The organism is Mycoplasmopsis bovirhinis (assembly GCF_900660515.1).
GTDB lineage: Bacteria > Bacillota_I > Bacilli_A > Mycoplasmatales > Metamycoplasmataceae > Mycoplasmopsis > Mycoplasmopsis bovirhinis.
This window is the reverse complement of the sequence record NZ_LR214972.1, coordinates 692,057-807,399: the sequence shown is the minus strand read 5'-3', so window position 1 is coordinate 807,399 and position 115,343 is coordinate 692,057. Positions and strand designations below refer to the sequence as shown.

Genomic DNA, 115,343 nt, shown 5'->3' with positions numbered 1-115,343 from the left:
TTTTCTTGTATTGAAGCAGGTTTTGAATCAAAACCAGCAGGTTTTTCAAAGCTTGCTTTTAAAGCTTCAAAACGTTCGCTTGGAATTTGTGAAACTAATGAAAATTCTGGGTTCATTGCTGAAACGTGCATAGCAACGTTTTTAGCTGCTTCAACATTTTTTCCAGCTACTTTAACAACAGAAGCAACTTGTGAATTAGCGTGAACGTAAACTCCTAAAACTTCATCTTCATTTGCTTCAAGAGCTAAAACACGTCGAAGCGAAATTTTTTCCCCGATAACTGAAGTAGCTTCAATTAGGGCATTTTCAATGCTAACACCACTTTCTAACTCTAACTTGTAAACTTCTTCTAAAGAAGCAGCGTTGCTAGTTAAAAATCTTTGTGCGACTTTAGATAATAATTCAACAAATTTTTGATTTTTAGCTGAAAAATCTGTCTCAGAGTTAATTTCAACTAAAACTGCACGTTTTTCATTACCAAGAGCAACAACTGCTCCCTCTGCAGCAACACGTCCGGCTTTTTTAGCTGCTTTAACAATCCCATTTTCTCTTAATCAGTTAATAGCATCTTCAATATCGTCATTAGATGCTTCTAAAGCTTTTTTACAATCAATTAATGAAGAGTTTGTTCTTGCTCTTAATTCTTTGATTAATTCCATTTTGTTTGCACTCATCTTAACTCCTCTTAATTAATCTTTTTTAGTTGATTTAACTTCAACTTTACCATTTTCTTCAGTTTTTGGTAATGCTGTTTCTGGAAAAACAACTTTTTCATCATTTTGGTATGCAAATTGACTACGTCCACCTCGTGAAGCAACGATTGCATCAGCAATAACTGTCATAAATACTTGGATAAATTTAGCTGAATCATCGTTTCCTGGTACACCTAAATCAACGTTATCAGGATTAGAGTTAGAGTCTAAAATAGCAATAACTTTTAATCCTTTTTTTCTTGCTTCCTTAATTGCAATTTCGTCTTCATTAGGATCAGCTACTATCATAACTTGTGGTAGACGTCTCATTTTACTCATAGCACGAATACCATTCAAATTTTTGTGTAATTTTTCTAATTGTTTGGTTTTTTCTAAAGCTTCTTTTTTAGTGTAACCCTTAAAATTGCTTGCAGCTTTAGCTTCTAATTGTTCCATAGTATTAACGCTGCGCATAATTGTTGCATTGTTAGTTAATGTTCCACCTAATCATCTTTCAGTAACAAATAATGAATTTGTTCTTTCAGCCGCAGCTTTGACAGCTTCACGAGCCTGTTTTTTAGTTCCAACAAAAATGAACTCAGTTCCTTTTGCTGCAAGGTTATTTACAAGTTTGTAAGCATATTCAAGGTGGTTTTGAGTTTTATAAACGTCAATAATGTGCACACCTTTAAATCTTTTGTTAGGAACTAAATATTCCTTCATTTTTGGATTTCAAGCATATGTTTTATGCCCAAAGTATGACCCAGATTCAAGAAGTTTTTCTCTTGAAATAATTGGATTTCTGTCTATTCTAGGTCTTGAGTCTTTTTCGACTCTAGCTTGTTGTGTTTCGTTTGTTTTCATATAAAAATGTTCCTTTTAGTTTGTTTTTGCTAAACAATATTTCGAGCACCTAGCACCTATTTGATCAAGGCACACCCAAGTGAATCCATATTGTTGTTTCTGTAATAAAAATTAAAATTGTGGTGTTATAAAAACACTTTTTATTTTACCACTTTATCCTTAAATTAAAAATTTTTTTTAAGAAATTTAAATAATAAAAATCACTTATTAAAGTGATTTTTATTATTTAAAGAAAAGGTGGCGGTGCGGGTAAATATAATCAAAAGCTGCATATAAACTTAATCCTAAAGCAATTAAAGTTGGGATATTGAATAATAAAACAGCTCAATAAACGTTATTAAAAATTCATGGAGCTGATAAATAAGCAACAGAAACAAATACAATTGCAAAGCTTAAAACCATAGTTTTTAATTTACCATAAAAACTAGCAGCAATATTGATATTATGTTTATTTAAGACAACTCTCGTACCATCAACAACTAAATCACGAATAATAAAAATTACTGTGATTCAAAATGGAATAATATTATAAAATGATAAAAAGATTAAAACAGAAGTGGTAATTACTTTATCAGCTAGTGGGTCTCATAATTTGCCAAATGAACTTATAGCATTTCATTTACGAGCTAAATAACCATCAACATAATCTGTAGCCATAGCAATTATAAATATTATTAAAGTAAAAGCAACAATTCCTACATCATAAGAATATTCTCCTTTATAAATCCACATAAATGGAAATAAAATTAATAAAGGAACTATTAAGATCATTCTTAAAATTGTTAAATAATTAGGTATATTTTCTTTTTTAATGTTTTTTAAATTAGAAAAAGTATTATTAAATTTAGTTTTAATTACATTTAAATTAAGCTTGGCTTTCATTTCCATCACTCCTATCAAAATCTTTATTTAAATTACTTAAATATCTTGTTTTAATTTCATTAATTAAAATTTCATTAGCTCTTAAATCTGTTAATTCACTACTAATTACTTCTTTAGCTCTTTGGTAAGCTTCAGGTAATAAATCATTAAAATACTTAATTGAAGATTGTGATAATTTTTTATCTCATAAATTTGAGTTTAAATCTCTAAGTACTTTTAAATTAGCGATGAAAGTTTCATACTTTTGTGAACTAACAATATAATTTTTAAACTCGTATTCTTCTAAAATATCACTAATAGTTTGAGCAGCAGCATAGTTTAAATGCGACATTTTATATTTTCCAACACTTACTACAAAATTACTATGCTCTAATGTATTTAATTTAATTAGCTCATTAATTTTTACAGTTACTTCGTGATAGTAAATTGCTGCATTTTTATCAAGTTGCATTGCTGCTTCTTTAGTTTTTTTAGCATTAATTTTTTCTTTTATATATGAATATAAAATATAGGCAAGTAGCAGTAGTATTAAGATACCTAAAATAACTCAAATAATAATTGAGGAATCAGTACCAAATACACTACTAGTTGAGTTTGTATTTGAATTCTTATTATTCATAATTCTCCTATTTTCTAGGTTATTAATTTATATATTAATAATTTTAATATATTTTTAAAAGGATAGTTTAATCTTTTTAAATTAATCTTTAACACTTTTAAATAAAATAAAATTTATTTTTAAATTTAAATTAGTTTGAATTAGCTAATTTTAGTAAAATAAGTTGATTAAAGTTATAAAGCTTAGTAAATAACTTTAAGCATAAATTTAAATTTATTTACTTTTCAAAGCCAATTTTCATTTATATTCCTTAACAACTTGGCATTGTTCTTTAATTTGCTCTTCTATTTCTTGTATTGATGGAATGATTTTTTGCGAATTTTCGTGGTTATAATCTATAAAAATACTAAATAAAAGTTCAGTTAATAACTTTTTGTCAACCACAGTTTTAGATTCAGGTTTAAAATATTGCACTAAACCACCTTCAGAAAGCCGCTCATAAATTTCAATTTCGGTATCTTTAACTAACTCTTGCATTAGTTTTTTAAGTTCTTTTGCTTCTTTAGTTAAGCGTAAATAATCTTCAGCTAGCAATTTTAATTGTTCAATATCAGCTATTTTTTTCATTTTGTTTCCTTAATTAAAATATGTTAAATTTAAATTTGTTAAAGTTTTAAAATTTTGCAGCTCGAGCACAATATTTTTATTAGATACAATAGGAGTTTTATCAAAAAGACCAGCTCGCCAAGCAATATATAAAACTAAAATATTTAGACCAAAGAAAATTAGTGTTGATAAAGCATCACTCAGTGTTGTTAAAATTGGAGCTGACATTACGGCTGGATCTTTTTTAAATCTAATGGCAACAAGCGGAATAATTGTTCCTAAAAACTTGGCAAAAATAACAACAAATCAAAGTGATAATGAACTTGCTAAAATAATAAATGAAAGTGAAATTCAATCACTCTTACCATCATGGAAAGCGTCGTTTCGAAAGGTTGGAATTGCATAATAAATATATAAGCGAATTAAATTAATTGCAAACATAATTCCACCAATAATTGTTCCTACTAATAGTTCTTTAGCAATTACTTTTTTATATTGCGAATTATGAAATTCTCCAAGCGCTGCAGCCCTTGTTACAGTGGTCGTGGATTGTGAACCAGCATTACCTGCTGAACCGCTAATAATTGGGATTAACGAAACAATTACAGCAGTTGAAACAGTAATACCAAATTGATTAATACTCTCTTCGCTAATATTTGTAAATTTTTGAATAATGTATTGTGAAAGTGTTGCAGAAAGCATTAAGATAATTAACCATAAAACTCTTGATTTAACAATTGTTTTAATGGTGGTTTTTAAGTAATTTTCTTCTGATACTTCAGAGCTAATCCCAACCATTTTATACATATCTTCAGTAGCTTCTTCATGAATAACATCAATAATAGCATCAGAAGAAATCATCCCAATTAAACGATTATCCAGTGATACAACTGGTAAAGAAGAGCGGTCATTATCACTAAAAACTTTAGCAGCTTGTTCTTTGTCATCCGTTGGATAAACAGCAGTAACAGGATTAAGTCAATTGTCTAATAAATCACCTTCTGCATTAAAAATAATTTCTTCTAAAGTAATGTCTCCTAAAAGTTTACCATCATGATCAACAATATAAAAATTATGTCCCATTGTCATATTATTATGGTAATCTTTTTTAATTTTAGTTAAAGCTTCTTTGCCAGTTCAAGAATTTTTTAGAATTGAAATATCAACTTGCATAATGCTGCCCACTTGATTATCTTTATAAAGCAAGATTTGGTTAATAATATCACGTTTTTCTTTTGGCGTTTGCGAAAGTACTTTACGCATAATATTAACTGGTAATTCTTCCAAAATATCAACTAGTTCAGCTGTTTCAAGTTCTTGCAGAACTTTTTTACCTAATTCATCACTAAATAAAGTAACAAGCCTAGTTTTAATCTCATCTTCTAAATAACTAAAAATTTCAGCTGCTTCAGTTGTTCTTAAAACTCTTAGTAAATAAAGTCTCTCTTCATCATTTAAAGCTTCATCACCCATTACTAAAGCAAAGTTAGGATAAGTAATTTCCTCTTGTAATTCCCTAATTTCTCTGACTTTTTTAGTTTCAATTAATTTTTTTATTTCTTCAACTAATAATTCATGGTTAATTTTGTTAATAATTTTGTCCATAATTAACCTTTAAGAATCTTGATTAGTTCTTCTTGGAATTGATCAAGGCGCACAGATAAAATAATGTTTTTTCTTAGTAATCTTATTAAACCTGTTTGTTCTGAAACTAAAATTGTTACTGCATCAGTTTGTTCACTAATTCCAATTGCAGCTCGGTGTCTAGAACCATAAGAAGCAGGAACAGATTTATCAGTTATTTTATAAAATGTTGAAGCATAGTAAATTTTGTTTTTACGAATAATTACAGCTCCATCATGTAATGGAGAATTTTTATTAAAAATTGAGATTAAAAGACCGCTAGAAATATTGGCATCTAAAATTATTCCATCAGTACGGTAGTTATCTAACACATCATTATTTTCTATAGTAATAATTGCACCAATTTTATATTTAGATAAATATTCCACTGATTCACGTAATTGGTTTATAAGCCTAATTTGAGAGCTTTGGCCAATTTTATCGTAAGAGCTTTTAAAAACTATATTTTTAAGAAAATAATTAAAAGCAGGTTTAAGTAAAATAACTAAAGAAATAAGTCCAATAACTAATAATAAACTTAAAATAACAATAATAGCTATTTGCATCTTACTTCCTAATTACTATTACCAATGAAATAAGCACCTACTAGCAAACTTATCACAATAATAATAATTACAATACTTCAAATAATATTGCGAAAAAGCTCTTGCTTTGCAATTGGTAATTTTTCTTGAGTTTTTTTAATTTGATTTGTTAAAAGTTCTTGCTCAGCTTTTTTGCGAGCATATTCAATTTCAGCAATACGTAATTTAATAAAGTCAAGTTTTGGTTTATTATCTTTCATTTTATACCTCATCATCCTCGTCTATTTCATAATCAGAATCAACCACGCTTAATGAAAGCTCTTCTAATTCTTTTAATTTTTGAGCTATTAATTTAGTTTTATGGGTTTTAGGTTTTTTGTCACTTTCGTATTTTTCTACTTTTTCACTTTTAGTATTACCAAATTTAATTGGCTTAGCTAATAAATCTGGATCCGCTGGATCATTAGTAAATAAAATAGTTGGCACAATAACTGGGTTACGACGTTTTTCCTTATGTAATAGTGCACTAATTCGTTCAATAATTAGTTTTTCTAAGTCTTCAACTGTTCAGTTTGGATTATTTTTAATATGATAAAGTATAGCTCCATGAGAAATTCTCTTACATTCTTCAATTAAAGCTTTAGAAGTTTTAACAAAGAATGTCCCTTTTGTTAAAACTTGTGGACGACCAATAATTTGGTTAGCTTCTTTATTAAGTAAAAAAACTAAACTCATAAAACCTGAGTCTTTGAGTTGGGCTCGCTCTTTAATAATTTTACCGGAAAAATTTAAAACCGTATTTCCATCAATATATATAGGTCCAAAATCAATAAGTTCTTGTGAAGCTTTGATATTTTGATTAAGCATCTCATAAACTACACCTTTTTGGATTATAATTACATTTTTAGGATTAACTCCATTTTCAATTGCGCTTTGGCCATGAGCTAGGCTCATCCTAAATTCACCGTGATATGGTAAAAAATATTTAGGTTTAGTTAACTGAAAAATTTTATCATGTTCAGATTTATATGCATGTCCCGAAGTATGTAAATATCCATCAACACCATTTTCTTTAATAATAGCGCCTAATTTATAGAGTCTATTAATTAACAATTCAATAACCATACGGTTTCCGGGAATTGGACTTGATGAAAAGATGATCATATCACCTTTAGTTATTTTAATTGTAGCATGTTTTCCATAACTCATTCTTGATAAAGCGGCAAGTTGTTCTCCTTGTGAGCCAGTAGTTAAAATTACTAAATCTGAATCTTTATAATTTTGTGCTGCTTTTTTATCGATTAAAACATTATCAGCAACATTAATATAACCTAGTTTTTTACCAATCTTAATTCCTTGAATCATTGAATGACCAAATGTAATAACTTTTTTACCGAGTTTTTGCGCTAATTCAATAATTACTTTAATTCTGGTTAAATTTGATGCAAAAGCAGTAATAATAATTTTCTTCTTAGCATCTTTCATGTGCCTTTCAATATCAGTTAAAATATCACTTTCAGAAGGTGAGTGATCTGGGCGCATTGCATTAGTTGAATCAGATAACAAGGCTGTCAAGCCTTGTTTTCCAATTTCATCTAAACGAGCAAAATCAGTATAGTTACCAATTGGAGTATAATCAAACCTAAAATCACCAGTACACATAATACTTCCATTTGGAGTAGTAATCCTTACACCAAATGAATCTGGAATTGAATGTTGCGAAGTTCAAAAATCAACTTTGCAATCACCGTTAAAATGATAAACATCATCTTTTTGAATTTCAATAAATTCAATTTTAGATTTAATATTATGTTCATCAAATTTTAATTTTAAATATTGAATAGCTATTCTCGGTGCAAAGATTTTGTTTAACTTTGTTTGTTTAACTAAGTAAACAACACCGCCAATATGATCCTCATGACCGTGGGTAATAAATAAACCTTCAATAATTTTATTGGGTAAATTTAAATAGTCATAGTTAGGAATTATTCCTTTAATTCCTGTATTATAAGTATCAGCAAATTTAATTCCTGAATCAATAATAAAAATATGATTATCATGTTCAACTAATAAAGTTGATTTACCAATTTCTTGTACCCCGCCAAGCGGGATAATTCGAGTGGGAAGGCTAGCTTTTTTCTTCATATTTTTCCTCCTTATAGTTAATTTTAAAATTATTAAATGAAACAAACAAAACACAAAGTATTAAATATGATTACTTTGTTTATAATATTTTATATTATAACACTATATATGTAAAAATACCAATCTTTATAAAAAAACCTTCAAATAATTTTGAAGGTAGTTTAACATGAGGTATCTCGATGTCGGCTCTTTACTATTATATCATAAAATTTTAAAATAAACTAATCAAATATATTTAGGCTTTTGCCTAAATATATTTGAATAAATTAATTATTAAATTTGAGATATTTAAAACTATAATCAGCTAAGTTTTGTAATTTTTCAGTGATTATAAAATGAACTGTTGCAATTCCGCTAATTACTGGGGATACTGGTTCGCTTTCTTCATATGTTTTTATTTCTTTAAATTTATATTCAATGTTTATTTTTTTATCATTAACATTAAATTTATTAATTCAATATCCTGATCCTTTAACTACTTTATTAGGGGTTCCTGTTCTATAACTTAAACCATTAATAATTAAAATAGACTGACTGGTAAAATTAACATTTTTAAAGTTGTTTTCTAAGTATTTATATTCTTGTGGTAAGTCAGATGATGAATTAACAATCTTAAAGATATTTTGTTTGTTAATTTTAATATTTTTATCTTGTCATTTACTTCCGATACATGATTGTAATTCTAAACGTTTATCGTTTAAATCTTTTTTTGTTTCATCAAAGGTATTTTTTAGTTGCTGATTTACACTATCTAATTCATCAAAAAGAGCTTTATTTTCATTTTTAAATGCATCATCAAATGAATTATCATCAGAGAGCACATACCACATAATGATCATATGCTAAATAAACTGGTAGTAGCACTAGGTAAATTATTTGGATTATGAATTCTTAGAGTACGATACCCGTTTTCAGTTCTTGACTCAGAATAATATGAATTGCGTGTTTTAGGTGATCAACAAGATAAAGCAATTATAGGTAATGCAAAAGTTGTAGATAATGCTAATAAATAAAAAGGTTTTTTAAATTTGTTAGTAATTTTCATCTATGCTCTAGTAAATCTTAAAATATTTAAAATTAAATATTGTATTTTAACAATACCATTATAATTTTACCACAATAATGTTCGTAAATTTGCTTTTTCTTGACAAGCAAGGTTTTTATATAAAATACGTATTTTTAAGAAAAATCTATAGTATAATTTATTACCATTAGTTAAAGATAACTTTTTTAAATTTCATTTAAAAACTAGAATAACACTTAAGGTTATTCTAGTTTTTTCTATATAAAATAAGTTATGATAAAAAAGATTGAGAACAAAAAAAAGAAAATTAAGATGTGAAAATAATAAATAAGATTATCAATTTCTGGTTTAGCTTGTTTCGCTAAGTTTCTCTCTGTTATTTTTTGACGGTATATTTTTTTTTCTTCAAAAGACATATAGCGCATTTTTCGTTCTTCTTTAAAACTTCCTACACTTGTTTTTGAATCTTTAAAAGGTTTAGTAAGTGATTTTCAAAAATTCTTTTTGATAATCAAAATTACTAGTAGAATTGAGCTAGTAACAATAGCAGCAAGAGCTAATAAATTTAAAAATTGTTTTGTATTATAACTTTTTTTTAAAATAAGGTCAATTATGATTATACTTAAAAAGATAATTAATGCAAAAGCTAAAATTAAATAAAAATCTTTTTTAACTATTTCTTGTTTAAATCTAAATCAAAGCTTTTTAATCATGTTGTGATTTAGGTTTTGTTCATTTAACAAATTGGTCTTTTGTTGCATAAACAAAGTGATCATTATTATCACTTAATGACATATTAGTTGGAATATTTGGATATTGTTGTTCTTTAAGATATTCAAGTTCAAATTTAACATCTTTAAATTTCTCATTCGCATTAGAAACTTTTGGAATTGCATTAAATAATTTAATAGTATATGGATGAATTGGGTTTTGGTAAATTTCATTGGTATCCCCTGATTCAACAATTTTACCAAAATGCATAATTTGAACTCGATCCGCAATATATTCAATCATTGATAAATCATGGGCAATGAAAACCATTCCAATATTTTTTTCAAAACATAAATCTTTTAACAAGTTAACAATTTGTGCTTGAATTGAAATATCAAGTGATGCAATTGGTTCGTCAGCTACAATTACTTTAGGATCAGAAATCAAAGCCCTTGCAATAACAATTCTTTGACGTTGTCCCCCAGAAAATTCATGAGGATAACGATAGGCAAATTGTTTTAATAAACCAACATCTTCTAAACTTTTATAAATAGTTATCTTAGTAAATAAACTTTTAAGTTTAGCTAAACTAAATGGTTTATTTACAAATCTAATAACTTTTTGCAAGTGTTTATGTTGTTTATTTAACCATAAATCAAATTTAGATACTCCAAGCAAAACATAAGTATTATTTAAATCTTTATTTAAATATTTTAATTCTATATCAAATGAATCAATACCTGAGCGCTTATCTTGCACATTAGTATCATAAACTTTTAAATCAATTTTAGCTTGTTTGAGTTTTTGAGTTAATTTAGCTAAAGCTTCTTTATTAGAATTTTTAGCTTCTCTAATTTTTGTTTCTAAAACTTTAATACGACTGCTTTTATAAAACTCTTTGAATTTTTTATGTGTTAAATTAAATAATTCATTATTAGCTTTTGAAGCTGTTTTGAGTTTTTGTCAAATTGTAGTTTCTTTTTCGATTTCATTCTTTAAATTATTAATTCTAGTTTGAAATTCTAAAACATATTTGCTAACTTCTTGGTGATGAATTTCCTTTGCAGCTTCAAAATTCTCTTTGGCTTTATTTAATTCAATAGTATTTTGAGCTGGTTTTACAAAAAATTCTTTAAATTGTAATTTTAGATACTTAATAAAGTTTTTAAATTGATTATTTAACTGAGTTTTATAAGTTTTTTTTCTTCCGTTCGAAATATTTGTATACTTACTAAAATCAAATTGATATTCTTGTTTAATAATTTTAACTAGTTCTTGTTTATATGATTTCAGTGAATTAAAATCATATAAATTAAGATTTAATTTTTGTTCAAAAATTGGTAATGATAAATCTTCTAATGATTTAATTAACTCTTGTAATTCATTAAAAGTTAAATAAGTAAGATTCTTTTGGTTTTTACTTAATATATTTTGAACTTTTTTATTAAGTAAGTGCAATTTTAATTTATAAGCATGTAAATCTAAATCATAACTATTATATGCTTCATTTCAATTTAACCGTGCTTCATTTTTTAATTCAGCTAAAATGTTTTTAACTGAGTTTTTAGAACCTGAATATTCTTCTCATCAATTTGAAAGAGCTAATTTAAAGTTTTTAAAAGTGCTTTGTCTATTAGTTTTATATTCATAATAAGCTTTAGTTTTTTTGCTTAATTTTAATTGCTCAGTGTATTTAGCTAAAGCTTCATAGTAAGCTGATTCGTCAAAATCAATTTGATTGGCATCTAATTTAGCTTTAGATTCATGGTATAAAGAAATCAGCAAATCAGTATTAGAATATAAGTTATTAATAATTTTAGAATTATTTTTATTTTTTTCTTCTAAGAAAGAGAAATAGGAATTAAATTTATCATCATAAGAAGTTTCATCATTACTAAAATTATTCACCTCAGTTAGAATTTTATTTCATTTTTCACTAAAAGGTTTTGTTAAAGAATTAGTGATTTGGAGATTTTCAAGTTTTAATTTTAAAACTGCTTCTAAAAATGAATAATGGAAATTTTCTTTAACTCTAAATCAATTTTGATCTAAGTCCTTAATTTTATTTTTAATTATTTTGTTAACAACTAAAGGTTCTTTTAAAATTGAGAAAATTGTATGTTGTCCGTTAAGAGCAGCCATTGGGTCTTGGAAAATCATTTGAATATTTTTACGCATAAACTTACGTGTTTTACGTGAAATTCTTTTTCCAGAAATGAGTTGACCATCAAGGCGCACAAAGCCGTTAAAATCATCATATAATCTTAAAAGTGAGCGACCAATTGTTGTTTTACCTGAACCAGATTCACCTATTAAACCAACTATTTCACCTTCTTTAACGTCAAATGACACATCATCTACAGCTTTGTTAACATTACCCTTGTTAACAAAGAATTTTTTTAAATTAAAAATTTCTAAAATAGCTTTTTGTTTATTCATTATCTTTAAAAACCTTTCTAAAACTCTCAAGACGTGCTTTTAATTCAGGCGATAATTGCACTTTTGGTGCCTCTGGGTGTAATAATCAAGTAGCTGCAGCATGGGTATTAGAAATTTCAAACAACGGAGGTTCTTTAACAAAATCAACTTCCAAAGCATAATCATTTCTTGGGGCAAATGCATCACCAAGAGGTAAATTATTCATATCTGGTGGAGTCCCCTTGATTGAATAAAGTCTATCTTCTTTATTTTCTGGAATTGCTGAAATCAAAGCTCAAGTATAAGGGTGTTTAGGATTAGTAAAAATATCTTTTTTTAAACCTCTTTCAACAATTTTACCTGCATACATAACATAAATATAGTCACAAAACTTAGCAACAACCGAAATATTGTGACTAATTAAAATAATTGAAATATTCATATTTTCCCTTATTTCATCAAATAAGGCTAAAATTGAAGCTTGGACTGTAGGATCAAGTGCCGTTGTTGGCTCGTCGGCAATAATTAAGCTAGGTTTTAAAGCAACAACCATAGTAATAACTACACGCTGTTTCATTCCTCCACTAAGAGTATGAGGGTACATCTCAAAAACTTCTTCAGCACCCCTAATTCCAAATTTATCTAAAAGCCCAACTAAATACTTACGTTTTTCATTGTAAGTTTTATTTTTTCATTCTTGGTTTTTATTTAGAGCATCTAAAAGTTGTTTTCCAATTTTTCTTGTTGGATTTAAGGAAGTAAGAGGATCTTGGGGAATATACCCAATTTTATGACCTCTAATTTTTTGCCAAAAAGTGTCTTTTTTAGATTTTAATAAATCAACACCATCAATATTCATTACATCAGCAGTTATTAATGAATTTTCATTAATATTTAAAAATGATTTTGAAGTAACAGATTTACCAGAACCAGATTCACCAACTATACCAACAATTTGACCCTTAGAAATCTCTAAATCAACACCACGAACAATATTTATATACTTATTACGCTTAAGTTTAAAACTTACTTTAAGGTTTTTAACTGTTAATAAAACATCTCTCATTTAAATATCCTCCTATTTTGATTTAATAACTTTAGGGTCTAAGGCATCATGCACTCCTAAAGCAATAAAGTGTAATGAAACTGAAATTGAAAGTAAGATTAATGAAGGTAATAATAAGGTTCAAATATTCGTTGCAGCTTCAGCTGGAGCTGAAGAAATAATTTTTCCTAAGTTAGCATTATCTGATTGGAAAAATCCTAAGAAAGCAAGTGATGAAATTGAAAGAATAATTGAAGGAATTGAAGCAACATAGTTGGTTGCTATTTTTCCAATAATTGCAGGAAGTGCATGTTTATAAATTAATCTTGCTTTTGAAGCACCAACTGATTGCGAAGCTGTAATAAATTCTGAATCTTTGACTGTTATAATAAATAATCTTGTTCTTCCAACAGAACCAACTCAACCAACAAAGATCAGTGCAATTCCTAAAGTTAAATCTGTTGTGCCAAATAAAGTGGCAAATAATAATAATCAAATTAATGTTGGAGGAGCTGAAAAGATATCAATTAAACGCATGATAATTGTATCAGCAGGTTTTCCTACATGGAATCCTAAATATGAACCAATTGCAACTCCAATAATTGTTTGAAGCGTTGCAACTATTAAAGCCAGTCTAATTGCTCTTCAAGTACCTATTCAGCTTTGGGTTCAAATATCAATTCCTGCACTGTTGGTTCCTAAATACGTATTAAGTTTTATATGTGGATTAGCAGCTAAAATTTCTTGATAGTATTTAGCTGCTTCTGAATAAGTAATATTAGGGTTAATGCCTGAATTTCTTAAAACAATATGCACACTATCTACTTCATATCACTTATAAAAATCAATGTAATGCACAATTGAATTACCACTAAGATCATTAGTAAAATACTCTGGCTTATTAAATTCAAACCATAAATATCCACCATAATAATCTTGTTTTTGCCAAACTAAAGCGTTTTCTGTGAAATAAGCATCACTGAAAACAAGGTTAGAATTGATTTTACCTTGTCAAATTGCTGGTAGTGACTTAACAAATGATGAGCCAGTGTTAGTTTTTTCTCCTGCTTTGGCACCAATTAAATTTAATTGAGTGGTTTGATCAACTGAAATATCAGCACTATAATTTGAATAAGCTGTTACGACAATTGAAGTAATAAAAACAGCTAAAAAGATAAAAAGAAATAAAACTGAAGGTCAGCTTTTAAAAAATCTTTTTATTATTTCAATTGTTAATTTTTTTGGTTTTCCAGCAACATTAATAAAGTTGTTATTTTTAGGAGCAAAAGCAAAAGGACTTGAAATATTATCTATTTTTAACTTATATTTTTGGTTAAATTCTTTACTTGTCATATAATGCTCCTTGTAATTGTTTTTGTTTCTGAAAATCCTTATTACGTTGCAAGGTTCTAGCTAAAATTTGCAAGTAACTAAAGCCTGCTTTTGAAGAATATTTAATCCGAGGATCTAAAATTGTATATGAAATATCTACAACAATTGTTGTCATAACTCCTAAAAAAGTGAAAAAGACAGTATTAAACATAATAATGTTGATTTCACCTTGCGGGAATGATTGAGCAATAATTTCACTGGTTCCAGGAATATTTCAATATCTTTCAATTACTATTCCGCCAGTTAAAAGTCCAATATATGAAGGAATCAAGATTGCTGCTAGTGGAATAGAGATATTTCTTAATACATATTTAAAGAAGATTTCAGATTGTTTTAAGCCTTTTGAGCGAGCAATTAAAACATAATTAGAAGTTAGAACCGTAATTACTTGATTTCGTGTATAAGTAATATATCCAGAAAGCGAACCAAGGACCACAATTAAAATTGGTGGAATCCAAGAAACAATAATTTGTGTTGTACTAAATACTTGTGAACTTTGCTCTGAATAAGGGTTAATAAAAGTAGGTGTCACATTCACTCTTAATAAAATTGAAATTAAAATTGGGGCAATAATAAATGAAGGAAGTGCAATAAAGAATAATGAAAAAACGTTTATTCCTGCATCAAACATTGTTCCCCGTTTATACCCTGCAACTGTCCCAAGGATAATTCCTAAAATTGCACTAATAAAAAAGGCTGGCACAGTAACAATCACAGAAAATCTTAGATATTTAAAGAATAATTCTGAAATAGATGAAGTTTGAGTTTGTTGAAATAACGATTCGTTAAATGGTGTTCCAAATGGGTTTTGTTTGTTAGTGAAAATATCACTAAGTCAATACCCAAAACGAATTAAAGGATTTAAACGGTATGTAAGTCATACATTTTTAAATTCTTGATATCTATTTGCTCAACTTGCTGGCAGAAAATGATATTTAACAGAATCATTAAAATATTTTTCATATAATTGGTCTGTTGCATCACTGCTTACGCCTGCACCAGTAGTTCCTCCAAGTGCTCTTTGGGCAAATGGATTAGTTGAAAATTGTGCAGTTAAAACATAAACAACAAATACGATAATTAGCAAAGTTAAAATTGCAAATCCAATCCGTTGCAAAATATATTTTAGCATCGGTATTTCCTTTCTATCATAAAACAATAAGCAATTAACATTCCTGTTAATTGCTAATTAATGTTTTATTAATTTAGTTTGTTTTGTGTTTATTTAGTTGTAGTAGTTTTAGCTAGAAATGAAGAATAATCATCTGCATATGGTGTACTTGGGAAAATATAGTTAGGGTTAACTAACCTATCAGAAAAAGATTCTGAAAGACTTGTATAAAAAGGATTAGGTAATAATCCTGAAATATTAGTTAATTCATTAGTAAATTTAACAAGCTCATCTTTCTTTAATCCATGGGTTGAATCAGTATTTAATCAAAGTAAGTATTGAGCTGATAAAAGTCCAGCACTAATATATTCAGTTTTATCAGTTTTAGTATCAATATCTTTTAAGACAATATTTGTATCAGTTGTTTTTTCGCTATCAATTACTTTGTGAGCTAAATAATCATTCAAGTTGCGTAAGTCCTTTGAAGTTAATTTTGATCATTTTTCAATAGGAATTGAAAGTTTGATAGTTTCTTTATTTGCTTCTAGGAACACTTTTAATTTATCAGCAGCTTTGACTAAAGTTGGGTAAGCAACTTGCACTTTAGCACGGTAAGCTTCATCATAAGCAATGGCAGCTAAAATAGGCATTGCAGAAATTCATGATCTATAGTCATTTGATCCATTAATTAATTCATAATCTGAAGTTCATCCAAATCTTTGTACTGGTGAAGGGGTATTTAAGTAATAACTGTAAAGTGATTCTAGTGCTTTATCACCATCTTTTAATTTAACAGCTGAAACTTCTAATTTTTCTGGATATAAACTATTTAAAATTTTAATTTGACTTAAAAATGCTGTTTCATTTTTAATATTATAGTTAACAAATCTATAAGAAATAACAAATCTAATTTTGTCATTTTTAGCAATTTCTTGAGGTGAAGAATCTTTAGGCGCAGTATATGATGCAAAGAATTCATCAAGTAATGTTTTAAGACGAGATTTTAAAGTTTCAAAAGCAGCTGATTCGTATTTTTGAATTGCTGTTTGACCAACAACATTGTTTTCTGATGGTCTAAGTTCAGTTCCTAATGAACCACCTAAATCAACTCTTTGGTTAGTGTTGCGATCAACAACAAAAAGTTCATTAATTTCGTCAGCTAATTTTCTTGGTGTTACATCATCACCTTGAACAATTGGAGTATCTTGCGCAACCCCTGTAAGTCATGCAATACCTGGTAAAGGTAAATGAGTTTCCCTTGCTGAGTGTGATCAGTTAATTGCTGTTGAAAGAATATTTCTAAATTCAGCAGCACGTCCTGAAGTTGTGTAAGTTAAAGTATCTTTAGCTTTTCCTTCACTAATATCTTGGTATGAATTACCTCAAAGTAATTGAGCATAAGCATCATTAAAGTAAACTTCATTATATTTTTGTTTGTTTTGGTGGTAGTTAGGGACAATTGCTGGGTAGTAGTGACCTGAAGTTGATTTTTTATTTAAAGTTTCATATTTTGATAACCCAAAAACATCTTTATTATTTTTAATTAAATTTTGAGTATTAGCATCTAATTGAGAATATGAAATAGTTGATGTTAATCCTGAAATAAATCACTCGTAGTTAGTGTTTTTAAATTGATCAGGAGTAAGTTGTTTATTTACGTGAACTTCTTGAATTTCTTTTAATCTACCTTCAGCATTTAGATAGCTTTGATCTTTATAGTGAGTATTTAAAATTCATCTTTTAGTTAAATCATCAGCATTATATCCTGCATAGTAGTATCTACCAGCATATAATGCTGTGTCTTTGGTTAAACCATATCAGTAAAGACCTGATTCTTTAGTTTTTCCAGTAGCAGTTGCAAAACTTGCAGCTGCTTCAGCTTCTTGATTTTTAGCGCTAGAAGCATAATTTCTAAGTGAAACTAAATCTTGATTTTTCTCTTCGATGTATTGACTTGGAGCTGGTAAATAGTCATAATTCCCAAAAAGAATGCCTTTGAAAAATTCCACAAATTGTGCAGCTTTAGTTTCATCTTTTTTTTGGAATACTAAATACTTTTTATCTCCATCACTTTTAATGAATTGTGATTCATCAATAATTTTATCAAAATTAATGTTGTATAGTCCGTATAAATATTTGTTTCCAAAAGTTGAATCTTTTTTAAACATATTATCTGATTTTGCTGTAATAGCTTTGGCTTTAGAATCTAAATCAGCTGTTCCACCATTTGCTAAACGGTATTTTTCATCTGAATATAAATATGTTCTTAAAATACCATAGTAAAAGTCTTTGGCTACAACTTTATACTTAGTTTTTTCACCTTTAGTATTTACTCAATATGAACTTTCATCAATTTCAACTTCAAATTTAGAAGCTTTAGCTAAATTTTCAAAGAATTTAGGGTTGTTGATTGATTTTGGGTCATTACTGGTTAGTTCAACAAATGATGATTTATAATATTTCCCTTGTTCAGTTGGTGCTCCAAGTGGATCAACATTATCATTATCATAAACAACTTCTTGTCCATCTACATATAATTTTATTGATTTAGCATATTCTAAATTTCATTTTAAGATTGATGGTTTAAGTACTTGGATTTTGTTGATTTTTGTAATTCCATCTGAAGATACTTCATTTGTTTCTTCAAATTCAGCTTTACCTGTAGCTTCGTGTCTAAATAATAAAGCTCCTGAAGCTGTGTCAGTTGCATTTGAAAAAGATCCTGAGTAAATTGACCCATCAAATTCTCCACGATTTTGTGCATATTCACTATTAATTTGAATACGGTAAATTTTTTGTGCTGCGTAGTTTCCAAAAGTTTTGGTTGGCATCTTTGCAGATTCTTGTCCACAAGATACTGCAGCAATTGGTAAAGCTAGTGAAGCAACAGCACTACCAATAAATCATAATTTTCTTTTTTTCATAATATATAAAATTCCTTTCTAATTTTTTAATGATTTATTTAAATAATTTTTGACCAATTTTTGTTCACCGTGTTACTAACTCTTCTAAATATGAATAACCTTCATCATAAAATTGGTCATTTGTAAGGTCTACACCTACTTTTTTTAATATTTCAAGCGGATAATCGTTTCCACCAGCACTTAAAAAGTTGCTAATGTAATTATCAAGTGCTTGCTTGCCATATTTTTTATATTGTTTAAAGAAGTAAATTGCTACTAATTGCCCTATGGCATACTTATAAACATAAAAGCCATAATAATAGTGAGGGACATAAATTGATTGAATAGTTTGTTTTTGTGAATATTTATAAGTATCAACTAACATATATTTCAATGAGTTTTGGTAATAAATTTTACTAATTGAATCATAACTTGAATTAGCTTGTCCTTTTTGAATTGCATTATATAAATCATATTCATAATTAGCTCATAAAACTTGTTTATGCACTGTTCCATTAAAGCCATTAATTAAGTTATTTAAAATATAAAATTTTAGTCTTTCATTATCTGAATGCTCAGTTAAATAGTCAAATAACATTAATTCATTAAATATTGAAGCAATTTCAGCTAAGAAAATTGGGTAACTAGCATTATTAATATCATTATGTTTATCTGAGTAATATGAATGCATTGAATGCCCTAATTCATGAGCTAATGTTTCGACGCTTCCTAGCGTACCATCAAAATTCATTAGAATGTATTTTTTCTCAATGCCGTATGTACCACCAATACTATAAGCTCCTGATCTTTTAGTAGTAGTGCTCATATAATCAACTCAATTTTCATTTAAGGCTTTATAAACTTGGTCATAATATTCTTGTCCAAATGGTTTTAAAGCTTTAAGAACTAAATCATTAGCTTCGGACACTGAATATTCAGTTTTTACTTTAACTAAATCACGCGAACTATCTCAATCATGAAATTCTTCTTTAAAACGTTTTTTATAAAAACTCTTGAGATTTTTAAGATATTTTTTGAGAATATATCTTTTTTCTGAGACTTTTGAAAAGAGCTTTTGCAAAATCTCATCGCTAACTTGATCATCATAAGTAAGCATCGAAACAGCTGAATCATACTTACGGATCTTAGCTTCAGAAACTAATTTGTTAAAATGTTGGTATAAAAGTTCAGCAAACGAATCTTTATGTTTAAAATATGCATTTCAATAATTTTGGTAAGCTTGTTTGCGCACTTCTTTAATATTAGATTTCAATAATTTAGTGCGTTTAATTGGATCAAGCTTTGTTTTTGAACCATTAGGTAATGTTACATAACCATAATCCAGTTCACTATCACTTAAAATTCCAAATACTGTATGTGGATTAGGTTCACCCAAAGCACTTTGCACTAAATATTCTTCGACTTTATCATCTAATTTATATTTTTGTGAATCAATTAAATCTTCAATACCCCTTTTGTAAGATTTTAACCTCGGGTCATCTTTTCAAAGCTTAATTTTTTCTAAATTAGCAAAGAATCTTGGTAATTCTGAACCAAATTCTTGGCTTAATTCATGAGATTTAAATTCAAATTCATTATCTAATTTAATATATGCTGGATTTGTTAAATCAGTATTTAAATTATTTGAAATATAATTATAAATCTTATTCGAAACTAAGGTTTGCTCATCATTGAGTTTTAAATCTTCTAAATAAGCTTCAATTGAATCATATTTAGAATCTTTAACTTTTATTCTTGCTTTAGTAAGTTTTTCATATTCATTAATTCAATCATGAATACTTTTACCTTGCAAAATATCTTCTAAATCTCATTTATATTTATCTTCAACATGCTTATGATTTTTATATTGTTTGATTTCCATATTTGCTCCTTTCTAAATAAAAAAGTCTTGCAGAGTATAAATCTACAAGACTAATTTATATAAATTATGTAAGAAAACTTACAAAGTTTTAATTATAAATAAGAAATGTAAATCTATAGCTCCAATGGTGCTATGCACCAAAGAGTAGAAATCTTTTATGATTTTCTACCAACACTTAAAATTGCCACTTTAAGTGCTTCGGCTTTTATGTCCTTTCAATATCCTACGTATGCCTACTTAAATATTTACTAATACTAAAAGCTCCTCTATAGAAAGTTAACTCATAACAGATTTCTAACTACTTAATCTGTTATGAATAACAACCCAACAGATTAATATTAAAAGATACAAATGTTATTAATTAACATTGTATGTAAAATATTAACATTAATCATCGTGAGTCTATTGTTTTTCATGGATTTATTATAACATAAATTTTTAAAAAACAAGCAAAAATTCCTTAATTTTCATACTTAAATTTTTAAATATTTACTAATTATTAAAAAGTTAGAAATATCATTTTTAATATATAATTTAAAGCATGAAAAAAATAAGCAATATTTTTGACCTTAAATCAACTGAGATGCGAATTGCAGAAAAATCCTTAAAGAAAATTAATTCTCTTGAAGCAATTGTATCAAAATTCACTGATGCAGAGTTAAAATCAAAAACTGCCTTTTTTAAAGATTTACTTAAAAAAGGTTATAGTTTAGAAGATATTCGTGAAGATGTTTTTGCTGTAGCTAGAGAAGCAACTAAAAGAGTTTTAGGTAAAAGACCTTTTGATGTTCAAATCTTAGGGGGTTTACTTTTAGACCTGGGTTCAGTAGCTGAAATGAAAACAGGAGAAGGAAAAACCATTACTTCAATTGCTCCTGTTTACTTAAATGCTCTTTTAGGTAAAGGGACAATTGTTTCAACAGTTAACGAATATTTAACCGAACGTGATGCAACGGAAATGGGTGAAGTATTTAATTTCTTAGGATTGAGTGTTGGAATTAACAAAGCTCAGCTTGATCCAAGTTCAAAACGAGCTGCATATGCTTGTGATATAACTTACTCAGTTCACTCTGAATTAGGATTTGATTATTTAAGAGATAACATGGTTACTAATAAACATGAAAAAGTACAACGTGGTTTATACTTTTGTTTAATTGATGAAGTTGACTTAATTTTAATTGATGAAGCTAAAACACCATTAATTATTTCAGGCGGTGATAAAGAAGATATTAGCACTTATTTTGCTGCTGATCAATTTGTGCGTACTTTATCTCACCAAGATTATATCATTGATGAAGAATCTAAAGTTGTTGCTCTAACACACTCAGGAATTCAAAGAGCTAATGAATTTTTCAATACTCCTAATATTTACAATATGGAAAATAGTGAAAAAATTCATTTAATTCAAAATGCTTTAAGAGCACATAAGATTATGCGCATTGACGTAGAATATATTGTTCGTGACGGTAAAATTGAATTAGTCGATGCTTTTACTGGTAGAATCATGGATGGTCGAAGCTATTCAGAAGGGTTGCAACAAGCTATCCAAGCTAAAGAGCAAATCGAAATTGAACCTGAAACTAAAACCCAAGCAACTATAACTTACCAAAACTTCTTTAGAATGTTCAAAAAACTTTGTGGTATGACTGGAACAGGTAAAACTGAAGAACAAGAATTCATTGATATTTATAATATTAGAGTTAATGTTGTGCCAACTAATAAACCAATTGCAAGAATCGATGAGCCTGATTCAATTTTTTATGATTCAGAAGATAAATGAAATGCAGTAGTTGAAAAAGTTTCAGAGCTATACCAAAAAGGACAACCTGTCCTTGTTGGTACTTCACAAATTGAAGACTCAGAAGTTTTACATAAATTGTTACTAAAAAAAGGAGTGCCTCATACTGTTTTAAATGCCAAACAAAATGCTTCTGAAGCTGAAATTATAGCTAAAGCTGGAGAAGTTAAAGCTGTAACAATTGCAACTAATATGGCAGGTAGGGGAACTGATATTAAACCAACACCTGAAGCAATTAAGTTAGGCGGCTTATATGTATTAGGAACTGATAAAGCAGAAGCAAGGAGAATTGACAACCAATTAAGAGGCCGTTCAGGACGTCAAGGAGATGTTGGAACTAGTAAATTCTTTGTTTCTTTAGAAGATCAATTAATTCGACGCTTTGCTTCTTATGAGCAATTTCAGGAAGCATATGCTAATAAAAAAGGAACAGAAATCTCAAGTAAAACATTACGTTTACAATTTAATTATGCTCAAAAGAAAATTGAAGGATTTAACTATGATTCACGTAAATCAGTGCTTAATTATGATGATGTAATTCGCCAACAACGTGATTTAATTTATGCACAACGTGATTTAATTTTAGCAACTAGTAATGTTGATTTCATTATTAAAAGAATGTTTATTTCAGCTGCTAAATCAGTTGTTGAAAATGATGAATTTCACACTCACAGCAACTATGATTACGATGCATTAGTTAAATTTTTAAATGAAAATATTGGTCAGCTAGTTTCATTTAACTTTGATGTTTCAGATATAGTTAAAGTCCATGAAACTGACTTACCTGAATATATTGCTAATATTATTCTTTCATTATATGAAGAATGAATTAAGAATGCTAAAAATAATGCTGAAGAATCAGAAATTGCTTCATTACAAAAACAAACCATTCTATCCGTTTTAGACGAGCGTTGACAACGTCAAATTAACCGCATGGATAAATTACGCTCCAACGTTAATTTAGTGCAATATTCGCAAAAAAATCCTTATCAAGTGTATACAGAAGAAGGAACTAAGTTATTTGAAGCAATGCTTAATGATATTGCTTATAAAGTTATGATTCAAATTCTTAAACATCGCATGGGTAAAAAATCATTAATTACCAAAGCAATGAGAATGGATCCTTTATTCCAAACGATGATGCAAGTCTTCACCTTTGATACTTCTAAAACAATTGGAGAATTTGAAAAAGAAGTTGTGGCAAAATACCAAGAATTGCAAAAACGTACTGCTGATTTATCAAATAACCAGCAAAATAATTAAGCTAAAAAATACTAAATAAATAATGTAAGTTTGTGGTATAATAAATCTGCAAAATACACAATCTTAATTAAGGAGTTAATATGAGACAAAATAAAAGTGATTTAAGAAAATTAAGACGTCAAGATGCTAATATTAATCCTCAAGAACACGGAATAAGATTCAAAAGATTTTTAGGAGATGATTCTAATATGGAAAATGTATACCGTCCTGTTGGCGGACAAGCTTGCGGTAAGAATTGCCAAGCTAACAAAAATGCCAATGTACTTTTAGCCTTAAAATCAAAACACTTACTTAGTTTTGAACCTTTGGCAAAAGAATTTTTAGTTTTCTTTGAAGAAATTCTAAAATAATAATTAACCTTAATAAGAACCATTAATTTATTATGGTTCTTTATTTTTGAAACGGAGGAAAAATGTTAGAAATACAAAATTTAAGTAAAATCTTTAGCGACAAAAAACTCTTCGAAGGAGTTAACTTAAAATTTACTGAGTCAAATACATATGGAATTATTGGAGCCAATGGAGCAGGTAAAAGTACCTTTTTAAAAATTATTTCTGGCCAAGTTGAACCTACTAGTGGACAAATTATTAAAGAAAAAAATAAACGTATTTCGGTTTTAAGCCAAGACCATAATGCTTATGACTCATATAATGTCACTGATGTAGTTATTATGGGTAATACTGATTTATATGCTATTATGCAAGAAAAAGATGCAATTTATGCTAACCCTGATGCTACGATGGAGGATTACACCCGTGCTGGTGAATTAGAAGAAAAATTTGGTGATTTAGGTGGTTGAACAGCAGAAAATGATGCCCAAGAATTATTAAGTAATTTAGCAATTCCTAAAGAAAAATGAACTGCATTAATGAGTGAATTAACAGCAAACCAAAAAATTAAAGTGCTTTTAGCTAAAGCTTTGTTTGGTAATCCAGATATTTTAATTATGGACGAACCAACTAACCACTTAGACTTACGTTCAATTAAATGGCTTGAGAACTTTTTAATTGATTATCCAAATGTTGTAATTGTTGTAAGCCACGACAGTGACTTTTTAGATTCAATTTGCACCCATATTGTTGATATTGATTATAACGAAGCTAAGATTTATACTGGGAATTATTCATTTTGAAAACAATCCTCAGAATTAGCTCGTGAAATGATGAAACAAAGTAATGTTAAAAAAGAAGCTCAAATTGAAAAACTAAAAGAATTTATTGCTCGTTTTAGTGCTAATGCATCTAAATCACGGCAAGCCACTAGCCGTAAAAAAGCTTTAGAAAAAATTACTCTTGATGAAATTAAACCATCAAACCGTAAATATCCATATGTTCATTGGGAAATGAATCGTGATCATGGTAAACAAATTTTAAATGTTGATAATTTAACATACCATAATGAAAATGGAGAATTATTATTTGAAAATGTTTCATTTTCATTAAAACCTGGAGAAAAAATGGTTATTGTTGGTGATGATGATATCGCTAAAACACGTTTGTTAGAGTGTTTAATGGGTATTAAAAAACCAACAGGTGGAACTATTGAATGAGGTCAAACAATTACCCCAAGTTATTACCCAAATGATAATAATTCATATTTTGAAACTGATGAAAATATCTTAGAATGAATCTCAAAATGACCTTTAGAAAATAAAGAAAAAATAAACCAAGAAAATGATGATGCGCGTATGCGAGGATTCCTAGGTCGTATGCTTTTTAGCAATGACACAGTTTTTAAAAAAGTGAAAGTAACTAGTGGTGGGGAAAAAGCTCGTTTAATGTTTTCAAGAATGATGCTCTTAGAATCTAATTTCTTAATTTTAGATCAACCTCTTGATCACCTAGATACTGAAAGTATTGATTCAGTTATTGAAGGTATTAATAATTATAAAGGCGGGGCAATTTTTACAACATATAACCGTGCTTTTGTTAACCAATGTGCCAATGTAATCTTAGAATTACAAAGCCCTCAAAATAGTTTTTTATTTAGAGGAACCTTAGAAGAATACGAAGAATTGCAACAGGATTAAAATGCAGCGCTTTTTTGTATTTGAAAAAGAAGATGATTATTTTATTTTATCCAAAGAAACACTAAAACATTTAAATGTTATTCGCATTAATCAAAATCCATTTATTTGCGTTTATCAATCTAAATTTTATAAGTGTGTCTTAGAGTCTAATAAAGCAAAAATAATAAATAAATTAGATCAAAATCATGAATTTGATTTTGATGTAACAGTTGCTTTATCCTTAATTAAATACGAACGATTTGAATGAGCATTGCAAAAACTCGTTGAATTAGGAGCAACTAAAATTATTCCCTTAATTACTTCATATACTAATGGAGAATTATATAAATATGACAAATTTATAAAACGTAAAAAACGTTTTGAATCAATTATTCAAGGAGCAGCAGAACAAAGTTTTCGTAATATTTTACCTGTACTTAGCGATCCAATTCATTTTAACAAGTTAATTTTACATACAGCAAGTTTAAAGATAATTGCACACGAAAAACAGGATTGTTCAATATCAATGATAAACGATATAAACCAAGATACCTTATTTGTAATTGGACCAGAGGGCGGCTTTAGCGAACAAGAAATTGAATTAGCCTTGGAACATGGCTTTAAATGTTTTAGTCTTGGAAAACGTATTTTAAGAGCAGAAACTGCTGCAATTTATTTAATGAGTAAAATAAAAATCTAAAATTAGAAAAATATTCTTTTTCTAATTTTTTTATTATAACTTAGACACCAAAAAATAACGTAAAAGTAAAATACCTAAAAGTTCAAATTAAGTATGTATATACCCTAAAACTAGCGAAATAGAAGTAGGCAGAATACTCAAATGGAATTTTGTCTATCCATATAATTATGGATTTATTAAACATACATTAGATTGAGATGCTTATGAAATTGATATTTTAGCATATTCAAGCAAAACCTTTCATCCTAAGCTAAAACTAAGTGCCACATTATTGGTGCTATGAAAATGATCGACGATGGTGAAACTGATACAAAAATTAATAGCAGGCATAGCGATGTTTGTCGCGTAAATCATATTCAAAATTTAAAATATCTTCTTTATCACATATAAAATGAAAACGTGAAGATATTACATTTATTTTGTTTTTAAAGGTTTTAATATGAAATATAAGAATATAATAACTTACCTAAGCAAGAATTCATTGAAAAATATTACAACTTCGCCCAGAATAATATTCTAGTTAAAACAAATAAAGTTCCCACTTATGATAAATCATAAGTGGGAATTTATATATTTAAATATAACTAAGTATGTTTTAACTTTAGATTTATGAATTAGTTTTTAAAAATACACATTAATCCCTTATTAATTTTGTTATAATTATAATAAATATTTTTAATTAAAAATAATATGAAAAGCAAAACTAATGAAAAAAACATTGAAAAAAATTATTAAGTATTCAAGTATATTTTTAACAAGTACTTTAGTAATAGTTCCTGTAAGTTTATATACATGATATAGAGTTGAATATAATCAATTCATATCACATTCTAATATTAATTCAAACACTTATTGAAATAAAGATCGTACCTTTTTACTCTAGAAGGATTATCGCCACAATTATTTTCAAAAGATAATGATAGATTTACAAGCAATGACCAAAATATATTGTATTCTCATTGGGAATATGGCAATATATCTGAACGTCTTAACGAAAATGTTGATCAAAGTGTTGACAATTGAGTTTATGCGAAGAAAAACATCCAAAATACCACATATTTATTTAAAAATAAAAATGAATTTATAAATTTATTTTTAAAGATAAATCCTAATTATTATAGAGATGCAAATTTTATAAATAAAGAATTTAAAGAGTTACTTGATACTGTAGATTTTAGTCAAAAAGATATTATTTTATTAAATAATTATATTACAACAAGCATGCCAGGTAGGGGAGATCGCCGTAAACTGGGTTGAGATATAAAAAATTATAATTATAATGATTCAACTAAAACATTAAAACTAAATTGAGATAAAAATTATCAGCAAAATCATAAATATACATGAATAGGATATAATAATATTTGAGTTTCTGATAAAGCTTTGGGGTCTAATTATTGATACCGTAGTTTCTTTATCATTGTAGATAAAACTAATTTAAGTGATTATAAAGATTTAAAAGTTGAAATGGAATATGAGTGGTTAAAATAATTTTCAATATAAGCCAGAATTTTAACTGAAATTCTGGCTTATATTTATATTAAACAAGTTTGTTTTCAATAAGATTTATATCAACCAAACTAAGTGTCATTGGTAAAATAAGTAAAATCAAAATCTAAAAATTAGATAATTTTAATTTTTAGATTATAATTAAAGCATGCAAAAAATAGATGTTAAAATTGAAATTCCAAAAAATTCAAGAATTAAATATGAACACAACCGCAAAACTGGCGAAATTGAAGTTGACCGTATTTTAAGAGGTGATTTCCTATATCCATGTAATTATGGTTTTATTCCTAATGCACTTGATTGAGATGGTGATGAATTAGATGTATTATTATACTCAAATGAAACGTTCCATCCAGGAGTAAAACTTTCAGCTCGTATTATTGGAGCTATGAAAATGATTGATGATGGTGAAACTGATACTAAGTTAATCGCTGTACACAGTGATGATTATCGACTTGATCATATTCAAAAACTAGAAGATTTACCATTGCCTTTTTTAGATACTATTAGAACTTTCTTTAGCACTTATAAAAATTGAAAACAAGAAGGAATTACCACAGTTTCAGGATTTGAAGGAATTGATTATGCAATTCAAGAATACAATGAATGTCTTAGTTTGATGCAAGAATATGGTCAACTACCTAAAAAAGAATTCATTGAAAAAATGAAAAAACTTCACCCAGAAAAATATCCAAGTTAAATATTATAGCCATTTATAAAAATTAAAAGTGGCTTTTTTATTTTTTATAATATAAGATCATTAAGGAAGTATTAAAATGAAAAAATAACTAAGAAAATAATTAAATATACTAGTTTATTTTTAAAATGTGCATTAGTAGCTGTTTCAACTATTTTATATATATAATGTAAAGGAAATAAAGCGAGTTAAAATAAACATACTTAAAGTTCTTCAAATACTTACTGTAGTTAAAGTAATACTATTTATAACTTAAAAAGATGAATTTATTAACATATTTTTAAAAGTTAAATCTAATTAGTAAACTAGCAAAGAATTTATTACAAAACACTTTAAAGAAATACTTTATAATGTATATTTTTACCACAAAAATCTTATTTTATTAAATAATAATGTTAGCTCTGTACACCAATTTAGCGATAAATCTAAATTAGTCCTTAAAATCAAATAATATACTTATATTGATGAAGCAGCTTCTTTATTATAGTTGGTAAAAATATTATATGTGACTATAAATGTTTAAAAATGGTTTTGGAATCTCAAAGTTAATTAAGTAAAAACAGAATTCTTTTGGAACTCTGTTTTTATACTATTTTTCTAAAAGAAGTTTAATTTCTTCTTTATAAATTGGTTTTTTATCTACATATGGTGTTTCTAAAATAATTGGAATATTATCAAAATCTACATCATGCACAAATTGTTTTAAAGTATCAGTACCAATATAGCCATGTCCAATATTAGCATGGCGATCTTTATGAGATCCTAAGGTGTTTTTTGAATCATTTAAATGAATTACTTTAACATGCTTTAAAAGATTATATTTATTTAATTCGGTTTTAAATTCCTGATAATTAGATAAATCATAACCAGCATCTCATAAGTGGCAAGTGTCAAGGCATACTTGCACCCTATCATGATCCACTTCATCTAATAAATATCTAATTTGTTCGAAGTTAATTCCAATTTCTGTTCCCTTACCACTCATTGTTTCAATGCAAATTACCACATCTTTAGTTTGGTTAATAATATATTTTAAACTTTCAACTAATTGTTCTAATGCTTCCTGAATTTCGTATGTTGTATAAGCTCCAGGGTGTAAGACTAAATATTTTAACCCTAAATAATTCATCCTGCTAATTTCTTTAATTAAAAAATCATTTGAAAAATTAGCTTTAGCAGGATTAGCAGGATTAATAATATATGGAGCATGCACAATAATATCTTCTTGTTTGATTTTATCTTTATAATCTTGTAAGTAAACTTCTAAATTATAATTTTCAACAGGTACTCTAATAGTGGTTTGCGGCGCTCCTAAATAAATCATCATTGTATTAGCACCATTTTCTAATGATTCTTTTACAGCACCTGGTAAATAACCAGGTTTTTTAAACGAAATATGTGAACCTAATTTAATCATCTTTTCTCCTATTTTTCACTTTCTTGAATAATTGTTGTATCAATTAATTTACCCTGGGGCTCTTGAGTATCAATATAATCATGAATCATCCTTTGTATAATCATCCCTATTTTAGGATAATCAATAAAAATCTTTGCCTTATATGTTTTAACAATATCATAAACAGATGAATAACCAATATCAGTCATTTTAAATTCCTTAGGACCTAAAGTATTCATAATTGACACGTACACTTCATGACTGGAACAAATGATATTTTTGACTCCTGCTACTTTTAATTTAAGATTTAAATTTTGAATACTCATTCAATCTTTTTTAGTTTCTAAATTATAAACGGCACAGTCAATTGAAAATTCATCACAAGCTTCTAAAAAACCACTCTTAATTTCAAGTCTTTGGCTCTCAGAAAGTTTTTCATCAATAATTAAAGCAAGATTAGAAGTGCGAAAGTTTTTAGCTACTTTGGTAACTTGATAAAAACTTGCTTTCATATCTGGCTTAATTCAATTTAAATCATCTACTTTATGTCCATATAAAATTACTGACGTACCTTCAATTGTTTTTAAAAAGTCAAATAATTTTTTACTATAATCTGGAGCTAAAACAACAATTGCTAAAGGTTTTCAAGATAAAGCGTATTTAATAGTGTGAATATAGTCGCTAGCAGAATTATCAGCATAAGCAGTAAAAACAGGATTATCGTTTTTTTGGCAAGCTATTACTAAACCACTAACTATTAAATTATATTTATTTTGTAAACTATTAGGCATAATAACAAAAATTGATTTATTTTTACCTCTTATAATTCTTGCAGCATAATTAGGGGTATAATCATGTTTATTAACAAACCTAACAATTTTTTCCGTAGTTGCAGTTGATACATAACCATTATTAAAATATCTACTAATTGTTGAAATTGAGACTCCAGTTTTTTCTGAAATTTCCTTATAAGTAATATTTTTAAAACTGTTATTTTTCATATTAAAAATATTATAAACAAAAATTAAAAATTAAAACAAATTTATACATAAAAAAATCACTATAACTTATTGTTATAGTGAAATAGTATTATTATGTGAAAGGAGCATTTTATTATGGCTCAAGAAGTATATTACTGAAATATACAGCCTTACTTGGATTAAGTAAGCATTGAAGATATTATACAACATATTCATTAATTTACAAACAAAAATATTGTTTTTGTAGTTTTTCTCGAATTTAATTAAAAAAGATGTTTTTTCTAAAAATAAACTAAAATATAAACATTTTTTTATTATAGTTAAAAAATTATTAGTGTATAATTGGAGCACTTATTAAATAAAAGAAGGAGATTTAATGACTAAATCAAAGAAAAATTCACTTTCAGAAGTCAATTTTATTTTATATGGTCTTAACTATGTTGTTGGTTTTGGTTTTATCGCAACAATTTCAAGTTTAATTAATCAAGGAGTTTGAGGAATTTTAATTTTTATCTTAACTTCCATTATCATTGTTGCAGTTATCTTCGCTTTTTCACGGGCTGGCCAAAAATACCAAAACGAAATTGGCGGATCATATTTATATGCCAAAAAAACTTTTGGTAAACAAATGACCTTTTTTCAAGGTTGAAACCAAGCAAGCCAAATTATTTTATTTGCAGGAACAACCCCATTATTTTTTGCAAGATTAATCTCCCAATTTGATCAAAATAATGAAATATTATATACAGTTATTTCAGTAATTATTTACATTTCTTTTGTGTTACTTGGTACATTTGGTTATAAACTATCAAAAAACTTTATTTTTGTTACAGCAGTTTTTAAATGAATTACTTTAGCTTTAGGTTTTGGTTTAATTATTTATTTAATTTCTCAAAGTAATTCATATGCAGCAAGCATCAAAGACTTAGGTCCTTTTAGCTTAAGCGCTTTTGCTGGTGGAATTTTAAGCTTTATTTATGTTTATGGTGGTTTTGAATCTTTGGCTACAATTTCAAAAGATATTGAAACCAAAAGATTCAAAAAAATTATGATTTATATGTTTTTAATTGTCTTTGCTGCTTATTTTATTTTTTATTTTATCTTTTTAGGATTAGAAAAAAGTAATGTTTCAGGATTTGGTCTTGATATTGCATATAAAACCGTTTGGGGAACAACTGGAGTAACTATTTTTGCAATTGGATTATTTTTCAACCGTGTTTCATCTACTATGGGTGGTGTGCAACCAAAAGCTCGGATGATTGCAGCTTTAGCTAAAGATGGTTTTTTTCCAATACCTTGAGCTCAAACTAATAAACATAATGAATACCGTAATGCGATTATCGTTTATGCAATTGTTGGAACTTTATCATCAGTTTTTTTCAGTATTATACCTACCTTAGCAGGAGTTAATAATACCTTTGAAAAAATCTTAGCAGCTGGTAATATTTCATATTTAATTCAATATTTATTAACAATCTTCACAGTTTGACTATGATCGATTAGAAAAGAAGAAAAAATTCCAGTTTGAGAAAAAATTATTTATGTAATTGGGATGGTTGCAATTATCTTTACTTTAATTGGTTCACAAATTTCATTTTTAATCGAAAATAAAATTACTTTTGAAAACTTTTTACCATTAATTTCATATGTTGCCACTATAATTTTTGGTTACCTTGTTTGATTTATTTCGGCTAAATATAATAAAAAAAAGAGCTAAGAAACTTAAATTATCACAATAATTCATTGTTATCGAAACAAGTGGTTAAAAAAGAAAACACACTAACTCACTATAATAAGTTAGTGTGTTTTAGATTTATTTTTAGTGTTTCATTTGTCTTTTTAATGTTACTTTTAAATTAAATAATAATTTTCAAAGAAAAGCAAAGATAACAGGAATAAAAGCTCCAATCACAAAGATTAAAAGATCTAAAGCAATGATTAATCCTAAATTAGATGTAGTGGTAAAAAATGGCCTTCTAAAATGCATAAATGAATAAATAATTGCTCCATCTTTAAATTTATGTGGTGCTCCTGTTACTAAATATAAAACTAAAGCAAAGAAAAAGTAGGTTAAAACAATTGCTGAAGAAATAAAAATAACTTGTCTTGTTAATTTAATTTCTTTGCGCATTAAGTATAAAACTACAAATCCAATTAATGGATGTATTCCATGGGTTGTAATGCTTGTTGTAATTATAATTGGATCTTTTCAAGGTTGACCTCACGATATAAGCAGCCAGTAAACAACAAAAGTAATACTAATTAAAATAACAGAAACAAAAAACAAATTTTGCCGTAATTTACAAGAAGGTTTTAATACCAAAGCAACGATCATAATACCTAAAAAGACATTAGAAATATTTGTAAAATAAAGCAAGTGGTAAAAAGGTCCAAAAACAGTTTTAAATTCTCAATATTTAGGATGCTCTACAATTCCAGTCATATTAGTATAAAGCATATTAACAGTGATTAAAATAGTTGAGAAAAACAAAACAAATAAACCAAGTATTCTAATTGTTTTAGTTTTTCTTGGACTTAAGACATCATATATTTTTTTCATATTAGTTATATTATAGTTAATATATAATAAAATTAAAATAAAATTTGTTATCTCTTTAATTAAGTAAATTTATATTTTTATAATATAATATAAATTGCCTATGGATAAATCTAAAATAAAAAATTTCTCAATTATAGCCCATATCGATCATGGCAAAAGTACTTTAGCTGACCGAATTTTAGAACTAACTAAAACTGTTAGTGACCGTAATTTAACTGATCAATTTCTTGATTCAATGGATCTTGAAAAAGAACGTGGCATTACCATTAAATTAAATGCCGTGCAAATTAAGTATAAAGATTATATCTTTCACTTAATTGATACTCCAGGTCATGTTGATTTTACTTATGAAGTTTCTAGATCTTTAGCAGCTAGCGAAGGAGCTTTGTTAATTGTTGATGCAACTCAAGGAATTGAAGCTCAAACTTTAGCTAATGTTTATCTAGCTTTAGAAAATAACTTAGCAATCGTTCCGGTTATTAACAAAATTGACTTACCAAGTGCTAATGTCGATGAAGTTAAAAAAGAAATTGAAGACGTTATTGGAATTTCAACTGACAATGCTGTTTTAGTTTCAGCTAAAACTGGTCTTGGAGTTGATAAATTACTTGAAGCAATTGTAAAATATATTCCTAGCCCAGTTTTAGCAAATGATCATAAACCTTTAAAAGCTTTAATTTTCGATAGTTATTTTGATCCTTATCGAGGGGTTGTTATGTTAGTTAGAATTTTTGAAGGAAAACTTAATACTGGTGATAAATTTAAATTTATGTCAAGAAATGATTCAAATAATTCATACCATGTTATAGAACTAGGGGTGAGAAGTCCTTATGAAACTAAAAAAGACTTTTTAAGTGCTGGCGAAGTAGGATGAGTTTCTGCTGCTATTAGGGATGCCAAAGAAGTAAATGTTGGAGATACAATTACTTTAATTGAAAATCCCACTTTACAAGCTCTTCCAGGTTATAAAAAAATGAAACCAGTAGTTTTTACTGGGTTTTACCCAGTAGATACTAGGGACTATTCACAACTTAAAGAAAGTTTAGAAAAAATTTCTTTAAGTGATTCTTCAATTACTTGAGAACAAGAAACTTCTAAAGCTTTAGGTTTTGGTTTTAGAGTTGGTTTTTTAGGTTTATTACATATGGAGATTTTACAAGAGCGCTTAGATCGTGAGTATAAAGTTGGAATTATTGCAACAAGCCCTAGTGTTGAATATAAAGTTACGATGACTAATGGTAATGTTGAAATGATTGCTAATCCAACGCTCTTGCCGGATCGAACCTTTATTGACAAAATTGAAGAACCTTACGTTGAAGCTCATATTTTTATTCCCAACGAATATATTGGAAATGTTATGGAACTATGTCAAAATAAGCGAGGTATTTATAAATCACTAGATATGATTGATAAGCGCCGTAGTTCAGTTATTTATGAACTGCCTTTAGCTGAAACGATCTTTGATTTTTTTGATCGTCTTAAATCAACAACTAAAGGTTACGCAAGTTTTGAATATGAGTGGTTAGGTTACAGAGAAAGTGATTTAGTTAAAGTTGATATTTTACTTAATGGTGATAAAGTTGATGCTTTTTCAATGATTACTCACCGTGACAATGCATATGAAAATGCGAGAGAGCTATGTCAAAAACTTAAAAATGCTATTCCACGGCAAAACTTTGAAGTACCAGTTCAAGCCACTATTGGTGGAAAAATTATAGCTAGAGAAACAATTAAAGCCTTTCGCAAAGATGTAACAGCTAAATTGTATGGTGGAGATGTTACTAGAAGGCAAAAACTACTTAAAAAACAAAAAGAAGGTAAAAAACGTATGAAAAAACTTGGTAGCATAGATGTGCCACAAGAAGCCTTCTTATCAATTTTAAAAACGAATATAGATACTAAGAAATAGGAGAAATAATGAAACCAAATTTAAAAGATAATTATTTTAAACATATTAACCATGATTGGTTGCAAACAACTAAAATTCCAGCTGATCGCTCATCAATTGGATCATTTGTTGAAATGGATATAAAACTAGAAAAATTATTAAAAGATCAAATTACTAGTTGATCTAAAGATCCTAAAACTTTACCAAATGATCCAATGATCCATGAGTACACCAAGTTCTATAACATGGTTTTAGATATAAATAAAAGAAATCAACTTAGTTGAGATCCAATTAGAAAATATTTAAATAAACTTGAAAGATTAAATTCATTTGAAGAATTATTTAATCAAGATCGTGATTTTTGATTAACTTATTCAAATCACCCATTTGATATTGATCTTTTTGAAGATTTTATCGATAATACAAAACACATTTTATGATTATCAAATCCATCAAGAACCATCTTGCCTTCTAAAGAAACTTATGATAATTTTCTAGAAGCTCAAAAGCTTATTGAAGTTTGAAAAGATATGGTTTTTAAACTTTTAACTAGTTATGGTAAATCAAGTTTGGATGCTTTAGATTTAATCAACAAAGCAGTTGAATTTGATTTATACTACAAAGATTTTTTACTTTCTTCAGTTGAACAAGCTAATTTTGTCGCTTTATATAACTTACAAGAAAGAAATAGTATTTCAAAATTTTCAAAAAAATATGATTTATTAAAAATTATTGATTTGGTTTTAGGTCAAAAAATAGCCAGCGCTTCAGTTATTAACCAAAAATTCTTTGAAAATTTTGATTTAATTTATTCAAAAGAAAGATTTGAAAGCTATAAAGCTCACATGTTTATTTTTAATTTATTATCTCAAACTAATAATTTATCTGAAGAAATTAGATTAACAGCTAATGAATTTAAAAAAGCTTTATATTCAATTGAAAAAGCAAGAAGTTTAGAAGATTTCGCTTATGATAAAACTAATGGCTTTTTTGGAATGTCATTAGGGATGTATTATGCTAGAACTTATTTTGGTAAAAAAGCTAAAAAAGATGTTGAAAATATGGTTCAAAGCATGATTAATGTTTATAAAAGACGTCTACAAGCTAATACTTGATTATCAAAAGAAACAATTGCAAAAGCAATTGCGAAACTTGATCATATTCAAGTAATGATAGGATATCCAGAAATTATTAGACCATATTACAAGCAATTTAAAGTTACAACTTATCAAGAAGGTTCAAACTTATTTGAAAATACACAGAAATTTTCAAAATTAATGGTGGAATATAAATTATCATTATATTTAAAAGAAGAAGATAAAAGATATTGAACTATGTCGCCTGCAACAATTAATGCTTACTATAGCCCATTACAAAATAAAATTGTTTTCCCGGCAGCTATTTTAGCTTGACCTTTTTATAGTATTGATCGAAATTCATCAGCTAACTACGGAGGAATTGGAGCTGTTATAGCGCATGAAATTTCACATGGCTTTGACAATAACGGTTCACAATTTGATGAAAAAGGTTCATTAAATAATTGATGAACCGAAGAAGATTTAGCACAATTTAAAGAAAAAACTAAAGCTGCAATTGAATTATTTGACCAAAGAGAAACTGACTATGGAAAAGTTAATGGTAAATTAACTGTTTCGGAAAATATTGCTGATTTAGGTGGCTTTAGCTGTGCTTTAGAATCAGCTAAATCTGAGCCAGACTTTTCGTTAGAAGAATTCTTTATCTCTTGGGCTACTATTTGACGTTCAATTTACAAAGAAGGAGCAGCAAAACGTCAATTAGAAACTGATGTTCACTCACCTACTGAAATTAGGGCTAACGTTATTTTAGCTAATAGTGATGATTTTGCCCAACACTATGATATTAAGCCTGGTGATAAAATGTATATTGAACCATCAAAACGAGTTAAAATTTGGTAAACTAAATTAATTAACCACTTATCATTACATAAGTGGTTTTTTGATTAAATTAAGTTATATTTTATATTATGAAAAAAATGATTAAATAACTATATTTTTAGCTAGTTCTTTACTAATTATTCCGATTAGTTTATATCCTTCATACATAATTCAAGTAAAAGAGTAAGAAGCTCACAATAACATCTCATCTAATACTTATTAAAATAAAGAACTTGCTAAAACTGGGAAAATGTCAGCTTTTCTGTCCAATTTAATGCTTAGACATAAAAAACTATAATTAAATTCTCATAATCTTTTGGTATTATATATATATATATATATATATATATATATGTTATAATATAGATATAAATAAATTTAAATTTTATTTAATAAATAGTCAATTAAAAATATAACAATTGAATCAGGAGTTATTATGAAATTTAAAAAGAAAAATATATTATTAGCTAGTGGAGCAATAATAACTGCTGCTGCGTCAGCTACAGCAATAGTATATAGCAATGTACAGAAAACAAAAGCACTTAGTCCTCTTTTAATACCTGGAATAGCACTTGGCTTTGGTTTTGCTTGGCTTTTTGCAACCTTTGACTGATATGAAGGTGATGGATACCAGGAAATTGATAGAATGATTGAATTATCTGAAGCTGATGTTTATTATAAAAGCAATAATGTATATTCAAAAATTCCAGCTGTTGCAAAAGGCAAATTAACATATAACTATCAACCACGCAAAAATGAGTTTTTCCGTCAAGACTATGTTAGTTGAAAATCTAAAATTGAAACTTATGTTGAAGCTTTAAGTGGTAAAAAAATAACACTTCCTGAGCTTGAACAAATTTTGGTTACCGAAATTAGTGGAATAGGATCGCCTACCTTAGAAGCAACTGTTTCAACAGATAGAACTTTAGGCTTTAGTTCTTCTTTTAGCCTTAATGGTAAAACACTTACTGAAACCTTATCAACAACTAATAGTCCTATCTTAAGATCAGAATCAGAAAATAAAGCATGAATTTGAACATATTGGGGCTTTAACCAATATTTAAGGGCAAAATATAAAGCAAAAACTATTTCATATACCCTTTTATCTTCTAAAAAAGACCAAGAGAAACAATCATAATAAATATGTTTAAAAAAAATATTAAAGTCATTTTAACATGATTTATTTTTCTATTTATTTTCACAGCTGGAGCAGTTGGTGCGATTATTTACACACCTTTTTTAAAGCAGAATTTTATTAAAAATAAATATATAAAATATCCAAAAAGTAATTTTGAGTTTAAAAACTACAATATAAATAAGGAAATAGAAGATAATTTAATGAATCAATTAACTCAAAGAGTCTTTACCAGTAATAACGACGAGATCTCTTATACATATGAGTCTTCGCTATTTATTAGATATCCACTAATTATGGACTATGCTCAATATTACAAACTTATTAATAACCAAGAAAAACTTGAACATATTAAAAAAAGAATAAAATCATTTCCTAATTTCTCAAGTGTTAAATTAAATAATTTAGGTTATTATGTAAATATTTTATTATCTCTAGGGCAAATAGATCTTAAAACAGTTAACGAATACCTAGAAACCTTCTGGGATAATGATCGCAAAATTATACATTTAAATCCTCATGAAATAGCTACTGAAGAAGCAATTTATTATAATAGTGCTACAATTCTAAAAGATCTTGATGATGCTTATAATGTTGTAGGAGCTAAACTAGGTAATTTTTTTGATTTAAAACCACTTGCAAATTATCTTTTAAATAACTTTAATTTTAAATACCCAAAAACTGAAGATCCAGATGATTTTGTATCTCGGGGAAATATAGTTGATGGTTTTACCATCATTAAATTTATTGATATTTTACCTTTTGAAGAAGCTAAAGCAATATTTTTATCAAAAAAAGAGCAAATTATTAAATGACATCAAGATATTAAAAATAATTATTTTCCGAAATTAACAGAAACAGTTAATTTTGAAATTCAATACAAAATAACTCTTTACCATATTTTAAAAAAATACTTTGAAATTGATGATTTAGAGTACCTTGCTTATATTAAGGATAATTGGGCATTAGGGCTTATAAAATTTGGAGCATACTGAAATTATTACCTCACTTTATTACGTAAAGATTTTGGTGATGATTTTGTTTTTAAAAATCAAGAATTTAACAATATGTTAGCAAATGAATATCAAAATCTTAAGGACGAAGAAATAATTCATTATGAAAATATAAAAAATAGTATTCAATATTTAACCCAATATTATTTAATGATTAAAAATCAAACTCAACCAAACATTAATCAAAAATTACTAAAATCAGCAATCGATGAAACTTATAATAAAATATATATAGCTTACAAATCAAATAGTCAGCTTTGGTCAATTTATAGTTCTGAATTATATTGATATCTTATTTTTTATAAAAATTATGACCCTAGTTTTTTGATGAAACAAAAAGATGAAGTTGGAGCAATTTTGGCTAAATTAAAAGAAAACCGTTTAATTGAACCAGGTGCCGCTATTGATTTATTCAAAGCACAATCCTTTTTAGGAAATTTCATTGATAAAAATGCTAGCATCTCATATTATATCTTAAACAAAATTAACCAAGAAAAAGATAAAATATTAATAAAAACAACTGAAATACATGAATCTGTTGAAATTTTATTTTTTAGCAACTTAAATAATAATGTTAGTTTAGAACTAATTAATGCTTTAAATATTAAAATTAATAATTTAATTTCGAGTCAACCCAAAATCTGAACCAATCCTTGAGAAATATATGGTCTATACCTTTATTTTTCTGAAGACTTTCACCAAATTAATTCAAATATAAAAATTAATAAAAATAAAATCATTAATTGAATTAAATCATATTTAAATAACTATAAACATATCAATATTATTGGATATTTTTACTCAAAACAACTCTTAAATTTATTGGAGGAATATGATACAAATTAAAAACCTAACTACATATGTTGGAAATAAAGAACAAAGAATGTTATTCCATGATGTTAGTTTAGAAATTCCACAAAATAAAATAACAGCATTTGTTGGTCCTTCTGGAATTGGTAAAACAACACTTTTATACCATATTGCTAAAATCTTTAAAGCAAATAATGGAACTATTGAATATTTTGATGCTAATTCAAATAAAATACTAAATCCCAAAATTGATTTAGTCTTTCAAGATTTTAACTTATTTGATAATTTGAATGTTACTGAAAATATTGAAGTAGGAAATGGTGTTTTAGGTTTCAACCTAAATAAAGATCATTTACTAAAGCAAGCAGAGTTAATTAATATTAATCCAGAAATTTTAAAAAGTAATGTAAAACAAATTTCTGGAGGAGAAAAGCAGCGAGTAGCAATTTTGAGAGCTTTAAACCGTAGATCAGATTTTATTTTGCTTGATGAGCCAACTGGTAATTTAGATCTTGAAACTTCAAAACTTATTTTTGATACTTTAAAAGAATTATCAAAAACTAAAACTATTGTAATTGTTAGTCATAATTATGAATTAGTGGAAAATTATGCCGATAAAATCGTAAAAATTGATGATGCAAAGTTAGTTGTTTTAAAAGATAATTCAAAAGATAATATTAAACAAAATCTGCAAGAATCAAAAACAGATCTAAATAAAAAGCCAAATACTTTTAATAAATTTAAAATTGCTTTTAAATTTATTAAAAACGATTTAAAAACAAAATTATGGCAAGTTCTTTTAATTATTGCTTCATTTGTTTTGGCGATCTTTTCTACCTTGCTTACTTTTAATCTAAATACAGGAACAACTAAATTTTCTGATTCATTTGTTAAAGTTAATAACCTAGATTTAGCATCAATTAGAAAACCTAGTTTTGCTAATTTTAGCGACCAAGAGATACAAGAATTAAAGCAAGATAAAAATGTTAAAGCAATTTATGCCCCAACGCCTGTTTCAACAAGTTTTTCATTAAAATATAACAATAATTCTGCATCTAGTGTTTCATTCTTTCAGATAAATAATGATGATTTTTTTATCCAAAGATATAAATCATTAAGTAATGTTAGTGGTTCTTTCATTACAAACAAAAATGAAATTTTAATTAACGAAAATTTTGCTAAAAAATTAGGACTACTAAACCCAATTAATCAAACTATTTCCTTAGAACCAACTTTTAGTTTTTATAATGAAACAAAAGATTTTACTGATGAATTAAAAACCATAAAGTATGATTTAAAAATTGTTGGTCAATTCAAAACTTTGGAATATCAAAATCAAGTTGATTTTTGAATTCACCAAGATTTTCTAAAAGATTTAGAGATTAAAATTGCAAATATTTATGCAAAATACGGAAAACTTTTTAATGAGATATCTCATAAGCCTAAAGAAGGAGATGATGGCTTTTTTAAATCAAGTTTATATATATTCAAAACTAGCTATGATTTAGATATAAAGCTAATTGAAGGAAGCAAACCTTCTAACTATAATGAAATTATTGTTTCAAATAAATTATTAGAAAGTGCCGAGACAAATTTCAACTTTAAATTAAATGATGAAATTTGAGCTGAATTTAAATCTAATAATAGAGGAATAATCTTAAAAATTGTTGGTATTTATGACTCAGAAATAACTGAATTTAGATACCAGCAAGATATAATTACTAAATTACTTGAAACAACTAATGCTAGGTTGCACATCTTTTTTGATGCTAATGCTAGTTCTGATACTATTAATAATGATTATTTAAAAAAATTATCAAATAAATATAGTATTATCGATGGACCAAGTTCAATAGTTTTTGAATTAATGAAAAATTCAAAATTAGTACAATTTATTACTTTTGGTTTATTTATTATTTTTATTGCATTATTTGGTAGTTTTTTAACTTCATACCTAAAATCATTATCTGATTCAAAACGCAAAAATATTGGTATTTTAAAAGCCTTAGGTACTAAGCCCTTATGAATTTTATTTTATCAATCCTTACATGTAGTTTTTATCTTATTTTTTACATTAATAGCTGGTTTAATAATTGTCTTACCATCTTTAAACCCAGTAATTAATTTAATAACTGGATTAGCTGCTTTAGAAACTAATTTATTAACTAATTTTATCGCTTTTAATTCTTTATGGTTAATTTACTCATCTATTGCTTTAGTTTTATTTAGTTTTATGTCATTTTGACAATATAAAAAAGCGACTAATAAGTTGCTTCAATAACTATTATGATTCGAAAATATTTTAGCTTTAAAAAACTTTTAAAATCATGAATCTTTTGAGTGAGTTTGAGTTTTATTATCTTGCTAAGCTCACTCTTAATCTTTTTTGAATTTTATACTATTATTAGAGTTAATGGTGATTCAATGAATCCAACTTTACATGATCAGCAACTTTTGTTAGCTAAAAAATCTAAGTCAATTACTTATAATACTATTGCAATTTTTAATTTTAAAGATCAGTTGTTAATCAAAAGAGTAATTGGTTTGCCAGGTGATAATATTAAAATTCAAAATGACCAATTATTTTTAAATGGCAAATTTTTATTAAAGTTAAATAATTCAACATTTGATAATTTAAATTTAATAATTAACCAAAATAACTTTTTTGCTTTAGGTGATAATTTAGCTAATTCACTTGATAGCCGCCATTTTGGCACCTTCTTTATTACTGATATAACTGCTATTTTACCTTAGCTTAGCCATTTATGTCCTTTTGCATAAATGGCTTTTTTATTCATTATTTTACATTTAATTATTTTAAAACTATGTTATAATAAATAAGCAAAAATTTCTAGATTAAGCATAATTAAAAAAAATAATAAAATTTTTTTGTTATTTAAGAAATGTGTTATAATATTTTAGCAATTAAGCAAAAAAGTGCCGATTTAGCTCAGAGGTAGAGCAGCTGGCTGTTAACCAGTTGGTCATTGGTTCAATCCCAATAATCGGCGCCATTATATGGTCTGTTGGTGAAGCGGTTAACACACATGGTTTTCATCCATGCACGCACGGGTTCGATCCCCGTACAGACTGCCATTTTTTATGGAAGATTAGCTCAGCTGGGAGAGCGTCGCCCTTACAAGGCGAATGTCATGGGTTCGAGTCCCTTATCTTCCACCATGCCGTCTTAGCTCAGTTGGTAGAGCAACTGACTTGTAATCAGTAGGTCGTAGGTTCGAGTCCTATAGACGGCACCAAAGATCAAATTAGCACGAATGGTGAAATTGGCAGACACGCTAGATTTAGGCTCTAGTACTTTCGGGTATGAGGGTTCAAGTCCCTCTTCGTGCACCACTTTTTTTAATTTTTATTTTTTATATTTTTATATGTTTTAATAAGTAGTTCGTTTTAATTAACGAATATTATCATTGAATTTGTTTAATCATAGAACATGTTATTATAACTTATTTTATATCTCTCTCTCTTTCAATTTATAGAAATACAATGTTTTAATTTCATGATCTCCTTTAAAGTTTTTTAATTAATTTTTTGTTTTTATTTTTTATATTTTTTTATCACAATACATATACACACACATTTTTTTACAAATTCAATAAATAATAATTAAACCAGCAACTATTCTATTGCTGGTTTTCTCCTTTTTTGTTATTTTAAATTTCCCCTCAAGTCTTTCTTTCGTTTTCACTTGGGGGTTCATTTTTTTATTTAAAAACCTAGGCCTTTAGCCCGGGTTTTTTAATCTCTTGAACGAATCAATAATAAGCGCACTACTACATACAATAAGTGGAAGTAGTTATTTAATAATTCAGTAGTTCAAAAAATTGCATTAAGCACTAATTTATTATTAGCAAACATTTCAGCTTGACGAATTTGTCTAAAGGCAAAAAGGCTATTAATTGTAAAAATTGCTCCTTGAATTAGTAAAACTCAAAAATATGCGCGGTAGGCAAAAATTGAGATAATTGCCATAATAATAAATGCTACTAATAAAAGGCTCATTACAATAGATAATTTATGCATTGAAATATCAAAAAATGATAAAACAGCCGCAATTGCCATAATTAAAATTGGCGCAAGCATAATTAAAAATAATGAGCTTGGGCTAAAGCTAGCAACATCTTTCACTAATAAAAGATGAAATAATCCACTAAAAAGCATTGCCCAGAAAATAATACTTAAAAAAAGTCGTATACTGCTTCAAGCGTATGAACGCTTAGAAGACATAAACCATTGGATCATTGAAATTACAAAAATTCCAAGTGATCCAATGGTTAAAAATAAAATTAGTTGGTTTCCATTACCATTTACAATGATTCGCATAAAGATTGTTAATAGTCCGCTAAAAACTAACATCCCTAAAGCAAAACCAATGAAAATAATACCTCAAAATAAATTTCGGTCTCAAGTGAGACTATCCTTATATTTGTAATTTGTTATCATTATCTCATTATTATACACAATTATTATAAAATATGATAATGATAATTTTCTTTTAACAATTAACAATAATTTGGTAAAATAAATAAAATTATTTGAAGGAGTTTAATTAATGTCAAACCAAAATAGTACATGTACTTGCAAACCATTTTTTGGATGTGTTTGTAACCAAGAAGTTCCAGCTAAAGTAATCGAAATTATTAATGCCTTTGGTGGAATTCATAATATTAATGCATTTAGTAATTCAGTTTCTGAATTACGTTATGATGTTAAAGATCTTACTAAAGTTTCAAGCCAAAATTTAAAAGCTTTAGGAGCTTCAAGAGTTGAAGTTTTTGAAGCAACAAAACATATTCAAGCTGACTTTGGCAGTGTTACAGAGGAATTGAATTTTGAAATACGTAAATATGCTCAAATTTTAGTTAAACAAGAGCCAAAAGATACAAATACTCGTGGAAAGTTAAATAATGCTCAAAACAGCATAAAAACAGCTAATTTAGAGCACTTAAATGTCTTAGCTCCTGTTTCAGGAGAAATATTACCCTTAACTTCATTAAATGATGGAATTTTTTCTGAAGGATTAGTAGGAGCAGGATTAGTTATTAAACTAAAAGAAAATTCTGGTAAACTTAAGCTTGTTGCACCTTTTGATGGTAAAATAACCATGCTCCCAGCAAGTAAAAACCAATTCTTGTTTACTAATTCACATGGAGTTGAATTAGTAATTGTCATTGGCTTAGATAGTTATAAACTAAATGGAATTGGAATTAATTTGCTTGCCCATGTTAATAGTGAAGTTGCAGCAGGACAAAACTTATTTGAATTAGATTTAGATCAATTTGCTAATGAGAAAATTGATACTAGAATTATCATTTGCACTTCATATTCTTCAAGTTTAACTAAGATTGTAAACCAAGCAACTGAAGCAAAAACTGGATCAAGTTTATTTGATTTAGTATAAAAATTTAATGTAAAAAAGATTTTTAGAGTTGTTAAACTGCTAAGAATCTTTTTTATCTTGCTAATTTTAAATATATATTTCTAAGGAGATTAAGTAATATGAAAAAAAATGCCCATATTATTGTTTTAATTAATGGAAAAAGACGTAGTGGCAAAGGATTATTAACTAATGCCATTAAAGATTTATGCATGAAAAGTTATGGTGAGCATATTTATATTTTATCATTTGCACAACCTATAAAAGATATCACACAACCCATACTAACAGAATTAAGATGAGATGGACAAAATAAAGAGGTCGTAAGACCTTTATGAATTGCTATGGGCGAAGTAGGTAGAAACATTGATAATAATATTTGATGTGGAAAAGTCTTTGAAAAAATCAAAGACACCATCAATACACTCAAAAGCCAAAATAAAAATAGTTTATATTTAATTGATGATTTGCGTTTCCCTAATGAATTAGATTATTTTATTAAAAACGTAAAATTATTAAATGAAAATTCTGACGATAATACAATTATTAAAGTTGTTTCAATTAGAATTGAAAAATTCATGGATGCTGAAAAATTTGTACCTGGAGTTGATGATAATTCAACAGAAATTAGTTTTGACAAACTAACATTTGCTTTTGACCATATTGTGCCTCAAGACACTTTAATTGACCGCAACTGATCAGCTAATTTTATGGCTGTAGATGTTATAGCTAAAAGTATTGTAGAAAACTTTATTAAAAACAATGGAAAAAGTAAATCGTAAATATTATAATAACCTTCATTATACAATTGACTGAGAAAACTCAGTCATTTGTCTTAAGGATGAATTTTATAATGAGTTGAAAACCTTTGATAAATGAAAAGGTTTTAAGAAAATAGGCGGTAGCTCGGTAGGCGACATTTTAATTAAAGGTGATATCTTTAAAAGCGATTTTAAAGCCTATTGCCACATCACCAGAATTAAAATGCCAGTTTTAAGTAAAAAATATATTAATGCTGGGGTTATTTTAGAACCTAAGATCTTTGAGGTATTACGTAACCAATATAAAGATTTAGAGATTCAAAACTTTGTGGCTAGCGAAGTAAATTATGATTATTTTGAAGGAATTGATCAAGTTATTAGTGGGGTTCCTGATGGTTATATTCCAAAATTGCAAACAATTTTGGAAATCAAAACAGCAGGCGAAAAGAAATATGATTTATGAGCTAATAATGGTATTGACCCTTCATACCGTAAACAAGCACAATTATATGCTTATTTAATGAGTAAAAAATTAAATCAACAAATTACTAAATATGCTATTGTTGCAGCTTTTTTAAAAGAAGATTTAACTAAGCATATTAATGATTATTTAAATCCACAAGATGTTGATTTAAACCAACGAAAAATAAAAGTATATCCATTTCATGTTAACCAAAACGAAGTTTTGGATGATATTAGTTATGTAAAAAATTGATACCAAAAATACACGAATCAAAAAACCTCACCGAAATTTAACAGCTCAATTCATAGCGATGATTTAGAATATTTGGCTTGTTCTAGTCCTGAGGAATGAATTAAACTTTTAGATAAATGAAAAAGTTTGAAAAAAGCTGATATAGATGTTAAACCTTAAAATTCTTTAAATACCTTGAAGGATTTTAAAATATGAAAAAAACTAGGTTTTATACCTAGTTTTTTGTTATTATGGGTTAGTTGAAGATTGATTTGTAGTAGTTTGAGCACTTTGAGCATTAGTTGCAATTGGCGGTTCATTATTTTTTTTAAGTGTACCGTCAATTGTTCCTTTGGCTGTATTAGCAAGAGTTTCAATTAATTTATCAAATTTTTCTTTTGATAGCAATTTAACAAACTCATCTAATAACTCAACAGATTTTATCTGTGAGTTCATAATTTCTTGATAAATACTATTATACATAAAACTATTAACAGTTAATCCAGAAACTGGATCATGGGTAATATCAAATCCATATTTTTCTTTAGCAAGTTTAATAACTTCTTGGTAGTATTTAGCTTTTTTATTTGAACCATCTGCAGCATTAGAATCTATTTCGTTAATCTTAGTTTTTAAAGTTGTTTCAAAGTTTTCTACTTGTGTTTTATATTCTTTGAACTTTTGTTTTACTTCTGTAATTTTATTATTTAATGTTTCTTGAGTATTTACTTCCATTAATTTTTCAGTAACATATTGATTTTTAATTACAAAAAATTCATTAATTAAAGTATTTAAATTTACTTCAGTATATGAACCTTTATCTGTAACATTAGCTACATTAAGGTTCATATGAGTTGTAGTAAGTTTAGGGGTTGAATCATTTGTTTTAGTAATTTCAAAGAATTTAGCTTTGGTATCTTGTGGCACTTGATCCCACCAAGTTTTAAACCTTGTAAATCTTTCTTTTAAAATAGCAAATTTAGGTTCAGTTAAACTTGTTTCTAATGAGCTAATTTCATCATTAAATCTTCTTAAAGCACCGTTTTTATCATAAATACTATTAGCAAATAAATTATATGCTCCTAGTTCTGCGTTTTGGTTATTAGTGTTAGCATTTGAATATTTGCTATCGCTAATAACATCATTTGCTTTAACATGTTTAGTCGCAGCAGTGTCGGTAGTTTTATCATTAAAAGTAGTATGAACTGTTTGATCTGATTTAGTATATGTTTCATCAGAAACTAAATTAAGGAAGTGTTTTGCAACAATGTCTTTAGTAGCTGGGTCATAAATATTAATTACAAATGAAGCATGGGTAATAGCAGCGCCAGTAGCAGAACGTTTTAAAGCTAAAGTATGAATATCATAATAAATATAAGGTTCATTAAAGTTAGCTGGCTGGGTATTAGTATTTGAAGTAGTTTGACTTTGAGTTGCTGAGCTAGTAGTAGTGCTAGAAACAGGAACTTGATTAAAGGTTAATTTAATTTTCCTTAAAATTTCATTAACATCAGTAATATTGTTAAATGCACTAGAATCTACCTTATAAGTCTTATAGAACGAAGCAATAGCATTATTAGTTCCTAAGGCTGTATAAGTGGTTCTATCTGGATTTAGATTTGTTGTAGCGCTAGATTCATTTCAAGAATTATATTCTTGAAGTGGACTAGAACTACTTGGCTCTGCATTACTTGTTTGTGTAGTAGTTGATTTATTAGTTACTAATAATGAATTAAGCAAGTAATCTTTGTGAGCAGCTGAAAGAGGCTCACCAATAATTTGGGTTTTATAAATTTCTTGATCATTATATTTAACAGTAAAGTTATAATCTTTAGTTAAAATATTATCTTTATGTTTATCAATTGAACTTCATTCCATTCAATCTTTAATATATTGTTGGTTTTTATCTACTGAGAATAACTTAACATCAGTGAAACCAATGATACGTTTTTTACCATCAGTAGTAGTAGAAGATATTCAAGTTAATTTAATATATTTAGCATCAACTGGCCGGAATTTTATATTAACTTTAACAACACTTCCATTAGCATGATCCCTACTAATACCAGAATTTTGTCTTTGTTTAGAAAGAGAAACAATACCATTATTTCATTCATTAGTAGTGTAATTGAATCAATCTCAAGGGTGTTTATGACTTTGATCGTCAACATCTCTTCACTGCTTACCATCTTTAGAATATTGAATAATAATAGCAGCAGGGAATGTTTCTATATTACCTCCCATGTTAGAGAAGTTTCTAACTCTTAACCTTAGTTCAATTTGACCATATGTTTTTTCGCTTTCAGCTGTTTTTTCAGCAAAAGTAATAAAGTTATAAGGACTATGATCATCTTGACCTCAAGCACCTCAAGAATCCCAACGTGAAGCTTCTAAGTGATCATTATCAAGTAATTTGTGGAAGTTTTCTCTACCATAAGTAGTTGAATATTGTTCAACTACCTTTAACCCTACTTGGTTATACACATTACCTGTATTTGTAGTAGTATTGTTGTTATTATTTGATTGAATACTTGTTGGCTCGGTGCCATTAAGTCTATATCCCACAATTGAAAGATTATCATCAACAATATTTCCATTAGAATCTTTAATACGGTAATGTCATAAACCTTCCTTAACAGGTGCAGTCAAGGTATTAAATTTATGACTACTATCATCCCTATTTTGAGAATCTTGTTTAAAGGTCCATGTACTTTCTTGATCAGGTGTTTGGGTTCATTCAAAGTATCCAAGTTTTGGTGGAGTTGGTAATAATTGCGAGATATAACGGTTATGACCATTTAAAGTAGCATAATATCTTCTTCTTGTTGAATTAGGTAAATTTTCTGTTTCTGTTATACCTGGATGAGTAAATTCTGAAACACTTTTACCAAATTCTTTAGGTTTCATTACTTTATCATATTCAGTAATTTTTTGTTCTGCTTCAGTTTTTTCAGCAGTTAACTGCACGCTTGATCAATATTTAACGTTAGCATTAGTGTCTCTAACAAGTTTATCATACTCAGTTTTATGAGTTGAATGATACTGCACCATTTGCTTAACTTCATCATCAACTAAAGTATCATTAGTTAAATCAGCAATGATTGGATAATGACTTTCAACATAAGTATTTAATTCACTACGTTTAGTAGCAACAGCTTGTATTTCTGTTTCAAGCTTTTGTTTTTCAGCTAAAAGCTTAGTTTCATTTGATAAAGCTTCTTTATTTACTTCGTTACCTGTAGTTACATTATTAACATAAGCATTTTTTCATGTTGTAGCTACTTCATTAGCTTCGTGCATTTGGGTATTAGCAATATTGTTAATTTCATTATAGATAGCTAATAATTTATTGTATTCAGTTTCTAAATTATTAACTCTTGTTTCTAAGGTATTTGCAATATTTAGTTCATTTAAATTAGCTATTGGATTAGCTACTAAAATTTCATTACTTGAATGTAATTTATTAGTATATTCTTGGTGTTTAGTAGTAGCTTGCTCAATTCTAGTTTTGTAAGCTTGTACACTAGCAATTCTAGCTTGAATTTTATCAACACTATTTAATTCTGAACTAGTAACACGAGCCGAATTGAAATCAGTAATTAAATCACGATTTTCTTTTAGTAAAGTATCGTTAGTATAACTTGTTAAAGTAGCATCTTTTAACAAGTTATCTAATTCTGTAGCTTTAGCTTCTAAAGCTGCGCGATGCTCTTTATAAAATTTAACAATGGCAGTTAAACCTTTAGTATCATCTCCAATATTAGCTAAGTTTCATTGGGTGTCTTCTTTACTACGAGCATAAACAGCTGATTCACTATCATATGGGAAAGTATATCCACCACTTGGTATCTTAGGTAAAATTGCATTAAATTCATTAATAAGATTATCCAAATTACTACGTTCAGTAGTAATTTGATTGATTAAGCCATCAATTTTTTCAATACTATTAATGCTTTCTTCATTTAAATCATTAAGTTTAGGTTCTAAACCTTTACGAGTATCATTTTCTGCTCCAAGTTTAGTAGTTAAATCAAGTCTTAATTGATCTTTTTTAGCAGTTCAATCTCTAATAAAGGTTTCAAGCTCAGTTTCAATAGCTTGAATATGGTCTAAAGTTCTAGTTTGATTAATATCTTGTAATTTTGCTTTAAGAGCATTTAAAGCATCATTATTATTTGGCACATTAGCAAACTTGTCTAAAACTTCTTGTTTTCTGACATTAAATTGATCAAGAATTTGATCAATTTCACGTTCTAATTCTTCTAGTTTAAGAACGCTTTGGGTTTTATCATGTTTGTTGTTGTTTAAGATATCTAAATATTGTTGTCTTTGAGTTTCATCATAAATATTTGCAACTTTAGCTTTAATTTCATTAATCTTACTATCAAGAGTTGCTCTTTTATCTTTAGCTCTTTGGATTAATTCATCAAGTTTTTCAACAGTTGATGAATTATCTAAATCATTAAAGTTAGTTGAGTCATTAAAGTAAGGGCTAAATTCAGTGTAAGTTTCACTTGGGTTAGCAAAGTTAGCTTCTACGTAAGTTTTAAGCTCGCCACCTTTTGCTTGCAAGTTAGTTTGAATTTGTTTTACTTCATCAATTAAATTTTGAATTGCAGCTTCAGAATTTTTAGCAGGGTTTTTAAAGTCTAAGTTCTTGATTTCTAAAACCCTAGGGTTAAGTTTATGAGCTTTAGCAATTTCTTGTTCAAGTTCTTGATTCTTAGCATAAAGTTTTTGTAATTCAGCATCAATTTCAGCTATCTTAGCAGAAATTTTGTCTACAGAATTTAAGTCATCTGAATTAGAGTTAATTAAAGCATTAATTTGAGCAGCTAAAGCATGATCATTTGGTAAGTCAAGTAATTTATTTCTAAGTTCAGTTAATTTAGCATCATGAGCATTTTTAGCTTGAACTAAAGTATCATAAATTGCTCTTATTTTGTCAACAGAATTTACTGATTCAGCAGTTTTATCATTAATTGCATTTAAAGCTGTACTTTTAGCCTCAGCATTATATACTCAATTATTTGCAAAATCAGTGATTTTTGCAAATTCAGCATCTAATAAGGCTTGCTCAGCTAAAGCTTCTTGGGTTTTAGTTTCGTAGAATGATTTGTTTAAAGAATCTGAGCCAGAATTATTATTAATACTTGGAGTAAGAGTAGTTCTTACACTATTATTTGTAGGTAATTTTTCAACAGTAGTTTTGAAGGTTTCGATAGTATTATTTAAATCTGTGTATTTATCTTTAAGTAATTGTAAGTTAGTATCAGATTTAATATTATTAAAAGTTAATTCTTTTTCTACTTCGCTTTGTCTTGATTGAATATGACTTACAGTAGGCAAGTAAGTATTTTTAAATTCATCAACTCTAGTTTTAACAGTTTCCAAAGTAGTTGTATAAGCCTTAATTGCATTACCACCAGCAGGATAAATTTCATTATCTCTTTGGTTTTCAAATCCGCTTCTCGCGGCTTCTGGTAAAGCTTGAATTAATTTATCAATTTTGGCTTTTTCTTCAGTTAAAATACGTTCAGCTTCTTCGGCTTTTTGTTTAATTTGGTCTATATCTCTAGTGTTATAAATCTCTTGAGTTAACTTATCTTTATCTGCGTCTCAAAGTTTATTAATTTCAACTAAAGCTTGAGCTCTTGCTGTTTTAACTTCATTATCAACTACTTGCTCTTTAACACGTTTTTTAATCTCATTAATTTGAGCAACGCTAGTTGCTAATGCAAGCTCTTGCTCAAATTGAGTTCTTTCATTAGCTGGTAATTTATTAATTTCTAATTCAACTTGTTCTCTAGCTTGTTGTTTAATCTTAGTTTCTAAAGTATTTAGTTTGGTTCAAGTATCTGCATCATTTAATTCAGTTTGTAAGGCTGCTTTATCATCTAGTTCTAATTGTTCTAATTCAGCAGTTACTAAAGCTTTTTTATCTTCATAAAGTTTCGTTGCTTGAGTAACTACATCATTATGAATTGATTCAAGTTCTGAATCTTTAGCTTTTTGTAATAAAGTTTGGTATTCAGGAGCATTTTCAATTTTGGCTAAAGCATCTGTTGATTTTTTCTTGTATTCAGTTTTCAAATTATTAAGCTCAGTAATAACTGAATTATAATCTGTATCTGAAGAAGTATCACTTACTTTATCTAATAACTCATTGTATTTAACTTGAGAAGTTCCATCTTTATCAATAGAATTTTCTAATAATGCTCTTGCATTAGCTTGTAAGTTAACTAAGTAGTTTTGAGCATCTTGTTTTAAATTATTTAAAGCATTTAATTCAGGTAATTGATCATAGTTAATAGTTATTTTAGTTTGATTAAATTCATTTGATTTATTTGTTTCTTGAACTCTAGCAAGCAATGCATCAATTTCTTGTTTTAAAGCTTCTTTTTGGCTTGTATAATCAGCAATTGCATTAGCAATTTCTGAATCTAATCTTGCTAAAGCAGCTACTTTATTATCTAATTGATTTGGATCATCTGTTGTAGCAAAAGTATTTTGTAATTGTGATGAATATTGATTTTTTAAACTTTCAGGAAGTTTATTAATTTCTTCAAGTAAACGCTTTTGATTACTTGAAGCTTGTTTTGATTTAAGAGCAAAGTCTAAATCAGCAATTGTTGCATTTTCTGCATTCATTTTGGTATCAAAACCAGAATTATCAAAATTATCTTGTGGTGTTAATGTGTTATATTGTGCAAGAACTTTCGCTTTATGATCATTAAATGCTTGGCTATATTCACTTATTAAAGCATCTAATTCAGCTTCACTAAGATTTGGATTATATTTAGCTGCTAAAGTAGCATAATCTGGATGACCAGAAAGTTTATTTAAAGCATTATTAGCTGCTTGTTGTTTATTGCTAATGATTTTTTGCATATCTTCAAGCAATTTATCAACTCCTGCTTTAGTAGTTGCAGCTTGAATTTTAGCTTTTCACTGTGCAACATCATTTAATTTATTAGCATAATCATTAGCTTGTTGTTTTTTAGCTGATAATTCATCTGCTTCTTGAGCTTTATATTCATCTATTTGAGTTTCAAGCTGATTTAAGTCATTTAAATCAGATGCATTTGTAATAGCTTGTTCAAATTCAGATTTCTTTTCAGTGCTTTCAATATTGGCTATTTTATTTCTTAGATTTGTTTTCTGTTTTTCAACTAAAATTTTGTTTTCTACTTCCAATAACTTAGCAAATGAAGTAGCGGTATTTTCAGCTAAAGCAGCAGTTAATTCTTGTTTTTGTGCTTCAGTTATTAATGGATCATTTAATGAATCTAATAAAGCTTGACGTTTAGTATTAAATTTAGTTTTTGCATCATTTAAAACATTTTGCACATCAGCATATGATCCTTTGCTATCAACTAAGGAAATTAGTTGATCTTTTTCTGGATGAGCTTCTAAAAGACTTTGAATCTGTGCCTGAGCATCTGTTTTATGTTTTGCAAGTTTAGTATCAATTTCAGTATCTAAAGCAGCAAAATCTTCAAATTTAGCTACAGCATTAATTTTAGTTTCTAAATCTTTTGCTTCTTCAGGGTTTAAGGTGTCTTTTTTAGCAAATAATCTAAGCTTTTCAGCTTCAAATGAATTTTTATCACTTTCAAGATCAGCTTCTAAACGAGCTTTTAATTCAACTAATTGATCAACTAGATTATTTGATCAATTAGTTACAGGGGTTGTTGCAGATACTAAAGTATCAATTTGAGCTTGGTAATCTGCTTTTTTCTTATCTCCATCTTGTTTAAAGCCATCTAATTTAGATACTAAATCATTTCTTAAGGTTTGCAGAGCAGTTGAATATTGGTTAATTAATTCATTAGCTGATCCAGATTCAAAGTTTTGTGATTCAACAGCAGTTTTTTGAGCTGCAACATCTACACCGTCTCAAACCTTAGCTAGCTGCTCAGTAATTTGAGCTTTAGTTTCATTAAAGGCATTTTGAATATCTTGTTCTAATTGAGCATATTCAGCTTCAGTAAGCGTTGCTTTATTTTGTTCTAAATTAGTTTTAATTTGGTTGTAATTTCTACTTAAAGCATTAGAGTTTGTTACAACACCAGTAGGTTGTTCTAACTTTTTAAGTTTTTCTACTAATTCAGAATTTTTGTCATTTAAAACTTTTTCTAATTCTGATTTTAAAGCTTCAACTTCACTCTTTTGATTAGATTGAAGTTTTTGCTCATATTCAGCACGTTTTGGATTATCAGGGCTAATTCTATCTAAAACTTGTTGCGCTTCTATTCTAGCTGCTTCTAATTCACCTTTATCTTTTTTAATTTGTTCATTAATTTTGCTTTGAAGGTTTGTTACACTTTCACCTCTTTGCGTTAAAGCAGCTATTTCCTGTCTTAAAGCTTCTTTTGCACTTTGGTCAAGTACATTTTCAAGTAAGTTAGTTAAACTTTCTTTGTCTTGTTCTAATTTAACTTGTTCTTTAAGTTCATTTAAATCTTTAATTGTAGCTTTGTTAGCTAATGCTGTTTCAAATTCAGCTCTTTTAGCTGAATCTTTAATTTTAGCTATTTCGCTATTAACATTATCTTTAACTGAGTCAAAAGCTGCGCTAGCTTGTGCAATAATTTCATCAAGTTTGCTTTCTTGCTTTTGATCTCCTAAAGCTTGTTGCATTGAGGCTTTTAAGTCTTTATCACCTTCAAGTTTATTAATTGCATTTTGAGCATCATTACGTTTATTATTAATATATTGATCAATTCTAGTTTGCAGCGGTGCAACATCATTTTTATCTCTAATATTATCAAGTTCAGCTTGCAATTGTGCTTTTAATTCAGTATTAACATTAATATTTTTAAGTAAATCGTTAACTGGTGATTTTTGAGCTTCTAATTCTTTATTATAAGTTTCTTTAGCTGCAACTTCTTGCTTAACTACTTGAAGATCTTCAAGAGAGCTAGCGCCATTTATTTTAGTAATAAAATCTTCAACTTGATCTGGATATGTTGCATTTGCTCTAATTTTAGCAATTTCAACTTCTTTAGCCTCTTGTAAAGTAACTTGTGGAGCTAATGAAGCTACTTGAGTTAATGAAGTAGCATTAACTAAACGTTCTCTTAAAGCGGCTTTTTGAGTTTCATTTTCTAATGCATTAATTCTTGCTTCCAAAGATGCTTTAACACTAGCTAATTCTTGGTTAACTTCATTAATAAAATTATCAAGTTCAGCTTGAGATGAAGTATTAGATAAAGTGGCTAGTTTATTTTCATATGATTCTTGTAATGGCGAACCATTAACAATGCTTAAAGCTCTTTGAGCTTGTTTATATATATTATCTAATTCAGCTTTATTAGCCTGATCTAAAGTTTTTAAATCCGCTAAAGTTCCAGCAGCATTAATAGCTCTTTCTTTTTCAGCTGGGTCATTAAATTTAGCAGCAAATGATTTTGCATCATTTTTAGCTTGAGCTAAAGTATTAAATAATTCATTTTCAATTGAGTTAAATTCACTTACATTAGAAGCATTATTAACTTGAGCTAATAATTGATGTTTGTAGTTTTCTACTTCTGGGGTATTTAAAATGTTATTAATATTATTAATAAGTTTATCTTTAGTAGCTTGAATAATATTATTAACTTCTGCTAATTTTTGTTCAAGCTCTGCTTCAGTTTCAATTGCTGCTTGCTGTGCCTTATACTCAGCTTGTTGCTCAGGAGCAAGTTTACTAATAGCATCAGATAAATTATTATTTAAATTATCTAAAACATCTTGACCTTGTTGTGTAAATTTTTCTAAATCAACAAAAGTTGAAGCATTGTTTAATGCATTTTCTAATTCTTCACGTAGTGGGTTATCAATTTTTAATTTAGCTAAGGTGTTTAATCCTTGGCGACGAGCATCTTGCAAGTTAGATTCTTGCAATGCTAAATAATTATTTACATTGTTTAATAAATTATCAATTGAACTAATTGAATGAGGATTAGTTAATTCACTTTCATATAATTTGAGAATGGCTGGATCTTGAATTCTGCTAATTTTTTCAGTAATTGAAGCTTTAATATCAGCTACGTAACTTGATTCTTGAGCTACTTTATTTTTAACTTCAGCTAATAAAGCATCAACTGCTGCCTTTTCTTGAGTTGTTGAGAGTTTTTTAAGATACTCATTAACTAAAACTTGATCATTTAATTTTTCTAGTTCGTTAGCTGCTTCTTTTTTAACATCTTGCAATTGTGAAGATTGCTCAATATTTGAACTAATAGCAGCTATTTCATTAAGATTTTTAACTCCATCAACTAATAATGCTAATCCTTTTTTATTAGGATTATCATGATCTAAGTCATAAATTTTCTTTAATAAATCATTTTTAGCATTAGTTAATTCTTGGTTTAATTCACTTAATTTATTTTGAATTTCTCCTGGATTTAATGAATTAATATCTAGGTTTTTGTCTTTATGAGTTTCAGGTAAAGCTGCTATTAAAGCAGATAAATCAGCTCTATTTTTTTCTAATGTTTCTTTAGCTTTAGCAATATTATTTTTAGTATTAGTAATATTATCAACTAATGAAGGATTTAAATAATCACTAATTAAATCAAAGTTTATTTTGGCAGGAGTATTTAAATCATTGATTAAATCATTAGCTCCCCCTAATAATTCACTTAATTCTGTTTTTAAAGCAGAATTTTCTTCAAAAGCTTGATTTAAAGCTGGAGTTAATTGAGCATAAATTGTTTCTAATTCAGCTTTAGTTGCATTTGGATCTAATAATTTAGCTTTAATATTTTCATAATCAGGAATAATTGTTGAAGCATTTTCTTGAGCTAGTCTTAAAACACTTGCAATTTGATTACGAAGTGGTGTTTTATTTTGTAATTCGTCAATTAAATTATCTATTGTAGCATCATTAATTGGCTCAGTAGTCAATTGTAATTTTTGCTCATTTGATAATTTGAAGCCTAAATCTTTAACAATTGCATCAATTGCTTCTTTTTTCTTGTCACTTGGAATTGAAGAATTTGTTTTAAGTGTATTTAAAGCGCCAAGAAGAATATCCCTGGTTTCACTTGGTGATTTTTTGTCTCTTTGAGCTTTGTAATCATTAACAATTGATTCAAGGCCTTGTATTTTTCCTAAAGCTTCAACTAAGTTTTCGTTGTCTTCTAAATTACGGTTTAAATTATTAAATTGCGCAATAGCTAAGAATTTTTCTGTATCAGATTTTTCTAAGTCAGCTAAAAGTTGGGCTTTTTCTTTGTAATCAGGAATTGTCAATGCACCATCAGATAAATTAGCAAATTTTGCTTTATTAACTTCATTTTGAAGTTCTTTTAATTTAGCTTGTGATTGAGCTAATTTTTCTTCGTATGGTAAATCATCATTTTTGCTTAAACCTTTAATTTCCTCACTTAAAGCTTTAATTGCATCATTTTCTTTAACATTAGCAAGTTGATTTGCTAATTTAGAATCAATGATTGAATTTAAAGCATCTTTTTTAAGTTCTTGAAGTTTAGATAAAATTTCTTGCTCTGAAGAATTTAATGGAAGTGTAGCATCAAAATTATCAATTCATTTTGTTTTAAATTCAGGATTATTTAATAAGTCTGAATTAGCTTTAGCATATTTTAAAACTGCATCACGTTCTTGCCGAAGCATGTCATTAATAGTGTTTAATGCTTGGGTGTAAGCATCAACATTATCTTTAGCAATAACATCTTTTAAAATATCGTTTTTTAGTTTTGAATTATCTGCTAATTTAGCAACAGCTTTATCAAATTCCTTTTTGGAATTATCATAAACTTTAAAAGCTTCATCTTGAAGTTTTCTTACTTCTTCAGTCGAAGTTAAATCATTCATTTTTGATTTAAGCTGTGTTTTTAATGGTTCATTAATTAATTCAAGTAATCGAGCAGAATTATCTTTAGTTCTTTGTAATTTCACCTGATCAATAACTTGTTTTCTAAGTGAATTTAGATCAGCATTTGAATTAGTTTTTTCCAGTTCTGCTAAAAGTTTTGTTTTAGTAGCTTGATCTAAAGTAGAAGTATCAATAATATTATTAATTTCATCTTTTTTAAATTTAGAAAGTGCGTTTTCTCCTGAATTATCAACTAAATATTATTCATATTGATTTTTTAATTCTTCAACTTTTTTAAGAAAATCATCTGCATTTGTATTATTTTTAAGCTCATCAAGCTTTGCTTTTAAAGCTGGATCCTTGACCTCTTTGTCTAAGAAATCAAGTTGTTTAAGAAATGATTCTTTAACATCAACGTAATCCTCTTGTACTTGTTCTTTAACTTGAGCAAGTAAATTAGGTAATGCTTGAATATTAGCATTTTTAATTCGTTCGATGAATTTATGTCTCTGAATTGGATTTTCAATTTGATCAGCTAAAGTTAATGCATCATTGTATTGTTCTAATTGAGCTTTAAGTGCACGTTTATTAGCTAAACTAATAGCTGAATCAAATTCATCTTGATACTTTTCTCTATTAGTTTCACCTATTTTTTCTAAAACAGTAGTATTAAAAGCATCAAGGCTAGTTCTAGCATTTGATTCTTTAGTTAATGCTTCTTGAATTAAAGTAGTTGCTTTAATTAAGTCTTCATGAGTAATCTCTTTGCTTTGTGTTTGATCATCTGAATTAAAGATCTTAGATAAACTAGTTAATTGATTAGCTTCTTCAACATCTTTAGCTTTTATTAAAGCTTCTTTATTAGCTTTAATTAAATTGCGTTTTTTAATATTCGAAGCAAAGTCTTCTTCTTTACCAAGTTGAGGTAAATATTTTTCATTAAGTTTTCCCTCTGTTTCTTTAGTAATTTTGTCAATAGAATCCTTAGTTTCATTATATGCATACTTATTTAAAGTAGCATTAATTTCTTGCAATTTTGTTATTTCTTTCGTAGATAAAATTCCAGCAAAGTTAATTCCTTCAGTCTCAATAGCTTGACCTAAAACAAGTTTGTCTTCTTCTGATAATAAGGCGATTTTGTCTTTGATCATCTTTTGAAGATTATCAAAGGTAGTTGTATTTTCATTGTGTTTTTTTACGGTAGTATAAGCTAATACTCCACTAGTTGCAGCTGCTGTAGATAAAAAAACTGCACCACCAAGAATAATGGCTTTTTTCTTTGATTTCTTTTTGTTAGTCGCTTCTGACATAATTTAAATTCCTTTCTAATGCTATATATATATATATAGAAATATATGTATAAATTATATACTTTTATTTTAAAAGTGAAATAAAAAACACCCATTTTTATAGTTAACCTCTAAGTTTTACCAACTAATTTGGTATAACTTATGGCTTTGACTATATTTTTTTGGTGTTTTTATGGTTCTATGCTGAAGTAACTGTTTCAGTTTCAACATTACTAAAATCAGGTTTTACTTCACCATTTTTATATTCATAATTTGGTCAGTGGTATTTATAAATTGTATATTCAAAAGCTTTTTTAAATCTATTGTCAGTATTGAATTTTCAGTTTGTGGTTGAAATAAAGACATCAGTTCTAATTTGAATATTCTTACCGTTTTCTGTGTAATTTAAATCATTATTTCTTATATGTGGAGAAACAGAACCAACAACTGGGTTATCGTGTCCGACAGTTACAGCAGTATCGGATTTAAATAAAATGATTTTTCATTTTTGGTTATGACCATTAAAATTACCAGTATGGTATAAAGCAGTCATTTTCTCAATTCAAGTATTAATTTCTTCTTGAGTACCGTAATGTTTTAAATAACCAAGGTAATTAATCATTTGTTGCTTAGTTCATCCATCAACATAAATTTGAATATCTGCATTAGCACCACTACCACTATCACGAGATTTAAGGTCTAAAACAAGTTTTAATTTTTGCTGCTCTGCAGATGGTTGAGTAGGCTTAGTTTCAACTGGTTTATTAGGGTCTGGTTCAGTTGGTTTTTGGGTTAAAGTATCATCTTTAGTTGAAGCATTATTTTTATTATCATTGTTTGCTTTTTCTTGCTCAACTTTCTCTAATTCTTTAATTCTATTATCTTTATCATCCAAGTTTTGTTTTTGTAAAGTTAAATTAGCTTTAACGTCATCATGAAGCAATTCATAATCGCTTAAAGCAGCTTGAACTAATTCTTTGTCTGAGACTTGGATATCTTGAAGCAATTTGCTTAAAATAACTTGATGTTTTGATTTATAGTTATCTTCAGCTTGTTTTAATGAATTTTGGGTATTATTGCTATCTTCAAGCTCTTTAATTCTTTGTAATTTAGTATCTAAATTAATTTTTTCAGATGTTAAATTACTTTTAGCTGATTCAGTTAAAGAATCATAATCAGCTAAAGCAGCATTAACATAAGCTTTATCGTTTAAGTTAAGTTCACTAAGTATTTTATCAATAATAATTTGATGCTTAACTCTAAAATTATCTTCTGCACTTTTATCCTCTTTTGGCTCAACTGGTCCAGGCGTTGGATTAGTTGTTTCTGAACTCTGTTTAAGCTCAGTGATTTTGCTAAGCAATTTATCTAAAAGTGTTTTTTCAACTACTAACTTATCTTTAATTTCAGTTGAAAAAGCATTATATTGTGCCAAAGCATTATTAACCCTAGTTTCATCACTAATAAGTATATTAGTTTCATTTTTAGCTAAGATCTCTTTGTGATCATTACGATACTTAACTTCAGCACTTTCAATTTTTTGACGTTTTGGAATAGCAGTAACTGCAACAATTGCAGTTAAAGTTGCTATTCCTAGAGCGCTTGCTCCACCAATTAAGATCAATTGCTTTTTAGTTAATCTAGTTAACTTTTGCTTAAAGATCTGAGTTAGATTTTTCGTATTTGTTTTCATATAAATTCCTTTTAATAAATTATTTATTGTATTATTGTTATGTAGTTATTATACAATATATATATATATATATATATATATATATATAGGATTAAGGGCGGGGATAATAAGTGGGTTAAAATTAAGTTTAAAATTTTAAGTATCAAAATTATTTTTAACCATAAATTTTAAAAATGAGTTTAAAGCCTTATATATAGATATAAAAGTTAATATAAGACAAGAATTAAACCTTAAATAAATATACCTTGAATTCCCGTTGAGATTCAAAACTCAATATCCGTTGATTATTATTGGTAAAATTTTAATTAATCTTTAAACTAAATCAAAAAAATTATTTAAAAATAACCCCAAATTATGTTGTATATAAAAACATAACTTGGGGATAAAATTATAAGAATAAATTAATATTTTTAATAATATTTCTTATATTCTTTGCTACATAGTTTTTACTTTATTTATATATCTATTATTTTATAACTCAAAAAACATCTTTACTTTCTTAGTAACATAGTCATCAAATAATAATTTTATTTTAATGATTATTTAATAAAACGTCTGGATTTTTATCCAGATGTTTTAATTATTACTTTAAGAATTATTATTTTTAAATTCTTCTTCAAACCATTTTTCTAATCTTTGTTTATATAAGGCAACAGATTCATAATTATCTCTTGCAATTTTATTATATTCTATACTTTGAGTCTTTTTAACTACAAATACTTCTCAATATTGCACAGCAACTTCAGAAGGTGGGGCGTATTCTAAAGGCTTGGGAGTTGGATTTAAGTCAGATCTTTCTAAATCATAAAGAATATTTATTGTAAGTTTGTTTTCTTTGTAAAGTGGAACAATAAATTCACCCTCGGGCTTATAATTATCTTTTGAAGTTTGGTAAATATAAATATTATTTTCTTGTAATAACTGATACACATCTTGGTTGTTTAAATATAATTCTTCAAATAAAGATTTTATTTGAAGATCATCATTAAAATCACCATAAGTATTTAATTCTTTAAATCTATTAATGATATATTGATCAAAATGAGTTTTTGAACTTATTTTTATTGGCCTATTTGATTCTTGATTTTTTACATCATTTGAATCATATAAGTTTTCACTAACATCCTTAAAAAATGTTGCATTAAAAGTATTTGAATCTTTTTGTCGGTACTGGTATTTAATTTCATTTCTATTAGAGTTAAGATAACTTTTAGGTGCAAAAACTTTTATTTTAGTAAATTCTTGATATTTAAGAAAAATAGCATCGTAAATTTCTTTTACTTGGCGAGATGCATTAGGTTCTTTAGAAATATCAACTTTTGGTTTTTCAAGTTTGGTTTTACCATTTGCAAGTTTTAGCAGTTCTTTTTCCTTTTGCTCTGTTGCTTTATCTGAAGGTTTATTTGGTTTTTTAGTTACTTTTGCAGTGCAAGCAAGAGCAATTAAAGGTGTTAGAAGGGAAATTGAAATTGATAAGGAAATTAGTTTTTTATTTATTTTCATCTCATACCACGTGAGTTACAGATACAACAGCATCAACAAAATTAGTAAATGAATTTCCTGACACTTTTTAAAGCCTCATATCAGTTAATTAAACTATCTTTTTTTACAATATCCCTATTGTTGGTTGGGGATAACAACTAAGGCTCCTAGACCTATAAAACTAGCCAACGTTAAAAAGATTTTATTGACTTTTTTTGTCATGTGTTCTCCTTTTATAATTAAATAAAATTTAAAATTAAACAAGGCAAAATTTTTGAGTATAATTTAAATATTTTGGCCTGGTTTAAATATTGTTGATGTTTTTTAGGGACTATTTTAGTTTTATATTGACACATCATACCAACCACAATAAAATTATAACATAATTTTTTTGTAAAAAACACATTTATAAGTCTATATGATTAAAAACACTTAGAATACAATTCCAAGTGTCAAATTATAAATAAATTAGATAGTAAAATAATTTGAAATTATATATCTCGGTTAATAAAAACTTTTAGAGTATATATTGTTAAGGCATCTAGATCAGCTGCTTCAAGTCTAAATATTTTACTTTCTAAAATTAAATAAATATCTTGATTATTTAAATATATTTCTTCAAATAAACTTTTTAAGTAAAGATCATTATTACAAATTATAGTGAACCCCATAATTTATATAAAATTAGTTGGTAAAACTTATGGGGTTTTTAAGATAACTTTTCTATTTTACTAATTTATCTTTAAGCTCTAAGATTTCTTGAACTTTATTAAGTCTTTCTCATGGCAAGTCAATATCCAAACGGCCAAAATGACCAAAATAAGCAGTTTTAGAATAAATTGGCTTACGAAGATCTAAATCTCTGATTATACCTTTAGGAGTTAAATCAAATAGCTTATTAACTATTTGATAAATTATATCTTTTGAAACTTTCTCAGTTTCGAAAGTTTCAATTAAAATTGACACAGGTTTAGCTATTCCAATAGCATATGAAAGTTGAATTTCAACTTGGTCCGCTAAATTCGCAGCAACTAAGTTTTTAGCTACCCACCTTGCAGCATAAGCGCCAGAGCGATCTACTTTAGTAGCATCTTTACCACTAAAAGCTCCGCCGCCGTGTCTTGAAGTTCCTCCATAAGTATCAACAATAATTTTACGACCTGTTAAACCTGTATCACCAATTGGGCCACCAATTACAAATTTCCCAGTTGGATTAATTAAAATCTTATTAGGTAATTCTAAGTTATATTCTTCTAAAACTGGTTTAATAATTTTATTTTTAATAAAATCTTTAAATTCACTTTCAATGTATTTTTCAGAATGTTGAATACTCATCAAAATTGTCTCAACTCTAGTTTGCTTTGGATTTGAATAATCTAAAGTAACTTGTGATTTCATATCAGCTTTAGCGAACTTAAACTCTTGACTAACTCTTAATTCTTCAGCTTTTTTAACTAATTCATGGGCTAAAGTAATAGCTAAAGGCATATAATTCTTAGTTTCATTAGTAGCATAACCAAACATAATTCCTTGGTCACCAGCTCCTATTTCATCATTATCTAAATTAACTCCTTGTGAAATATCAGGACTTTGTCTTCTGATATCTGTTACAATACTAGTATTGCTAGTAAAATAATCTAAAGATTTCAAAATATTAACAATAATTTCCACCGCATAAATATCTGCTTTAGATTGTACTTCTCCAGCAACAAAAATAATATTTCCACTAGCTACTGTTTCAATTGCTACTTTAGCTTGTGGGTCTAATTTTAAATATTCATCTAAAATTGCATCTGAGATCTGATCACATAATTTATCTGGGTGACCTCTACCTACTGATTCACTTGTGAATAATTTTTGCATAAAAAAACCTCGCACTTTCTAATATATGTGAGGTATAAAGAATTCTTATAGTATGTTAAGTTATATAAACTCCTGACATTCCACCTTACAAATAATTGCAGGTTGGCGATGGTTATGGCTGCCTTGCTACCATCCTCTTTATACCTTTGAAAATTGTGATAATATTATAACATAAAAAATTAAACTATTAATTAAAAAATTTACATTATTTTATTATGTTTTTTGGAAAAGTCACATGCGAGATATTAACAAAATAATTGTCTTTTAATTTTAACATAAATTTTACATAAAAAATGTATGCTAAAACAGAAAACACACTAGTGTTTTCTCGTCGGTTTTGCTTACTTTTTCAAAAGTAAGGCCCCCTTGATTGCAATCAAGGGCGGAGGATTTAAAAAATTTTTAGGTTATCTTATATTGCCGTACAACTTGTCGGTAGTTATTTATTTTATCCATCATATAATCAATTCCATGCTGAGAGTATTTATTAAAGCTTTTTCCTTTGGGAATGTAATACCTAATTAAGCGGTGCATATTTTCTATTGAACCTTTTTGTCATGAACTATATGGTTGGCATTTAAATAATCTTTCAGTTGGAATGACATGGTGTAATAAGACATTTTCACTACCATTATCAACTGTTAAAGTTTTAATGTCTAAGCTATGTTTCTTGATTAGTTTGAGAAGAGTTTGTTTTATAGCTTTGGAGTTACGTTTTGAGAGCATAGCATAAGACATTCTGGTTTGCCGTTCAATTATGGTTACAATACAATATGTATCATTGATTTTTCCAATAACGGTTTCTAATTCAAAATGACCATGTTCTAAGCGATCATTAATATAATCTGGACGTTTTGAAATTTCTGTTGCATATTTTAATGTTTTAGGTTTGGTTTGTTTTTGCTTCCGTGTTCCATATTTTCCTTAGATTTTTTGATAATGTGGTCAAATTCAAGGAAATAAGGGTATTTTTTAATTATTTTATAAATTGTACTAGGTGAGGGAGCAAATTCATCAGGTGATATTTTTTTAAAAGAATTGACAAGGTATGTAACTGATTTCTTAACTTCTTTTTGAACTAAATTCTTTTTATTTCTATTTTTATTGTATGTATTAAGTTCACTATACCAATACTTTCTGTAGGCCTTTCATTTCTCTTTAATTGCATCACTTACAAAAAAGAGTCGCGAAAATGAATAGCCTAATAAATGTTCGTATAGCTTCGCAAAATTAAGAGTTTTAACACTCATTACTCTTTTTAAGCACTTAGGACAAACATAGCGATTGTGTTTATCTAAACTCAATGGTCTGCGATTTGCAATAATTTCGATTTTACTTTTTATGCTTCGAATGTCTCTATCAAAAATCTTAGCTACTTCTTGGATTGAGAAGCCTTCAGAAAGTTCTTGTAAAATATTATAAAGTTGTTCTAGATCGATTTGGCTTGTTCGTAATTTTCGTTGCGTCTCAAGTGCTCCTTGCATTTTAAAAATAGTGTTGTGATTCTCTTCAATTTTAAAATGTTGATATTTATTTTCTTTTTGATATTTGTCAAAAACACAAATATATTTTCTAAATTTTTCATATAATTTTAAAGTTTCCTTTCATTTTTTAAAATTTATTAATACAACTATTTTATTACAAGGCAGACAAAAAGAATGTCACATGCAAGAAACTTGCATGTGACATTTCTAATTAATATTATATAGTGTATAATTATTATAAGCAAATTAAAAAACTTTTTAATTAAAATTCTTATATTAAAGTAAAGTTTTTCGCTAAAGTGTATACATAAAATATTTAGGGAGATATTATGAATAAATTAAAATTTAAAAAACTGGTTATATGACCAGTTGAAACATTAGGAAGTTTTGCAAGTTTCGTTGCAATACTTCCGCAAAATTACACGCAAAAAATTACCAATTGGTATGAAAATTTGAATAATTATAAATTTGAAGTTAGAGATCAGTCTGCCATTACAGTACAAAATAACAATGGCGACTTAGAAATCACACCTGTTAATAATAATTTTGAACTTAAATTATTATTAAATCCAGAATTCAAAATACAAAATGAAGAATTAATAAGTAATTTTAACATGAAATTTATCCAAAAAGTTAATTTACATAATTTAATTTATAAATCATTTGAAAAACTATCCATGATGCCAATTGTATGGTTTTATTTTGAAAGTGAAAGTGATAGACAAAGTTTTGTTAATGCTATTAAGGATTGAAACGAAATTTACAAATTTATTATCTTTAAAAATAAACAAACATCTCAAAACTCTTTCATAAATGTGGCTGATGAAACATCAGAAAGAGATCAAAGTTCAATACCATCTATAAGCAGTAGCCATTATCCTGGTGCTCCAGTTGATCTAAATCATCATTTATTTAAGAGCAGTTTTAACCATAATTCACGAGTTGTAAATGCTCAGGACCATTTAGATAACCCTTATGTTAATAAAATTGGTATTCTTGAAGTTTGATCTCACTCATTTGATCAAAAATATCAAAATTATTTTAAGAATGGCATTGAAATAAATGATCTGCCAATTGAGCCCACACCAGGTATTAAATCACATTCTACAAATGTTTCATTAATTGCCGGTGGAAAGTATGGCATAGACAGATCTTCTAAAATATATTTACATACTTTTGAAAGATATGATAGCCACTGAATGACAACAATTGAAAAAATGGTAAAACAAGATGGTATAAAATTAATTAACCATAGTTATGGTATGTATATCCTTGACAACCACGGCAATGTTAAAAAGGGAATGGAAAAATATACAACTGATTATTCTGAAAATGCATATTTCGTTGATTATATATCTCGTAAATATGGAGTAATAAATGTCTTTGTTGCTGGAAATGAGGGAAGACATAAAAATAATGTAATTTCCGAAACAAGCGCATCATTTAATTCGGTTGTTGTTGGTGCTTTAAAGGGAAATGCATCTGAAATTAATGTTAAATCTAATTTAATAGCTAATTACTCTAACTATGGATTAATTAGAGATTTTCAAGATATTTCTAAACCACTTGTTGTTGCTCCTGGGCAAATTTATACTACTGTTCACGGTGAATATAGATATGCGGCTGGAACCAGTTATGCTGCACCAATAGTCACAGGTTTAATTTCTAATTTAATGAAGTATAAAGAAGATATAAGAAATAGTAACAATAGAGTTCCAATTGTAAAAGCAATATTATCTGCTTCAGCAGTGAGTCCAAAACTGCAAAATCTCACTTATAAAACAAGTGGTTATGAACAAAAATATGGATCTGGAACGGTAGATTTTAAGGCAATGCTACAAGCAGCAAACAATTATAAAGTTAAGACACTTAACTCAAATAGTTCTAATAATACAATACTTACCAGTGATGAAATAAAATTAACCAAAGGTCAAACCATTAAAATATCTAGTTCATGAACTTTTAATGCTGGCTTATTAAAAGAACGGGTAATTAATCCATTATTGATTGATGATCGTAATTGGTGAAACGATGTTTATAACACAACACCAAAATATAGGCCAAAGGATTTAGTTGCAGAAGCAAGAAAATGAGATAACCAGCATGAGAATGAGTTATGACTTAAAAAAGAAGAAATGTTAAATCGCCAATCTAATAAATGATTTACTGATTATGATTTATTTTTAGAACAGAAAAATTCTAATGGTGATTGAATAACTGTAAAACGTGTTTCGACTATTTTAACAAATGATGAATTAATCGAACATAAAGCAGATGTGGCTGGTACTTATCGATATAAAATTTTAAAATTCTCATCAAACTCTTTTGATAATTCAGTTGATGATATTGTCGCTGTAACACATGTAGTAAGGAATGAAAATGAATAAAAAAATATTATTGATTGGATCTTTATTAACTCCACTTATTACTTTTTCGTGTACACATACCAGCCCACCTGAGCCTTCAAAACCAGATCCAGGTCCTGAACCAGTTACCCCATATGAACAAGAGAAGCCATCATTAATAGAAAAAGAACCTTGAGAAGTTCGTCGTAACTACGAAATATTAGATGTCGATCCGGCCCGTGAACCAATTGCATTTGAGAAAGTTCAAAATATGTACCAAGATATTTATAATAAATACAAAGATTTCACAAAAATAAATATTTTTGTCCCACAATCTTGAACTTGAAGAAACGGCAAACAAGTAAATATTTATCGTTGGCAAGGTGAAGATGGTAAACGGATTGATACCTTTAATATAACGTTCTTTAGTGGAAGTTATGAGCAACTTTCTGAGGTAAACGAATCAAAACCATGACGTTTTGGGCCACTTAAAATAACAACACGTGAAGAATTTGATAAATATATAATTAATAGATTTAAAGAACTAAATCCGTATAAAGATTTTAACAAAGATTCTCAAGTAAAAAAATTATTTGAAGAGCTGTATTTAGATAATAATGATGTTTACGAACTGTTAAAAGATAATAATATTTATATACATGAAACAAGCAAAACTAAGCATGACCTTTATGATGGATATTTAATTCCAACATATGATGAAAATGAAGTTACAATAAATTATATTCGTGATTTCCGCAAATATGATAATGGTTATTTAATTAGACCAGCGGTATATAACCCTGATCCAGCACTTTGGTGGGAAGTTTATATAATAAAAAAATCTAAAAATGTTAAATATCACAACATATATAGAAATGATTATGAAACTTATGGATCATACAGTCAAAGATTAGAAAAATGGTTTAAAGAAGAATTTGAAAAGAAATTTAATTAAATTTCTATAAAAATCATCTGAGTTTAAATCCGGACAGAAAAGTTAACATGTAAATGTTAGCTTTTCTGTCCGGATTTAAAGCATTCCGTTTGGCTTAGCCAAATGGTATGGTTGGGGAAGGTAAAACCGTCCGAAAAAATTTCCCAGTTTAGAACATCTCTATCAAAAATCTTAGCTACTTCTTGGATTGAGAAGCCTCCAGAAAGTTCTTGTAAAATATTATAAAGTTGTTCTAGATCGATTTGGCTTGTTCGTAATTTTCGTTGCGTCTCAAGTGCTCCTTGCATTTTTTAAAATAGTGTTGTGATTCTCTTCAATTTTAAAATGTTGATATTTATTTTCTTTTCGATATTTGTCAAAAACACAAATATATTTTCTAAATTTTTCATATAATTTTAAAGTTTCCTTTCATTTTTTAAAATTTATTAATACAACTATTTTATTACAAGGCAGACAAAAAGAATGTCACATGCAAGAAACTTGCATGTGACATTTCTAATTAATATTATATAGTGTATAATTATTATAAGCAAATTAAAAAACTTTTTAATTAAAATTCTTATATTAAAGTAAAGTTTTTCGCTAAAGTGTATACATAAAATATTTAGGGAGATATTATGAATAAATTAAAATTTAAAAAACTGGTTATATGACCAGTTGAAACATTAGGAAGTTTTGCAAGTTTCGTTGCAATACTTCCGCAAAATTACACGCAAAAAATTACCAATTGGTATGAAAATTTGAATAATTATAAATTTGAAGTTAGAGATCAGTCTGCCATTACAGTACAAAATAACAATGGCGACTTAGAAATCACACCTGTTAATAATAATTTTGAACTTAAATTATTATTAAATCCAGAATTCAAAATACAAAATGAAGAATTAATAAGTAATTTTAACATGAAATTTATCCAAAAAGTTAATTTACATAATTTAATTTATAAATCATTTGAAAAACTATCCATGATGCCAATTGTATGGTTTTATTTTGAAAGTGAAAGTGATAGACAAAGTTTTGTTAATGCTATTAAGGATTGAAACGAAATTTACAAATTTATTATCTTTAAAAATAAACAAACATCTCAAAACTCTTTCATAAATGTGGCTGATGAAACATCAGAAAGAGATCAAAGTTCAATACCATCTATAAGCAGTAGCCATTATCCTGGTGCTCCAGTTGATCTAAATCATCATTTATTTAAGAGCAGTTTTAACCATAATTCACGAGTTGTAAATGCTCAGGACCATTTAGATAACCCTTATGTTAATAAAATTGGTATTCTTGAAGTTTGATCTCACTCATTTGATCAAAAATATCAAAATTATTTTAAGAATGGCATTGAAATAAATGATCTGCCAATTGAGCCCACACCAGGTATTAAATCACATTCTACAAATGTTTCATTAATTGCCGGTGGAAAGTATGGCATAGACAGATCTTCTAAAATATATTTACATACTTTTGAAAGATATGATAGCCACTGAATGACAACAATTGAAAAAATGGTAAAACAAGATGGTATAAAATTAATTAACCATAGTTATGGTATGTATATCCTTGACAACCACGGCAATGTTAAAAAGGGAATGGAAAAATATACAACTGATTATTCTGAAAATGCATATTTCGTTGATTATATATCTCGTAAATATGGAGTAATAAATGTCTTTGTTGCTGGAAATGAGGGAAGACATAAAAATAATGTAATTTCCGAAACAAGCGCATCATTTAATTCGGTTGTTGTTGGTGCTTTAAAGGGAAATGCATCTGAAATTAATGTTAAATCTAATTTAATAGCTAATTACTCTAACTATGGATTAATTAGAGATTTTCAAGATATTTCTAAACCACTTGTTGTTGCTCCTGGGCAAATTTATACTACTGTTCACGGTGAATATAGATATGCGGCTGGAACCAGTTATGCTGCACCAATAGTCACAGGTTTAATTTCTAATTTAATGAAGTATAAAGAAGATATAAGAAATAGTAACAATAGAGTTCCAATTGTAAAAGCAATATTATCTGCTTCAGCAGTGAGTCCAAAACTGCAAAATCTCACTTATAAAACAAGTGGTTATGAACAAAAATATGGATCTGGAACGGTAGATTTTAAGGCAATGCTACAAGCAGCAAACAATTATAAAGTTAAGACACTTAACTCAAATAGTTCTAATAATACAATACTTACCAGTGATGAAATAAAATTAACCAAAGGTCAAACCATTAAAATATCTAGTTCATGAACTTTTAATGCTGGCTTATTAAAAGAACGGGTAATTAATCCATTATTGATTGATGATCGTAATTGGTGAAACGATGTTTATAACACAACACCAAAATATAGGCCAAAGGATTTAGTTGCAGAAGCAAGAAAATGAGATAACCAGCATGAGAATGAGTTATGACTTAAAAAAGAAGAAATGTTAAATCGCCAATCTAATAAATGATTTACTGATTATGATTTATTTTTAGAACAGAAAAATTCTAATGGTGATTGAATAACTGTAAAACGTGTTTCGACTATTTTAACAAATGATGAATTAATCGAACATAAAGCAGATGTGGCTGGTACTTATCGATATAAAATTTTAAAATTCTCATCAAACTCTTTTGATAATTCAGTTGATGATATTGTCGCTGTAACACATGTAGTAAGGAATGAAAATGAATAAAAAAATATTATTGATTGGATCTTTATTAACTCCACTTATTACTTTTTCGTGTACACATACCAGCCCACCTGAGCCTTCAAAACCAGATCCAGGTCCTGAACCAGTTACCCCATATGAACAAGAGAAGCCATCATTAATAGAAAAAGAACCTTGAGAAGTTCGTCGTAACTACGAAATATTAGATGTCGATCCGGCCCGTGAACCAATTGCATTTGAGAAAGTTCAAAATATGTACCAAGATATTTATAATAAATACAAAGATTTCACAAAAATAAATATTTTTGTCCCACAATCTTGAACTTGAAGAAACGGCAAACAAGTAAATATTTATCGTTGGCAAGGTGAAGATGGTAAACGGATTGATACCTTTAATATAACGTTCTTTAGTGGAAGTTATGAGCAACTTTCTGAGGTAAACGAATCAAAACCATGACGTTTTGGGCCACTTAAAATAACAACACGTGAAGAATTTGATAAATATATAATTAATAGATTTAAAGAACTAAATCCGTATAAAGATTTTAACAAAGATTCTCAAGTAAAAAAATTATTTGAAGAGCTGTATTTAGATAATAATGATGTTTACGAACTGTTAAAAGATAATAATATTTATATACATGAAACAAGCAAAACTAAGCATGACCTTTATGATGGATATTTAATTCCAACATATGATGAAAATGAAGTTACAATAAATTATATTCGTGATTTCCGCAAATATGATAATGGTTATTTAATTAGACCAGCGGTATATAACCCTGATCCAGCACTTTGGTGGGAAGTTTATATAATAAAAAAATCTAAAAATGTTAAATATCACAACATATATAGAAATGATTATGAAACTTATGGATCATACAGTCAAAGATTAGAAAAATGGTTTAAAGAAGAATTTGAAAAGAAATTTAATTAAATTTCTATAAAAATCATCTGAGTTTAAATCCGGACAGAAAAGTTAACATGTAAATGTTAGCTTTTCTGTCCGGATTTAAAGCATTCCGTTTGGCTTAGCCAAATGGTATGGTTGGGGAAGGTAAAACCGTCCGAAAAAATTTCCCAGTTTAGAACATCTCTATCAAAAATCTTAGCTACTTCTTGGATTGAGAAGCCTCCAGAAAGTTCTTGTAAAATATTATAAAGTTGTTCTAGATCGATTTGGCTTGTTCGTAATTTTCGTTGCGTCTCAAGTGCTCCTTGCATTTTTTAAAATAGTGTTGTGATTCTCTTCAATTTTAAAATGTTGATATTTATTTTCTTTTCGATATTTGTCAAAAACACAAATATATTTTTCTAAATTTTTCATATAATTTTAAAGTTTCCTTTCATTTTTTAAAATTTATTAATACAACTATTTTATTACAAGGCAGACAAAAACAATGTCACGTGCAAAAAACTTGCATGTGACATTTCTAATTAATACATTATTTTATTAAAGAAAAATCTCAAGACCATGTACCTAAATGTTAATTATAGTTTATAATTTTATATATTATGAGAAATGCAGCAATTTTTAGTGACGTAGATGGAACAATCTACCCTTTTCCTTCAAAAACTTTAGCTCAAAGAAATATTGATAAAGTTAATGAAGTAATTAAAAAAGGTGTTAATTTTATAATTAGCACCGGTAACGGTCCGTATGAAAAAATAAAAAAACTAGCAGAAACTTTAGGAGCAAGATATATTTCGTTTTCTAATGGAGCATTTTTATATGATAACCAAAATAAAGAAATTTTAAATATTGAATATATTGATTTTGATCAAGCTCAAAAGGTTTGAGACTTAGCTAAAGAAGTTGGTTTACCACTTTATTATTTTGGAACTGAAAGATTTTTCTTAAAAGATGCAACTAAAGAACAAAAACAATTTTTTACCGATTTTTGTGAATATGATCGGTGGATTGAAGATGGATTAATTCCTGATGATCTACACAAAATTGAAATTTATGGTGATCCAAAATTATTAGTTGAATTTTATAATAAATCTTTAGAGCAAAATATCAACTTAAATATAGTGCTCTTAGCAAGACATATTGAAATTACTAAAAAAGGAATTTCAAAAGGTTCAGGCTTAAAATGATTTTGCGATAATATCTTTAATTTACCTGTTTCACAAGCTATGGCAATAGGTGATAGTCAAAATGATATTTCAATGTTTCAAGTTGCAGGTTATTCATATGCTATGGAAAACAGCGATGATTATAGCCGTAGCTTTGCGAAATACTATACTTCAAGCGTTGATCAAGCAGGTCTTGCAGAAGCAATTGATGATTATTTATACCGAATTGACTGAGATTTAAAGCGAGAAATCTCACAACGTGCTTCAACCAAAACTAAATAACTTTAAAAAGTCAATAATTTGACTTTTTTTATCCTTTATAACTTTAATACCATAAGGAGGTAATATGTATCAAAAGATTTTAATTCGCTATGGAGAATTAGTATTAAAAAAGAAAAACCGCAAGACTTTTATTAATCATTTAGCTAATAATATTAAACATATTTTAGGTGAAAAACCAGAAGTTGAATTTGACCGTATGTATGTTAGTTATTCACAAGAAAATTTAGAAAATTTAAGGTTTGTCTTTGGGATAAGTTCTTATTCACCAGTTTTAGTAGTGCAAAATAACTTAGAAGCTTTTAAAATTAGCTTAGATAATTTATTGTTAGAGCAAACAAAAACCTTTAAAATTGCAGCAAGACGAAATTTTAAAGGTTTTGAACATAATTCAAATCAACTAAATAATTTGCTAGGAAGTTATTTGCTTAAAAAATATAATCAAATAAAGAATTTAAAAGTTGATGTGCATAATCCAGATCAAATTTTTTACCTTGAAGTGCGCCAAAAAGCAACATATATTTTTAGTAACTATCTTCAAGGACTAGGCGGCTTACCAGTAGGATCATCAGGGAAAGTATTGCACCTTATTTCGGGAGGCTTTGACTCACCAGTTGCAGCTTGACAAATGATGAAACGTGGTTTAAAAGTTGATTTTTTAACTTTTTTAACACCGCCTCAAACTGATGAAAAAACTTTGGCTAAAATTAATGGCTTAGTGCAGGAATTAAATAAATATCAAATAACAAGTAATTTAATTATTGCTGATTATTCACAACTTATGAACTATATTTCCTTTGTATCAAAAGAATCATATAAAATAACTTTAATGCGCCGAAGTTTTTACCGCATAGCTGAGCAAATAGCTTTAAAAAATAATATTTTAGCCATTTCAAATGGCGATAATTTAGGACAAGTTGCTTCACAAACTTTAGAATCAATGAACGTCATTGGCAAAGCCACTATGATGCCTATTTTAAGACCTTTGTTAAGTTTTGACAAAAACCAAATTATTAACCTTGCGAAAGAAATTAAAACTTATCAAATCTCAATTATTCGAGCTACTGAAACTTGTGAATTATTTGCACCAAAAGAACCAGTTACTAAACCTTCTTTAGAGATAGCATTAGCTTTAGAACAAGAACTCAGCTCAATTTTTGAGCTTGAGCAAGAGTTACTAAACAATTTTTTAGAATATAAGAAAGTAAAATTAACTCATGAAAATTAAAATTTATGTTGATTTTGAAGCAATTACTTTTAATTATTTAGCTTCTTTAAACTTTATGTATTTTAAAGAACTTGGTGAGCAAAAAATAGATCTACCTTATTGTTATACAATTGGTTTTATTGACCAAAATAAAAAACTTAATACTTTATCAAATGTCTTTGACTTAACTCCAATTGCCAAAATTAAACCTTTAAAACAATTTTGAAATAAAGCTCAAGAGCAATTTTTAGGTGATTTAAAAAAACTTTTAAAAAATGATAAACTTAATTTAAATCAACTTAAATTTTATTCTTGAAATAATTCCTTAGAATCAAAATTATTACAAAAATTCTTTAACTTAGAATCAATTGATTTGGCCCAAGGTCGCTCAATTTCTTTGGATAAATTAGTGCCAAACAATTTATTTGTTAATGATGATTTTAGTTTTTTATTTGAGCAACAAATTAATTATTTAAGTAAAAAAATTAAATTTCTTCCAGAAGATTCAAAAGGAAAAATTGCAGCTTGTCTAGGAGCTTTAATTATTGCTAGTCTAAATAGTTTTTATACTCGTAATACTAAGCTTAAAACTCCCCTTGCCAAGCAACAAATAAAACAAATTTTGAAACAAGTTCTTTTATACAATAAAAACGATGTTTTAAAATTACATTACGTTGATCAAAACATATCTAAAACCAATACAATTATTAATGAAATAACAATGTTAAATAAACAAAAATCAAAGGTCATGAATGAAATTAATCGCATTAATTCTTGAATTACATATTTTGAAATTTTAAAAACAAATTATAAAATTCCTGGTACTTTAAAATTACAAAATTTAATGCAACTTTTGAATAATAAAATTCAAGAATTAGAAGCAAACACCCAAAAACTTACACAAAACGAAAAACAATATAAACTATATAATAAATTATTATTAATCTTAGTTAATAAAGGGGCTTTAGATTTATATTTAAAATCTTTAGACACTTCACTTAATTCTCTAAAAAAAATCTTAGAAGATAATTTAGCTTTAAAACAAGAAAAATTAGAAAAAATTAAACTTAAAAGCAATAATACTTTAAAGAAATATGTGTAAGAAAACCAAGCTAAAAGTAGCTTGGTTTTTAGTTGCAAAATTATTTATCTTTGTCTTTGTAACCTTTTCCATCACGAATTTTTCCATTTTCTCCGTGGATATAAAAAGTTCCATTATGTTTTTTAGCTAATTCCCTAGCATATGGAATAGCTTCTTTTTGTGTATCAAATAAACTAGTAGCTCTTTCTGCTCCCTCGCGATACACTCTTCATTTGTCTTTTTCTTTATCTTTAGTAATATGTCAAACTGCTCTAAGTTCTTTTTTTTCTTCCATTTTAAACCTCGCTATCTATTTGTTCTATTCTAACTTGGTGGCGTCCGCCTTCAAATTCAGTTGCAATATATTCATCAACCATTTTCTTAGCATCTTCAAAAGATACTTGGCGCCCCCCGAAAACTAAAACATTGGCATTGTTATGTTGTTTTGCTAAATGTGCATCTTCTACTGAAACTACTCTTGCTGCTCTAATTGATTTATGTCGGTTTAAAGCATATGAAATCCCAAGACCAGTACCGCACATTGCAATACCAAAGTCTGGTTTTTCTTTAGTCATATAATTAGCTAATTTATGACCTTGCTCTGCATAGCTAATTGAGTTAGCATCAGTGTTAGGTCCTAAATCTATTACTTGATACCCTAAACTTTCGACATATTTTTTAAGTTCTTCTTTTAAAGCAAAAGCAGCATGGTCGCTTGAAAAAGCAATTACTTTTTTGTTCATTATTACTCCTTGTAAATTGTTAATAATATTATGCTTTTAATTATACCGTAAAAATTGTTATTTTTATTTAGTAATTTTATGAAATGTTTATAATTTAATTTATGCAACTTAGACTTGATAAATTTATTAGTAATAATACTAAATATTCACGTAAAGAAGTTAAAGAATTAATATTAGAAAATAAAGTTTTAGTTGATAATATAGTTATAAAAAATCCAGGATTTATAATAACTGAAAGTTCAAAAGTAACTGTAAATAATTTCTTAATTCAAAATTACAGTAATGTATACATTATTTTAAACAAACCAAAAAATTATGTTTGTTCTAATTATGATAAGATTAATCCAACAGTTTTTGAACTTTTACCACCTAATTTACAAAATATAAAAGGTTTACATGCTGTTGGTCGGCTTGATCTTGATACAACTGGTTTATTATTAATTACAAATGACGGAAATTTTAGTCATAAATTAACTAGTCCTAAAAAACAGCTTTTTAAGACTTATTATGCTGTTTTAGATAAAGAAATTGATCCCAAAATAATTGATGTATTTTCGCAGGGTTTTGAATTAAAAGATTTTAAAACCTTGCCAGCTAAGTTAAAAATAGTTAAATCTAAAGAAGCAATTTTAGAAATAAGCGAAGGAAAGTTTCATCAAGTAAAAAGAATGTTTGCTAAATTCGGTTTAAAGGTTTTAAATTTAACAAGGCTAAAAATTGGTAATTTTGTTTTACCTAAAGAACTTAAAGAAGGCCAAATTCAGCTAATTACTTTAACTCAATTAGAAAAACAAATCTATAATAAAAAATAATAAATATTATACTGCGGAAACATTTCCACAGTTTTTGATCTTTTTATTTTAAAAACAATTATTTTTTATTAAAATAATATCATATTTGATAAATCAAATATTTTATACAAAAATTTTAAGAGGTATACTATGAAAATCAAAGGTATTGGGGCATCAAAAGGTGTGGCTATTTCAAAAGTTTTCAAAATTGAAGAATTACCAGTAGAAATTACACAAAAAACTAATGATATCCAAAAAGAATTACAACTTTATCAAGCAGCGTGCGATAAAGTTGTTACAAAAATAAATGTAACTAAAGAATTAGCTAAAGATCCTGAGCATGCCGCTATTTTTGAAGCGCATATTGGCTTTGTCTTAGATCCTTTTGCCATTGAAACTATTGAAAATAATATTAAAAATAATTCTGAAACTGCAGAATATGCAGTCAAAGAATTTTATACAGGTTTTGCAACTACATTTGAAATGTTAGATGATGAATATATGAAAGAAAGAGCAGCAGATGTTAAAGATGTGCTTAAAAAACTTTTATATGTTTTAAATGGTCTTGAAGAGCCAGATTTAGCTAATATTAGTGAAGAAGTAGTTATTGTTGCTGAAGATTTAAGTCCTTCACAAACTGTACAATTAAATAAACAATTTGTTAAGGGTTTTATTACTAATATTGGTGGTCCTACTTCTCATACAGCAATTATGGCAAGGAGTCTTGGAATTCCATCAGTTGTGGGAGCTACAAGTGTAATGGAACATGCTAAAAATGGTGATTTAATTGCTTTAGATGGTTCAAATGGGGAAGTTGTAATTAACCCTGATAAAGAACAAACTGATAAATTTACTAAAGCACAAGAAGTATATTTAAATTACTTGGCAATGCTTTCAAAATTAAAAGGACAAGAATCTAAGACGTTAGATGGCAAACATGTTGAATTAGCAGCTAATATTGGTACTCCAAAAGATTTAGCAAGTGTTTTAGATAATGATGCAGAGGGAATTGGATTATTCCGCTCAGAATTCTTATACATGGATAATGCAAATTGGCCAACTGAAGAAGAACAGTTTAACGCTTATAAAGCTGTTGTTGAAGGAATGAAAGGTAAAAGAGTTGTAATTAGAACCTTAGACATAGGAGGTGATAAAACTTTAAAATACTTTAAATTTCCTGAAGAAATGAATCCATTTTTAGGTTACCGTGCAATTAGATTTTGCTTGCAAAATCATGATATCTTCAAAACTCAATTACGAGCTTTAATACGTGCTAGTGAATTTGGAAAAGTTGCAATCATGTTCCCGATGATTACTAATGTGCAAGAATTTTTAGATGCAAAAGCAATCTTTGTTAAATGTTACAATGAATTAAAAAATGAATATCCAAACATTAAACCAATGTACGATATTGAAGTTGGTTTAATGATGGAAACTCCTGCGGCAGCTATTTTATCTGATAAATTTGCTGAGCATGCGGACTTTGTTTCAATTGGAACAAATGATTTAATTCAATACTCTATGGCTGCAGACCGTATGAACGAGAATATTTCTTATTTATATCAACCTTTAAATCCATCAGTTCTAAGATTAATTAGACACGTAATCCAAGGAGCTCATAAAAACGGTAAATGAGCTGGAATGTGTGGTGAAATGGCTGGAGACAAACGTGCTATTCCAATTTTATTAGGTTTAGGTCTTGATGAATTTTCGATGAGCGCAAGCAGTATTTTAGGTGCTAGAGAATTAATTAATAATTTAAATTTTGAACAGATGAAAGATTTAGCTAATAAAGCCTTAGAATTAAGTACTGAAGAGCAAGTAATTGAGTTATTAAACCAAGAATTAGTTTAAGTAAAAAGTTGGTTATCATCATAACCAACTTTTTTTATTTACTGCTAAAAAAAGTTAAATCCACTTGGATTACTTGTCTCTTGTTTTTTGGTATTATCTCATTTAAAGGTTGTTAATTTATCTTTTACTTCTCCGTCAACAGAAAAAGCTGCTTTGAAAAAGCCTAAAATTGAGGCTAAGGAATTCATTAAAACTGGAATGCTTGATATAATTGCACTAATACTAAAAGCCGCATTTGTTTGCTTTAATTCACTTTGATCTAATTGTTTTAAATTACTTAATTTCATTTACTTAACTCCTTCCAGCTATATGTTAATAAAAACAATTAAAGTAAACTAAAAAAGTAAAAGCCAGGAAAAAGATTTTCCTGGCTTAAAGTTATTGTTCAACATAGTCCGTTGTAAAACTTCCAGAGATTTGTAATACTTTAGTAACAGATATCCAAACTTTTGGATCAATTTTCTTTAAATCATCAATAATATTATTAGTTTCTAAAGCTAATAATACAGTTGTTATTTTGCTGCCTTCTTGATTTGTATAACCTGAGATATATTTTTCAATCCGGTATGAATGTCAAAAATTAATTAGTTTAAAATAAGCAATCACCATTTCAGGATTTGAACTCACAATTGTCATTTCAACTTTCTTATATTTAGGATAAAGTAAATTAACTACCAAATTTACCACAATAATATATAAGAAAGTTGTAATTTCACGCATACCAAAATAAATCTTAGATTCATAATAGTTTTTAGTAATTATTTCGTGGCGTTTTGTTACTTCAGCTAAAGTTTGGTTAACTCCTTTATAATCGTGGAGCTGTGCATAATCAATTTCAGATAAATTCATAACCTGCTTTATACTTAAAGGCTCTTCTTTTAAGTAATTTGGTTTTATAAATGCAAAAATAATTAAAAAGATCATTGCAGTTATAAAACCTAAAATTGATAAAACTTGTCCAATTGATTTTTTAGCTTTAGTAGAAAAATAATATCCAATAATATCTGTTCCACCAGTTGAGCCACCTGCTTTTCAAGCTAAGGCTATCCCGAGTCCAATAAATGAAGCACCAATCACAGTGTTAATTAAGTTACTCCAATTTGTATATGGTAAATATTTCTCCGTTAACACAATTTTATCTTTAAATCATTCTGCAACTACAGGGTGAGTAAAGATTAAATTAGTTAAAATTTGAAATAACATAAATGTAAAAGTTAAAGCTAAAAAGCTCAGTTTTATTTTTCTTGCAAAAATAACAAATAAAGGAATATTACATGCTAAATAAATTAAGGCAAAATAAGCCTCAGTAGTTGGGACAATATATTGAATTAAAGTAGGAATACCTGTTACTCCTGAAGGAATTGTTTCTGCCGGTTTTAAAAAGATTTGAATTCCAGCATTGAAAATTAAAGCAGCTATAAAAAGCGTCAAAACTCTTAGTCAATATCTTTGTACAATTTCTTTAAAAGATAATTTACCTTTTTGGCAATTGTGCAGATATTTACCCATTTTATATTTTAAAAGTTCTAATTGCGCATCAACTATTTCTTGATTTTGTAAAGTATTTATATGATTTAAGTTATTATCGTGACAATTAATACCAAGCAAACCAAGACACTTAACTTTAAGTTTACTTGTATTTTTTTTTTTGTTGATCCATATTGGGAATATTTTACTTTATTTTTTTAAAAAATAAAGATTAAAACAAAGAAAAAATTATAAAGGAAAATAGCTGAAATATTGGACAGGCAAGAAATATCCAATTTAAAATTAGAATCAACAAAATTCATGTTTTTTTGCAGAATTCTAATAATTTTCACAACAAAGATAATTAACAAATTAAAATAAATAATAGTGTCCTCAAATTCTCAAAAGTATATATTTTCAAATAAATAGCTTTAACCTTTATTAAATTACAATTTTAAATTTAACCTATTAAAAAACCACCTGAATTGCAGGTGGTTAATATTAAGCAACAAGGTGTTGAATATTTGAAAGTCTTTTTTTACCGCCGCCAAATAATGAATATAGCGCATATAAAACACCACCAATTAATATTTCTAAATCAGCAATATTAAAAGTTCCTGAATTTTTTGCAAAAGTAAAGTAAAAAACATCTTTAACGTGAGTATTAAACATAAAACGATCAATCATATTTCCAGCTACTCCTCCTAATAATAATCCTAGGAAAAAGGCGGCAATATTATTCATTTTTTTTGAAAATAAAGGTGAGAGCAAAATACTAACATGCAGCACTAAACTAATTCCTTGAATAATAAATTGGTTTCGTGTGGCTAAAAATGTAACGCCACCATGCCACACACTTCTTACCCCAATGAATCCAACGACTTTCCATTCGTCTGGATCAGCAGGTCAGATACTTTCAGCCCATATTCTTTTACCATTATAAGTTTGGACATTTAATTGACCATTAATATATTGTGCATTTTCATCTAAAACAGATCCATGTTCAAAAAGCAAAGTTTTAGTTACTTGGTCTAGTAACCAAAACACTAAAAACGAAGTTAGTAAGACAGCATATAAAGTTAAAATTTTATATTTATTTACCCTTATGTGTCGGATTCAATAATTTGATTTAGTCTTGTAAAGCTTCATGACATTTCTCGCATAAATCATTGCTGATTAAAGATGGATCAAAATGATTTCAACATCTTAAACATTTTAATGATTCAAATTTTTCTACTTTTAATTCTTTTGCATTAGTTAATTTACCAACTCCAAGTAAGGTTTTAAAATCTAATTCTTGGTATTTTATATATTTTTCTAAATCTAAGAAAAGTTCTAATTCATTAGAACGTTTAACATGACCAAGTTTAATTTCATTTTCAATTAAAATATTAACTTGTGATCTTAGTTCAAAGAATTCTTGGTATGAAGCAATTAAATCATAGTTAATTGATTCTTTGTCTATAGCATTTAAACGCTCAAGCATCACAGATTCTTCTTTCGTTTCTTTTGGTAAAAAGCTGTATGCTTCTTCACTAGTAGTAGGCATAATTGGAGCTAAGCTTACAATTAAAAATTCAACTATTTCATACATATTAGCTAAAGTCATTAAACGTTCTTGATCATTAAACTTATGAACGTACAAGATGTCTTTAGTAACTGATAAATAAAAACTTGAAAGTTCGACAATATAATTATTAATCAATTTAATTACATTTAAGAATTTAAATTGATCATAAGCATTTTGGACATTATATTTTAATTCATTTAATTTTTCTTTAATAAATAAATGAATTCCAGTCCTTATAGTATTTTGGTCATATTTGTATCCATTTAAATTACCAAGTAAAAACCTAATGGTATTTCTAATTTTACGGTAAATTTCAGTATTTTGATCTAAGATTGCATCTGAAATTGTTACATCATTAGTATATTCACTGTTAGCAACTCAAAGTCTTAAAATATCTGCTCCCCTTTTTGAAACTACTTCTAATGGTGCAACAGTATTCCCTTTAGATTTAGACATTTTTTCACCTTTAGCATCTAAAGTAAAACCATGCGAAATTAAATTAACATATGGACTAAAACCATTATAAGCTACAGAATTAATTAATGATGAATTAAATCAACCACGGTATTGATCTGATCCTTCTAAGTATACACTATATGGTGGTTTAGAAACCCCGCTATCAATATCAGTAGCAATAGATGAAACACCCGAATCAAACCAAACATCCATAATATCTGTTTCTTTTTTAAATCCTAAATTACGGTATTTTTCTGGCAATAATTCATCAACTGATTTTTCTCACCATACATCAGTTCCATACTTTCCAACTAAATTAATTACATAATCAAAAATTTCAGCATCAATTACTGGATTATCATTTTGATCATAAAAGAAAATCAGTGGCACTCCCCAAGATCTTTGACGTGAAATAGTTCAATCACTTCGGTTTTCAATCATTTTAGCAAGACGTTTTTTAGCTCATGGCGAATGAGTTTTAATGTTATGCTCAATTTCATATAAAATTTTATCTTTAATTTTATCAATTGAAACAAACCATTGTGGTGTTCCTCTAAAGATAATTGGTTTATGTGTTCTTCAATCATGGGGGTATGAATGTTTAAAACGTTTAAAGTTTAATAATTTATCACCTAAAAATTGTGAAATTAATTTATTAGCATCATCATAAAAAAGTCCATCAAATTCAGTATTAGTATTATAAATATATCCTTTATCTGAAATATGCATAATCATATTTAATTGGTATTTTTTGCCAATTGAAAAGTCATCTTCACCAAATAAAGGTGCAATGTGCACAAGTCCAGAACCACTTTCCGTAGTTACATGATGTCCTAATACTACAGGGGCGGAATTATCTAAAATTGGTGTTTGGTAAGAAATTGTGCTAATTTCTTTTCCTAAGAAAGTAGCAACTATTTCAAAAGTTTCTCAACCAATTGTATTAGCAACATTCTCAACTAATTCATGAGCAATTATGTAATATTGATCTTTTACTTTAACCCTAACATATAAAATATTTTCACCTAAAGCAACACCAGCATTAGCAATTAATGTTCATGGGGTTGTAGTTCAAATAATTAAATTATCATTTATTAAAACTTTCTCAAACTTAGATTTAATTACTTTAAAAGCAACAAATATCGAAGGAGAAACAATGTTATGATATTCAACTTCTGATTCAGCAAGTGCGCTTTGCGAACTTGGTGATCAGTAAACTGGTTTTAATGCTTTATAAACTAAGCCATCTAAGGCTAGTTTTTTAAGAACTTTAAGTTGAGTTACTTCATAGTTTTTATCTAAAGTAACATAAGTTTTATCCATATCAGTAAAGATTTGGAGTAAACTAAATTGTTCTTTTTGTCTTTTGATTTGCTCCTTAGCATATTCTGCAGCTCTTTTTCTTAAAGTTAAAACATTAAGATCTTTTTGGGTTATTTTAGCATCAGTTAACATTTTATGTTCAATTGGAAGCCCATGGGTATCTCAACCAAGTACAAAAGGTGAATAAAACCCTCTAATAGTTTTATAGCGTACAATAATATCTTTTAAAATTTTATTTAGAGCATGACCAATATGAATATCACCATTGGCATATGGTGGTCCATCATGTAAAATAAATTTCTCATTATTTTTGTTTTTTAAAATAGCTTTTTGATAAATTTTTGATTCTAATCAAAAAGTTCGGTAACTAGCTTCTTTACTTGCTAAATTAGCCCTCATCTCAAAATTAGTTTGGGGCATATTCAAAGTCTTTTTATAATCCATAAATAACTCCTTTAAGATTAAAATATATAAGATATAGAATTATTTATATTATATAAAATAATTATATTTATTTAAATATTAATCTAAAAAAGTAGATAAAATTTATCACTTAGGTTTAGCAAATATTTAAAAAATATATAGTGAACCCATAAAATTGGACTAAAATTAATTTAAGGATTGGTCCCTATATCCTAAAGGTGTCAGTCCTTTTAATTTTGTAATAATTTATATACTTGTGCATTGCTTTTTCTAAGTCTTCTAAAGTTTTGAACTCTTTTTCATAAGCGTAATTTTCATGATACCAAAAAAATATTTCAATAACACAATTATGATAGTAATTTGCTTGTTGGTTTTCCCAACTTTATATAGTTTTATAATGTTTAATTTATCTTCTAATTTTAATTTGATAATAAAAAACTCATAAGTTTTACCAATTAATTTGGTCCAACTTATGGGGTTGCAATAATTTTTTGACTATTGTTTAGTTTATAGTGTTGTTAATGTGCTTCCACTTAAAAAAGCAATTGCTCCAACGATAAAAATAACCGCTAGAAAAATATGAGCATTATATTTTGCTCTTTGTCAAGCTGGTAAATAAAGTCTTGCATTTTCATATGTTGCATTTTTTCGATTCGGGTTTTTTATCTTGTATTCTTCAAGTTGCTTATTTTTGTATTCTCTAATTTTTCTCCTAGTATAATTATGCATTGCAATACAAATTATTGCAAAAATAATAAAAGCAACAGCTAATAGAATTGCAACAGTAGAATCGATTTTTAAAGTACGCTCACCGCTATAAAAAGGATTTGAATTATTTGATTGGGTAGCTTGTTGATAAAATGTCATATTGGTTATATTATAACATAAAAAACAAGGAAAAACATACCTTATTGGTATGTTTTTATATATTTAAACTTTATAGAACTTTACCAACTAAGGTATTTTGGTCTACTGATGAAACTTCATTATTTAAAATAACGTTTTTCATTTCGCTTTCTGAAAGCGCTACTACAATAACATCAGTTTTGCTAATACCATTAGCTTTAAGAGTATCTAAATCAACAGTTGAAAGTTTATCACCTTGTTTAACTTCTTGATCAACATCAACAAATGATGTAAATCCAAGACCGTCAAGTTTAACTGTATCAACTCCAATGTGGATTAATAAAGATAATTTACCACATTTTGAAATAATTCCAAAGGCATGTTTAGTTGGGTAAGCAACAGTTACTTTACCATTAATTGGTGAATAAATATCAACTTTACCTGTTTCACCAACTTTAATAGCAAATCCATCTCCTAGAAGTTTATCAGAGAAAACTCCATCTTGCACTTGTGCAAGATCAACTAAAGTACCTTTAGCAGGGCTATAAAGTTTTATTTCATTACATCGATCTTCGTTTTTAACTTCAGCTGGAGCTTCTGTTTTTTCAGGTTTAATTAATGAAATTTGAGATTTAATTTTTGAGTTTAACTGTTCAGCAACTGGTCCCATAATTGCTTGTACGTGGTTTGTGCCTTCGACTTTAATTGCAACCGCACCAGCAGCTTTTAATTTTTCTTCTGATACTTTAGATAAATCTTTAATATCATATCTTAATCTTGAAGCACAGTTATTGAAAGCAACAATATTATCTACTCCGCCGTAACCTTCAATAATAGCAGCTACTTGTGGGTCAACTTCAGTTTTAGCATCAACTTTAGATTTATTATCTTTTGCTGCTAAATAATCTTTTTTAGTAAATAATTTAATTGTTTTTCCTCTACCTGGGGTTTCAAGGTTTTGTCATTTAATAAAGAATCAAAATCCAAAGAAGTAAATTGGAAGATATGCTAAACCAATAACAAGTGGTCATCAGAAATTTGTTCCTTTTTGTAATGGAACAACTCCGTATAATACCATATCTAATACTCCACCACTAAATGCCATAGGAATGTGCACACCAGATAAGTTAGCTAATCAGAATGAAATTGCCATCATACCAGCATGGAATCCTCAGAATAATAATGGTGATAAGAATAAGAAGGTAAATTCAATTGGTTCTGTAACCCCTGTCATAAATGAGGTAAGGGCAGCAGGGAATACTGTACCAAGTGCTACTTTACGGTTTTCTTTAGGAGCGGCTACCACCATAGCAGCTGCAGCTGCTGGTAATCCAAACATCATTCCTGAGAATTTACCATCGGCAAATCTACCAATTTTCATTCCGTTATTTTGTAAGAATGTAAATAATGGAACTTTAACCTCTTTACCATTAAGAGTATAGTCAATAAAGTTGCCATATTTAAGAAGTTTTAAAGCAGCAGTTGAATCACCTTGGAAAGCTGATTTATCTGCAGCATAGTCTTTTAAGATTGCGGCAGTGTTAGCACCATTAATAATAACACCATCACCTGCAGCAGCTTTAAGACCGGCTTCAATAGTTGCACCAGCATCTCCACCAACTGATGTATATCATAATGGCGCATAGAATACATGGTGTAATCCAAATGGAATTAATGATCTTTCAATGTAACCAAAGATTAATGAGTCAAATCCATATGAAGTTTGACCAAGAAGAGCACCAAATTTATTTAAAACAACTCCTACTCATGGTCAGAAAATTAAGAAGACAAAAGCAAGAAGTGCCATAGCTGGAATAGTAACTAAAGCAACGAATCTTTTACCTCCAAAGAATGAAATAATTTGTGGTAATTGAATTGTGTGGAATTTATTGTATAAAAATTGTACAAACATACCAACTGCAATACCACCAAATACTGATGTTTGCAATGACGTAAATCCTAATGATTTACCAACAATTTTAACGAGTTCAGCTTTACCTCTACCACCTCCCTCAAATAAAATAACAGCTTCAGTTTCAGTTTTATTGACTGTAATGAAAACTTGTTGAACAGCAACGAATACTAAATAACCAATAATCGTTGCAAAGACAGCAACACCAGCTTCATCTGTAAAAGCAATAACAAAAGCAATTGCAAATAAAAGTGGTAATGCGCTAAAGACTGGGTCACCTAATGCCTGAATAAGATTACCAAATTTAATGGCTCCAGAAGCAGAACTATTACTTGCTATTGCAGCTCCAACACCAAGGAATAATCCAGCAATTGACATAACTGAAATAGGTAACATAAAAGCACCAGAGATTTTAGATAAAACTTGGCGTAAATTACCTTTTTTAGAATTGTCACTTGCTACAGATGACTTTGATTTAAAAAATCCTGTAATTGACATTTTTTCCTTTCATAATTAAAATTTAAAATACTTTAAATACGTATATATATATATATATATATACGAAAAAATTATAGCACACTCAAGATAAAAATAAAAAAATTCATTAAATAATCTTTTAAAACTGAAAAATTTCCACATATTTTCCAGAAAATGTGGAATAGAACAAGTAGATTTTAATTATTTATTATTAAAATTAATTAAGTATATTAAAACACCAAATTATAAAAAGGCAATTCCAAAAATTGGTATCATGAAAAGATACCAATTTTGGTTTTTTTAAAATTTAGTATTCAAGACTAAGTTAATTTAGCTTTAATTAACTCGATAATACTTTTAACTGTTGTTAAAGATATTAATTCTTGATCACTAATTGAAATATTAAATTTCTCTTCTGCTTCCATAATTAATTCAGCTAAATCAAGTGAATCAATTTTTAAATCTTTAATTAAGTCACTCTCAGAGACTTTTTTCTTTGTTAAAATTTCAAACTTAGCAATGAGCATTTGTTCTATATTCATAGTTTAAATTATACATTTAAAAACTAATATCATAACTTTTAGCTTCAATTAAATCATTACCTTTCATAACTTTAAAATAAAGGGTAATGCTACGATTTGAATGGTTAATATTGTAGTCAAAAAAGATCTCACCATCAAATTTATTGACTCTTGATAAAATTGATTTAAATAATCTATTTGCTAATTCTTGATCTAAAATATCTCTTCCACTTTCGTCAAAGCGGCGAATTTGTGATACAAAACTCGGAGTAAGTGATGGAAAAATTGATTCGTATTCTTCTTCGTTATCTTGTCCACCACTAATAAGAGGAGGTTTATTTGGATTATCTTCTTTCTTTTTAGTTAAATTTGTAACAACAAAATATCCAATTGTTCCTGCCAGTATTACTCCAGAAGCAAAGAGTAAAAGTTTAAATTTAAAACTTTTTTTAGTCATTACGTTTCCTACTTAAATAATCAACCACTGATCATTGTGTTTCATAAGTATTAAAAATATTATCAACTTGGTCATTATTAATTTTATACCTATATTCAACATCTAATCGTTTAGTTCCTTCAATAATTCTTGGACGATCATTTAACAAATTGATTTCAAAAGTTGGATTTTCTGTTCCGGGATTGTGAAAAGTTAATTTTGTATTTAAAATATCAAAAGTTAAAGTATATGCAAATTTATCGCTCGAAGTTCTTGGAATTTCTAAAAATCTTCCAATATTAGTTCTAAGACCTTTAGCAATTTCTCCGGTTTGGTGGTTTGTTTCTAAATAATCAATAATTTCAAAAGTACCTTTACCCATTTTGTCAAGTCATTCGCTAGCAAAACGTAAACGAATTGTGTCGTTTTGTTTTAATAGTGAAGGTAAGTGGAAAACAGGCCTTTTAATATCATTAAAAATTTCATCTTCAGGTGGGTAATATTTTTGAATCTCTGACCTAGTAGGATCAGCATAATAAACAAGTGAACCAACATTAGTAATTCGTTTATTTTTTGAAATATCTCCCCACTTAAAAAATAAGTAAAAATAACGGTATCTTCTATCCTCAATTCCTTCGTCAAGTTTAAAAACATGTGCATAAACTTTTTTAATAGGCACGGTTTTTTCTGCGCTAGAAACTATGTACTCAATATCTTCTGGCCGTTCTTTATCAACCCTAATTTGATATCTTCCTTTGATATCACCAGCACCATCATAAAATTCCACAGTTAAATTATCAAGATTTTGGGCTTCTTTTGCGATTTCTTTATTAACTTCAGCTAATTTAATTAAAACTTTAGTGTCATTTTTAAATGAAGCAACAGTTAAATCATTTAGCTTAATTTCATAACGTTTAATCCCGCTATTTTGACTTAAATTTTTAGAGTCGAAATAAATTAGCGGCGCTTTTTCTTTAGTACGGTAAAAAAATTCTAACTCAAAATTTGCTTCATGTTTGTATTGAAACTTTGAATCATATCATGAAATTCTTGTGACAAGGTATTCTGGTATAACATTTTCTACATCTTCTTTTTTGTAGTTTTCTTGCTGATAAGCGTAGTTATAATAAAACAAGATAATAGCTCGCGAATTCTAAAACAGCAGTTTTCTTCTTTTTATAAAATGTAGTTTTTGAAAAATGTTTTAAATACCATTCAGTCATATCTTTAGTCTCGTTATTCAAATAACAATTTTTTAATAATCAAGCTGATTCGCTACTCATGTATGAAAGGATAACTTGAATAAAGTCTTCTTTATTTTTTAATTTCTCTTCAAGAAATTCTAAACCTTCTTCAATATGTCTATCATGTGGAAAGAACCTAAGTTCAAGTTTAGTTCTGATAACTTGCTTTTTAATTAAATCTTTATATTCCAAATATGTAGCAAATAATTCTCTAAGTAATTTACACATTTGGTTGTAAAAATCTTTATCTTCCATTTCTTTCATCATTAGTCTTTTTGCATCTAAAACGTGTTTTTCTAACATCATGGTTACCTCTGTATTTCTCTAATCTAATTTTAAAGAAATTTCGACACAAAAACAAAAAAAGGAAAAAAACCCAATTTTTCCCTAGATATTTTTAAAAGTTAATATGCTTTAGCAAAAACCACGTATCTTCGAGTGGTTCTCTCACACCCAGGGTTAATGCATCTTTTTGGTGCTTTTTTGTCCATTACTTGGTTTTTTAATAAAACACAACGAGTTGAAGCACCAGTTTCTTCTTTAATTTTTTCTTCAATATCATCAGAACAACAAAATGGGGCAACTACGAAGTTTTGGTTAGCAATTTCTTGTTTAAAATCTTCATAGTTATCAACATGCTTAGTTCTTTCTTTGAGTCTTTTTTCAGCTTGAAAGTATAAATTTTCTTGAATTTCATCTAATAATTCAATAGCTCTTTTTTTAGCTAAGTTAATATCAACTAATTCTTTTTCTAAAGTATCCCTTCTAATAAGTTGTACTTGATTGTTTGCTAAGTCCCTTGGACCAACTTCAACTCTTAGTGGTACACCTTGGATTTCACTATTTGAAGCTTTAAAACCAGGATTTTTATTAGTAGAATCTAAATTAACTCTAAATAAACGACTTAAATCAGTAGCTAAAGTTTTAGCTACTTTTGCTACTTTTGGATCTTTATTTGCAAATAATTCTAAAACGTCAATTTGTACTGGAGCAACTTTTGGTGGAATAATAATTCCACGATTATCTCCATGGGTCATAATTAATGCACCAATTAACCTAGTTGTTACTCCTCAAGAAGTTTGGTAAACAAAACTATCGCCATTATCTTTATTTTTAAAACTAATTTTATAAGCCTTAGCAAAATTTTGGGCTAAATAATGACTAGTTCCAGATTGAAGTGCTTTTCCATCTTTCATCATTGCTTCAACAGTATAAGTAGTTAAAGCACCAGCAAATTTCTCTTTATGAGTTTTTTTACCAATAATAGTTGGTATTGCTAAATAATTTTTCATAAATTTAGCATAAAGTTTAATCATAACTCTAACCAAATCTCTTGCTTCAAGGCTTGTTTCATGACATGAATGTCCTTCTTGTCATAAAAACTCTCTTGAACGTAAAAATGGGTTTGTAGTTTTTTCCCAACGAACTACATTTGCCCATTGATTATAAACCAAGGGTAAATCATTATATGAATTAATAGAATTTTTAAATAAATCCGCAAACATTACTTCTGAAGTAGGTCTTATGAATAACTTTTCATTTAACTCCCTATCCCCAACATGAGTTACAGTTGCTAACTCAGGATTAAATCCGTCAATATGCTCTTTTTCTAAATTAAATAAGCTTTCTGGGATTAAAAGCGGTAAGTATACGTTTTGAATTCCTTTCTTTTTAAAAATTTTATTTAAATTTTCTTGGATTAATTCCCAAATACCATAAGAATTGGGTTTGAAAATTAAAGACCCCTTGGTTGGACCATAAGCAATTAAATTACCATTTTTGACTACATCTGTATATCATTTGGCAAAATCTTGCTCCATAGGGGTTATTTTTTTAAGTTCTTTTTGATTTGTCATATACTTTAATTATATAATATATTTAAAAAAATATAAAAAAACACCGCTTTTTAGCGATGATATGGCTGCCCCAGTTAGATTCGAACTAACGCATGTCGGAACCAAAACCCGATGCCTTACCGCTTGGCTATGGGGCAATAATGGTGGGGGGAGAGGGATTCGAACCCCCGAATCCTAAGAAAGTGGGTTACAGCCACCCGCATTTGGCCGCTTTGCTATCCCCCCATAAAAGGTTCAGATATATTATACATATATTTTTTAAAAAGCAAAAATATTTTTTAAAATTTAATTTTGGAGTATAATATATAAGCAAACCCAAAATTAGGAGTATAGTTCAACGGTAGAACAACGGGCTTCAACCCCGTCTGTTGTGGGTTCGAATCCTGCTACTCCTGCCATCTTAAAGCAGTTTAATAAATCAGCTTAAAATTATGCTGATTTATTAAACTGCTTTATTATTTTATTTTAATATATAATTTTAATTATGCACAAAAAATATAAATTTGGTTTTTTAGGCACAGGAGCCTATGGCTCAGCAATTGCTAACGTTTTAACTTCAAACAAAATTGAAGTTATTATGTACGGAATAGATGAGCAAGAAATTTCAGATATTAATCAAGGTTTTAATACGAAATATTTTAAAGATCATAGTTTTAAAAATAAACACTTAATAAAAGCAACAAATAATTTAGAGGAAGTAATAGATAATTGCGAAGCTATTTTATTGGCCGTCCCATCTTTTGCTATTAATGAAGTTTTAGAAAAAATTCTTACTTTAAGACCAAGGTTAAAATTTAATTTAATTAATATTGCTAAAGGTTTCGAGAAAACTACTAAAATGTTTTTTTCTGAATTTATTAAACAAAAAATGAAAAATAATTTAAGTAATCTAGCTACAATTCTCGGTCCTTCCTTTGCCCAAGAACTCTTTTTAGGCTCAAATACTATTGTTAATGTTATTAGTGATTCACAAAAGTATGCAAAATATTTAGCAAGTCAATTTAACAATAAATATTTTAAATTAGTTATTGGCGAAGATTCCTTTGCTTCTGAACTTTTTGCAGCCCTTAAAAATGTTTTAGCAATTGGTGCAGGAATTTTATATACTTTAAATAATTCTCGTAATGCACAAGCTGCTTTTTTAACTACTGGTTTAAAAGAAATTATGGAAATTTATAAACTCATTGCGCGTACAAAGAAATATAAGTCAATCTTTGATTATTCCACATTTGGCGATATATTACTTACCTGTACTTCAGAAAAATCTCGTAATTATAGTTATGGTAAAGCAATTGCATTGCATGGGCTTAATGAAGCTAATAAAATATTTAAAGGAACAATTGAAGGGAAAGAAGCTGCTACAGTTGTTTTAGAAATTATTAATGCTTTTAAAGTTGACTTTGTTGTTTTTAAATTAATTATTGGTATTTTATCTGGTAAATTAAATCCAAAAAATATTAATAAGTTTATTAATTAATTATCAATAATAGTGTAAAATATAAAAATATATATACGTATAATATTTTAATATTTAGAGAAATGGAGTATTAATGTTTAAACATAAATTTAATGCAGACAAAAATGAAGTTCTTGTGACTTTAAAATGAGAACGAAGTGATTTTGAAACTAAATTACAAAAATCACTAGATCTAGCAGTAAAAAATATTAAAGTTCCAGGGTATAGACCTGGAAAAGCACCAAAGGAAAAATTATTACAAAGAGTAGATATTCTGGCAGTGCAAGATCGTTTAATTAAAGATTATGTTAATTCAAAATGAAACGATTTAACTAAATACTTAGACGACAAAAAATTAAAAGTTCTTAACTATATTTTAAATTTATCTCAAGAAGATAATAAAGACGATGAATACATTAACTTAGATGTTCACCTTCCAGTAATTCCATCATTTGACGATGTTGACTTTAGCAAAGTAGATATCAAATTAACATTACCAAAAGTAACTAAGGAAAATGTTAAAGATGATATAAATCACTTTACGAGTCATTTAACTACAAAAACTGAAGTTAAGGAAAAAACCGCTAAAACTCAATTAAGAGATACAGTTGTTTTAGACTTTAAAGGATTTATTGACGATGTTGCCTTTGAAGGTGGAGAGGCAACTCACTATGAATTAGAACTTGGTTCAAATTCGTTTATCGCTGGCTTTGAAGATCAACTTTTAGGTAAAAAAACAGGTTATGAAGGTGAAGTTAATGTTACATTCCCTACAACTTACTTTGTAAAAGAATATGCAGGTAAAGAGGCAATATTTAAAGTTAAAATTCACAAAATCTTAAGACAAAGCACTTTAGCTTTAGATGATTCAGTTTTTGAAAAACTTGGTCATAAAAATGTTAAAAACTTAAAAGATTTTGAAAAACTTACTGAATTAAAATTAAATTTAGAAGGCTTATCATCAGCTTTAACTAAATATGTTGAAGAATTAGCTTTTGAAGCTTATAAACAATCAAAAACTAAATTAAACAAAATTTTCTTTGAAAAAGAAATTACAAAACTTAAAAACGAATTTAACAAAAACTTAGAACAATTCGGAATTAAAAAACGTGAATATATTTCACTATTAAAAACATCTGAAAAAGCTATTGATGATGAAATTAATGCTTCAGCTGAAAAAACAGCCGCAATTAGCTTTTTAAGATCTAAAATGATAGAGAACTTAAAATTTGATCAAAAAGCCGCTAAAGAACAATTTAAAGATAAATTAGCTTACTACTCTCAAGAATCTGAAGCGGAAAACATTTCTGAATTTTTAGTTCACAATATTGAATTACTTAAATTAATTGGTAAAGCAAAAGAATCAAAAGATATTGAAAACTTTATAGCTAAAAAAATCACTAAGTAATAATAAAAAGCTTAATATTAAAATTAAGCTTTTTTAAATATTTTTTTAAAATACACAAAACTATTTGTTAATAGATCTTTAAAGGGCTTTTAAACTACGTTTTAATATTCCAGAAAGCCCATCATAAAAATCAAATAAAAAAACTGGCACTTAAGTCAGATTTTCGCTGGAGGTTGGTGCACTATACAGGGCTTGAACCTGCGACCTTTTGATTACGAGTCAAATGCTCTGCCAACTGAGCTAATAGTGCATAAAAATAAACCATTTAAGGTTATTTATTCAGTCATTAAAATAATGATATGGTACATCATACAGGGCTTGAACCTGCGACCCGCTGGTTAAGAGCCAGCTGCTCTACCAACTGAGCTAATGATGTACTATTATTATAACACTTTCTATAAAAAATAATTAAATAAATTTTGTTATTTATAAACAGTTAAAATAGCTTGTTTTAAATCAACTATGCTACCTTCGATAAAATCATCATATTCCACCTTTACAACATTGCTTTCAGGTAATAAGACAATAATTGCATCAGTGATTAAGTTTAAAGCTCTAAGTTTATTTAAATCCATCTTAACTAAAGCATCCCCTTCCCTGACTTCCCTGCCTTCTTCAATTAAAGGTTCAAAAGCTTCAGGGCATTTTAAAGTATCAATACCTAATGAAACTAAGACTTTAATTCCATCACTTGTTTTAATTACATATGAATTAAATGAAGGGAAAACAAGATCTAAAACACCACTTGCGGGTGATTTAATAATAATAGTTTGAGAAGAAGAACTAAATTCAATTACAAACCCAGGACCAAGATTACTATAATCATAAGTTTGTTTAGAAACTTTATCTAATAATTTAATTTTACCAGCAAAAACTGGATAAATTTGTTGCTGTATTGTTTGTTGCTTCTTTTTAAATAAATTATTTAATATACGCATTAATACTCCTTGATGTAATACTTTAAAACTATTTTACTGGTTTTTCTTAATAAATTAAGTAAATAAATAAAAATTCAAACCTTAAAGGTTTGAATCGGACATAACTGAAATGGAGCGGGTGAAGGGAATCGAACCCTCATAGTCAGCTTGGAAGGCTGAAGTTCTGCCATTAAACTACACCCGCATTACTTAATTGCTATAATATTATAGCATAAAATTTTTATAACATAATTATTTTTTAAAATATTTTGGTGGCCCCGGCAGGAATCGAACCAGCGACACACAGAGCTTCAATCTGTTGCTCTACCAACTGAGCTACAGGGCCGAAAATGGCGGTCCAGACGGGGATCGAACCCGCGTTCTCCTCCGTGACAGGGAGGCGTATTAACCACTTTACCACTGGACCATTGGTTGCGGAGACAGGACTTGAACCTATGACCTTCGGGTTATGAGCCCGACGAGCTACCAAACTGCTCTACTCCGCGATATGAAAAGATTTATTAAATAATAATGGCGGGTGATGAGGGATTTGAACCCCCGCGGGCCGTGAAGCCCCTGCTAGTTTTCAAGACTAGTCCCTTCAGCCAGACTTGGGTAATCACCCATTATTTTTGGTGGACCTAACAGGATTCGAACCTGTAACCGACCGGTTATGAGCCGGTTGCTCTAACCGTTGAGCTATAGGTCCAAAATAAATTAGATTGGTAGCACCGAAGAGAGTTGAACTCTTGACCTTCCGGGTATGAACCGGATGCTCTAACCAACTGAGCTACAGTGCCATATATATGGTGGAGAGTATGGGATTCGAACCCACCACCTCCTGCGTGCAAGGCAGGCGCTCTAGCCAAATGAGCTAACCCCCCATAAAATGGTGAAGAAGACAGGATTTGAACCTGCGACCACTACAGCCCAAATGTAGTGCTCTACCAAGCTGAGCTACTTCTCCATAACTTTAGGCTATATTATTATACAGTACTTTTTTAAAAAACAAAAAATTATTTTTTATTATTTCCCTGCTGCCTATATATAATACCACAACTTTGCAAAAACATAAATATTTTTTTAAAATATTTTAAAATACAAAAGATAACAAAAAATATTCAGGTGACCTGAATATTTAAATATGAATAAAATTATTATTAAAGCATAACTAATAATTAAACAAGTTCAATGATTGCCATACGTGTGCTATCACCTTGACGTCTTGGTAATCTAATAATTCTAGTGTATCCACCGTTACGATCTTTGTATTTCGGTGCAATTGTGTCAAATAAATATTTTAAAAGTTCTTTTTCTTCACCTTTGGTGTTAACTGTTAGTTTACGTAAGTATCCAGCTACCATACGACGGTTAGCTAAAGTAGGGTTTTTTGCTTTTTGAATCATTCTTTCTGCATGTCTTCTTACTTCTTTTGCTCTAGTTAAAGTTGTAGTAATAGACCCATTTGCATAAAGTTCACTTACTAGTGAACGCATTACACCAGTTCTTCATTTCGTATCACGTGAATAAATTTGTGTTGGATTTGCCATATTATTTTTCTTCTTCTCCTTGTGCTAATTCATAACCATGTTCTCTAAGTTTCTCAACAATCTCATCAATTGACTTACGACCTAAGTTTTTTGTTACTTCAAGTTGTTCAAGAGTAAGTTCTGCAACTTGACTAATTTTACGTTTTCCAATTTTCCTAAGGGCATTAAGCGAACGAACAGACAATCCTAAAAGTGAAATATCTAAATCGTCGTCAATTGGTTGGACTTCTTCTTTTTTTTCTTCTTCAAAAATCTTAACTTCTTGCATATTGTCAACATCCCCAATTACTTGGAACATTCCAATTAAGATTTTTGATGCTTGCCTAATGGCTTCTTTAGCAGAAACACTTCCATCAGTTTGTAATGAAAATTCTAATTCTTCTTCTATTTTAGCTGAAGAAGTATTTAAATCTGTAGTTTCATATTTAGCTTTTTTAATTGGCGAAAAGTCTGAATCAACTGCGATGAATTCAGCTTGATTTTTGCTTGCAATATCTGAAAGATCGCTAAGTTTTATAAGTATCTCTGGATCATTGATAAAGTCTTTATTTTCACTAAATGGAATAAAGCCTCGTCCAACTCTTAAGTACATTTCGATTCTTAAAACATTTTCTTTAACTGTTTCGGCAATAAAAATGTTTTCATCAACTACATTTACTCCAGGAGTTTCAACTTCAATTAATTTTGAAGTTACTTTTCCTACATCGCTTACACGTAATTTTACTTTAATAATTTCATCGGCAGCAACAAATTGAGGGTCGTAAGTGAAACGTACTTGCCTTAAGTTCATGATGATTGATGGAACGTCTTGAATTACTCCATTAATTGCTCCAAATTCATGTTGAACTCCAGAGATTTTAACACAAAATGGTGCTAAAGCAGTAATATTGGATAATAATACTCTTCTTAAAGCTACTCCTAATGTGTTTCCAAAACCTCTTTCAAGTCCTGATAAAGTAAAGGTTACTTCATCTTGACGAGCTTCTTTATATTCAAGTTTTTCTCTATATAAGAGTGGTTGAAAAGTTTTAATGTCAGTCATAAATATTCCTTAACTAGTTATAAATTATTTTCTAGCACGTTCACGTTTTAAAATACGTTTTGGTGGGCGTGTCCCATTATGAGGAATAGGTGTAACATCTTTTATTTCAGTAACTGTAATCCCTGATACTTCGATTTGTTTTTTAGCTGCATCTTTACCTGCGCCTAAACCTTTTAGTTCAACTTTAACTGACTTAATTCCGTGTTCTTTAGCTGCTTCAGCTGCTGCTGCTGCTGCTAATCCTGCTGCATATGGAGTTTTTTTCTTAGTTCCTTTATAACCAATAGCTCCTGATGAACTTCAAGCAATAACATTACCTTTTTCATCTGCAAAGGTAACAATTGTATTTTGGTTAGTCGAGTGTATGTGAGCTACACCACTAACAATATTTTTCTTTTTAGTTTTGCGAGCCATAATTATTTACCTTTCTTTCCTGCAACAGTTTTTCTAGGACCTTTACGTGTACGAGCATTCTTTTGAGTTGATTGCCCACGTACTGGCAGACCTTTACGGTGTCTAATTCCACGATAACATTTAATTTCCATTAAACGTTTAATATTTAAAGTTGTTTCTCTACGTAAATCACCTTCGGTTAAGTAAGCTTTTGCTTCTTCACGAATTCTTGATAATTCTTCTTCAGATAAATCTTGAACCCTTGAATTTTCGTTAATCTTTGCTTTTTTGCAAATTTCTTGTGCTAATGATTTTCCAATTCCATAAATGTAAGTTAATGAAATAACAATACGTTTATTATTAGGAATTTCAACATTTAGAATTCTAGCCATATTTTACTCCCTTCTTAACCTTGTCTTTGTTTGTGTTTAGGTTGTACACAAATTACACGGTTGACACCTTTTCTTTTGATCATTTTACAGTCTTTGCACATTTTTTTTACACTTGCTCTAACTTTCATAGTTACTCCTTATATTATTTGTGTCTGTAGACAATGCGTCCTTGTGTCAGATCATAAGGACTAAGTTCTACATCAACTGTGTCACCAGGTAAAATACGAATGTGATGTACACGCATTTTACCAGAAATATGAGCTTTAATAATTGCACCGTTATCTTCTAATTCAACAGTATATAAATCCATTGTATGAGCTTCTTTAACGATGGCTTTAAATTTTATTGCATCTTTTCCCAAATTAAATTCCTTTCGTAAGAACAATTCCTTTGCCATCTTTAATTAAAACAGTATGTTCATAGTGAGCGGTATTTTTATTATCCTTGCTTACTACAGTTCAGCCATCTTTAAGAATCTTAATTCCTTGACTTTGTGTAATCATTGGCTCAATACAAATTACCATTCCATCACGCAGTAATGGACCAGTTCCTTTTTTTCCATCATTTGGAACGTAAGGATCTTCGTGTAATTCTAAACCAATGCCATGGCCTGAAAATTCATCTGGTGTATATAAATTGTTCTTTTTAATATATTGACCAATAGCATATGAGATATCACCAATTCGTGCTCCTTTTTTAATAGCATTTAATCCAACTTTAAATGCTCCTTTAGCTACGTTAATTAGTTTTAAGTCATTTTCAGTTACTTTTCCAATTGGTTTAGTAAAAGCACTATCACTATTATAACCTTCTCATATACATCCTAAATCAACACTAATTAAATCACCATCTTTAACCTTATAATTTGATGGGATTCCATGGATCAATTCTTGATTAACAGATATACATGCTGTTGCTGGGAAGTCATATAAACCTAGAAATGCTGGCTTTGCTCCCCGCTTTATAATTTCTTTAAAAGCTAATTGATCGATTTCTTTTAAAGAAACCCCTGGTCTTATAAAGTCTCAAACTACTTGTTTGACTTCTGCCAAGATTTGACAACTTTTAGTAATTTTCTCGATTTGTTCTTTAGTTTTAATTGTAATTGCCATATTGTCTCCAAAATAAAATTTAATATAAAAAAGATACTTTACTAAAAGTACCTTTATTTTACCATAAAATTAAATTTTTTCTAAAACTTTTTCTGAAACTTCTTTTGGGCTGTCTACGGCATCTATCGAAATGAAATTGGCTTGAGTTTCATAAAAATCAAGTAGTGGTTTAGTTTGCTCTTGATATACTTTTAACCTCGTAGCAATTTTTTGCTCACTATCATCCTCACGGGTAAAAAGTTCGTTCTGATCTAAGTCACAAATTCCAGGAGTTTTTGGTGGTTGGAATTTAACGTGGTAACTTGTGCCACAAAGTTTACATAACCTACGACCACTTAAACGCTCAATAATTACTTCGTTAGGCACATTTAGTTTAATAATCTTAAACGTAAAACCAGTTTGGTTTTTTAAAAATTCAGCTTGTTCTTTAGTACGAGGATAACCATCTAAAATAAAGTATTTTCCTTGGTTTTTTAGGTTATTAATTGCATTAAGCACAATATTATTAGTTACTTCATCTGGCACGTAACCACCAGAATTAACATAATACTCAACTTGTTTTCCAAGCTCAGTTTGATTTTTAATTTCATTGCGGAATATATTCCCGGTTGATAAATGAACTAAATTAGTTTCTTGTGAAATGATACCAGCAACTGTTCCTTTGCCAGCTCCAGGAGCGCCCATAAAAATTAAGTTTGTTTTTATCATAAAAGTCCTTCGTTTTTATTAATACTATCTTCATCAGAATTAGCTAATTCTAAGTTTTTGTATGTTTGATGCTTAGCTAATGATAATTTATTTGATTTATTTCTTGCTTTTAGTTGACTAACTGTTTCAAGAGCTGTAGATACTAAAATCATTAAACTTGTACCACCAAAAGCAATACTTGTAGGTAGCAAGCCCGTCATTGTTTGCACAAATTGCATGCTTGCTAAAATCACTAAATAAAATGATGAAAATACACTTAATCTAAATACTACTGCAATTAAGTAATCTTGAGTATCTTCTCCAGGTCTAAGTCCTGGAATGTAAGTTGAATTCTTAGTGAAATCTTCTGCAACTTTATCAACTCTAGATTGTTGGATCCCCATAACCAGTGAAAATAAAAATACAATTGAAACTAATAAACCAAAACCTAAAGGTGAAGTAAATTGCATGTTAATGTTAATTCATTGTTTTGCTGCATTTGTCTCAGGTAAAATGTTTGCAATCATTGATGGAAATGATAAAACCATCATTGCAAATATGATTGGCATAATTCCACCTGGATTTAATTTAATTGGTAATTTACCAATTTCTTTTTTATTTTTTGATCTTCCAGCCCCAACTTGTTGAATTGGAATATGTCTTTCTGCCACATAAACAATTGCAATGATTAAAAGTACAAACAAATAACTAGAAATATAGGCAATAAAAGCTAAAATGTCTACAACGATACTTTGACTCTTTAAATCACCAATATAGTATACAAAAGCAGATTGAAATTGAAATGGCAACCTTGCTGCAATCCCAGTAAAAATAATTAATGAAGTACCATTACCAATTCCTTTATTAGTTATTTGTTCAGAAATAAATAAAGCAAATAATGAAGCAGCTGTTAAAATCATTGGTACAAGGAAGTAAACTATTGTTGCTTCAGAAAAAATGTTAGTTCCAGTAATTTGAATAAAACTAGAACGAGCACTTCCTGTTGACAAAGAACGAGTTAAAAATACTGCTTGCGGGTAAGCAATAACTAAAGTAATAAAACGAGTCATAATATTAATTTTACGGCGTCCCTGTGGTCCTGATTGACTCATTTTATGAATTGGTGGTACTAATTTAGATTGCAAGACCATCATAATCAGTGAAGCATTAATAAAGGGGCTAATTCCTAAAGCAAACATTGAAAACTGGCGCAATCCTCCACCACCAATTAAATTTAGTGTATTTAAAAATGAATTATCACTAATTTGATTAGTATTTGAAAGTTTGATAAATGGTGCAGTTATAGTTGTTCCAGTTATAAAAATTATTAATAAGAAAAATGTAAAAATAGCTTTTTTTCAAAGTTCTCTACGTGATCAAAAGTCTTTTCATTTTGTATTAAATTTATAGAATAATTTCGATACTGCAAGCGTTAAATTTTGCAATTTGACTCCTATCTATTAAAAATATATTATATTATATAAAAAAAATAGATTAATCAAATATTAAAATTTAAAAACATATTATCTTAGTACTCTAATTTCTAAATTAATGCTTAAATTAGTTATTTCTATTTAAAATAATTCTTGTAATCTTTCGAGTAAACTCATAAAATTTTATCACTAAACTCTAGAAAAAAACATACAAATAACTCTATTTATAACATGTCCATTATAAGAAATTTAATTATGATGAAATTTATCTTTTTTATAAAGAAAATTAAATAAGAAAGTATTTTGTCAATAATTCTATTTAATTCATCAATAAAATATCTTTATCTAGTATTGGTCATAAATATAAATATGTAAGTGGTTTCTAAATTTAAAAAACTTTCTTAAAAACTTTAAATTTAGGCAAAAAACCTATTAATATACTTAATTCCTAGGTAATAAATACTTTTAAAATAAAATTAGTTAAAAAAGTAAGTTTAAATTTGGTAAAATATAAAAAATTGTTAAATTTTCAAACTAAAAAATAGCAACATTTTTTTGGTTGCTATGTTAATTAACCTTCTTTTAATTTTTATTTGAATGTAAAATACTATGTAACTCTTTTATTTCTTGATAATCATATATACCATGATAATCTACAAAGGTAACTGATTTATTTTTAGGCACTAAAAATACTTTTCAATTAATAGGGTAAAATATCGCAGATCTTCAGTTTTCACCTTCTTTAAGGTAAAGATAATTTATTGTATAAATTTTAAAACTATCATCAGTTTCTAAATTTAATATATTAGTACTATAATTATCAGCTTCAAGTATATAAATATTATTTGTTTTTAAAACTTCATTAACATCTTTATCGATAAGATAAAGATGTTCAAAAAGTTTCTTTATTTCATTATCATTAAGATAATTAGCATAATTTGGGCGTTTTTTAAAATTATTAATAATTAAATTATTAAAATCATCAAGTGTATTAATTTGAATAAAATTACTATTTTCCATGTATTGAGTTTTAGAGAAAAAATCATAATTTAGTCAACTTATATTGTCTTTGCTATACATATTAGGTCATGATTTTCTCCAAGAAGTTGGAGCAAAATAAGAAGATTTAACATACTCTGCTTCTTTATTTCTGAAATCCAATGCTATACTCTTTCTTTTATCTTTTTCTTGTGGACTGAACATATTACTATCATATATATCTTTGCCATTTTTATCTTTTATCGATACATTTCATATTACTATTTCGGCAACACTATAATTTGTCTCTTTTCCCTTTATTTCTTCAAAAGGTAGAACAAAACCTTTATAGACTTCAAAACTTTTATTTTTTTCAAAGTTTGCTATGTTATAAAATAAATCTGTTTCTTGTATGCGAACGTGATTCTTCATTAAGATATCAGAAATATCTTTTCCCCTAAGGAAAAATTTCTCAAAAAGCTCCTTAATTTGCTCATCGCTAAAATTTGTTGCATATTTAGATTGAGTTTTAAAATTATTAATTACTAAATCATTAAAATCATCAAGGGTTTTTATAATTAAAAATTTATTATCTTGCTGTTTAATAGTTGAAATAAAACCAGAATTTAAGGTAGATTCAGTTCTATAAACTCGAATATTGCCAGGAAGAAAAGTATTTTCACCAATATCTGGAAGGAAATATTTTGCTTTTTTATCATTCTTATTAAATTTTATTATTGATTGAATAATTTCCTCTTTATCTTTTGCTTGTATTTCCTTAATATTATCAGTAATTTTATAGTGAAAATAATATTCTTCTTGCACTGATTCTTTAATTATATTGCATGAAATACTTACAAAAGGAATTAAAGAAGTAAAACTTAATAGTAATTTCTTAGTTATTTTCATCTCTTACCACATGAGTTGCTGCAATTAAATCATTAACAGAATTTGTCGATTTATCAACACTATTTTTATAAACTCTATATCTGTAAATTCCTCTGTTTGCTGTTTTATAACTAAATAATTTATCATTACTGTTTTGCACTCTCAAATTAACAACAAGTTCTCATCTACCATAGTCATTTAATCTTTCCAAACGTAGATTATAGTGACTAAATCACCTATTATATTGTAATTCTTTAGCTGTTTGTTGATTTAATTGTCATTCATTATTATGTGTTGCATCCCAAATCTTACCCTCTCGTTCGACCCTAGCTAGTTCAGCTTCGTGTTCTGCTTGTTTTCTAGATCAAGAAAAGAAATTTAGGAAAGAATTTCATCAGTTGTTTTTTGGTGTATATTTTGGCCTTGATTCTTTTGTTTTTAAAAGCCCTGCATTAAACATTCATGAAGCAGCAAATTGGATCTCTTGTCCTGCTTCTAGCGTTATTGAGTCACTGGATAAAACAAAGTCTCTTTGACTAGAAGGGCTTACACTTACAATTTTATAATTATTTGCGGCTTGTTTCATGCCTTCAAAATCAACAGTTCCAGCCCCAAATTTACGTTCATAACCACTATTTTTATAGTAAGTATTACGTACCTTTGGCCTAATAGCTGATGCTGATAAAACAGATTTTATGATAGGAACCCTATGTTCACTATTAGCAATAGTAGGTTTTATTTTTAATAAATTAGATATTATGCCAGCAACAAATGGGGCTGCATAACTTGTCCCAGTCCCAATTTCATTTTTATTATATGCTATTTCATAAAATGTAGATGGTGCAGTAACTAGAGGTTTTGCAAAATCTTTGTATTCATTAAGTAATTTATAATTTGAATATGATGCAACACCGCTACTTCTAATATTTTCTTTTGTAGCATCCTCACTTGATGCAGCAACAACAACTGAATTAAGAGATAATTGAATATCTCCAATATGATTGTGTTTACCTGGTTTTTTTGATTCATTTCCAGCTGCTATTACATGGATAACACCATATTTTCTAGCTAAAAAGTCTAAAAAGTAAGCTTGTTCTGTATATTTTATTTGTCCAAATGTATAGCTGTGATTTATAATTTTTACTTCATCTTCTTTTACCATTTTTTCGAGATATTTATTCCATTCTCCATCTGTTGAAACAGTAGAAAGATAGACATTAGAAGTTTTATCAACTCCATGCTTGCTTCCAACTATAAGAGAAACAGTCGTAGAGTGATGTTCTGGCCCTTCACGCTTCTCTCTAGATTCTGATTCTTGTAAATTTATACCTTTTTCAAAAAAGGTAACGTAATTATGATCAAAATTTGCATGATATAATTCAATAATACCTATTTTACTTCCTTTTCCTTCTAGTGTTTCGTAACTTTCTCCATTAACCATTGCTAAACTTCTTCTCACAGAATCAGCAAATCGGTTAATATTTACTTTGTTATTTACATATTTTCTCATATAAACTTTTTGGTCGGGAGTTGGATTATATATTCATTCTAAAAAAGAGTCTGTTACCCTGTGTGATGTATATTCGTTTTTATAAATAATAAATCTAACTACTTCTTCCCAATTTTTTATTTTATTTGTAAAAGATTCTCTCTCCTTTTCATTTTCAAAATAAAATCAAACTGCTGGTATTGATGTACTTGAAATATATGATAAATATTTAAAATTATTATTAATTATTTTTTTAATAAATTGTTGGTTAAAATTACTAATAATTCTCTCATCATCTCTTTCAATTCCGGGGTTAAGTAATAATTTTAATTCGTATTTATTATCGATATATTCTGGTATAAAACTATCTTGATGTAAGTTTAAATGAGATATTGATTTTTATTCTCTTACTTCAAATTTATGGTCATTTAAGTAGTTATATCAGTGTAAATTTTTAGTTTTAGGAGTTGTGCTAAAAGTATTTATCGATAAAATAGAGATAAAAGCAAAAATACTACTAAAAAATTTAAAAATTGTTTTTTTCATCGCTCTCCTTAATTTTATTTTAGCAAAGTTTTGTGTAAAATTATATGTCTTGCTACTCTTAGATTTAATTAATATAGAGATATTATAGCAAAAAATAATGCACAAAAATATTTAGAAAATATTACAAAATTTCTTCTCTTATATATTATAAAATTAAAATTTTTATTAAACTTATAAGATAAATTGCCTATTTTTAAGTGATAATCTAACACATATTTTGGTATTAATTTTTGATTATTTTTCTTCCTTCTTGCTCAAATTTGTTTATTAAATTGGTTGTAAATATCCTTGTGATAATATTTATTTTTACCAATTCTTTTTGTTTTTTCATTATGATAATAAGTAAAACTTTTATCAGTATATACTCCAAATTTATATTCAAAAACATCACCATTTATTATTATTTTTCTCCTTTTTATTTTCTTTACTTTTCAGTTCTTAAATTCATTTTTTTCTAATCTAATTTTAGATCTAAAAATATATTCTTCATCATTTCAATTTTTAATCATTTTTTGATTATCTATTTCAACTCAATTTTCAAATTTGCTCATATAAAAATTTTATAAAAAAGCACCCTTTGGTGCTAAGTTCTACCTTGTAAAAGTCTTTACCTTTTCTTGCTGATATTCCAAAATATCTTCATACCGTTCTTCGAAAACTTTTTTTAAAGTTCTCTATTTTATTTGTATTTTGAGAGTTTCTAGTAAATAAAATTTCATAAGCTAAATCTTCATCCTTTTTTTCTTTAAAAATTCATTTTTCTTTTAAAGCTGAATCTACTTTTTCTTTTGTGCTATAAATATTTTTAGCTTCTAATTTGTTTTTATCTTCTGATTGAATCACTTCTATAAAGCTCATATTTAAATTATTTTTTATATTTTCGTTCACTTTATTTACTATTTTTTTAATATCTTCTTGAGAAAAGCTATTTGATGATAAATATATAGTTTTATTTTTATTAAAATTATTAAAATCTGCATCACTAATTTTAAAAATTGAAGTTGTATCAATAAATTTTTGAACTTGATTATTATATTTATTCATTGTAACTAAAACATGATTATCATTTAACTCTCATGTTTGACCCCAATAATCCAATTTATCAAGCATTGATAAATAATATTTTTCATTATCTGAATTACACAAAATTAAAGCTTCATGTTCCATTTTTTCTTCAAACTCATTAAATATAATAGAATTTTCTTTCAATTTCTCTCTTAAATAATATACATAATATTGGAATTCATCTCTTACGGCATTCTTTATATTTTTAACTTCATCTTTAAAATCTTCATCAGTATTCCTGTTTTGAATAACGTCATCTATGAATTTTTTATATCTAAGGTTATTCTTAACATTTTTATTTAATCTTCTAAATTCATCGATTAAAAGATTTTCATCAGAATATATCATATAGGATTTAAATTTTTTATCATCATCTTTAAAAACTAAACTAACAGAGACTTTAGGAGGTTCTTGAGATAAATTTTCATATAATCCATTATAAATTTTTGTTATATCTTCGTGGCTTAAATGAGATTAATTTAAATAAAGAACATTTTTTTCATCAAAAACCTTATCAAAATCTTCTTCACTAATTTTAAAAATTTGAGTTATGTCAACATAACTGTCTTTTCAAGGCAACCTTTTTTGTGTTTTTTATTAATATTTCATTATTAATTGGGTTTCTAAAAAATCCATCTCTATCATAAACACCTCTTGTTTTAAGATAATATAAATTCCCTAAATCATCAACGAAAATGATTGTTGGATGAAAATCAATTTCATTTACAAATCTATCAAAAATAATTGATTTTCCAGTTTTAATCATTTTTCTATTTAAGTCATCCCTATCTCAGACCATATTACTCCTTAATTATAAATTCTATTTATAATTAAATTATAAGGTTTTTGTAGAATATTAAAAGAAATTAATTATGTGTTTTATTGTTGAATAACTATTTTTTAACTTTTAAAACTTTAATTTTGGTAGTAAATATTTTTTTATTTTTGTTATATTTAAGTACAACTTGTTATAAAAAAGACAGCAGAAAACAAAAAACTCCCGTTGGGAGTTATGCTATTTCAAAACTGAATAGTAAACTTTAATTTATTAAAATGTCTTGAATACATTTAACTTTTAAACCTATCAATTTATTAGTAATGGTCAGCTGAATGTATTACTACACTTACACTTCCATCCTATCAACCTCGTAGTCTACAAGGAATTTCAAGGGAATACTTATCTTTGAGGAGGCTTCCCACTTAGATGCTTTCAGCGGTTATCCCTTCCGTACTTAGCTACCCAGCTATGCTCCTGGCGGAACAACTGGAACACCAGCGGTACGTCCACTCCGGTCCTCTCGTACTAAGAGCAGCTCTCATCAATATTCCAACGCCCACATCAGATAGGGACCGAACTGTCTCACGACGTTCTGAACCCAGCTCGCGTACCGCTTTAATTGGCGAACAGCCAAACCCTTGGAACCGACTCCAGCTCCAGGATGCGATGAGCCGACATCGAGGTGCCAAACCTTGCCGTCGATGTGATCTCTTGGGCAAGATAAGCCTGTTATCCCCAGGGTAACTTTTATCCGTTGAGCGACTGCCGTTCCATGACGTACAGCCGGATCACTAAGTCCTGCTTTCGCACCTGCTCGACTTGTAGGTCTCGCAGTCAAGCACACTTCTACCTTTGCGCTCTACATACGGTTTCTGACCGTATTGAGTGTACCTTTGAACGCCTCCGTTACCTTTTAGGAGGCGACCGCCCCAGTCAAACTACCCACCACGCACTGTCTCCCCGCCGGATAACGGCGGCAGGTTAGAAACTCAACATACCAAGGGTGGTATTTCAAGGTTGACTCCTTCAAGGCTAGCGCCTTGATCTCACTGTCTCCCACCTATCCTACACATGTTAGGCCAAGTTCCAATACGAAGTTGTAGTAAAGCTCCATGGGGTCTTTTCGTCTTGATGCGGGTACCCAGCGTTTTCACTGGGACCATAATTTCACCGAGTCCAATGTTGAGACAGTTGAGAGATCATTGCGCCTTTCGTGCAGGTCAGTATTTAGCCGACAAGGAATTTCGCTACCTTAGGACCGTTATAGTTACGGCCGCCGTTCACCCGGGCTTCATTTCAACGCTTCGCTAAAGCTAACGCATCCACTTAACCTTCGGGCACTGGGCAGGCTTCACCCCCTATACATCACCTTGCGGTTTAGCAGAGAGCTGTGTTTTTGATAAACAGTTGCCCCTCACAATTTACTGTGGCCAACTTGTTACAGTTGGCACCCCTTTTCGCGAACTTACGGGGTTAATTTGCAGAGTTCCTTAACATTGGTTTTCTCGCTCGCCTTAGAATACTCATCTTGGGAACGTGTGTCCGTTCTCGGTACAGGTACCCTGTTATTTAAACGTTTAGAAGCTTTTCTTGGAAGTATGAAATCACACAATTGAGTCCTAAGACCTATGCATCATAGCTCCCGGTATTAGAATACGCATTTAACTATATTCACCAGTTACTATTTACCCCTAAATCCATTAATAGGTAGTGTTATCCTTCTCCGTTACTCCATCACTATAACAAGGTAGTACAGGAATATTAACCTGTTGTCCATCAGATACGCTTTTCAGCCTCTCCTTAGGTCCTGACTAACCCTGGGTGGACGAACCTTCCCCAGGAAACCTTTCCCAATAGGCGTCGTAGATTCTCACTACGAATCGTTACTCATACCGGCATTCTCACTTCTTAACGCTCCACCAGTCCTCACGGTCTGACTTCTCCGCATTAAGAACGCTCCTCTAACGTACTTTTGTACCCGTGGCTTCGGTATTATGTTTTACTCCCGTTACATTATTGGCGCAAGATCTCTTGACTAGTGAGCTATTACGCACTCTTTAAAGGGTGGCTGCTTCTAAGCCAACCTCCTAGTTGTTTATGAAATCTCACAACCTTTCTGACTTAACATAATTTTGGGACCTTAGCCGACGATCTGGGTTGTTGCCCTCGCGAGCCGGGACGTTAGCACCCCGGTTCCGACTGCATGATAATACACAATGGTATTCGGAGTTTGATTATAGTCAGTACCGCTAGGCGCGGCCATTCCATATTCAGTGCTCTACCACCAAAGTTTAACATCACACGCTAGCCCTAAAGCTATTTCGAGGAGAACCAGCTATCTCCAAGTTCGATTGGAATTTCTCCGCTATTCACAAGTCATCCGGGCACTTTTCAGCGTACTACGGTTCGGCCCTCCACTTGGTATTACCCAAGCTTCAGCCTGCTCATGAATAGATCACCTGGTTTCGGGTATATATCAACATACTAAACGCCCTATTAAGACTCGATTTCTCTACGGCTCCGCTTTTTTCTGCTTAACCTTGCATGTTAACATAACTCGCCGGTCCATACTGCAAGATGTACGCCATCAGCCATTAACGGCCTCTGACTAATTGTAAGTAAGTGGTTTCAGATTCTATTTCACTCCCCTCCCGGGGTTCTTTTCACCTTTCCCTCACGGTACTAGTTCACTATCGGTGTCTGATTAGTATTTAGCCTTACCAGATGGTCCTGGCGGATTCAGACAGGGTTTCACGTGCCCCGCCCTACTCAGGATACTATCAAAAGTTTTTGTTATTTCGCATACGGGAGTCTCACCCTCTATGCTATAGTTTCCCAACTATTTCTGCTATAACAAAAATTTGTGACTTTATGTAGATAGTCCTACAACCCCACCCGAAGGTGGTTTGGGCTCTTCCAAGTTCGCTCGCCGCTACTAATGGAATCATTATTTATTTTCTTTTCCTGTTGCTACTAAGATGTTTCAGTTCACAACGTGTCTCGCATTCAAGACTATTTTATTCATCTTGAAGCAGTTAGACATTACTCTAACTAGGTTCCCCCATTCGGAAATCCCCGTATCGTAGCTCATATCCAGCTCCACGAGGCTTATCGCAGGTAATCACGTCCTTCATCGACTTCCAGACCCAAGGCATCCACCACTCACTCTTACTTATTTAAAAGTTCAATATTTACCTATTGTTGTTGATGTATTCAAAGACATTTTAATAAATTATTTTTAAAATAATTACTCGGTAATCACAAAACAAATTGACTAATTTATTTTATTGATGTCGTTGTTATATTAATTTATCTTTACTATTCAGTTTTCAAAGAACATTGAGAGAAGTTCTCTCAAAACTAGATATACTTGTTGGGTTATCTCAACCATGACATTAAATAAGAAATGATAACCTTATGTAATAATTGGTAATTGTTACTAAAGTAAATTGTAACTTAATGTACTCCGTAGAAAGGAGGTAATCCATCCCCACGTTCTCGTAGGGATACCTTGTTACGACTTCACCCCAGTCACCGGCCCTGCCTTAGGCAGTTGTCTCCGTAGTTAACAAAACCGACTTCGGGCATTACCAGCTCCCATGGTGTGACGGGCGGTGTGTACAAGACCCGAGAACGTATTCACCGTAGCGTAGCTGATCTACGATTACTAGCGATTCCGACTTCATGTAGTCGAGTTGCAGACTACAATCCGAACTGAGAATAGTTTTTTGAGATTTGCTTGATGTCACCATGTTGCTTCTCTTTGTACTATCCATTGTAGCACGTGTGTTGCCCCACTCGTAAGAGGCATGATGATTTGACGTCGTCCCCACCTTCCTCCCAATTACTCGGGCAGTCTCCCTAAAAAATTAACTAAGGACAAGGGTTGCGCTCGTTGCAGGACTTAACCGAACATCTCACGACACGAGCTGACGACAACCATGCACCATCTGTCATTCTGTTAACCTCTGCTATATCTCTATAGCTTTGCAGAAGATGTCAAGAGTGGGTAAGGTTCTACGCGTATCTTCAAATTAAACCACATGCTCCACCGCTTGTGCGGATCCCCGTCAATTCCTTTAAGTTTCACTCTTGCGAGCATACTACTCAGGCGGATGATTTAATGCGTTAGCTGCGCCGATAGACCTCTCTATCAGCTAATCATCATCGTTTACAGCGTGGACTACCAGGGTATCTAATCCTGTTTGCTCCCCACGCTTTCGTCTCTCAGTGTCAATATGTGCCCAGTTAGCTGCCTTCGCCAAATTGGTGTTCTTCCTAATATCTACGCATTTCACCGCTTCACTAGGAATTCCGCTAACCTCTACACAATTCTAGCATGCCAGTATCCAACGCAATTTGGGGTTGAGCCCCAAGTTTTCACGCCAGACTTAACATACAACCTACAGACGCTTTACGCCCAATAATTCCGGATAACGCTTGCAACCTATGTATTACCGCGGCTGCTGGCACATAGTTAGCCGTTGCTTTCTAACAAGGTACCGTCAAGGCACTAGCATTTCCTCTAATGCTTTTTCTTCCCTTATAACAGCAGTTTACAACCCGAAGGCCGTCATCCTGCACGCTGTGTCGCTCCATCAGACTTTCGTCCATTGTGGAAAATTCCCTACTGCTGCCTCCCGTAGGAGTCTGGGCCGTATCTCAGTCCCAGTGTGGCGGATCAGTCTCTCAACCCCGCTAAACATCATTGCCTTGGTAAGCCATTACCTTACCAACTAGCTAATGTTCCGCACCCCAATCTCTTAGTGAAGCTTTAAGGCTTCTTTTATATATAAGTCATGCGACTTATATAAGTATCCGGTATTAGCGATAATTTCTCACCGTTATCCCAATCTAAGAGGTATGTTAAGTACGTGTTACTCACCCATTCGCCGCTAAGTTCTAATGAACTTCGCTCGACATGCATGTATTAGGCACACAGCCAGCGTTCATCCTGAGCCAGGATCAAACTCTCGAAAAAATTGACTGTCATGTTTTGTGTATATCTAGTTTTCAAAGAACTTCATGCTGCTTTTTTAAAAAGCGCAAGAATATTATAATACAAAAAAAATAAAAACCAAAATATTTTTTAATTTTTTTGACAAATTTAATTCTGTTAATAAAGATAACCAGCAAACAAAGCTGCTGGTTATATATTATTATACTAAACCTTTAGTTTTTAAGGTTTTAAGAGTTTTTGCACTTACGCGTAAAGTCATTCTACGTCCATCAACTAATACTCTTACTTTTTGTAAATTAACGTTGAATTTTCTTTTTGAAGCATTCATAGCGTGTGAACGTGTATTGCCTGATAAAGGACCTACACCTGATAATTGACATCTTCTTGCCATAATTTATCTCCTAAATATATTATATTAAATTACTTACGGATGTTTAAAGCGCTAGTAATTTTGTTGTATTCTTCTAAATTTGCTTCTTTAAGATGTTTTAATAGTACTTTACGTTGTGCAATTTTTGCTAAGAACCCTCTACGTGAGTGGTTGTCCTTAGGATTTTTTGAAAAGTGTGGTTTTAGTAATTCAATGTCTTCAGTAAGAATTGCAATTTGAACTAAAACATTACCTGTATCTTTATTATTTTTACCGAACTTTTTAACTAATTCAGCTTTTTTAGCTTTTGAAACCATAATATCTCCTATGTATTGTAAATCTATTATGTTTTAAACCTAGTTATAACTATTTTGGATGTTAAAACCAAGAATAAAATTTATGTTGCTTTTCATAATAAGCTACGCTATTATACCATAGATTATTGATTTACTAAATATTTTTTTGTATTTTCAATATCTTCGTTAGTTATTTGATCTTGCGAACTGGAAATAATTAGTCTTTGCTTTTTGATTAATTCAATATAGCATTGAATCTTAGTTAGTTCATTGCTATAATCAACTTCATTAGCTAATAAAATAATCGAGGCACCTTTTGCTAAATTAATATGAGTTAATGATAAATAAGCTAAATCATTTAAATATAAAATTGATAAATAAATCCCTGGATGAGGTAAAAGTTGCTTTGGATTAATCTCTAAATTTGTTTGATTAAAAATTGCTTCAAAAGTAAAATTATAAACCAATAAATTGTTAATTAATTCTAAATCTCCAAATTCCAAAGAC

At 28.4% G+C, this 115,343-nt stretch carries 91 protein-coding genes, 19 tRNA genes, 2 rRNA genes and 1 riboswitch (2 of these 113 running past the window's edge); of the genes, 35 read left to right on the top strand and 77 right to left on the bottom strand.

Annotated features, from left to right (window positions below; all coding sequences use genetic code 4):
* From tsf to pepF, 17 genes are all read right to left on the bottom strand, one after another.
* Positions 1 to 674, bottom strand: the 5' portion of a protein-coding gene (gene tsf / locus EXC44_RS03385; protein ID WP_129621833.1) for a translation elongation factor Ts. It extends 208 nt beyond the left edge of the window; the window shows 674 of its 882 coding nt (coding positions 1-674); it begins with the start codon at positions 672 to 674; its stop codon lies beyond the left edge, outside the window.
* 15 nt (positions 675 to 689) lie between these two features.
* Positions 690 to 1,556, bottom strand: a complete 867-nt coding sequence (gene rpsB / locus EXC44_RS03380) for a 30S ribosomal protein S2 (RefSeq protein ID WP_129621832.1) — start codon at positions 1,554 to 1,556, stop codon at positions 690 to 692.
* A gap of 222 nt (positions 1,557 to 1,778) precedes the next feature.
* Positions 1,779 to 2,438 carry a CDP-diacylglycerol--glycerol-3-phosphate 3-phosphatidyltransferase gene (gene pgsA / locus EXC44_RS03375; RefSeq protein ID WP_120161623.1) on the bottom strand — a complete coding sequence of 220 codons (660 nt, stop codon included), beginning with the start codon at positions 2,436 to 2,438 and terminating at the stop codon, positions 1,779 to 1,781.
* A complete protein-coding gene (locus tag EXC44_RS03370; RefSeq protein ID WP_129621831.1) occupies positions 2,422 to 3,057 on the bottom strand; it encodes an MHJ_0274 family protein in 636 nt (211 codons plus the stop codon). The genes pgsA and EXC44_RS03370 overlap by 17 nt, the downstream gene beginning before the upstream one ends.
* A 213-nt stretch (positions 3,058 to 3,270) precedes the next feature.
* Positions 3,271 to 3,624 (bottom strand): hypothetical protein, encoded by a 354-nt coding sequence (locus EXC44_RS03365; RefSeq protein ID WP_129621830.1) that lies wholly within the window; start codon positions 3,622 to 3,624, stop codon positions 3,271 to 3,273.
* 9 nt (positions 3,625 to 3,633) lie between these two features.
* Complete coding sequence (mgtE, locus tag EXC44_RS03360) at positions 3,634 to 5,208, bottom strand: magnesium transporter (RefSeq protein WP_120161627.1); 1,575 nt, start codon at positions 5,206 to 5,208, stop codon at positions 3,634 to 3,636.
* A 2-nt stretch (positions 5,209 to 5,210) separates the two neighbouring features.
* A complete protein-coding gene (locus EXC44_RS03355; RefSeq protein ID WP_223213429.1) occupies positions 5,211 to 5,792 on the bottom strand; it encodes a diadenylate cyclase in 582 nt (193 codons plus the stop codon).
* A gap of 8 nt (positions 5,793 to 5,800) precedes the next feature.
* The gene (locus tag EXC44_RS03350; RefSeq protein ID WP_120160239.1) at positions 5,801 to 6,031 is read right to left on the bottom strand and encodes a hypothetical protein; all 231 of its coding nucleotides are present in this window, start codon (positions 6,029 to 6,031) and stop codon (positions 5,801 to 5,803) included.
* 1 nt (position 6,032) lies between these two features.
* Positions 6,033 to 7,916, bottom strand: a complete 1,884-nt coding sequence (locus EXC44_RS03345) for a ribonuclease J (RefSeq protein WP_129621829.1) — start codon at positions 7,914 to 7,916, stop codon at positions 6,033 to 6,035.
* Between the two features lie 266 nt (positions 7,917 to 8,182).
* Positions 8,183 to 8,746, bottom strand: coding sequence for a hypothetical protein (locus EXC44_RS03340; protein ID WP_129621828.1), 564 nt, complete (start codon positions 8,744 to 8,746; stop codon positions 8,183 to 8,185).
* Between the two features lie 451 nt (positions 8,747 to 9,197).
* On the bottom strand, positions 9,198 to 9,653 hold the full coding sequence (locus EXC44_RS03335; protein ID WP_129621827.1) for a hypothetical protein: 456 nt from the start codon (positions 9,651 to 9,653) through the stop codon (positions 9,198 to 9,200).
* Positions 9,646 to 12,090 carry an ATP-binding cassette domain-containing protein gene (locus EXC44_RS04065; protein ID WP_129621826.1) on the bottom strand — a complete coding sequence of 815 codons (2,445 nt, stop codon included), beginning with the start codon at positions 12,088 to 12,090 and terminating at the stop codon, positions 9,646 to 9,648. Before EXC44_RS04065 ends, EXC44_RS03335 begins: the two co-directional genes overlap by 8 nt.
* Positions 12,083 to 13,135 (bottom strand): ABC transporter ATP-binding protein, encoded by a 1,053-nt coding sequence (locus EXC44_RS03325; RefSeq protein WP_120160243.1) that lies wholly within the window; start codon positions 13,133 to 13,135, stop codon positions 12,083 to 12,085. The genes EXC44_RS04065 and EXC44_RS03325 overlap by 8 nt, the downstream gene beginning before the upstream one ends.
* 12 nt (positions 13,136 to 13,147) lie before the next feature.
* Positions 13,148 to 14,467 carry an ABC transporter permease gene (locus EXC44_RS03320; protein ID WP_129621825.1) on the bottom strand — a complete coding sequence of 440 codons (1,320 nt, stop codon included), beginning with the start codon at positions 14,465 to 14,467 and terminating at the stop codon, positions 13,148 to 13,150.
* Positions 14,457 to 15,638, bottom strand: coding sequence for an ABC transporter permease (locus EXC44_RS03315; RefSeq protein WP_120160245.1), 1,182 nt, complete (start codon positions 15,636 to 15,638; stop codon positions 14,457 to 14,459). The genes EXC44_RS03320 and EXC44_RS03315 overlap by 11 nt, the downstream gene beginning before the upstream one ends.
* Positions 15,639 to 15,727: 89 nt before the next feature.
* Positions 15,728 to 18,541, bottom strand: coding sequence for an OppA family ABC transporter substrate-binding lipoprotein (locus EXC44_RS03310; protein ID WP_129621824.1), 2,814 nt, complete (start codon positions 18,539 to 18,541; stop codon positions 15,728 to 15,730).
* Between the two features lie 34 nt (positions 18,542 to 18,575).
* On the bottom strand, positions 18,576 to 20,402 hold the full coding sequence (gene pepF, locus EXC44_RS03305; protein WP_129621823.1) for an oligoendopeptidase F: 1,827 nt from the start codon (positions 20,400 to 20,402) through the stop codon (positions 18,576 to 18,578).
* Positions 20,403 to 20,510: 108 nt separating this feature from the next.
* Positions 20,511 to 20,679: riboswitch (Lysine riboswitch) on the bottom strand.
* Positions 20,680 to 20,943: 264 nt separating this feature from the next.
* Between pepF and secA the strand changes: the two genes are divergently transcribed.
* From secA to EXC44_RS03270, 8 genes are all read left to right on the top strand, one after another.
* On the top strand, positions 20,944 to 23,463 hold the full coding sequence (gene secA, locus EXC44_RS03300; RefSeq protein WP_129621822.1) for a preprotein translocase subunit SecA: 2,520 nt from the start codon (positions 20,944 to 20,946) through the stop codon (positions 23,461 to 23,463).
* A gap of 80 nt (positions 23,464 to 23,543) precedes the next feature.
* On the top strand, positions 23,544 to 23,813 hold the full coding sequence (locus EXC44_RS03295; RefSeq protein WP_120160250.1) for a hypothetical protein: 270 nt from the start codon (positions 23,544 to 23,546) through the stop codon (positions 23,811 to 23,813).
* 62 nt (positions 23,814 to 23,875) lie between these two features.
* On the top strand, positions 23,876 to 25,492 hold the full coding sequence (locus EXC44_RS03290) for an ABC-F family ATP-binding cassette domain-containing protein (RefSeq protein WP_129621821.1): 1,617 nt from the start codon (positions 23,876 to 23,878) through the stop codon (positions 25,490 to 25,492).
* 1 nt (position 25,493) lies between these two features.
* Positions 25,494 to 26,171 carry a 16S rRNA (uracil(1498)-N(3))-methyltransferase gene (locus EXC44_RS03285; RefSeq protein ID WP_129621820.1) on the top strand — a complete coding sequence of 226 codons (678 nt, stop codon included), beginning with the start codon at positions 25,494 to 25,496 and terminating at the stop codon, positions 26,169 to 26,171.
* A gap of 279 nt (positions 26,172 to 26,450) precedes the next feature.
* Entirely contained in the window at positions 26,451 to 26,561 is a 111-nt protein-coding gene (locus EXC44_RS04110) for a hypothetical protein (protein WP_129621819.1), read from the top strand.
* A gap of 316 nt (positions 26,562 to 26,877) precedes the next feature.
* Positions 26,878 to 27,054: a hypothetical protein gene (locus tag EXC44_RS03935; RefSeq protein WP_165001852.1), complete on the top strand. Its 177-nt coding sequence runs from the start codon at positions 26,878 to 26,880 to the stop codon at positions 27,052 to 27,054.
* Between the two features lie 65 nt (positions 27,055 to 27,119).
* A complete protein-coding gene (locus EXC44_RS03275) occupies positions 27,120 to 27,662 on the top strand; it encodes a hypothetical protein (RefSeq protein ID WP_129621818.1) in 543 nt (180 codons plus the stop codon).
* Positions 27,663 to 27,828: 166 nt separating this feature from the next.
* Positions 27,829 to 28,380 carry an inorganic diphosphatase gene (locus EXC44_RS03270; RefSeq protein WP_129621817.1) on the top strand — a complete coding sequence of 184 codons (552 nt, stop codon included), beginning with the start codon at positions 27,829 to 27,831 and terminating at the stop codon, positions 28,378 to 28,380.
* A gap of 586 nt (positions 28,381 to 28,966) precedes the next feature.
* Here EXC44_RS03270 and EXC44_RS03265 read toward each other — a convergent pair.
* Entirely contained in the window at positions 28,967 to 29,794 is an 828-nt protein-coding gene (locus EXC44_RS03265; RefSeq protein ID WP_129621816.1) for a deoxyribonuclease IV, read from the bottom strand.
* Positions 29,795 to 29,802: 8 nt separating this feature from the next.
* Positions 29,803 to 30,774 carry a LacI family DNA-binding transcriptional regulator gene (locus EXC44_RS03260; RefSeq protein ID WP_099309542.1) on the bottom strand — a complete coding sequence of 324 codons (972 nt, stop codon included), beginning with the start codon at positions 30,772 to 30,774 and terminating at the stop codon, positions 29,803 to 29,805.
* A 355-nt stretch (positions 30,775 to 31,129) separates the two neighbouring features.
* Here EXC44_RS03260 and EXC44_RS03255 point away from each other — a divergent pair, with 355 nt between their 5' ends.
* Positions 31,130 to 32,470, top strand: coding sequence for an APC family permease (locus EXC44_RS03255; protein ID WP_129621815.1), 1,341 nt, complete (start codon positions 31,130 to 31,132; stop codon positions 32,468 to 32,470).
* 102 nt (positions 32,471 to 32,572) lie between these two features.
* Here EXC44_RS03255 and EXC44_RS03250 read toward each other — a convergent pair whose 3' ends face one another.
* A complete protein-coding gene (locus EXC44_RS03250) occupies positions 32,573 to 33,313 on the bottom strand; it encodes an MAGa3780 family membrane protein (protein WP_129621814.1) in 741 nt (246 codons plus the stop codon).
* Positions 33,314 to 33,413: 100 nt separating this feature from the next.
* Between EXC44_RS03250 and lepA the strand changes: the two genes are divergently transcribed.
* The 11 genes from lepA to EXC44_RS03195 all read left to right on the top strand — a co-directional run bounded on the left by lepA (position 33,414) and on the right by EXC44_RS03195 (position 43,429).
* Entirely contained in the window at positions 33,414 to 35,222 is a 1,809-nt protein-coding gene (lepA, locus tag EXC44_RS03245; RefSeq protein WP_129621813.1) for a translation elongation factor 4, read from the top strand.
* 8 nt (positions 35,223 to 35,230) lie between these two features.
* Positions 35,231 to 37,138, top strand: coding sequence for a M13 family metallopeptidase (locus EXC44_RS03240; protein ID WP_129621812.1), 1,908 nt, complete (start codon positions 35,231 to 35,233; stop codon positions 37,136 to 37,138).
* A gap of 415 nt (positions 37,139 to 37,553) precedes the next feature.
* Positions 37,554 to 38,255 (top strand): hypothetical protein, encoded by a 702-nt coding sequence (locus EXC44_RS03235; RefSeq protein ID WP_129621811.1) that lies wholly within the window; start codon positions 37,554 to 37,556, stop codon positions 38,253 to 38,255.
* A 200-nt stretch (positions 38,256 to 38,455) separates the two neighbouring features.
* Complete coding sequence (locus tag EXC44_RS03230) at positions 38,456 to 40,111, top strand: hypothetical protein (RefSeq protein WP_165001851.1); 1,656 nt, start codon at positions 38,456 to 38,458, stop codon at positions 40,109 to 40,111.
* Positions 40,098 to 42,356, top strand: coding sequence for an ATP-binding cassette domain-containing protein (locus EXC44_RS03225; protein ID WP_129621809.1), 2,259 nt, complete (start codon positions 40,098 to 40,100; stop codon positions 42,354 to 42,356). Before EXC44_RS03230 ends, EXC44_RS03225 begins: the two co-directional genes overlap by 14 nt.
* Positions 42,357 to 42,361: 5 nt before the next feature.
* Positions 42,362 to 42,829: a signal peptidase I gene (gene lepB / locus EXC44_RS03220; RefSeq protein WP_129621808.1), complete on the top strand. Its 468-nt coding sequence runs from the start codon at positions 42,362 to 42,364 to the stop codon at positions 42,827 to 42,829.
* Positions 42,830 to 43,014: 185 nt separating this feature from the next.
* A tRNA-Asn gene (locus tag EXC44_RS03215) sits at positions 43,015 to 43,089 on the top strand.
* Between the two features lie 6 nt (positions 43,090 to 43,095).
* Positions 43,096 to 43,171, top strand: a tRNA-Glu gene (locus EXC44_RS03210).
* Between the two features lie 8 nt (positions 43,172 to 43,179).
* Positions 43,180 to 43,255 (top strand) — tRNA-Val (locus EXC44_RS03205).
* A 1-nt stretch (position 43,256) separates the two neighbouring features.
* Positions 43,257 to 43,332, top strand: a tRNA-Thr gene (locus EXC44_RS03200).
* A 12-nt stretch (positions 43,333 to 43,344) separates the two neighbouring features.
* A tRNA-Leu gene (locus EXC44_RS03195) sits at positions 43,345 to 43,429 on the top strand.
* A 402-nt stretch (positions 43,430 to 43,831) separates the two neighbouring features.
* Here the strand turns inward: EXC44_RS03195 and EXC44_RS03190 are convergent.
* Positions 43,832 to 44,536: a hypothetical protein gene (locus EXC44_RS03190; protein WP_120160291.1), complete on the bottom strand. Its 705-nt coding sequence runs from the start codon at positions 44,534 to 44,536 to the stop codon at positions 43,832 to 43,834.
* 109 nt (positions 44,537 to 44,645) lie between these two features.
* Between EXC44_RS03190 and EXC44_RS03185 the strand changes: the two genes are divergently transcribed.
* The 3 genes from EXC44_RS03185 (at position 44,646) to EXC44_RS03175 (ending at position 47,105) form a co-directional block, all read left to right on the top strand.
* Positions 44,646 to 45,494: a PTS glucose transporter subunit IIA gene (locus EXC44_RS03185; RefSeq protein WP_129621807.1), complete on the top strand. Its 849-nt coding sequence runs from the start codon at positions 44,646 to 44,648 to the stop codon at positions 45,492 to 45,494.
* Between the two features lie 98 nt (positions 45,495 to 45,592).
* Complete coding sequence (locus EXC44_RS03180) at positions 45,593 to 46,252, top strand: hypothetical protein (protein WP_129621806.1); 660 nt, start codon at positions 45,593 to 45,595, stop codon at positions 46,250 to 46,252.
* Positions 46,233 to 47,105, top strand: coding sequence for an MAGa7180 family putative nuclease (locus tag EXC44_RS03175; RefSeq protein ID WP_129621805.1), 873 nt, complete (start codon positions 46,233 to 46,235; stop codon positions 47,103 to 47,105). Before EXC44_RS03180 ends, EXC44_RS03175 begins: the two co-directional genes overlap by 20 nt.
* 69 nt (positions 47,106 to 47,174) lie before the next feature.
* On the opposite strand, the gene EXC44_RS03170 is transcribed toward EXC44_RS03175, so the two are convergent.
* From EXC44_RS03170 to EXC44_RS03135, 7 genes are all read right to left on the bottom strand, one after another.
* On the bottom strand, positions 47,175 to 58,832 hold the full coding sequence (locus EXC44_RS03170; protein WP_129621804.1) for a hypothetical protein: 11,658 nt from the start codon (positions 58,830 to 58,832) through the stop codon (positions 47,175 to 47,177).
* A gap of 177 nt (positions 58,833 to 59,009) precedes the next feature.
* Positions 59,010 to 60,059, bottom strand: coding sequence for a hypothetical protein (locus EXC44_RS03165; protein WP_129621803.1), 1,050 nt, complete (start codon positions 60,057 to 60,059; stop codon positions 59,010 to 59,012).
* Positions 60,060 to 60,237: 178 nt separating this feature from the next.
* On the bottom strand, positions 60,238 to 61,731 hold the full coding sequence (locus tag EXC44_RS03160; protein WP_129621802.1) for a hypothetical protein: 1,494 nt from the start codon (positions 61,729 to 61,731) through the stop codon (positions 60,238 to 60,240).
* Between the two features lie 588 nt (positions 61,732 to 62,319).
* Positions 62,320 to 63,234, bottom strand: a complete 915-nt coding sequence (locus EXC44_RS03155; RefSeq protein ID WP_129621801.1) for a hypothetical protein — start codon at positions 63,232 to 63,234, stop codon at positions 62,320 to 62,322.
* A 702-nt stretch (positions 63,235 to 63,936) separates the two neighbouring features.
* Positions 63,937 to 65,076 (bottom strand): methionine adenosyltransferase, encoded by a 1,140-nt coding sequence (gene metK, locus EXC44_RS03145; protein ID WP_129621799.1) that lies wholly within the window; start codon positions 65,074 to 65,076, stop codon positions 63,937 to 63,939.
* Positions 65,077 to 65,478: 402 nt separating this feature from the next.
* A complete protein-coding gene (locus EXC44_RS03140) occupies positions 65,479 to 65,937 on the bottom strand; it encodes an IS30 family transposase (RefSeq protein WP_235666102.1) in 459 nt (152 codons plus the stop codon).
* A gap of 14 nt (positions 65,938 to 65,951) precedes the next feature.
* Positions 65,952 to 66,743 carry a hypothetical protein gene (locus EXC44_RS03135; protein ID WP_129621797.1) on the bottom strand — a complete coding sequence of 264 codons (792 nt, stop codon included), beginning with the start codon at positions 66,741 to 66,743 and terminating at the stop codon, positions 65,952 to 65,954.
* Between the two features lie 146 nt (positions 66,744 to 66,889).
* On the opposite strand from EXC44_RS03135, the gene EXC44_RS03130 reads away from it, so the two are divergent.
* Together EXC44_RS03130 and EXC44_RS03125 are read left to right on the top strand one after the other, a co-directional pair.
* Positions 66,890 to 68,947, top strand: coding sequence for a S8 family serine peptidase (locus EXC44_RS03130; protein ID WP_129621796.1), 2,058 nt, complete (start codon positions 66,890 to 66,892; stop codon positions 68,945 to 68,947).
* Complete coding sequence (locus EXC44_RS03125; protein ID WP_129621795.1) at positions 68,940 to 69,860, top strand: hypothetical protein; 921 nt, start codon at positions 68,940 to 68,942, stop codon at positions 69,858 to 69,860. The genes EXC44_RS03130 and EXC44_RS03125 overlap by 8 nt, the downstream gene beginning before the upstream one ends.
* 56 nt (positions 69,861 to 69,916) lie before the next feature.
* On the opposite strand, the gene EXC44_RS03120 is transcribed toward EXC44_RS03125, so the two are convergent.
* The gene (locus tag EXC44_RS03120) at positions 69,917 to 70,147 is read right to left on the bottom strand and encodes a hypothetical protein (protein ID WP_129621794.1); all 231 of its coding nucleotides are present in this window, start codon (positions 70,145 to 70,147) and stop codon (positions 69,917 to 69,919) included.
* A 330-nt stretch (positions 70,148 to 70,477) separates the two neighbouring features.
* On the opposite strand from EXC44_RS03120, the gene EXC44_RS03115 reads away from it, so the two are divergent.
* Both EXC44_RS03115 and EXC44_RS03110 read left to right on the top strand, forming a co-directional pair.
* A complete protein-coding gene (locus tag EXC44_RS03115) occupies positions 70,478 to 72,535 on the top strand; it encodes a S8 family serine peptidase (protein ID WP_129621796.1) in 2,058 nt (685 codons plus the stop codon).
* Positions 72,528 to 73,448: a hypothetical protein gene (locus EXC44_RS03110; protein ID WP_129621795.1), complete on the top strand. Its 921-nt coding sequence runs from the start codon at positions 72,528 to 72,530 to the stop codon at positions 73,446 to 73,448. Before EXC44_RS03115 ends, EXC44_RS03110 begins: the two co-directional genes overlap by 8 nt.
* Before the next feature lie 56 nt (positions 73,449 to 73,504).
* Here EXC44_RS03110 and EXC44_RS03105 read toward each other — a convergent pair whose 3' ends face one another.
* Positions 73,505 to 73,735: a hypothetical protein gene (locus EXC44_RS03105; protein WP_129621794.1), complete on the bottom strand. Its 231-nt coding sequence runs from the start codon at positions 73,733 to 73,735 to the stop codon at positions 73,505 to 73,507.
* Positions 73,736 to 74,026: 291 nt separating this feature from the next.
* Between EXC44_RS03105 and EXC44_RS03100 the strand changes: the two genes are divergently transcribed.
* The 3 genes from EXC44_RS03100 (at position 74,027) to EXC44_RS03090 (ending at position 77,178) form a co-directional block, all read left to right on the top strand.
* The gene (locus EXC44_RS03100; RefSeq protein ID WP_120160309.1) at positions 74,027 to 74,872 is read left to right on the top strand and encodes a Cof-type HAD-IIB family hydrolase; all 846 of its coding nucleotides are present in this window, start codon (positions 74,027 to 74,029) and stop codon (positions 74,870 to 74,872) included.
* A gap of 64 nt (positions 74,873 to 74,936) precedes the next feature.
* On the top strand, positions 74,937 to 76,097 hold the full coding sequence (gene thiI, locus EXC44_RS03095) for a tRNA uracil 4-sulfurtransferase ThiI (protein WP_129621793.1): 1,161 nt from the start codon (positions 74,937 to 74,939) through the stop codon (positions 76,095 to 76,097).
* Positions 76,087 to 77,178 carry a hypothetical protein gene (locus EXC44_RS03090; RefSeq protein WP_120160313.1) on the top strand — a complete coding sequence of 364 codons (1,092 nt, stop codon included), beginning with the start codon at positions 76,087 to 76,089 and terminating at the stop codon, positions 77,176 to 77,178. The genes thiI and EXC44_RS03090 overlap by 11 nt, the downstream gene beginning before the upstream one ends.
* 40 nt (positions 77,179 to 77,218) lie before the next feature.
* Here the strand turns inward: EXC44_RS03090 and EXC44_RS03085 are convergent, their stop codons facing one another.
* Together EXC44_RS03085 and EXC44_RS03080 are read right to left on the bottom strand one after the other, a co-directional pair.
* Positions 77,219 to 77,452 carry a DUF2188 domain-containing protein gene (locus EXC44_RS03085; RefSeq protein WP_099309563.1) on the bottom strand — a complete coding sequence of 78 codons (234 nt, stop codon included), beginning with the start codon at positions 77,450 to 77,452 and terminating at the stop codon, positions 77,219 to 77,221.
* A 1-nt stretch (position 77,453) separates the two neighbouring features.
* Complete coding sequence (locus tag EXC44_RS03080) at positions 77,454 to 77,900, bottom strand: RpiB/LacA/LacB family sugar-phosphate isomerase (RefSeq protein ID WP_120160316.1); 447 nt, start codon at positions 77,898 to 77,900, stop codon at positions 77,454 to 77,456.
* A gap of 101 nt (positions 77,901 to 78,001) precedes the next feature.
* Here EXC44_RS03080 and EXC44_RS03075 point away from each other — a divergent pair, with 101 nt between their 5' ends.
* Positions 78,002 to 78,712: a pseudouridine synthase gene (locus EXC44_RS03075; RefSeq protein WP_120160318.1), complete on the top strand. Its 711-nt coding sequence runs from the start codon at positions 78,002 to 78,004 to the stop codon at positions 78,710 to 78,712.
* A 129-nt stretch (positions 78,713 to 78,841) separates the two neighbouring features.
* Positions 78,842 to 80,545, top strand: a complete 1,704-nt coding sequence (gene ptsP, locus EXC44_RS03070) for a phosphoenolpyruvate--protein phosphotransferase (protein WP_129621792.1) — start codon at positions 78,842 to 78,844, stop codon at positions 80,543 to 80,545.
* A 44-nt stretch (positions 80,546 to 80,589) separates the two neighbouring features.
* Here ptsP and EXC44_RS03065 read toward each other — a convergent pair whose 3' ends face one another.
* The 13 genes from EXC44_RS03065 to EXC44_RS03005 form a co-directional block, all read right to left on the bottom strand.
* Positions 80,590 to 80,832, bottom strand: a complete 243-nt coding sequence (locus EXC44_RS03065) for a hypothetical protein (protein WP_129621791.1) — start codon at positions 80,830 to 80,832, stop codon at positions 80,590 to 80,592.
* Between the two features lie 91 nt (positions 80,833 to 80,923).
* Positions 80,924 to 82,153, bottom strand: a complete 1,230-nt coding sequence (locus EXC44_RS03060; protein ID WP_223213754.1) for a YitT family protein — start codon at positions 82,151 to 82,153, stop codon at positions 80,924 to 80,926.
* Positions 82,154 to 82,513: 360 nt separating this feature from the next.
* Positions 82,514 to 83,161 carry a signal peptidase II gene (locus EXC44_RS03055; RefSeq protein WP_129621790.1) on the bottom strand — a complete coding sequence of 216 codons (648 nt, stop codon included), beginning with the start codon at positions 83,159 to 83,161 and terminating at the stop codon, positions 82,514 to 82,516.
* Entirely contained in the window at positions 83,142 to 85,805 is a 2,664-nt protein-coding gene (ileS, locus tag EXC44_RS03050; RefSeq protein ID WP_129621789.1) for an isoleucine--tRNA ligase, read from the bottom strand. The genes EXC44_RS03055 and ileS overlap by 20 nt, the downstream gene beginning before the upstream one ends.
* A gap of 486 nt (positions 85,806 to 86,291) precedes the next feature.
* Positions 86,292 to 86,651: a hypothetical protein gene (locus tag EXC44_RS03045; RefSeq protein ID WP_099309570.1), complete on the bottom strand. Its 360-nt coding sequence runs from the start codon at positions 86,649 to 86,651 to the stop codon at positions 86,292 to 86,294.
* A gap of 70 nt (positions 86,652 to 86,721) precedes the next feature.
* Positions 86,722 to 89,040: a PTS transporter subunit IIABC gene (locus EXC44_RS03040; RefSeq protein ID WP_129621788.1), complete on the bottom strand. Its 2,319-nt coding sequence runs from the start codon at positions 89,038 to 89,040 to the stop codon at positions 86,722 to 86,724.
* Positions 89,041 to 89,339: 299 nt separating this feature from the next.
* Positions 89,340 to 89,561, bottom strand: a complete 222-nt coding sequence (locus EXC44_RS03035; protein ID WP_223213430.1) for a phosphopantetheine-binding protein — start codon at positions 89,559 to 89,561, stop codon at positions 89,340 to 89,342.
* Between the two features lie 16 nt (positions 89,562 to 89,577).
* Positions 89,578 to 89,997, bottom strand: a complete 420-nt coding sequence (locus EXC44_RS03030) for an MHO_1590 family protein (protein WP_129621787.1) — start codon at positions 89,995 to 89,997, stop codon at positions 89,578 to 89,580.
* Complete coding sequence (locus EXC44_RS03025) at positions 89,990 to 91,111, bottom strand: hypothetical protein (protein ID WP_120160340.1); 1,122 nt, start codon at positions 91,109 to 91,111, stop codon at positions 89,990 to 89,992. Before EXC44_RS03025 ends, EXC44_RS03030 begins: the two co-directional genes overlap by 8 nt.
* Positions 91,098 to 91,526 carry an MG284/MPN403 family protein gene (locus EXC44_RS03020; RefSeq protein WP_129621786.1) on the bottom strand — a complete coding sequence of 143 codons (429 nt, stop codon included), beginning with the start codon at positions 91,524 to 91,526 and terminating at the stop codon, positions 91,098 to 91,100. Before EXC44_RS03020 ends, EXC44_RS03025 begins: the two co-directional genes overlap by 14 nt.
* 98 nt (positions 91,527 to 91,624) lie before the next feature.
* The gene (gene proS, locus EXC44_RS03015) at positions 91,625 to 93,076 is read right to left on the bottom strand and encodes a proline--tRNA ligase (RefSeq protein WP_129621785.1); all 1,452 of its coding nucleotides are present in this window, start codon (positions 93,074 to 93,076) and stop codon (positions 91,625 to 91,627) included.
* 62 nt (positions 93,077 to 93,138) lie between these two features.
* A tRNA-Gln gene (locus tag EXC44_RS03010) sits at positions 93,139 to 93,213 on the bottom strand.
* Positions 93,214 to 93,217: 4 nt separating this feature from the next.
* Positions 93,218 to 93,301: transfer RNA gene (locus EXC44_RS03005), tRNA-Tyr, on the bottom strand.
* Between the two features lie 98 nt (positions 93,302 to 93,399).
* On the opposite strand from EXC44_RS03005, the gene EXC44_RS03000 reads away from it, so the two are divergent.
* The 3 genes from EXC44_RS03000 (at position 93,400) to tig (ending at position 95,940) form a co-directional block, all read left to right on the top strand.
* Positions 93,400 to 93,474: transfer RNA gene (locus EXC44_RS03000), tRNA-Trp, on the top strand.
* Between the two features lie 86 nt (positions 93,475 to 93,560).
* Positions 93,561 to 94,553: an NAD(P)H-dependent glycerol-3-phosphate dehydrogenase gene (locus EXC44_RS02995; RefSeq protein WP_129621784.1), complete on the top strand. Its 993-nt coding sequence runs from the start codon at positions 93,561 to 93,563 to the stop codon at positions 94,551 to 94,553.
* 73 nt (positions 94,554 to 94,626) lie between these two features.
* A complete protein-coding gene (gene tig, locus EXC44_RS02990; RefSeq protein WP_129621783.1) occupies positions 94,627 to 95,940 on the top strand; it encodes a trigger factor in 1,314 nt (437 codons plus the stop codon).
* Between the two features lie 174 nt (positions 95,941 to 96,114).
* On the opposite strand, the gene EXC44_RS02985 is transcribed toward tig, so the two are convergent.
* The 32 genes from EXC44_RS02985 to EXC44_RS02835 form a co-directional block, all read right to left on the bottom strand.
* Positions 96,115 to 96,190: transfer RNA gene (locus EXC44_RS02985), tRNA-Thr, on the bottom strand.
* A gap of 50 nt (positions 96,191 to 96,240) precedes the next feature.
* Positions 96,241 to 96,316, bottom strand: a tRNA-Lys gene (locus tag EXC44_RS02980).
* A gap of 46 nt (positions 96,317 to 96,362) precedes the next feature.
* Positions 96,363 to 96,878, bottom strand: coding sequence for a PTS glucose transporter subunit IIA (locus EXC44_RS02975; protein WP_129621782.1), 516 nt, complete (start codon positions 96,876 to 96,878; stop codon positions 96,363 to 96,365).
* 110 nt (positions 96,879 to 96,988) lie between these two features.
* Positions 96,989 to 97,062: transfer RNA gene (locus EXC44_RS02970), tRNA-Gly, on the bottom strand.
* A gap of 65 nt (positions 97,063 to 97,127) precedes the next feature.
* Positions 97,128 to 97,203, bottom strand: a tRNA-Phe gene (locus tag EXC44_RS02965).
* A gap of 5 nt (positions 97,204 to 97,208) precedes the next feature.
* Positions 97,209 to 97,284: transfer RNA gene (locus EXC44_RS02960), tRNA-Asp, on the bottom strand.
* Positions 97,285 to 97,286: 2 nt separating this feature from the next.
* Positions 97,287 to 97,363: transfer RNA gene (locus EXC44_RS02955), tRNA-Met, on the bottom strand.
* A gap of 26 nt (positions 97,364 to 97,389) precedes the next feature.
* A tRNA-Ser gene (locus tag EXC44_RS02950) sits at positions 97,390 to 97,482 on the bottom strand.
* Positions 97,483 to 97,490: 8 nt separating this feature from the next.
* Positions 97,491 to 97,566, bottom strand: a tRNA-Ile gene (locus EXC44_RS02945).
* A gap of 14 nt (positions 97,567 to 97,580) precedes the next feature.
* A tRNA-Met gene (locus EXC44_RS02940) sits at positions 97,581 to 97,657 on the bottom strand.
* 7 nt (positions 97,658 to 97,664) lie between these two features.
* Positions 97,665 to 97,741, bottom strand: a tRNA-Ala gene (locus EXC44_RS02935).
* Between the two features lie 6 nt (positions 97,742 to 97,747).
* A tRNA-Pro gene (locus tag EXC44_RS02930) sits at positions 97,748 to 97,824 on the bottom strand.
* 211 nt (positions 97,825 to 98,035) lie between these two features.
* Positions 98,036 to 98,407: a 50S ribosomal protein L17 gene (rplQ, locus tag EXC44_RS02925; protein WP_120160351.1), complete on the bottom strand. Its 372-nt coding sequence runs from the start codon at positions 98,405 to 98,407 to the stop codon at positions 98,036 to 98,038.
* 1 nt (position 98,408) lies between these two features.
* On the bottom strand, positions 98,409 to 99,449 hold the full coding sequence (locus tag EXC44_RS02920) for a DNA-directed RNA polymerase subunit alpha (RefSeq protein ID WP_223213753.1): 1,041 nt from the start codon (positions 99,447 to 99,449) through the stop codon (positions 98,409 to 98,411).
* A gap of 24 nt (positions 99,450 to 99,473) precedes the next feature.
* Entirely contained in the window at positions 99,474 to 99,863 is a 390-nt protein-coding gene (gene rpsK / locus EXC44_RS02915; RefSeq protein ID WP_129621781.1) for a 30S ribosomal protein S11, read from the bottom strand.
* A 2-nt stretch (positions 99,864 to 99,865) separates the two neighbouring features.
* On the bottom strand, positions 99,866 to 100,234 hold the full coding sequence (gene rpsM / locus EXC44_RS02910; protein WP_120160353.1) for a 30S ribosomal protein S13: 369 nt from the start codon (positions 100,232 to 100,234) through the stop codon (positions 99,866 to 99,868).
* Between the two features lie 14 nt (positions 100,235 to 100,248).
* A complete protein-coding gene (gene rpmJ, locus EXC44_RS02905) occupies positions 100,249 to 100,362 on the bottom strand; it encodes a 50S ribosomal protein L36 (protein ID WP_099309583.1) in 114 nt (37 codons plus the stop codon).
* A 14-nt stretch (positions 100,363 to 100,376) separates the two neighbouring features.
* Positions 100,377 to 100,595: a translation initiation factor IF-1 gene (gene infA / locus EXC44_RS02900; protein WP_129621899.1), complete on the bottom strand. Its 219-nt coding sequence runs from the start codon at positions 100,593 to 100,595 to the stop codon at positions 100,377 to 100,379.
* Position 100,596: 1 nt separating this feature from the next.
* Positions 100,597 to 101,346, bottom strand: a complete 750-nt coding sequence (gene map, locus EXC44_RS02895) for a type I methionyl aminopeptidase (RefSeq protein WP_129621780.1) — start codon at positions 101,344 to 101,346, stop codon at positions 100,597 to 100,599.
* Between the two features lie 69 nt (positions 101,347 to 101,415).
* A complete protein-coding gene (locus EXC44_RS02890) occupies positions 101,416 to 102,054 on the bottom strand; it encodes an adenylate kinase family protein (RefSeq protein WP_099309586.1) in 639 nt (212 codons plus the stop codon).
* Positions 102,048 to 103,478, bottom strand: a complete 1,431-nt coding sequence (secY, locus tag EXC44_RS02885) for a preprotein translocase subunit SecY (protein WP_129621779.1) — start codon at positions 103,476 to 103,478, stop codon at positions 102,048 to 102,050. The genes EXC44_RS02890 and secY overlap by 7 nt, the downstream gene beginning before the upstream one ends.
* Before the next feature lie 570 nt (positions 103,479 to 104,048).
* Positions 104,049 to 105,353 (bottom strand): hypothetical protein, encoded by a 1,305-nt coding sequence (locus EXC44_RS02880; RefSeq protein WP_129621778.1) that lies wholly within the window; start codon positions 105,351 to 105,353, stop codon positions 104,049 to 104,051.
* Positions 105,340 to 106,842 carry a S8 family serine peptidase gene (locus tag EXC44_RS02875; RefSeq protein WP_129621776.1) on the bottom strand — a complete coding sequence of 501 codons (1,503 nt, stop codon included), beginning with the start codon at positions 106,840 to 106,842 and terminating at the stop codon, positions 105,340 to 105,342. The genes EXC44_RS02880 and EXC44_RS02875 overlap by 14 nt, the downstream gene beginning before the upstream one ends.
* A 378-nt stretch (positions 106,843 to 107,220) precedes the next feature.
* Positions 107,221 to 107,367 carry a hypothetical protein gene (locus EXC44_RS03930; RefSeq protein ID WP_165001850.1) on the bottom strand — a complete coding sequence of 49 codons (147 nt, stop codon included), beginning with the start codon at positions 107,365 to 107,367 and terminating at the stop codon, positions 107,221 to 107,223.
* A 68-nt stretch (positions 107,368 to 107,435) separates the two neighbouring features.
* A complete protein-coding gene (locus tag EXC44_RS02870) occupies positions 107,436 to 107,918 on the bottom strand; it encodes a hypothetical protein (RefSeq protein ID WP_165001849.1) in 483 nt (160 codons plus the stop codon).
* The gene (locus tag EXC44_RS02865) at positions 107,884 to 108,780 is read right to left on the bottom strand and encodes a hypothetical protein (RefSeq protein ID WP_129621772.1); all 897 of its coding nucleotides are present in this window, start codon (positions 108,778 to 108,780) and stop codon (positions 107,884 to 107,886) included. Before EXC44_RS02865 ends, EXC44_RS02870 begins: the two co-directional genes overlap by 35 nt.
* A 187-nt stretch (positions 108,781 to 108,967) precedes the next feature.
* Entirely contained in the window at positions 108,968 to 109,231 is a 264-nt protein-coding gene (locus EXC44_RS02860) for a hypothetical protein (protein ID WP_129621769.1), read from the bottom strand.
* A gap of 272 nt (positions 109,232 to 109,503) precedes the next feature.
* Positions 109,504 to 112,392: ribosomal RNA gene (locus EXC44_RS02855) — 23S ribosomal RNA — on the bottom strand.
* A gap of 290 nt (positions 112,393 to 112,682) precedes the next feature.
* Positions 112,683 to 114,191, bottom strand: a 16S ribosomal RNA gene (locus EXC44_RS02850).
* Together the 16S and 23S rRNA genes form the textbook arrangement of a ribosomal RNA operon.
* A 178-nt stretch (positions 114,192 to 114,369) precedes the next feature.
* Positions 114,370 to 114,561 (bottom strand): 50S ribosomal protein L28, encoded by a 192-nt coding sequence (gene rpmB, locus EXC44_RS02845; protein WP_099309595.1) that lies wholly within the window; start codon positions 114,559 to 114,561, stop codon positions 114,370 to 114,372.
* 29 nt (positions 114,562 to 114,590) lie between these two features.
* The gene (rpsO, locus tag EXC44_RS02840) at positions 114,591 to 114,857 is read right to left on the bottom strand and encodes a 30S ribosomal protein S15 (protein ID WP_099309596.1); all 267 of its coding nucleotides are present in this window, start codon (positions 114,855 to 114,857) and stop codon (positions 114,591 to 114,593) included.
* A 122-nt stretch (positions 114,858 to 114,979) separates the two neighbouring features.
* Positions 114,980 to 115,343, bottom strand: partial view of an FAD synthase gene (locus EXC44_RS02835; RefSeq protein WP_129621767.1) — the 3' portion only. It continues 476 nt past the right edge of the window; only the last 364 of its 840 coding nucleotides appear in the window; its start codon lies beyond the right edge, outside the window — the gene reads right to left on this strand; it ends in the stop codon at positions 114,980 to 114,982.